The following is an 81323-nucleotide window of genomic DNA, read 5'->3' as shown; positions in this document are numbered from 1 at the left end:
AAGAAAAATTAAACCACCTATCCCCTAAAGAATTTAGGGAACAGATGGTTTAGGTGTTTTAATAGGTGTCCCGTTTTCAGGGTTCACTTCAGAAATGCAGAAGGTGTTATTACAATCGTTCGGAAAAAGAGTGTTTCAGTATTAGTGTCTGTCAAAATTGCCCGACTGGCCAAGAATTACGTCAGTTGGATAGATACCTTGATACGCAGCCGAAAGAACGCGGTGGAAAGCGAAAGGATATACCTATTGGGCTTACTCCGGAGCGTGTACGCGAATTGAATCAGAAGGGAATTTCAGATAAGGATATCAGCATTATGTATGACCGTAGTCCCTCTTATGTAGGGAAAATGAAACAACAATGGAAGCAAGCTGTTGTTTGGAAAGGACCAACTATTTGTAGTTTAAACAAGCATTAATTAATTATACAAACAAAAAAGAGTACTTTGTATAGGTGACATGATAGGGCGTGCGTAATGATCAAGATCATTACTTGCCGCATATTTATATGTTTTAAATAAAGGTTCTTTTCGTATAGATTGTTGTTTTTTGCGATGAAAATAAGACCTTAGATTAAATCCAGGTCTTAAGTATTTATGAAAGCTTTCTTCGTATGGCGATATTAATCTTCAACACGATTTCCAAGTCCAAACAATAACCTAAATAAATGCACAAGGTAGAATCCGGAAATCAGCTTTATAAATATAAATATTTACTAAAATTCTATTTTTTGTGCGCATTGCCATTTAGAATATTCTTGCATTTTCTAATATTTCGTTTGATTTGCTGATTTTCAAAAAAATAAACCTCTGTACCTGCCCAAATAAAAACCCAACACACAATGCTTAATACTCCTGCAACATAGGCATGAGTGCTTGAAAGTTTCAAGAATATTAACCCAACAATAATACCAAGCACAAACAAAACAATAGCCTTTTTGACATTTCTTGCATATGTATATTCCTCTTCGTTCAAGAGGTTAGAAAAAGTGTTAAATGTGGCAGTCTTCAATGACTTTTCGTCAAAATCATTCTGACCTGAAAAAAAAATTTCTACTTCTTTTCTTTTGCCACTGTGCAGCTTTGACAAAATAAAATCTTCAAGGTCAGAGCTTAGGTGAACATCATCTGAGCTATAATATCTTGAAAACGGAGTATCAGTTTCATCTAAATAGATATTTATACTTAATTCATCTTTCATGTTAACCCTCCTTTAAATCCAATTTACTAGTTGAAAGTCAACCTTTTATCAGTATGGTCAAGATAGCAACAATTCTTACGAAAACAGCGTAAATAAAAAAACAGAACAGAATCCTTACTTAAACATAAAAGAGCGCTTTCCAATGCGCTCTCTGACCAAAATTAATATTGAAAAAGAATACCACATGTTATCGTATGTATGCTTCTTAGGGTTGTGTGGATTTAATACAAAATCTTTATTTGAGAAGGAAGAGAACTAAATGGAAAAATTGATCTATGATTTTGAGTTAATGATACAAGATGGTGATTTGAAAGTAGGAGATGAAATTTTAGTTTTTTGTAAATTTATTGTAAATTATAAATGCAATACACTTATATATTATATAATCGGAATGTACAATTTTAATGATGTTAGAGGGTGTTGTAAATGATAATTACTTTAAAATTTTAAAAGAGTCGTTTTAATAATGTATTATTTGAATAAAATGCTATTTATTTTTCTTTTAAATACTTGATTTAAATTGATTAGATTAAATAACGGTCTCTTCTAGTTTTTTGATGATCAAGACGAATGAAGAAAGGAAGTAATCATTATATGGAAAAATTGCGATTATTAACATTTGAAAATATAGTAGCACCCCTTTTAAACGAAAGTGTATCATTTATATATTTTCCTATTGAATGGCTGGACATTGTAGAAATACATTATAAGACGTTTTTATTAACGAGTAAGTTGAAACGTTTGAATGAAAGATTGTATGATATGTTTTCTGATATATTGTTTATTCAGCATAATCCGTATGTGTTAAATGAAAATACACCATGGATTATATCAAAAGAACCTATAATACAAGAACAACTCGATTATATTTTTCAAAGTTGGTATGAGGTCATTCATGATTGGAAACCGAACAAATTAATAGAACCACCCAAATATGAATGGCATAACGATTTAATTTCTAATTTGCCAGTCTTACATGATAATGAAACGTATGCTAAGTGGGTACCCGCTTTAATTTCACATATTTTTTGTGAATGCCCTGTACAAATGGAAGATAAAATTGAAGAAGAAATCTTTTTTTCTCCACTACGATCACAAAATATTTGTGAGGCCATGTCAGAACCAATTAAAGATGAAAAAACACAAGATTATTTCGCTTATGTATATCGGTTTGAATGCATAACTCGTGCAGGAGAGAATACCCCTTTATTAAATGTTTCAGTAGGCATTCGAAGATTCTATCAAGAATATAATCATCCAGACATACCGTTGCTTTTGAGACGAAAACGGGGCATGATATTGATTTCTACCCCAGATTCTGCATTAAATAATAAAAAGTTGAGGTTTGTAAAACTAAAAGTACAGCAAGCGACAAACGGTATGAAATGGATTAAGTTATTTAGAAATTTAAAAGATGATTTTCATATAGGTGGAGAAGTTGAACTAGATCATATACTCCAATATCCGAAAGACTATATCATCGGGACAAATATAACGGTGTTACTTCCATATAATGAGAGAATATATAAAGTGCAAGGTACTAAAATAAAATCTGGTATAAAAGTAAAGGATAGAGAGTATTTATTTAAAGAATTTCAGCAGAAATTCTCTTATTTCACATTACTCCCAGAATGTAAAAAGGTAGTAACAAATAATGAAAATGAATTATTTCCTTTAATTGCACCAAAAGGATTAGAGACTTTAACGTTAGAAGTTTGGTCCGACAATATATTAATGGAAGTAGAACAAGCATTAATTGATAGTGAAATTGTTTTAGCTAAGATTGGTGAGTCATCTTATGTATTAAATGCAGATTCTCCAGTATTGCTAAAGGTAGTGAGATTTAATATTGAAAAAGTATTGCAAAACCCATATAAAATGCAGTATTGCCAGAAATATAAAACAAACCTTGTAGATGATGTTATGAAAGCTGTTTATGCAACTGCAGGAGAGCGGAGTGATGCGACATTAGCGTTAATCGCAATGGAAAATTGTGATGGGCGAGAGAAAATTGACCCAAAACAAATCGTTCGAGAAGGATTTGCACGAACAAAACGTATTTCAGCATTTATTAATTTATTTATAGGTCAAAGTGTATCTCGTAAAGCAATTGTAAATTGTATTCTTAGTTTATTAGAACAGAAAGGATTTTTGAAACGTAGTTGGAATAAGATAAATTTACCTTGTACATATGTCAATTTATCAATTGAACGAATCTCGAAATTTGATTTCTTGCCTATTTTTTAAAAATACAAGGCAGAGAAATTTTATATAAATTATATGGGAATACAGAGTGGCAAACGATTGACCGGTTATTATTAAACGTAAATAAACATAATGCATTTTTGCCGCAACCATCAAAAAGAAATGATATGGGTGCTCTTTTTAAACAATATGTTTCCGAAACATTAATGGGAATTTTACAACATGCGAAAGAGCGGAATGAACAAGTTTATTTCATTGTAGATGCGAATATGAGAAAATATTGGATAAAAGAGTTACAAAATGAAAAAATTGATATAGATATTCTACCTGAGATTGTTCCGAATATGAAAAAAGTTCCAAACTTAAACGTGATAAGAATAAATACAGATTTTGATGTACCATGCTACGGTATGATGGAATGTGATGATGTGACGGATGGTACAGGTTTATATGCGGATCAAAAAGGTATGTATTATAGCACTGGCGAATACGCATTACATTGTAGTGAAATTTTGCAGCGATATATACTTGAAATTCTACCGTTAGGTGTAAAACCTGTAGAAAGGGATTATGTCGTAAAAATGATTCATTACATGTGCTGTAATTCAAGTATGCTCTTGGAAAAGAATATACACATGACATATTCCATGCATATGGCTAAAGTAATAAAAAGTTACATGACTGATATAGATGCAAGAGAGTTCAAAGAGTTTGATGATGAATTGGATGTAGATATAATGAAAATAGAAAAGAAAGATTCAATTATTTTACTTTAAATAATAGTAAACAAATCCTGCTCGTTATACCGATCAGGATTTGTCATTTTTTCATGTAAATAATGCTATCCTTTGTCATGTATCACTTCTTTTAAGTATTTACTTTATTAACATACAGGATTAAGATGTTTTTTAGAAATACAAAAACTATATCATATGGAAAAACGAGTTTTATTAATTGAAAAAATTGAAAGGAATGGGGAATTGTGAAGAAATTAGATGTGCTATTAATGCTACTGAGCGGCCTCTTTCCAATTGCAGGAATTATAAAGAAAATCCCTCTAGAACAATCTTTATATATTGGGGGACTATTATTTTTTACTAGTTTCGGTAGTTATTTTGCAAAAAAGATATATTCACGTATATGTAGCTGGATAGCGTATGCGCCATTTATAACACTACTGTTAGTTATTTGGAATCAGGATATTTCAACAAGTTCAATAATTATGAACGCAAAAATTGCCGCTTGTGTGGCGTTAATTCCGTGTTTATTCCGTTTTCGTACATATGGGCTTACTTTGGGCTTATTCTCATTATGGGCCGCTTTACTATGGGATATAAAAGAAGTACAGTCGTTAGTCATACTTGAACGCATGACAAGCTTAATGACAAGTCAGTATGTATATCTTCTATTTTTAGTTGGAGGTCTTATATTAGGGGGATTACTTGCGATATTAATACACCGCAAAGAGAAAGATAATAAAGAGAATACAAATCTATTTCAACAAAAAAAGAAACGCAAAAGGCTATCATTTAAGGTCCGCCTTCCAAGATTACCAAAATTAAAAATGAAATTATTTAATTTTGGGAGAAAGACGTCTAAACGTAAAAATCCAGAAAGAGTCCATGAGCGTAATTACGAAGAACCAGCTGCAACGTATGAAATGACAGAGGACATAGATCAATACAAAGAAGGGACTGTTCAAGGGCAAACAAGGATGGAACGTAGAAGAAATAGGTATAATGCGTAATGAGTTTTAATAACCCTTTAATGATTTATCGTTGAATAGATAAATTATTAAAGGGTTTTTTTACGTAATTAAATATATGTTGCGAATGGAGGACCCATAATATATTTTAAAGATGGGGACTGAAATAAAATAAATGGAGGGCCAAATGCTTATTATTACATATATTTCTGTTTGTATATTATTCTTAGTTAGCTTTTTGCATGTTTATTGGGCTTTCGGAGGTACGTGGGGAACAAATAGTGTTATTCCAACTATATCGGGAGAAAAAGCGTTTACACCTCGTACAGGAATGACATTGGTCATTGCGTTATTATTAAGTATGGCAGCAATAATTTTATTACAACAAGCAAAAATTGTTCACTTTGCAGTTCCTAATGCTATTGTTCAAGCCGGCTCCTGGATCTGTATGATTGTTTTTTTCATAAGGGTAATTGGTGAGTTTAATTACTTTGGTATCTTTAAACGAAAAAAAGATACGAAGTTTGCTAGAATGGATACAAATTTATATGTGCCTCTTTGTTTATTTTTATCTTTTACATTTTTATTAGTAATAATAAAGTGAAAATAAATACGACAATTATATAATACTCAGAAAAAATTGTAATCACATGAGGGCATCCGATATTGAAGATGCTCTTTTCGTTTGTAAAACATGTCGCATCAACATAATAAATAGCAATATACCAATTACACTGAAAGCGACAAAAGGTATTTGTACAGAAGAAAAGGATACGAGCAATCATTTTGGGGCAGTGTGAGTTTCTAATAAGAATCTAATTAGAAAAAGTATTGAACCTAAAAGGATCATGTTAAATCATAAAGTACTATCATCTTTAATTTTAAATTTATCTTTAATATTGATAAATAGAATGAATAAGATTACAGCAGATATTAAGTTAGATAAGTAGAAATCTTGGTGGTACAGTAGTTCAAATGTAACGTCGAAAATGTAAAATAAACTAATTGTAGGGAGTATGCATATGAAAATATATCGCCAGTTTTTTAAAATGTATTTGTAATTAATTAGTGTTTTCATTATAGAAATTGCTCCTATGTTTTGTTTTTTATATAATTATACATATAAATAAAGTGATTCACAAAGTGTTTTCTTCATAAAAATAAAATATTTTACAAATAATTTGCAATGGAAAAAATGCAGCAAATTTCACACACTAATACTAAAGATAAAACTTTTAAATATTTGTACTGAAATGATACACTATAGTCTATGTTACTTTTGAAATGAATAGAGGGATTTACATGATAGATAAAATTAAAAATGTTGTTGAGGATATGTATGAAGATGAAGCAAAACATTTACTTCAAAGTATTCTTATACAGTTAAATTTATTAGAAGAAAACTATAGTGAAGATACAATTAAACACTTAATGGGTATTCCTAAGCAACTAACGAATAATAATTCTTATAAAATGAATATAGAAGAAAGTACACACATTCATATCGCATTTGATGATTCAACAGCCGGATGTTTAAAATATATGTTGAAACAAGAAGGATTACACGAGGAGAGTGTTGTTTCATTCTCTGAATTTTTTTCAATTGGGTCAATACATCAATTACATACGAATGAGGGTCAAGTAGCAAGAAAGCAATGGTTAGTAAACAACTTAACTGCTTATGATAGTTATTTTGAGGAAGAATATTTACCAAGATTTATGGAGACTTTAGATGAATTACATTCTATTCCTAATGAAACACCGATTACCATTTGGAAAGCAGATAACGCCCATGAACATGTAGGTCTTTGCTTTGTAATAGCTCAATTACAAGATAAGAAAAATATTCGTGTTATGAACACATCTGAAGCGAGTCGAGAACTTTTAAAAAGAGATTATGACATACGTGGCACAGGAGAATTAGCACCTGAAGATTTAGCATTTATCGGAAAAGGTTTTATAGAGTTATCACATTTAACCGAAGAGAACAGAGAAAATCTTGAACATGAGTGGAATAATTTATCAAATAGCACAGAATTTTTAAGAATTTGGAAAGACAATGTAGTGCATCCGGTGAAAGAAGACTATTTTGATCAATTTATTGTTGAATGCGCGAAAAGAATAGGTGCTGATAAAGACTTCCTTAAAGCTCCGAGAGTAATTGGTGAAGCACTTGGCCTTGTGGAGCAATTAGTTGGGGATACGTTTTTAGAATATCGCTTGAAAGTATTAATCAAACAAGGGTTATTTGAATTTGAAGGTTTATTAGAAGAAATGCGTTTTTATAGTGTAAAGTTGAAAAAATAAAGATATGTTCTATTTTAAAAAAACTTGTATTTTTGAAAACAAAAATACAAGTTTTTTTCGGTTTGAAATTGGGCTATACATAAGCTTCCCATAGGTGTCAAATCACATATGAATGTTAAAGGTAATTAATGAAAAGAAGGTGATTTGTTAAAATGTATAACCAACAAAACTATCCATATAATCAAGCGATGTATTATTATCCACAACAATACGGATATGAAACTGTAGATGAGCTTAGAGATATTGAACAGGAGGATTATAGACCAGATGACGCGGAAGATGCTCCAACGTCACCACCACCGTCACAAGCTCCGTCTTTACCATCTACATTTGCTTCTCCAGCACAAGCAGGAAATATGAAATCATGGATGTGTAACTGTCTAGGAAGATGGGGATATTTACGTTTACATCGTCCTGGACCTTTTGGAAGAGACTTATGGTTCTTTCCGACTGAAGTGAGAAGCAACGGAGTATCAGGTTACACTTGGCAAGGTGGTCGTCGTCGTAAAGTAAGTTACCGCTATCAACAAATTAGTAATTTTATGTGCTTTGCATAAAGAGAAGTGGGAGAGTTAAACGATTTTACTCTCTCACTTTTTTATTTTTCAATATAAGAAGTAAGCTTCTGATTAAAAATTTACAATTTTTACGTTTTTATTGGAGTATAATGCAAATGTTGGGTTGGTTTTCAAAAACTAATGAGAGTGAGGGAATACAATGTCAATGAAAAATAAAGTTGGACTAAGAATAGAAGATGGTATTAATTTAGCTTCAGCTCATTTTAAAGAAGATGCTTATGAAATTTATAAAGAATCAAGAAAAGTGCAACCTATCTTATTTGTAAATAAAACTGAATTAGGTGCTGAATGGCTTATTACAAGATATGAAGATGCTCTGCCACTTTTAAAAGATAATCGCTTAAAAAAAGATCTGGTAAATGTGTTTCCTCAAGATACAAAGAACATGTATCTTTCCATTGACAATAGTGATCATTTAACAACGCACATGTTAAATTCAGATCCACCTAACCACAGTCGTTTACGATCTTTAGTTCAAAAAGCTTTTACACCGAAGATGATTACACAATTAGATGGAAGAATTCAGAGAATAGCGGATAATTTAATAAGTGAGATAGAGCGAAAAGGTACATTAAATCTTGTGGATGATTATTCATTCCCATTACCGATTATTGTAATAAGCGAGATGCTTGGAATTCCAAAAGAGGATCAAGCAAAATTTAGAATTTGGTCGCATGCTGTCATTGCATCGCCAGAAACACCTGAAGAAATAAAAGAAACCGAAAAACAACTATCTGAGTTTATTACATATCTTCAATATATAGTTGATGTAAAACGAAAAGATCCAAAAGAGGATTTGGTTAGTGCGCTAATACTTGCAGAAAATGAAGGGCATAAACTTAGTGCTCCAGAGCTATATTCAATGATAATGCTATTAATCGTAGCAGGACACGAGACGACCGTGAATTTAATTACAAATACGGTATTAGCACTTCTTGAAAACCCTAATCAATTACAATTATTAAAAGAAAATCCAACGTTAATTGATTCTGCTATTGAGGAAGGTTTGCGTTATTATTCTCCAGTTGAGATTACAACTGCAAGATGGGCGGCTGAACCTTTTCAAATCCACGATCAAACAATACAAAAAGGAGACATGGTTATCATTGCATTAGCTTCCGCCAACCGTGATGAAACAGTATTTGAAAACCCGGAAGTATTTGATATTACGCGGGAAAATAACCGTCATATTGCCTTTGGGCATGGTAGCCATTTCTGTCTAGGGGCTCCACTTGCTAGGCTAGAAGCAAAGATTGCTATTTCTACTTTGTTAAAGCGTATGCCTGCACTACAAATAAAAGGGAATCGTGCAGAAATTAAATGGCAAGGCAATTATTTAATGCGTTCTTTAGAGGAATTGCCTTTAACTTTCTAGAATATTTATTTTTAGACATGCATACATCGAAAATGATTTACATAGAGTATGTATGTGTTATTTAAATTCGAAACGGAAGGGTGAAAACATCCCAATGATCAACTAATTCTATTTGTAAGAGATCTTCGTTAAAAAACGAAATATTCTTCTGAATAGGGTTAGTATGTACATTTATAGAAAAGGGATGTGTTTCGCGCTGCGAAAATATAATCTTTTCATATGATTTGTGCTGCCTCCTGTTCAGAACATGAAATAGGAGGCTTTTTTATGTCAACGACTGTGGAAACGAAACAAAATCATGGGGTATCACAAGTATTGAAAAATCGGTTTGTGCAAGGAATTCTCGCATCAGCATTATTTTTACAAATAGGAATATGGGTTCGAAACTTTGCGGTATTGCTGTATGTTATGGAAATGACGAAAGGTGATGCTTTCGCTATTTCAATGATTTCAGTTGCTGAATTCGCTCCAATTTTTATTTTCTCATTCATTGGTGGAACTTTTGCTGATAGGTGGAAACCGAAGAGGACAATGATATGGTGTGAGACTTTAAGTTCTTTATCAGTATTTGCAGTATTAATTACACTTATGTTTGGAACGTGGAAAATCGTGTTTTTTGTCACGCTTATTTCTGCAATCCTTTCGCAGTTTTCTCAACCATCTGGAATGAAATTATTTAAACAGCATTTATCGGCAGAACAAATTCAATTAGCGATGTCTATTTATCAAACAATATTTGCAATATTTATGGTGTTAGGACCAATTCTAGGCACATTTATTTTTCATAGTTTTGGAATTTATATTTCAATCATTATAACGGGTATCGCATTTTTACTTGCAGCAGTTGTTTTGTTATTTCTTCCGAAAGATCTCGAGAATAAAAATGAGAAGAAAGAAATCACACTATTACAGGAAATGCTGGATGGTATTAAATATGTAAAAAAGAAAAAAGCATTAACTTTGCTTGGACTATGTTTTATGGCAGCAGGACTAGGTATAGGCTTAATTCAGCCACTAGGTATATTTATTGTGACTGAGCAGTTAGGGTTATCAAAAGAGAGTTTACAATGGTTACTAACAGTAAATGGTGCGGGGATGATTGTTGGCGGAGCTTTAGCGATGATATTTGCAAAGAACGTAGCCCCGCAAAAGATGTTAATTATCGGTATGCTTGGTCAGGCAATTGGTATTGGTATTATAGGCTACTCCACAAATTTATGGGTGACACTTACAGCACAACTTTTTAGTGGGTTAGCTCTTCCATGTATCCAAATAGGGATTAATACGCTCATTATTCAAAATAGCGATACTGATTTTATTGGTCGTGTAAATGGCATTTTAAGTCCACTATTCACCGGTTCAATGGTAGTAACGATGAGTATAGCTGGTTCATTAAAAGAAATGTTCTCATTAAGTACGATGTATGAGGGCACAGCGCTACTATTTATAATTGGATTATTGTTTATTTTACCCATATACAATTTAAAGCCAATAATAGCGGTAGAAAGTGAAATGAATGGTAAAGGAAGTGCTATGCAACATGAATCCTAATCCAAATGTTAAATACCCAATTGAAGGAAATCAAAACGTTCATTTTATAAAAAATACAATAACGAAATCTAATATACTCGTTGGTGACTATTCTTATTATGATGCGAAACATGGGGAAACTTTAGAAGATCGAGTATTATATCATTATGAATTCATCGGAGATCGTCTCATTATTGGAAGGTTTTGTTGTATTGCATCTGGAGTTACCTTTATTATGAACGGAGCAAATCATCGAATGGATGGATTTTCGGCGTATCCTTTTAATATTTTTGGGAATGGATGGGAGAAATTCACACCGGATTTATCTGATTTACCATATAAAGGAGATACAGTTATAGGAAATGACGTTTGGATTGGCATGGATACAACTATTATGCCCGGAATAAAAATAGGTGATGGTGCAATAATTGCAGCTAAATCTGTTGTGACCAGAGACGTCGCACCATATACAATTGTTGGTGGAAACCCTGCAAATAAAATAAAAGAGAGATTTTCAAATGCAATAATAGAAGAATTATTGCAAATTCAATGGTGGCATTTTGACATTGAAAAAATAACCGAAAATATAGATGCTATTGTACGAGGAGATATTGAACCATTAAGAAAGCTAAAAAGGTAATAAAAAATGCATAACAAAGAGTATCATACCTCCGAATTTTGTTAATGATAATAGAACAAGGAGGTGTGATACTATGGCACAAGACGTTTTATGTGAAGTAAACAACTGTAAATTTTGGGCTAACGGTAATAAATGTAGTGCAGATGCAATTTATGTGGTAAGTCATAAAGGTAAACAAGCATCTACTACGGAAGAAACAGATTGCAAAACTTTCGATCCAGAAATATAAGTTTTTGAAGGGTAGCCAAATCGTGGTTGCCCTTTTATTAATTATAGTATTGATAATAAATCTCATTTTCATTCATGTTTTTTAAAATTATTTCTTGACCTGAAACGCTTTTCATAAATTATAAATAAATAGTACTTTACGAGCTCTGTATGAAAACGATACCTTTTAATCGATTAGAACTCGTGTATTTAAAGAAAGTGGTGAAGAAATAATGAAATTAATCGCAATTGATTTAGATGGAACTCTTCTTTCTGGTAATAAAATGATTAGTAAAGAGAATGCAGAAGCAATTCGAAAATGTCAAGGAGCCGGTCATGTTGTCGCAATTTGTACAGGACGTTCTATTGTTGATATTGAACGATTATTGTTAGAAGTTGATTTAGAGTGTCCAATTATTGCGGAAAATGGTGCACTTATTTATAAAGACAAGAAAATGATGAAGAGATATCCCATTCAAAATATGCAGGCACTTGAAATTGTAGAATATCTTGAAGCGAATGGCTTATATTATCAGCTTTATACAGATAAAGGTGTATATGTACCGGATTATGGAGTAGAGAGTGTACGTAATGAAATCGAGTATGTGAAGAATTCAAAAGAAAATTTCGACTTGGAAGAGTTAGAAACGATCGCAGCATTATACCTTGAGCATACAGCTTTTCATAGTGCAGAAAGTTGTAAACCAATTGTAGAAACAGATATCCACGTGCATAAACTGTTACCATTTTCTTATGATATTGAGAAATTAAAACAATTAAAAGAGAAATTTCTACACAATACAGATTTAGCAATTACATCTTCCTATTGGCATAATTTAGAAATTAATCATCGAGATGCTCAAAAAGGCAATGGATTATATACTTTAGCAGGACATCTTAATATTCCAGTTGAAAATACTGTAGCGATAGGTGATGGCCTAAACGATGTTTCCATGATGGAAAAAGCAAATATATCAATTGCAATGGGAAATGCGGTTGAAGAAATAAAAGCGATGTGTCAATACGAAACGTTGACAAATGAAGAACATGGTGTTGCACATGCCCTGTATACGCATGTGTTAGCATAAAAAGTAAAAAAGAATCCAATGAGGATTCTTTTTTACTTTTTATTAGGGGTAAGGTATTCTATGAGATTCATAGAAGCCTTATTACTTTTTATTATATAGAATATATTGGAATAAATGTTTAGAATTTTCATAATAATTATGAAAATTTTATGAACTTTATATTTTTTGTATTTTTATTCTGCTAAGAGTCGTTTACAATTTTGAAATTTAACGAACATAAAGGAAGTTAGGTTGAAGGGTGGCATACAAATAATACGTCGCTTTGTACGGAATGGATAATACCTGATGGATGAAAGTTTCACTTGAAGCGTATACTATTATCTATTTTTAATTGAAAAATAAAATTTGTTTGAATAATTATTCTACAGCTATATACCTATACGCACATTCTTCGTATAATGGAGAAGTATGAATTTTTGAGTTGTATTAATTTTACATATTGAGGTGAAAAAGGAATGAATGCGCGGCTAATGGAACTTATTGATGTGAGTACAATAGAAACCATGGCAGAACAATTTTATAAATTAACAAACATATCACATCAACTTCTTGATGCTGAAAAAGTATGTATATTTTCATTTGGAATAAATGAAATGAAAATATGTAAACTTCCCAAAATTGAAATCCCCATTTTCTTATACAATCAATATTTAGGATCTTTTGTGGTATGGTCCCAAAAAAGTGAAATTTTCAATTGTCAAAAATACTTTGAAATGCTAGCAAACCTAATTTTAGATGGTGCAATAAAAGTATTACAAACTAAAAATGCAACGTTCCTCTCTCAAAAAGAGGAGGAGCTACATACAATTTTACAAAACATGCCTGTCATGGTTGATGCGCTTGATTATAATGGAGATTTTATTCTATGGAATCGTGAATGTGAAATTGTAACAGGTTATACTGCTAAAGAGATAATCGGGAATCCAAATGCACTTCAATTATTGTACCCAGACCATAATTATCGTCACCAAATACAAAATAAATTTTTGACTCGAGGAAAAAATTTTAGAGATTGGGAAATGCGTTTAACATGTAAAAACGGAGAAGTTAAAACAATCATGTGGTCAAATATATCAGAGCAGTTTCCTGTAACAGGATTCAGCTACTGGGCTGTTGGCGTAGATATTACACATTTAAAAGCGATAGAAAAGCAGTTGAAACAACAAACATCTGAATTGGAATTAATTTTTAAAGCTTTACCAGATTTATGTTTCTTAACAGAAGATGATGGCACAATTATAGAGTATAAAGCAGGATCTCCTACAAAATTTTACGTACCCGCAGAAGCTTTTATGGGAAAAAAGTTTTACGAAGTATTACCATCTCCAGTAGCGCAGCAATTTCAAGAAGCAATTCGTCAAGTGAAAGAAAAAGGAACAAATGCAATTGTCGAATATCCACTTACAATTAATGAAAGTATCGATTTCTTTGAAGCTAGGTGCTTACCATTATTGCAGGATAAAATTATGATTATCGTACGCGATATTACAGAGAGAAAAAAGACAGAAGAATTGCTAAATAAATCAGATACATTAGCGGCAATCGGTCAATTAGCAGCTGGGGTAGCTCATGAAGTAAGGAATCCATTAACTGTAATTAAGGGGTTTATACAGTTATTCCAAATTAATAAAGAAGATCAAGAGCAATATTTTGACCTTATGCTTTCCGAAATAGAAAGAATAGAATCAATCCTCCAAGAGTTTTTATCAATTGCTAAAACAGATGAAATAAATACTGAAAAGAAAAATATTTATCAAATATTTAAAAATGTCGTATCTTTAATAAATACAAAAGCAATTATGACAAATATTCAAGTGGAATTATATACAGATTCCCAAGAAGTAATCATTGAATGCTCAGAAAATCAACTGAAACAGGTATTTATTAATATTTTACAAAATTCAATTGAAGCTATGCCAGATGGTGGGGAAATTTCAATCCATATAAAAAAAATCAATAATGATGGTGTTATTATTCATGTAATAGATGAAGGAATAGGAATACCTGAAGAAAGAATTAAGAGATTAGGTGAGCCTTTTTATAGTACGAAAGAAAAAGGTACCGGTATTGGATTAATGTTAAGTTATAAAATTATTGAAAGTCATCAAGGGACAATAAGCATTATGAGTGAGGTTGGTGTCGGGACAACTGTAACGATTTACTTGCCGAAAATTCAAAGTAAACAATCTCTATCAAATTGTGATGATAGTTGTATATCAATACGATCTACTATTAATTCTTAAATTATTAAATACCCAATAACAAAAAGCTAAACTTTTTGTTATTGGGTATTTTTATATTTACTTTAGTAAACTTTACCTTTTCTTTACCTTTGTTTTAATTTCAATTAAGTTTTTAACATTATATTAATATCCATACGAAGTAATGTATAGAAGTTGTACATTATTTTTAATATAGAGATACCATTATTATTCAAATCGCTAAAAGGAGGAGATTATGACAAAGTGAAGAAGCAAGAGAAAAAAAGTAGTAGAGCAATGCCAGTACGGTTAAACATTTTATTCTTTTGTGTATTTTTATTATTTTCTGCCATGATAATAAAGTTAGGTAAAGTGCAAATTATCGATGGAGAGACGTATAAAAATGAAGTAGAGAAGAGAGAAAATGCAACCGTGAGTCTTTCTGTCCCGCGTGGGAAAATATTTGATCGAGAAGGGAATCCAGTTGTTGATAATAAATCTTTACGCACGATTACATATACAAAGATGAAAGGAGTAAAATCAGAAGAAATGCTAAAAACTGCAAGACAACTTGCAGAAATAATTGAAATGCCGCAAGAAGATATAAATAAGTTAACTGAGACAGATAAGAAAGATTTTTGGATGCAATTAAATCCAAAACTTGCTCAAAATCTAGTATCAAAAAAAGAAATAGATTCATTTAGGGAGAAAGATATTAGTGGAAAGAAGCTAGATAAAAAAATAGAAGAGTTAAAAAGAAAACGAGTTACAGATAAAAATCTTAAAGAATTAACAGATAAAGATATAAAAGTGTTAGCTATTAAAAGTAAAATGACTTCTGGTTATCAAATGGCACCTCAAATTATTAAAAAAGATGTTAGCGAAAAGGAATATACTGTAATTAGTGAGAATTTAGCGAATCTCCCAGGTGTAGACGCATCAGTTGATTGGGAGAGATTCTATGTAAATGATGGATTATTCCGATCCGTTCTTGGAAATGTTTCTAATGCCGATGAAGGATTACCAAGTGAACGATTAGACTATTATTTGGTGCGTGATTATAGCCGAAATGATAGAGTCGGCAAAAGTTATATCGAGCAGCAATACGAAGATGTACTTCACGGTACAAAAAAAGAAGTAAGAAGCATTGCCGATAAACAGGGTAATACGATAAGAACAGAAACGGTTTCGGAAGGGAAAAGCGGAAAGAATTTAACTTTAACGATAGATATGGAATTACAGAAAAAAGTTGAAGAGAGCATAGAGAAAATATTAAAGGCATATAAAGGTTCAGAATCGATGTTAGACCGTGCTTTCGTTGTAATGATGAATCCGAAAAACGGCCAAGTATTATCAATGGCTGGGAAAAAGCTTGTAGAAAAAGATGGGAAAACGGAAGTGGAAGATTATGCTTTAGGTACGATGACAAGTTCATATGAGCTTGGATCAACTGTTAAAGGTGCGACAGTGTTAACAGGGTTTGAAACAAATGCTATAACTCCAGGAACACATTTTTATGATGCACCTATGAAGTTTAAAGGTACTAAGGAGAAGAAGTCTTGGAAAGAGTTTGGAAATATAGACGATCAAAGAGCGTTACAAGTTTCTTCAAACGTTTATATGTTTAATATAGCATTAAAAATTGCCGGCGTGGATTATGTGAAAAATAGTTCACTAGATATTAAACAAGAATACTTTGATAAAATGAGGTATTATTTCAGGCAATTTGGACTAGGCGTACAAACTGGTATTGATTTACCGAATGAAACTGCGGGACAAATTGGAAGAAAAGATAATCAGCCTGGTTTCTTATTAGATTATTCGATTGGACAGTATGATACGTATACACCACTTCAGCTTGCACAATATATTTCAACTATCGCAAATGGCGGTTATCGAATGAAACCGCAAATTGTTCAAGAGATTAGAGAACAAACCGTTCAAAAAGATGAAGTTGGTAAAGTGATGCATTCAATAGAACCAGTCGTTTTAAATAAAGTAGATATGAAAGAGGAGTATATAAATCAAGTAAAAGAAGGATTTAGAAAGGTATTCCAAGAAGGGGATGGAACGGGAGTAAGAGCGTTCCAAAAAGCATCGTATAAACCAGCTGGTAAAACAGGGACCGCACAAACGGTATACGGTGGAGAAAGTGATATTGGGCGAAATGAGAAAGGCGATCGTAGAGAATGCTATAACTTAACATTAGCAGGATATGCGCCATATGATGATCCAGAAATAGCATTTTCTGTCGTTGTACCGTGGGTTATAAATGATAAATCTGGTATTAACTCTGATATTGGAAAAGAAGTTTTAGATGCTTATTTTGAATTGAAAAGTAAGCGGTTAACTGGGGAAGCGACAAAAGTAGAGAATTAAAAAGTACGAATCGTTTCTAGTATGTATATAAACTAGGGACGTTTTAATATAGAAATAGATTAGAAAAGAGGCATAAAATAATTCTATTAACTATTCACGTTTTATAAATTAAATCATATATTGATAGCATAGGACAAGCTGAAAAGCTTATCCTAACCTCACAGAACACTCCTTATCACGGTTAAGCATCTATTTTTGTAGATGCTTTTTTTGATGACTGACAATTATTTATCAACCTAATGTTCCATTTGTGATAATACCGTATGATAAAGAACAGCTTATTAGCACAAAGGCTGACAGAGCTTGAAGCAGCAAATAGGTTATCAAAAGAAGCAATTACAGTTATGGAATCTCTTTTAAATTAATAGATTGGACAATTAAAAACATAGAGGGCACACTTTTATGCTTTTATTTTATTATCCAGCAAACTGCACAGCAGTATTTGCATGTAAAAAAGCAGTATCAAATACAGGAACTGTTAGATCGTTCTGGGAAATGAGCAAAGGTATTTCAGTACAACCGAGTAGTATACCTTCCGCACCATTTTGAACTAATGAGTTTGTAATTTGTAATAGCTTTTCTTTTGATGTTTCTGAAATAATTCCTTTACTTAATTCATTTAAAATAACATGATGGATAAAAGTCCTTTCCTCGTCATTTGGAATGATTGTCTCAATATTATAATTTGCTAGTCGTGATTTATAGAAATCTTGTTCCATCGTTTGTTTCGTCCCTAAAAGTCCGATACGTTTTATATTGTGTTCTACCATTTTTTTAGCACTTACATCGCCAATGTGAAGAAGCGGGATGGATATTGCATTTTCTACTTCTTCAGCAAATAAATGCACCGTATTTGAGCACATTAATAAACAGTCAGCACCGGATTTTTCAACTTTTTTTGCAACTGTGACTAATTCATTTTTCACTTCTTCATATTGATGGTTTTGTAATAAAGTAGTTACTTCACCAAAGTCCATGCTGTATAAGACAAGTTTAGCATTTTGATCATATTGAGAGAGTGTAAGTGTATTAATATGTTTATAGTATAGTGATGTAGATTCCCAACTTAGTCCACCAATTAAACCAATTACTTTCATCATACATTCCTCCCGTAACAATTTTGAATTCATTATTTCATAATTCCGATAAGAATACAATGATTTAGGTGTATTATTTAACGAAAAATAAAAATAATTAGAAAAGTATTGAAAATCACTCTTATTGGTGCCATAATACGAATTACAAATTAATACTTATCCAGAGAGGTGGAGGGAACGGCCCTAAGAAACCTCAGCAACCCCTATGTAATTTCATAGGAAGGTGCTAATTCCGCAGAGGACACGATGTGTTTTTTGCAAGATAAGAGGATTCTTGAACGTGAAAGAAAATGACCTCTTATGTAAGAGGTCATTTTTTATTGTATAGAAAGGGAGTGTCGATGCATAATTCATTTTTTAAATAAATATAGAGTAATAAAAGTTTACTAATATGAGAGGAGAATTGAAATGAACAAATTATCAACAAAGTTAGTAGTAGCAATCGGAATCGGATCAGCCTTATACGGGATATTAGGACTTTGGGGATTTACTATTGCACCAAATACATTTATTAAACCTGGATTAGCTATATTAACCATTTTTGGTGCATTATTTGGTCCAGTGGCTGGACTGTTAATAGGACTTATCGGTCATACCGTAACAGATACGATCACTGGCGGGGGTATTTGGTGGGGCTGGGTAGTTAGCTCAGGAATTATTGGTTTTGCGATGGGTCTCATTCAAAAAAGAACTGGTTTTAGTGTGAAAAACGGGACGTATAGTAAGGGGGATATTTCTTATTTAGCAATTGCTGGGTTAGTTGGTATTGTCATTGCTATTATATTTGCTGGAGCATTCGATATTATTGTGATGGGAGAACCGTTTGACAAAATTGTTATACAAGTACTAGGAGCAACAATTTCGGATGTTATTGTATTTTTAGTTCTTGGATTACCGATTACAATTGGTCTGGCTAAATCAAATAAAAAACATACACATTTAAAAATTGAAAAGTAGGGATGTTAACATGCAACCAATTATTTCGTTTGAACACTTTACCTTTCAATACGGGCATGCTGCGCAGCCTACTTTAAAAGACATTACATTTCATATAAATTCTGGCGAAAAAGTACTAATTGCTGGACGAAGCGGTTCAGGGAAATCGACGTTAGCTCATTGTATCAATGGGCTAATCCCATTTTCATATGAAGGGATTAGTACGGGTAACATTTTAATTGCTGGTAAAGACCCGAGGGAAGGCAGTATTTTTGAACAGAGTAAATATGTAGGAACAATTTTGCAAGATCAAGATGCTCAATTTATTGGCCTTACAGTAGAAGAAGATGTAGCTTTTTATTTAGAGAATGAATGTGTAAATCAACATGATATGAAAAGGATTGTTGCAGACTCATTAACAAAGGTGAAGATGCATACTTTTCATAAACAAAGTCCACATGAATTATCAGGAGGCCAAAAGCAAACTGTTTCTCTAGCAGGTCTGTTAACAACAAATGCCGATATATTATTGTTCGATGAACCGTTAGCAAACTTAGATCCGCTAAGTAGCTTACATACAATCGAACTTATTAAAGATATACATAAACAATATAATAAAACAATTGTAATTATTGAACATCGAATAGAAGAAATTTTAAAACTGGATGTGGATAAAATTATTTTAATTGATGAAGGTGTAGTTGTTGCGATAGGGACACCAGAAGAGATTTTGGCATCAAATATATTACCTCGTATTGGCTTACGAGAGCCTATTTACATCGAAGCACTAAAGAGATTACATTTTGATAGTAATAATGACGTAATATATCCACTTGAAAATCTTCACAAGGAAAGAATCTATAGCGTTATAAAAGAGTGGATGAATAAGCAAATTGTATTAAAAAGTAATACTAAAAACAAGGAATTACTTAAAGTAGAGAATTTGTCATTTTCATATCCTAATAAACAAAAAGTATTAAAAAATGTAAGTCTATCAATATGCGAAGGAGAAATTGTAGCGCTGTTGGGACATAATGGAGCAGGGAAATCAACATTAGCTCATAGTCTGATTGGTATAAATAAAATAAAAGATGGAGAAATTTTGTTAGATGGAGTAACTATCAGTTCTTGGTCTATTCGTAAACGTGGGGAAATTATATCTTATGTGATGCAAAATCCAAATCATATGATTACACAACCTACTGTGTTAGAAGAAGTTTCATTTTCTTTGAAATTTAAAAAGTTTTCTAAGGAAGAAGTTAAATATAGAGCTGAAGAATCGTTAAAAATCTGTGGTTTATATCCATTTCGTAATTGGCCAATTCAGGCATTAAGCTACGGGCAAAAAAAGAGATTAACTATCGCATCTGTATTAATCACAAATCCCAAACTTATCATATTAGATGAACCGACAGCTGGACAAGATTACTATCATTATAAACAGTTTATGTCGTTTATTAAAAAACTGACTAAAAAGGGAATATCATTTATTTTTATCACACACGATATGAATCTAGCATTAGAATATGCAGATCGAGCGGTAGTTCTACATGAAGGGGGAATTATTGCGAATAATACGGTGTCTACTGTATTAGGGCATGAAGAAACGTTACAAAGAGCCAATCTAAGTGAGAGTTCTTTGTTCAAACTAATTAGATTTAGTGGAATTTCATATCCTGAAAAGTTTATAGAACTTTATTTCGATGTTAACAGGAGGGAGGAAGATGCATAATACATATTTTCATCGTATGGATGGAGCAGTGAAATTGCTTCTATTTATATTTTGTATGACGCTTACTTTTTTATTTTTTGATTTTCGTATATTGCTAATTTTATTTATGATTGGATGTATAGGTCTTTTAATTGCTAAAATTCCACCTCGTAAAATTATAATTATTTTTAGTGTTATATTTACATTTAGTTTATTAAACTCTGCCATGATTTTATTTATTACACCAGCCCATGGATCTGAACTAACCGGATCATATACTTCATTTTTACATATTGGTTATGCAACAATTACATATGAAACATTATTTTATGCAGCTACACTTTCTTTAAAATATTTTACGTTATTACCATTCACACTTCTTTTTATTTATACGACAAATCCAAGCGAATTTGTTAGCAGTTTAAGTAAACTGGGCATTCATTATAAAATTACATATGCAGTAAATATTGCATTACGTTATATACCCAATATTCAGTCTGAATATAAAGTTATTAAACATGCGCAAGAAGCGAGAGGAGTAGCTTTTGAAAAAGGAGAAGCAGGTGTATGGATTCGTGTGAAAAACCGTATCTTAATTTTCTGGCCTCTAATTATTCATTCTCTAGAAAGGATCGATACAGTTTCAAATGCAATGGATTTAAGAGGGTTTGGAAAGAAAGATAAACGTACATGGTTCTATACAAATAAAGCGAAAAATGGGGATTTTGCCGCTTTATTTGCAGGTGTTTTCATTTTAATTATTGCAGTATATTTAAAAATAAATGTATTTCAAAATTTTTGGTATCCATTTTAAAGCACTCCCAAGCGAGTGCTTTTACTTATTTTTCGGTAGACATGCTCAAAAAAGGGATATACACATAATGTATAATACGAACCGGTTAAAATGATTAATTACCTATTAGTTTTCAAACCAAAAGGAGGAGAAAATATGAGTCACGGTGGTTCTTGTGGTTTTGGTGGAGGTTTCGCTTTATTAGTTGTGTTATTTATTTTATTAATTATTGTAGGATGCAGCTGCTGGGGCGGGGGGTACTAATTATTAATTAGTCTCCACAAATGTAAATTTAAAAAACATAGTAGATACTCATGTATCGAAACAAATAAAAAAGGAGCTATTATGCTCCTTTTTTGTTTGTTTTAAGATGGATCCTCATTATTTTTTGGGAATGTAATCATCAAAGTTGTGCCTTTAGTAACAATACTTCGAATTTTTAAAGTGCCTTGCATCGTTTCGATGATCTTTACAGCGACCATTGTACCTAAACCAGTACCTTTCGTTTTTGTACTAAAATATGGTTCACCGAATCGATTTATTTGTTCTTGTGACATCCCAACTCCGCTATCCTCAATTCGTATTATAACTTTATTATTACTAATAGATGAAGAAATATTTAAGGTGCCACCATTAGGCATTGCTTCAATACCATTTTTTATTAAATTTAAAAAACATTGTTGAAAGTGTTGTTTATTACCAACAATTGTTGCCTTAGAGAAATCTTTTGTAATATGTATCGTATTCATATTACATAATGGCAAAATCATATTAATAACTCGATTTAATTCTTGTTCTACTGCAATATGATCTAGTTTTTCTGATGCAGGTTTGGCAAACGTTAAATAATCATCAATAATCTCCTGGGCACGATTTAATTCTTCAAGTATATGTTCAATATATTTGTCTCTTGATTCAGGAGTTAAATTTGGTGTTTTTAAAAGTTGTGTAAACCCTTTTACAACAGTTAAGGGATTCCTTACTTCGTGCGATATACTAGCAGCGAGTTGGCTAACAATCTCCATTTTTTCCATCTTAATCAACTTTGAACGCATAAATACTGCATCTTTTAGTACTTCATTAAAATAAACAATAAATAGCATCAAAGTAGTTGGTAATATTATAAAATAAATAATATACAAATTATTTACTTCAAAGTCTGATAAAGTTAATACAATCACAGTTGTAAATATCGCTAGGAAAAAAGTTAAAAACATAGCAAAAGCTACTTTAACTTTTCTATTATATGTATTAAATTTTGAAGATGCGAATGCTGTAATGATAAGCATAGTGCCGTAAACAATGACTGTTAACATGTTAAATCCATAAAATGCAAATCTTGTAATTAACAAAATAGTAAACAATATGATACCGACAGGGAATCCACCATAAAGTGTACCTATTAAAACAGGAATTTGCCTTAAATCATGAATACAATTTTCATCCATATAGATAGGATAACGCATACATAAAATGAGTGGGATACTCGTACAAACGGTAATAAGTACTGTTCTATATTTCTTTAAATAGCGCCCGCTATCACATATGAAATAAAAAACAAATATACTACTTAAAATGTATAGAAGATTATTTAATACGTTTTGATTAATATAAACAAAGTTCATGATATCTGCCTCGTTATTCTGAATTTCCATTCCATATGTATTATACATGATATAAGTATAAACTCTATAATTCTTTTAATAATATAGGGTTATTCCTCTACCACATTAGACACCTTTAACCAAGCTTCATAAAATTCTTTAACTGATGCATACCGTTCTGCACGGTTTTCATTTACAGCACGATATGCTATCTCATATAATTCTTTACTTGCTCCCCATTTTATAAAGGAACGATCTTTTTTACACCATACCGGAATCTTGCTGGTTAAAAACTGTAAATACGGTCCCTAATTTTATAAGCCAATCAAAATTATGATGTTCTTTTAATTGGAAACCTACATGATTGATCTGAATTTTAACTGGAATATCTTTCATATTTTACCTCGTATTTAATATAATTAAGTTGTATATTTCAGTATTCGACATATTTTGTGAAAATCCTATATCAATAACATGAAATTTTACAAATATAATGATAATTTTTTATAAAAAGGTGCAGAAAATGGATCAACAAATTGTTATTAAACCATATCAAAAAGAATGGCAGGAAGAATATTTAAAAGAAAAAGATAAATTTTGTTCTTTATTAGGAGAAGAAATGATTGCTATTGAACATATAGGGAGTACATCCATAGAAGGATTAGGAACGAAACCCCTTATCGATATGATGATTGGCGTAACGGATTTACAAATTACCGAAAAGTGGATTGAACCCCTTTCTAAAATTGGTTATGAGTATGTTCCAAAAGAAACATCTAATTGGCGTTTTTTTAGAAAGGGAGAATGGAGAGCCGGTACTCACCATTTACATGTTTATATTTATAATAGTGATGAATGGAGAAACAATTTATTATTTCGAGACTTTCTAAAAAAACATGAATGGGCACGTAAAGAATATGGAGAATTAAAAGAGATGCTGGCAACTACATATCCTTTTGATCGTGTATCCTATACAAATGCAAAGGCGCCGTTTATTCAAAAAATGATAATGTTAGCTAAAAAGAACAATCAATACAAAGTCTAAGTAGTTTGGAATTCTCATTTTATTTTAATCTTTTTCTCATGCTCTTTTCTTTTTTATTTGATACATTGCTTGTTACAGGATTTTTATAAGTAAGGGGATTAAATAAAATGGAGAAGATACTAAGAAATAAATATTTACATATGTATGTTAAAATTACAGGTATTACAATTATTATTTGCAGTGTGGAATTGCTATTTATTAATGTTACGTATGGGAACGTATTAAATGTAAAATGGCTAAATAAAAAAATAGGTTCTATTGGTGAATATGGAGCAATTATAGCTGCATTGTTATGGTTTTTACGGCATTTATGGTTATTTTTAAAAAAGAAAAATATACATGTATTTAAAAAGGTTAAAGAATTATATCTTTTCATTAAAAAATTTCACGTATTAATTGGATACGCTGTAATATCTGTTGCGACCACCCACGGTGTTTACTTTTTATTAAACGGGAGTCAGCATATTTTATTATTCTATAGCGGGATATTTTCTCTTTTAACCTTAATCGTACTAGGATGTGTCGGATTTTTTTTACACCAAACTAATAAGAAGACGAAATTGATAATGTATCGAAAATTACATCAAATCTTCGCAATTATATTTGGAATAGGATTACTCATTCATTTAACCATATAGGAGGAATTACCATTGCAACATATACTAATTATTGAGGATGAGGAAAGTTTATCGGATTTTTTAGAGTTAGAATTAAAATATGAAGGGTATAGAGTAGATATACAACCTGATGGAAGAAAGGGATTAGAAGTTGCGCTTGAAAAGAATTACGATCTCATATTACTCGATTTAATGCTTCCAGGATTAAATGGGCTTGAGGTATGTCGTCGATTAAGAGCAACTAAAAAGACACCTATTATTATGCTGACTGCTCGTGATAGTATTATGGACCGTGTGACAGGATTAGATAGTGGCGCTGATGATTATCTTCCAAAACCATTTGCGATTGAAGAATTGTTAGCGCGTATGAGAGTTATTTTTAGACGAGAAGAAAATACAGAAAATAAGCACGTCTCATTTCTTACGTTCAAAGATTTACAGCTCCAGATTGAATCTCGAACTATTACAAAAGGAAATGAAGAAATTGAACTTACAAATAAAGAATTTGAGCTATTACTTATGTTTATGAAAAATATTAATCGAGTACTTACCCGTGATGTTTTATTGGATCAAGTATGGGGATATGACGCAATCGTTGAGACGAATATCGTGGATGTATATGTTCGTTATTTACGAAATAAGTTACATAGTGTTGATAAGGAGGAATATATCCAAACCGTCCGAGGTGCAGGATATATAATGAAATGATAAAAAATATTATGTTTCGAATTCGAAATCTACCTATAATGTGGAAGTTAACAATTTGGTCAACTACATTAGTATTTATTTTATTCATGTTATATAGTACTTTGCAATTTATAGTAATTAATAAGTGGACTATAGATTATGAACAGAAACAGATAAATAGACAAGTGACAGAAATATCGGCATATTTCAAAGATAAAAATGATAGTCTCTCAAGTGAAACATTTGAAAACAGTAAAGATTTCCTAAATAATATGATTGATAAACATCAAATGATTCGTATTATCGACATTAACGGAAAACCGATTGTTTCTGTCTCACGAGATTTTAATGAAAATTGGATAAAACCGAAGTATGTTACAGAAGATGAATCTTTAATAACAAGACATCTAGAAGATCGAATATTAGCTGAACGTATACCAATTCAAACAAAAGGGTTTACTGGAACGATTGAACTTACGAAAAACTTAGAGACTTTTGATCACTTATTAAAAATCATCTTAGTTGTAATGGTTATTTCTGGGGTATTCGGATTGGTATTTAGTTTTTTAGGCGGGATACTTATATCGAAAAAACTATTATCAAGTGTTCAAAATATAACAGATACGATGAAGCGTATTAAGAAAAACGGACTAAATGAACGGGTTCCAGTACGAGAAAATAATGATGAACTTGCGAAATTATCATTTCTATTTAACGAAATGATGGATGAAGTAGAAACTTCTTTTACACAACAAAAACAATTTGTAGAAGACGCATCTCATGAGCTAAGAACACCATTAACAATTATTCAGGGACACTTATCGATGTTAAATCGTTGGGGGAAAAATGATCCAGCAGTATTAGATAAATCTCTTCAATCCAGTTTAAAAGAAGTAGAGCGTTTAAATAAATTAGTTTCAGAATTGCTAGAACTATCAAGAGCTGAATCTGAACAAATGCATCCAATAGCAGCTGAGCCAGTCCATGTAAATAGCGTGTTAAAACAAGTTACACAAAATTTTTCAATACTTCAAACTGATTTTCAATTTGACATGAAATTGGATGGAGATGCAGCATATGTGTCAATGCCATCATCGTACTTAGAACAAATTGTTATTATCATAATGGACAACGCAGTTAAATATGCAAAAGAATTTAATAAGTATATTTGTATTGAATCCACTGTACAATCGCAGAAAGTTAAAATTCGTATAATAGATCGTGGAGCAGGAATACCTGAAGTAGATTTACCTTTTGTTCTGAACCGTTTTTATCGAGTTGATAAAGCGAGAAGTAGAAAGCAAGGGGGAAATGGGCTTGGTTTGTCTATTGCAAAACGGCTTGTAGAGAAATATAACGGATCTATTCAAATAGAGAGTAAGGAAAACGAGGGAACAATCGTTACGATTACAATACCTTGTATAAAAAAATAAGTGATCAAAAGTATTGAAAAGAAGGTGTGTTTTATACATGCCTTCTTTTTTGTAATTAAATCATTTTGTTTATTACGAATATTATATTGTATTAGGATTATTAGGGTAGCATAAAAATGAAATTCAAAGGTTTTTAGGCTTTATACATAATTCTCCAATAAAATTATTTTCATCATTGTAAAATGAGAATTAGATGAGAAAAGCTTAAGCCCATTTTCATAATGATGTTGTATACTGTGTAAATCAAGAACACTTGTATGTAAGGAGAGAGTAATATGAATTACACAGTATTTCAATGGATTAATAACTTTGCTGGATCATCCAAGCTATTAGATACGCTAATGATCGCTATTACAAATAGTGTTCCATATGTAGCTATTCTATTCATGCTTATCCTATGGTTCAATAATGGAAAGAAAGAGAATGCAATTAGAAAACAATATACAGTGTTATATACGACACTTTCAGTTAGTATTGCATTATTAGTAAATGTTCTTATACATGCGGTATATTACCATCCGCGTCCTTTTATAACACATCATGTAAATCAATTAGTACCGCATGCAGCAGATTCATCATTTGTTAGTGATCATTCTGTGCTTGTATTTTCGATTGCTTTCGTATTTATTCTTAGAGGAGAAAAACTTAAATATATCGCGTTAATATGGGCAATATTAGTCGGTGTATCACGCATGTACGTAGGCGTTCATTATCCACTAGATATACTTGGTGCTGCTTTCTTAACATTTATTACGAGCGGCTTAGTAATGCAAAGTGCACGTATGTTTGAACCGATAGCGAAATTTGTTTTTAAAATGTATGGATTGGTAGCGAAACAAATTCCTTTTTTAGCGAAATATAACCATATAGCTTAAACTTAAGAACCTACAAAATAAGTAGGTTCTTTTTGTTCGAAGATTTTTAAATTTCACGCACCGTATTTTATTAAAAATTAAATAAAAAAACAAAAAATAAATATTTACACATCTAGCTTTTTACTAATATAAAGGGATTACCAAAAAAACTTCGAAAAATATAGTATTAAATAAAAACATACTTAGAAGCGCATTTTTTCATTAATCAAATGTAAAAGAAAGGAGAAAAGTATGCATAAACTTCAAACAAATAAAGGCGCAAGGTATATGATGATTGCTTTTATTATTTTGTTTCTTACTATGCTTTTACGTTTTTTTTACATTCAAGCAGTAGGGATCATACAAAGCGTTGATGTAAAGAATCTTGCGAATGAACAACATAATAAAAATGGTGTTTTAGAAGCGAATCGTGGCACAATTTATGATCAAACTGGAAAGGTGCTAGTCCAAGATTCCACAACGTATCGTGTTGTTGTGAATTTAAAAGGAAAAGAGGAAGTGAAAAATAAAGATGAAACTGCTCAACGATTAGCTGATGCGCTTGAAATTGATAAAGAAGAAGTAATAAAAAATTTTCATGAGGGACGTACGCAAGTTGAAATTGGAAAAATTGGCCGGAATTTATCGAGAGAAAGGAAGGATCAAATAGCAAAATTAAAAATACCAGGAGTGTCTTTTACGCCAGAGAAAGCAAGAGTATATCCAAATGAAGATTTTGCATCTTATATACTTGGATTTGCTAGGCCAGATGATAAGGGAAATACAGAAGGAAAGTTTGGACTTGAAAAAAGTTTGGATAAATATTTGCGCTCTACAAATGGGAATGTAGAATATGTAGGTTCACAAAAAGGTATTCCACTTACAAATGATATAGGAAAAGTAGAACCTGCAAAACATGGAAATAATGTATATCTTACACTTGATAAACAAATTAATAGTTTTTTAGAAGAAGCGATGAACAAAGCAGAGCAACACTATGACCCTTCTATGTTAATAGGAATCATTGCAGATCCCAAGACAGGTAAGGTTTTAGCAATGTCTAGTAAACCTAGTTATAATCCTAATAAAGGTGATATCGAATACTTTTTAAATGATCCAATAGCAAACGCATATGAACCAGGTTCAACAATGAAAGTGTTTACGTTAGCTGCTGCAATTAATGAAGGTGTATATAACGGGAAAGAATATTTTCAATCAGGAAAATATGCAGTTGGTTCAGCAGAAATAAAAGATCATAATGGCGGATTTGGATGGGGATCGATTACTTTTGATGAAGGGTTTGAGAGATCGTCGAATGTAGCTTTTTCTATTTTAGAAGATCAGCTACTGAAACCGAATAAATTTAAGCAATATATGAATAAATTTGGATTCAATCAAAAAACAGGAATAGATTTACCTGGCGAAAGTAAAAATACTTTATTGTTAAATACACAAATTCAACAAGTTACAACTTCTTTCGGTCAAGGTTCTACAGTAACACCTATTCAGTTAGTACAAGCAGCTACAGCTATAGCAAATGACGGGAAAATGATGCAACCTTATATCGTTGATAAAGTTGTAAATCCATCAAATAAACAAGTTATTATGGAAAATCAACCGAAAGAAATTGCAAATCCGATAAAAAAAGAAACGGCGGAGAAGGTAAGAAGCTTAATGGAGCGTGTTATTACGTCTTCAAAAGGAACTGGTACAATGTATAAAGTGGATGGTTATCCAATTGGAGGGAAGACAGGAACAGCGCAAATTCCAAATCCTGAAAATGGACGATATATGGAAGGAAAAGAAAATTATATTTTTTCATTTTTAGGGATGGCTCCGATTGATGACCCGGAGCTAATCGTATACTTAGCGATTAAACAACCGAAATTAAAGGGAGACGAGTATGGAGCACAGCCTCTTGCTGAAATATTTAAACCGGTTATGAAAAATAGTCTTGAATATTTAAAGATAAAACCATATACAGAAAAACAAATGGCAGATGCAACGAAGCGATCTCAATTAAAAGTACAAAATTTTGTTAGCCAATCGATGGATACAGTAGAGAATAGCGTAGAAAAAGAGAAACTTCAGCCAGTTATTTTAGGAGAAGGAAAGATAATGAAACAATATCCACAGTCTGGCGAAATAATGAGTGAAGGAGATCGTATATTTTTATTAGGGAATCACGCAAAAATGCCAAATGTAAAAGGATGGTCCATGCGTGATGTTATGTATTTCTCAAAGTTATTGAAATTAGATTTAAAAACTTCAGGTACGGGCTATGTAACGAGTCAAAGTATTGAAAAAGGACAAAATATACAAGAAGGGGATACATTAAAATTAGAATTAGAACCACCGTTACAACCGTTAGAAGAAGCAAATACAAATTAATTAGGATTTTGAAAGAGCTTATAGTATAATAGGCTCTTTTATTTGAGTTATAAGCAATTTCACGCACCGTACTTTTAGAAATAAAAAGAATATACGAATTCATAAGGGACATTCTTTCTATCGAAAACTGATTATTCCGTCTTATCGTTGACAATTTAATATCCCCTTGTTAATATGGATAAAATTACATGCAATGAAGAGAAGAGTAAATAAAATGAATTTTTCACAGAGAGCTCCATTTAGCTGAAAAGGAGTAAAAATTTTTTATTGAACCAAGCCTCTGAGCAGCACATCGGAACCTTTTATGAGGGGGTGGTGTGACGGGAGCTCCCGTTATAGAGCTAAGGTATAAGCATAAATACAATGCAGTACCTGATAAGGTTAATATGGCGACATATTAATAAACTAGGGTGGCATCGCGATAATAAATCTCGTCCCTAAGACAATAAGTCTTGGGGGTGAGATTTTTTTATTGATTTAAATCCATTTAGAAAGCGGGAGCCCACAGTGAAAAAATTACTTAAAGATTGGAAATATCCTTTATTACTATTGTCCGGTGTTGGTATTGCGAATTTAGGTGCATGGATTTACTTAATAGCACTAAATATACTTGTCTATAATATGGGAGGCTCAGCCCTAGCTGTTGCTACTTTATATGTAATTAAACCATTGGCTACTTTATTTACAAACGCTTGGTCAGGAAGTATGATTGACCGTTTAAACAAACGGAAGTTAATGGTTCATCTCGATATATATCGTGCAGTGTTGATCACTATTTTACCTTTGGTTCCATCTCTTTGGATTATCTATCTCTTAGTATTTTTTATAAGCATGGCCAGTGCGATTTATGAACCAACTGCTATGACGTATATGACGAAATTAATTCCATTCGAGCAAAGACAACGTTTCAACTCACTACGTAGTTTAATAGGATCTGGTGCATTCTTAATTGGTCCGGCAGTAGCGGGAGTATTATTAATAGCGAGTACACCAGAGTTTGCCATATATATGAATGCTATTGCATTTCTATTATCAGGGTTAATTACATTACTTTTACCTAATCTTGATAGAAAATACAATTCTAATACAACAAGTGATAAATTATCTCTTGCTGTATTAAAAAAAGATTGGAACATAGTTTTAAGTTTTAGTAAAAAATCTGTGTATATCGTATGTGTTTATTTCCTATTTCAAGGGATGATGGTATTAGCTACTTCTATTGATTCACTTGAACTATCATTTGCAAAAGAAGTTTTATTGTTATCAGATAGTGAATACGGTTTTCTAGTGAGTATAGCTGGTGCAGGCTTTATATTAGGTGCAATAACAAATACAATTTTGGCAAAAAAATTAGCACCTTCATTTCTAATGGGAATAGGATCATTATTCATCGCAATTGGTTATTTGATTTATGCTTTTTCAAATGAGTTTTTAATAGCTGCTATCGGATTCTTTATTTTATCTTTCTCTATGGCATACGCAAATACAGGATTTTATACCTTTTATCAAAATAACGTTCCTGTTCATATGATGGGACGAATCGGGAGTATATACGGACTCGTTGTTGCAGTGGTAACAATTTTTATTACAATACTGTCCGGTGTTGCAACTCAGTTCATTTCCATTCAGATTGTAGTCATTATAGGAGTAATTGTGATGCTGCTTTTTACTATCATATTGTGTGTGTTTACTTTATTGCCATCGCAGTCTAAGGTATATTCTGCTGAATCAATACATTTAAAATAATTTCCTTTGTTTTTACTTGTAATTTATGGTGTTGAATAGGAGGGTTCTTTCCCCTTTATATGGAAAAACATGAGGGGGAAAGAACAATACCAAAAGACAAGGGTGGTTGTCGTGATAAAAACAAAAGATGAAATAGACAAAATGGTAAAAGAAATACATAGGGAAATAGATTTCTCTGGAGTTGTTTTAGTAAAAAAAGAAAAAGACTTAGTATATGAAGAAGTGTTTGGTTACGCAAACCGAAGTGAATGTATAAACAATACACTACAAACCAAATTCGGAATTGCTTCAGGATGTAAAATTTTCACTGCAATTGGCATCTGTCAACTTGTTGAAAAAGGTGTTATTTCTTTTCATACAAAGTTAAAAGATTGTTTAGATATTAAATTTCCAAACTTCAATGAAGATATTACAATACATCAACTTTTAACGCATAGTTCGGGTATTCCAGATTATTTTGATGAAAGTATAATGGATAACTTTGAGGATCTTTGGAAACAAACACCCATGTATCTTTTAAAGAGTTTAAGAGACTTTTTACCATTATTTCAAAACGGTAATATGATGTTTGCTTCAGGAAGTAAGTTTCACTACAATAATGCAGGTTTTATCATACTTGGATTAATAATAGAAGAACAGACGGGACTTAAATTTACGGAGTATATAGAAAAAAACATTTTTAATCCGATTGGCATGAATGATTCTGGATATTTTGCTTTAGATAGATTACCAAGACATACAGCACTAGGATATATAAAGGACAAAACTAACCAAAATTGGAGAACAAACGCCTACTCTATACCAATAAAAGGAGGAGCTGATGGAGGGGCATATATTACTGCATCAGACATGTTGAAATTTTGGGCGGCACTATTTAATAATAAAATTTTAGGAAAAGAATATACAAAGTTACTCTTAACTCCTCACATTCAAGTAAATAATAAACAGTCTTACGGCTATGGAATATGGATTGAAACAAGACAAAACAATATTTTTAAATACCATGTTATGGGTTATGACCCGGGCGTGAGTTTTCGCTCAGCTGTATATCCAGACTTAGGAATTACATTGGTTATTGTTTCAAATAAAGGTTCAGGACCTGAAAAATTATTGGCAGAAATAGAAAGAGGTATTTAATTACATGGATATGAAAATTCGAGCATATTCTATGGGTTCATGGATGGTATGAGAAGAATGGTTTTGTAAACGTAGATTCATATTTACACGTATATTCGGATCATACAGACGAGATAAAAGGTGTAATGAAAAGTAATATAAATCAATTATATCCGGTTCAAACATTTGCTCATTATACAGGTGAAAATAAAGAAGAGATAAGAAAACAATTTAAACGGGTTCATGATTGTTTCTGTTTTGAAAAATATTTTAGCTAATAAGGAAACCTTTATTTACTAAATAAAAGTTTTTTCTAATTCTGTACAAGTACATATAATTATATGGATTTTAAAATTAAAAAACATTACTATATAGTTGTAAATTTAAATTATTAATTCATATGAAGGGAAGTGCTAGCAACTTGTATATGATCAATGGTAGTTTGTTTATTATTTTAGTGGTTATTTGTTATTTAATTGTACGTGGCATATTAATTGGGGTGAAAAATAAAAAACATGTGATTTGGTGGAAAGAAATAATAAGTTTTTTATTCATGGTCTACATTTGTATGGTTGTTGCAGTAACTTTATTCCCTTTACCAATCGGTTTTCCTTCTAATATTGAAAATCTGAATCGATCGGTCAATATAATACCATTTACATCAATTATTAAAGATATCAATCAAATTGGTAGTGCTTATGATGGAGATGTCCTATTTATGATCGGTCTAATCGTTAGAAACGTAGGCGGGAATATTTTATTATTAATGCCTTTAGGATTTTTAGCACCAATTTTATGGGATAAATATAAAAAGGTCAAAAATACTATTTTATTAGGATTTGCTATATCAGTTAGTATTGAATTGCTACAATTAACTGAGTCTTTATTTAGTGGAGTGGGACGTATTACTGATATTGATGATGTAATCTGTAACGTTCAAGGTTCTATTTTTGGATATTGTATTTATAAAATCTTTTTAAAACTAGCTACTAAATTCAACATTCGGGAGTCAGAAAAAACAGTTGCTAATACTGTGAAATTTATTGATAAATGAAATTGAAAATAAATTCATCCCGTGTTTAACAACACTGTGAACGGTAATACTAATTAACATTGAACTTTTACAACAAGGGATGATAATATGATATTCATTTACACGGACTTTGGTGGAACACATACAACTTCACTAGCTGCAGCATATCATTTAAATAAATTACCGACCGATCGAAAGTTAACGAAAGAAGAAATATTAAATGTCGAGTACTTCAATAAATTAAAAACAGAAGATATGGGAAAAATTATTTTTCGTGGAATAGATGAGAACGGTAATCCTGTATATACAATTGGATGCGGTGCGTCAAAAGTAGTTGTACCTGCGATGAAGCATTTAGGTGAGATTTTGCAAAAACATTATCAAAACCATGATAAAATCATTTTTTCTAATACATCACCAACTGTGCCTTTACCTATGACTTTTGGGGGTCTATTTTCTAGAAGGTTTCACATCGATTTTATCGGCGTACCATTACTCGTATGGGGAGCAAAAATATGTTGTGATAACATACAAAGGCTTGTTAGTTATACGAAAGAAGCAGGACGATTAACGAATGATTATGTTGTAATATTAGATAATGAAACTTTTAAATAATGTATGTAAGAAGAAAATCGGGCAAATACTTCGATTTTCTTCTTTTATTGTTGAAATAGACAAAAAATAGTCACATTTAATATTCATCTACTATAGCCAAAACAATAAAGTCCTGTTACTATTACAGGGATATTCTCTTTTCATAACATAAATATATAGAAAAATTAGAAAAGAGGAATTGAATTAAGGGAGGAACAACATGAAGCGTGTTGCTTGGGTTACTGATAGTACAACTGCGAGTTTTACAACAGAAGGAGATAACTTTGTTATTCCAATTGAAGTTATTATTGATGGAGTGTCGTACAAAGATTGTGAAGAAGGTGTACGTGAACGTGTCTATGCTGCGTTAAACGAAGGTAAAACTGTCACTACATCACAACCTAACATCGGGGAAATGGTAGAGTTATTTACAAAATGCAAAGAAGAATATGAAGAAGGCTTTGCAGTTGCTATTAGCGGAAAAGTAAGTGGAACTTATCAAAATATGAAACTTGCTGCAGAAATGGCAGGGTTCCCTTTAACTGTGTTAGATAGTGAATCGACAAGTTACCCAATGGATGAACTAATTAGAAAAGCGAAATCGTTATACAATGATGGTATGACTTTACAAGATATACATAAAACATTAGTAGATGCAAAAAGAAGACCTTTTTATGTATTTCCAAAGAGTTTAAAAGGTCTATACGCAAGTGGACGTGTAAAGGGAGTTCAATTTTTACTTGGAAGTTTATTAAGTGTCAACTTAATATTAGAAGTAAAAGGTGGAGAACTTTTACTTGAAAAGAAAGTTCGCAAAATCCAAAAGTGTAGAGAATATATTAAAAATGAGCTTGAAAAAGAATTACCTAAAGTACTTCATATGTTCCATGCCAACGATAAAGATGGGGCAGAAGAATGGATTGCAGATATTAAACAAGCATTCCCTGAAATGGATTTCAAACTATATCCATTACCAATTTCATTTGCTGTACATGCAGGTGAAGGAACAATAGCGGTTAGTTATTAAAGTAAAACCCGTGAATCATTCGCGGGTTTTTATTTTTATTCGATTATGAATTATTGCATTTTTACTTTTAAAACAAAATATTCTAGGCCCTGGTTATTTTTTTGTTCCTCAAAATCCGGTCCGATTTTAAAGTCAAATTCATTAATACTATCAGCTTGTTCAATTTTATGAACAGTAACAATAACAGCACGTCGTTCTAAAGTTACGTTAGTAGCCTATTGTTCTTGATTTTGATTAGATTTTCGTTGAATATTGTTTGAATTATTATTACTATTAGAATTGTTCGCGTTATCATTGCTTTTTAGTGTAATTTAGATTAAAAACTAGGATAAAGATAATATTGGGGGTAGTTAATGTGGGAAAGAGTGAGATGTTTAAAGATTTTAATTTTAAATTAGTGGTAATTGAAGCATTGTTAGATCAAGAGCCACTATTTCTAAAAGAATTAACAGACTTAATCGATAAGTATACAAATAATTTTGAATGGTATTCTGGAGCGGGACCAATTGTTGAAATCAGGGATTATTTAGAAGAGTTGACTTTAGAAATGAGTGATTTAGAAAAAATTGAATCCCTTTGCTTTGATGGTGGGAATGAAATTTATCATATTCTAAAGCCAGATTGGGATGGTGAAGACAGTCTATTTGATGTAATATCTGTTGAAGGATTTCAGAATCTAAAAAATTTAAAAACAGTAGAATATATTTCCATGTGTTATCCGAAAGTATTAGACCCATTTAAACAAGCTGGAATTGAAATTGAGGATTAATGAGGAGAGAGTAATGTACTAATGGTAGACATTATCCATGGGACATTAACTGTTGTCCGTCGTGAACCGCCAAGTGAGACTGCTTTGGAAAATACTTATGTTGGCTATGATTTGAAAGCGTGACCATCACTGGAGACGCCAAGTTACGCCTACATTGATAATGAGCAAATAGAGAGTGATCAAGTTAACTTGGATGATTACGAATAACGGGAGTATTATAGACGAGTTATTAGGGGATAATCTAAAATTCTAGGAAAAAGGAATTTTAGATTGATAGGAAAACCTTTAAATTGATTTAAAAAGTGAATTGAAACGATGGTAGTATAATGTAGGATATTATGATAAAAATCGATAGAGATGGTGAAGCCTACTGTAATGAAACTGTTGATTTAGGTGTTTTAGGTAAATTCAATAGCATTTTTATAAATTTAGATGGATGCGATATAACAGGGGCGACGGATAATAAATGTAAGTAAGACAATAAAAGTGGGATGGTTTAAAGATGATTAAAGCTATTAATTTCCAATTTCTGAAATTAGCAATTCTAATTCATGCTATAAATAATTTTGTATAAAGAGATAAAAGGATTTTTAAAAATAAAAAAGAAGTATATATAAACAAATATATAAATGGTAGTGATAGTATGAAAATCAGTAAGTTTGCAGATGTAAATAATATAAGTGTAGATACGATAAGACATTATATAGACCTAGGGCTCATTATTCCTGAAAAAAAGGGCAGTCATTATTTTTTTGACGAGTATTGTCAAAAGGATATAAAACTAATATTAGAGTACAAATGGCTAGGGTTTAGCCTGAATGAAATTAAAGAACTGTTCCTTTATAAAAATTTAGGGAAATCTATAGATTACGAAAAAGACATTTTTTATCAATCTTTATTTAAAGTAAAATATGAAAAGATTGAACAAGAAATAAAAACTTTAGAGGAACGAAAAGATAAATTAAAGGAAGCGTTAAATAATTTATCATTAGCAACTGAAATGTCGAATTCAATTTTAGGGATAGATTTAAAAGTACTTAATTTATTTAAATGTTTTAAGTGTAACGGAAATTTAATTCTTGAAGATGGCATTATTAATAAGAATCAAATTGTTGAGGGTAAGTTAATTTGTAATTGTGATGAAGAATATGCGATTAATTCAGGGATTTTAACAGTTGGCAAATTATTTAAAGCGTATGAAATGACATCGCTTGAAGATTCTATTCCAGATTATATCCATGAAACAGATACTATTTTTTTGGAAAATATACAAAGAGGCGGAGAATGGGCGAAAAGGAAACTAATACAGCTAGATTTAAATAACAAAATATTACTTGATTTAGGATCAGGTTTTGGGTTCTTTTTAAGAAATATTTATGAAGAACTACCAGAAGATTGCTTATACATTGCTGTTGATCGAGATTTGAATAAACTTTTACTTTTAAAGGATGTAATTGAAAGAACAAATCCTAAAAGAAACATTTTATTTATCTGTGCCGACTTTTTAAACATACCTATTCAGAATTATTCTGCTGATATTGTAATTGATCAGTCAGGTACAAGTAATTATAGTTTTGAACATGAGGAGTTTTTATTACATAAATTAAATCCTCTTTTTAAACCTGATTGTTATATATTAAGTTCATTTATTTTATTTAATAAATTTAGCATAAATAGCCAAATTGCACCTCGACTTCGAGAGAATTTTACATCTTCAAAAGTTAAGGAAGAAATCCAAAAGCTAAAGTTTCATTCCATTGATGAAAGGACTTCTAAATATTTGGAACGGGGCGGGAAATACGAAAATTTCTTTGTCGAAGGAGAAGAAATTTATACATATTCATTTTTCGGAAAAAGATGGGGTTAACCCCATCTTTTTTAATTTTTTATTTGAAATTTTTTAATAAAAGCATATTGATATTGGGTTTACACGAGAACTTACACTGTATGTAATACAAAGTTAAACAGGGGGAAAAGTTATGGGACGCTTACAAATTTATTCACAAAAAGTAAAAAGTAATCAAGAACTAAGAAATATGTGTCTCTATTCATTTGGGAAAACAGTATCAATATTTGGTAGCTCTATTTATAGTTTTGCATTAGGATTATACGTTTTACAAATAACCGGATCAGCATTAAATTTCGCAATTACGCTTATTTTAGGAACTATTCCAATGATTGTTATGAATCCATTTGCTGGTGTAATTGCAGATAAAGTTGATAAAAAGAAATTGGTCGTTTGTATGGATTTACTAAGTGGAGGCTTATTAATTACTGTTTATATATTTAGCAGTAATTATGGATTAAACTTATTCACCATTTACGCTACTACCTTTCTTATAACGGTATTTACAACATTTTTTGGGATAGGATTAGAATCCGCGAAACCGAATATTGTTTCTGAAGAGAGGTTAATGAATATTAATTCTATAAGTAAAATTATTGACTCTGTATCTTTAATTCTCGGTCCTATGTTAGGTGGTATCGTTTTTGCTGTCTTAGATATAAAAACGTTCATAATAATAAACGGTATTTCATTTATTCTTTCAGGCATATTCATAATGTTTATTCACTTTAAATTGTTCGAGCGCAACATAAATGAGGAATGTTCAATAAGAGAAATTGATTTTATTAAAGATATAAAAGAGGGGTTCTATTACTTCATGGAGAGAGAAAGCTTAAAGAATACGTTTAGTATTTTGATTTCCCTTAATTTTTTCTTAGGGTTTGCTGTAACAGTCCCATTACCATACATTATAAACACAGTTCTCAATCTTAGCTCGAAGCAATTTGGTATCATTCAAGGGACTTTTCCAATAGGAATGATAGTTGGTGCAATGTTAGTAAAGAAGATAACTGATCGTTTTTCTTATTCTTATTTTTTGAAAAAAATAAGTTTTATGTTGGCAATTTTTATGATAGTTTCAGGTATCCCTGTTTTATTCAAAAGTATTGAAGTAAATAATTTTGTATTCGTTACTATGTATTGCGTTATTATGTTCTTTTTAGGGCTAATGATAGCATTAATCGATATCCCTTTAATTTATTTCATGCAAAAAGAGATTCCAGATGAATATAGGGGAAGAGTGCTCAGTATTGGATTAAGTATAGGTAAAATGATGCAGCCGATAGCACTCGCAATTTCAGGTCTATTATTAAATTATATTCCAGCCTACATGCTTCCAATTGCAGGAGGTATTGTATTTCTTATTTTGAATAAGGCTCACTCAAATAAGCTGAATTTAGAAATTCATTCAAAAGGGTATAGTATTGAACGTAATTAAATAATATTAAAAAAGCGCAGGAATATCATCCTGCGCTTTTTTATCGTAATTCAGCTGTTTTTCTAATAACAATCTTATCAACATCATCTTCTTCATCACCAATAAATAATCCTCGTTCTTTTAAATACGCTTCAAAATATAAATCTGCTTCAGCACGTTCATCATATGGCTTTACAGATAGAACGAAACCTAATTTATTTTGTTCCTCTAAATGAGAAGTGGAGATGTAGGCCGGTACATTGTGGCGTAAAAAGAGTTCTTTAACCGGAATAATCATATCTTTCATTAATTTCGTTAACATACCCATTTCAAACTCGAAATTAAAGCGATCTATACTAGATAAATCAGCAAATACTACACCGATAAAACCTGTATTAAATACTTCGTGATATTCTACATCTTCGTCATGGCTGCCGTAAAAATTCTTTTCGATTAAATAATTCACAAAATAAGCAACACCATCACTTTGTTCAAATGGTTTCGTTGAAAGAACGAAGCCAATTTTCTTTTGTTTATGTAAATACACACATGACATGTATGCTGAAATGTTATGTTCTTTAAATAGAGAACTCGTTGCCCCAGAGAGACCGTCTAAAACGTGATGAACGATTTGGAGTTTTTTACGAGCGAAATAATAGGATTTCTTTTGTAATTCCAATGTATCAATAAAGACAGAGCCGATAAAGCCTGTATTTGAAATAATAGGTGTTTGCTTTTTTCTTCCTCTGCGCTTTGCTTGAACCATTGTTAAAATCATCCCTTCATGTACAATTAAAGTAAAAAGAACGTTTGTTCGTATATTTATATTTTACTATTAAAACACTCTAAAGTAAAGGGTTTTTGATGAAAAAACAACAAAAAAGACACCTGTAAAAGGTGCCTTAAATGCAGTAGGGAAGAGGATTCATCCCTACTATTTATATTATGATACAGAAACAATCTCTTCTGTATCTTCTACATCTAAATGACAGTCCATAGTACGAACATCTTGATCTTCATGACTTCCGAAATAAATAGTAATTTTCATATGTATCGCTCCTTTATTCTAGGAATACCTAAAATAATTACTAGTAATGTTAATATTTATTATATACCACTTTTTTCATTCCGACAACGTTATATCATTTTTAATTGTTTTAAACTACAGAGCACAATTTAAAAAGGTATTTTTATAGAAAAAGGTAAATTTCTAATATGTTATATTTAATATAGAAGGATTCGAGTATTAATTTTTATGAAAGGAGCACACTTGATGAATTACAAACAGTTACTAATAGATAATTTTACATATAAGATTTCATATATTGCTAGACTTATACACGGAATGAATGTAAAAGAAACGAAGGATTACATTGCTGTTGACTGTGGTTTACCTGCAGATACGTTTAATATTATTACTTTACTAAACAATAGTTTAACGAGTGGAGTCGAGCAATTACATTCTGAGGTAACATACTTTAATCAGAAGAAATTTCCAATGAGTGTATGGTTTTGGAATAACGGGCAAGAGCAGATTATTCAAAGCGAATTACTAAACCTGGGCTTAAAAGAAGCAGAACATAATATTGCAATGGTTGTAGACTTAAAAACACTTCATCCAACAATAAACATGCCCGTAGGTTTTACGATACAAAAAGCATCTTCGTCAGGGCAAATCCAAAGATTTGGAGAAACATTAGCTGATCTATTCGGTGAATCAGAGGAAGGTATAAATGTACAAGCATTCTATAAACAAATTTCCACTTTCGATATATGGAATAGCGAAAATATGAAACTATACCTAGGCTTCTATAATGATGAAGTTGTATCTGTTGGCTCATTGGTATCCACAAAAGATAGTATTGGTATTTATGACATAGCAACTAAAGAAGAAATGAGAGGACGAGGATTCGGCACTACTATGTTTAATTTCTTGCTGCAAGAAGCAAAACAATTAAAAGATACTCACTGCGTATTACAAGCTTCACCTGATGGGATCAATATTTATAAAAAATCTGGCTTTCAAGCCGTAGGTAAAATGTCTGTTTTTGAAAATCGTCATTTATTTGAATAAATTAAAAAGAATCCAATATGATTATTGGATTCTTTTTTGTTAGTTCTATGCGCTCAAATTGAAACAATAGGATATTGAATTTCTTTCTAAATAATATATTGATTATTATTTTTAATAAGTTTTGTCAGAAAGTAATCAAAATGCAATTAATTTTCTCTCTGTTTTTTATATTTTTTTGATACACTGACTACGAGAGGAATACCAATTAAGGTAGGTAAAAACCAAAACCATATTGGCGGCAGTGAATTAATAATGGGAATATGAATTCCGACATTTACTAAAAGTGCAGTTACGGCACCTATATAAGAACCTAACATACCTCGAATATGGTGGTGGAGCCAATTTTTCCAACGCTTTTTTCTTGCAAGGTAACCATAAATCGCAAATGCATAAGAGAAAATTGCTACATAAAATAAATATGCGATTTTATCCCAGTTTATTATGGACAATATTATTGCAGTAATGGTAATTACAACATAAGATGCATGATATATTTCTCCCCATTCCGTATGCTTGCCTTTCTTTTTTTGAGCAACCATCGCTAAAATACCAGTGACTAAACATATTGTTCCAAATAATATGTGTATGGTCAAAAGAATGTTGAAAATGCTCATAATAATTTCTCCTTTTTATTTTTATAGTATTGCAGTATAAGAGAAAAGTTGAAAAATATAGTTAGTTCGGCTTAATATATTGAAATAAAGTTACTCCTAGAACAAAATGAATTGATTTAAATTTTTCTCAAATTTAGTGTGACGATTATTACGTTAAATGAAGGAGAGGCTTCTATGTTTACATCTATCACATATTTACAATCTGGGAATGATAAACAGCAAAAAGTTTACGAAGTTATGAATAAACTAAACATAATGGAGGATTTAGCTTTATATAGTCCAGTTCTTTGCGGAACAATCCCTATTAGAATTGATACTCTTCATTCTGACTTAGATATTGTAATGGAAGTACATAATTATAATGCTTTTGAACAAGAAATGAGATTCTTATATGGTTCATATGAAGGATTCGAGCTAAAAAAGAAAAATATAAAAAATACTGAAACGATAAAGGTGAGTTTTAAATTTGAAGGTTTTGAATTTGAATTATTTGGTCAACCTAAGCCAGTTCGTAGCCAAAATGCATATAAACATATGATTGTAGAGCACATGCTATTAATGCAGTATCCACATATAAGGAAAGAAGTTATTCGCTTAAAAGAGCAAGGTTTAAAAACTGAACCGGCATTTGCTCAAGTATTAAAAATTGACGGAGATCCTTATGAAGAGCTTATTTTATTGGGGCAGGAAATGGGATTGTGGTAAATAAGATACGTAAAAAGATCCTCTTATAAGTAAAAGAGGATCTTTATCATGCCATTAACTCACCGATTAGTGCACTGAGCAATTTAACCTCGTGAGTAATTTGTTCCGGGAAAGCATATCCATATGATAATCGTATGTACTGATTTGATTCTTCTTCATAAATACATCCCGGATTTAAAAGAACACCTTTTGATAGTGCCTTTGAAAATAGTTTTTCCATCGGAATGTTAGGTACAATCTTTAGCTATATAAAAAAATCCGCCACTAGGAATATCCCACGTTGCAATGTCTGCACAATACTTATTTAAAGTTTGTACCATCATTCGTCTTCGTTCTTTCAAGTGAATTCTTACGTTCGCTACATGTTCCTCATAATATCCTTTACATAACCATTCCGCAGCAACTCCTTGAGATAAAGAACTTGATCCTAGCATCATAATCATAAGCATATTGGTAAAGTATAGAAATGAAGCTAAACGATCCTATATGATTAACTTTTAATCCCAAGCCTTTTCACGACCAAACTTATCCTTTTATTGTAAAAGGGATCGAATTGGATGTTCTTGCAGACCAGCATCCGGAGGAACTCGTTGTCATGTTGTTATCATCCGTTGCATATCAACAGGCCACCCCTCATGTTTTCGGGAACTTTACAACTGTAATAAAAGACAGAGAGAGATGAAAACAAGTTATCAAACACAGCTTAAAAGTAAACTTTTTAAAGTAATGCAGATAGGTGAAATTTTTCAAGCAAGAATAATTACTAAAATAACATGCTCTTTTGAAAGGATGTTTTTAATGAAAAAGCTTAATGATATTCCCCAACCTAAAACGTTTGGTCCATTAGGTAATGTACCTCTACTTGATAAAGATAAACCGCTCCTATCGTTTATCAAGCTGGCGGAAGAGTACGGTCCCATTTTTCAGCTTCAAACTCCAGGAGGTACTGCCATTATCGTTTCTGGGCATGAATTGGTAGAAGAAGTCTGTGACCAATCACGGTTCGATAAAAGTGTAGAAGGTCCTTTAGCAAAGGTTCGTCCCTTTGCTGGAGACGGGTTATTTACAAGTGGAACGCACGAGCCTAACTGGAGAAAAGCCCATAATATTCTGACGCCTACATTCAGTCAGCGGGCAATGAAGGATTACCATGCCATGATGATCGATATTGCCGTACAGCTCGTTCAAAAATGGGCACGGCTTAATCCGAATGAAGAGGTGGATGTCCCGGAGGATATGACCCGTCTTACATTGGACACGATTGGTTTATGCGGTTTTAATTACCGATTCAACAGTTATTATCGTGAGACTCCTCATCCTTTTATCACCAGCATGGTCCGTGCTCTAGATGAAGCGATGCATCAAACACAACGATTAGATATACAGGACAAACTCATGGTGAGAACTAAACGTCAATTTCAGCATGATATCCAAGCCATGTTTTCTTTAGTGGATAATATTATTGCCGAACGTAAGGCCAATGGAAACCAGGAAGGAAATGATTTGCTTTCCCGTATGTTAAATGTGAAGGATCCGGAAACGGGTGAAACACTGGATGATGAAAATATTCGTTTCCAAATCATCACCTTTTTAATAGCCGGGCACGAGACAACAAGTGGATTGTTATCCTTTGCGATCTATTACTTATTAAAAAATCCGGATAAATTGAGAAAAGCTTATGAAGAAGTAGATCGGGTATTAACAGGGCCCACTCCGACATATCAACAAGTTCTGCAGCTTAAGTATATCCGGATGATTTTAAATGAATCGCTGCGTCTATGGCCTACCGCACCAGCATTCAGCCTTTATGCAAAAGAAGACACGATGATTGGCGGAAAATATCCGGTAAAGAAAAGAGAAGATCGGATTATGGTTCTTATTCCACAGCTGCATCGAGATAAAGATGCATGGGGGGACAATGCAGAAGAATTCCATCCCGAACGGTTTGAAGATCCAGATAAAGTTCCTCATCATGCTTATAAGCCATTTGGAAATGGCCAGCGGGCATGTATCGGTATGCAGTTTGCCCTTCATGAGGCCACTCTCGTACTGGGAATGCTTCTTCAGCATTTTGAATTCATCGATTATGCGAATTATGAGCTGGACATTAAACAAACATTAACGTTAAAGCCAGGTGATTTTAAGATAAAGGTTCAATCCGGAAATCAAGCTGCCATCCGTCCGTCTGTCCTAACACCTGTAGCAGAGACGCCGGAGGACCACAAAACGGAAAAGCAAGTTCAGAATGCAGCTTCTCTCCAAGGACTCAATAATCGTCCGCTTCTTGTTCTTTACGGCTCTGATACTGGAACTGCTGAGGGTGTAGCACGGGAACTTGCAGATACAGCGAGTTTGCATGGCGTACGGACTGAAGTATCGCCTTTAAATGACCGAATTGGTAACTTACCGAAAGAAGGAGCCATTCTCATTGTTACTTCTTCTTATAACGGAAAGCCACCGAGCAATGCTGGACAATTCGTACAATGGCTTGAAGAACTACAACATGGTGAGCTACAAGGTGTTCATTATGCGGTGTTTGGCTGTGGAGATCATAACTGGGCCAGTACCTATCAGAATGTTCCGAGATATATTGACGAGCAGATGGCTCAACAGGGAGCCACAAGGTTCTCAACACGCGGAGAGGGAGATGTCAGTGGAGACTTTGAGGAACAGCTTAATCAATGGAAACAAAGCATGTGGTCGGATGCGATGAAAGCTTTTGGATTGGAGTTCAATGAAAATGTAGAAAAAGAACGCAGTACCCTAAGCCTTCAGTTTGTCAGTGGCCTTGGAGGATCTCCTCTTGCTCGTTCATACGAAGCAATGAATGCAACTATTGTGGAAAATCGCGAACTCCAATCAGCTGACAATGATCGGAGCACTCGGCATATCGAGGTGGCCTTACCGCAAGGAGTTACTTATCACGAAGGAGACCATCTCGGAGTGCTTCCACACAACAGTGAGGAAAATGTCAGCCGCGTTCTCCGTGGGTATAATTTGAATGGAAATGATAAAATAGTACTGACAGCAAGTGGACGAAACGCAGCTCATCTGCCACTTGATATGCCTGTTAGTTTACGTGATCTTCTTAGCTATAGTGTGGAAGTGCAGGAAGCAGCAACCAGAGCACAAATACGGGAACTGGCATCTTTTACGGTTTGCCCTCCGCACAAAAGAGAATTGGAAACTTTAGTGGAGGAGGGAACTTACCAAGAGCAAATATTAAAGAAACGTATTTCCATGTTAGATCTTCTCGAAAAGTACGAAGCATGTGAAATGCCGTTTGAGCGGTTTTTAGAACTTCTTCCTGCACTCAAACCACGTTACTATTCTATTTCAAGCTCACCACTCGTTGCCCAGAATCGCCTGAGTATTACAGTTGGTGTTGTAAGCGGACCCGCACGGAGTGGACAAGGCGAATATAAAGGGGTCGCTTCTAACTATTTAGCTCAACGTCACAACGAAGACAATATTGCTTGTTTTATTCGTACTCCACAATCCGGTTTTCAGTTGCCAAAAAATCCTGAAACGCCAATTATCATGGTTGGACCAGGAACTGGGATTGCACCATTCCGAGGGTTTTTACAATCACGTCGCATCCAGAAACAGCAAGGCATAAAGTTAGGAGAAGCTCACCTATATTTCGGTTGTCGTCATCCTGAACAGGATTATCTCTATCGTACAGAATTAAAAAAAGATGAAAAGGATGGCATATTATCCTTACACACAGCTTTTTCGCGTCTGGAAGGACATCCAAAAACATATGTACAGCATTTAATGCAACAAGATGGAGACAAGTTAATTTCTTTATTAGATAACAGCGCTCATCTTTATATATGCGGTGATGGAAGTCGAATGGCTCCAGATGTAGAGGATACTCTTTGTCAAGCTTATCAGCGAAATCATGGGGTAAGTGAACAAGAGGCAAGAAATTGGTTAGACCAATTGCAACGTGAAGGGCGATACGGAAAAGATGTGTGGGCTGGAATCTAAGTTCCGTATTAGACAGTAATACACAATATTTAAAAACAAAAATCCCGTATCCTGTATTGGATTTGGGATTTTTACTTAAACATAGATATCCAATTTTCTTTAAAGGTGTTATTCCACGAATTGGCCCTTTAGCTGAGTAACTTTATTGCTACTCAACAGTTCCTTAATTCTCCTTTCAGTTCAGATCTTCTTTTCACTATCCCCATTCTAGATAAACAGATCCAAAGGGACAAAACATCGCGACTTTTAAATAAACTCCGTGACTTTATTTAAAAGCGAAACATGCTTAATAATAAATGGGATTTTCGAATCATATGTGTTCACGCTTTTACGATTCTAATATGGGGAATTGCTGTTCCAGCAATTCGTATAGGGCTTAAATCTTACACACCTGAACATCTTACTTTACTACGCTTGTTAATCGTTTCATTCATACTTCTAGCGTTTTCCTTTATATACAAACTACGATTTCAACACATCTCTAAATATCAAGTACTCACTTATTAAAATTCAATCAGGATTTTATAAAAAGTACGTTATGAGGTGTTGTCGAAAAAGGGAATTATTTCATTCTGTTGAATATAAAAATACATCCTCTTTATAAAGGAGCTTAAAATATTGAATGTCCAGTTAAAGGTTGTTACGAGAGAAAATTGGGAAGACGCATTAAAGTTACAAGTTAGAGAAAATCAAATAAAATTTGTCCCGGCTGTAGCAGTTTCGCTTGCTAAAGTATATATAAAGCCAGATGGTGAGAATGTAGAGTATATACCATTTGCTATATATGATGGCGATCTTATAGTTGGTTTTATTATGCATGCTTTTGTAAGAGAAACATCAAATATGTATTGGATAAACGGATTTATCATTGATCAAAAGCAGCAAGGAAATGGCTATGGTAAAGCAGCATTACAGGAAATTATTAATTTAATAAAAAATAGATTTAAAGAGTGCAAAGAAATTAGATTAACTGTACATAAAGATAATATTTCTGCAAAGAAACTATATGAATGTTACGGTTTTCAACCATTAGGACAAGAGTATGATGGCGAGCAAGTATATCGTTTATTGGTTTAACATTTATTAAGTAAAGGCGCGAAATTTAAATTGGGATAAAATGACTGCAAGAACTTGAAAAAGGCATTCTTGCAGTCATAAATGTAATTCATGCGTATGAAACACCTATGATTTATATTATCCAACTTTTAAATGAAAATTTTTGAGAGATTATAGATTGAATGACTCTAGGAGGAATACCCAATGAAAAGTAAATTCCATCATATTGTACGAGCTGTCATAATAAAAGATGAAAAATTACTAGTTGCTGAATATATTGGCCATCATTATTTCTTACCTGGTGGCCATGTTGAAACCGGTGAATCAGCAGAAAATGCATTAATAAGAGAGCTACGAGAAGAAATCGGAGTAAACTGTAGTATAAAACAATTTTTAGGCGTTATAGAAAATCAATGGCAAGATAAAGAAGTGCTTCATCATGAAATTAACCACATTTTTGAAGTAGATTCACAAGAGTTACATATTGATTTAACACCAAAGTCTAGAGAATCTCATTTAGCATTTCACTGGATAGATTATAGTAAAGAATCTTTAAATACTTATAAAATCATGCCAATGCCTTCAGTTAAAGAATTACTAGAAAGAAAATTAAGTGATGAACTACTAAATTGTTGGATTAGCAATTTTTAACTCACTCTATTGATAGTAAATTCGTCCATTGAAAGGATATAAAGAAAATAGGCTGCAAAACAAGGTACATCACCTAGTGTAAGTTCATATTTTGTTGATGTACGCATTTAGTCTATAGCCTTGTTTCTATATTAATTTTAATATTTGGACGGAATTTATATTGATAAATGGAGGGGTTCGAAATGAATGAGTTTCACCATGAACTACAATCGTTAAACCTTAATGATTATCAATCTGGTAATGTTGTCTATTGGGATCAACAACAACAAAATCAATATCCATATTACTACATTCAAGACGATGCACGTCGTTGTGGCGGCTGCGGTGGACGCTGTGGAGGATGTGGCGGCAGATGTGGTGGTTGCGCAGGGCGTTGCGGCGGCTGTGTAGGTTGTGCTGGATGTTTCGGTTGTTTTAATTGCTGGAACTGGTGGATTATTTAAGTATAGAAAATCAATAATATTTCACATGAAAGAAAGGTGTAAAAAGTAGTTTATGCTTTTCTTTCATACTGTTATGTTTAGAAAGTTTAAGGGGGATTATGTATTTGTACGAATATGAAAAATTAATTTCATGGGTAGAAAATATTAAAAAAGAAAATTATAGTTCAGCAGCGGCACTTTGTATTATAAAAGATAACAAAATGATACTAGAGCACTATAGTGGCTATCATTCAAATACACCTAATAGTAAAAAAGTAACAGCATATTCACAGTTCAACGTCGCTTCTGCGAGAAAAAGTTATTTAGGATTAATGGTAGCATATGCGCTTTATGAGGGGAAAATAGATTCAATTGATGATGAGGCGATAAAATATTTTAAAGACTTCGACCCTTTATTACTTGGTAAAACAACGATAAGACATTTAGTAACTCATTCACACGGTTTGGAAGAAACTGATGATGGGACGATTTTTCGTGAATTTGAACCTGGACAAGCTTGGGCGTATAGAGATATTAATGTAAGAATGATGACGCGCCTTATGTATCAGCTTTATAACATAAGTTTTCCTGAATTGTTAAAAGAGCGTGTATTTACCCCTGCTAATTTCCAAGAAACAGGATGGAGAATACAGCAAAATGAAAATTTAGTTAAAGTAATTGATAATCCAAATGAAGACGCGATCAGTGAGGTTGGTACAGTAGATGACGGTACTGAAAAAAATCTGTTTGTTTCAGCTAGAGAATTTGCTTATTGGGGCAATCTTCATTTAAATCAAGGTATGATAAATGGTAAACAAATTGTTCCAAAAGAAGTTATAGAAATTGCTACGAGTTTGCAGAGTCCGACGTATAAAAATAATGAGCTACCCCAAAACGGATTGTTTTGGTTCGTTCAAAATGAACCTGCACAATTAAGTGAACTTGGTGAACGTGTTCCAAAAGGAGCATATCAAATATTAGGAATTACTGGACCGACCATTTTAGTAATTCCTGAATATAATGTAGTTGTTGCGAAAATGTACAATAAAAGATATAACTACGGCGGTGATAATTATTTATATTATTTACGTGAATTTAGCAATTTAGTCGCCGATACATTTAGTAGCGGTAATAGGGCATAATTACTCCTATAATAAAAAGGAGTGAACTTAAATGAACAAAAAAATAAACAAAAATAAAAAAGAAATTATAAAAGATACAAATACAGAACAAAATGCGATTTATAGTGATCCAAAAGATGCAGCTAATATGCAAACTGTACCGCAGCCGAAGGATTTTGATGAAATTGAATATTAATTTCTTATCCGACTATATGATGAATGAAAAATACGTCTTAAGTCCCATCACATTTAAGTGATCATTTGGTAATATATATACATAAGCATTTGAAAATGTCTTATCTTAACAAAGCTTTCTTTCAATATATCTGATATAACCTGCGAAAAGGCACTTCTTTATGAAGTGTCTTTTTGTGTAAACTAACTTAATTTCCATTTTTCGTACAGTATCTTGCAATTTATCATGGATATACTAACTGTGAAAATTCATGTCATGATAAAAGAAGGGGACAGTACGTATGAAACAAACATCTGTAAATCCGTTGCTAATTGTTCTAGGTACAATCATTGTTCAAATTGGCCTAGGAACAATTTATACATGGAGTTTATTTAATCAACCCCTTGTAAGTAAGTTTGGATGGAATCTCAATGCAGTCGCGATTACTTTCTCTATTACGAGTTTTTCTTTATCATTTTCAACTCTATTTGCAGGAAAGCTACAACAAAAATTTGGCCTTCGTAAACTTATCGCTACTGCAGGAATTGTTTTAGGACTCGGTTTAATACTTAGTTCACAAGTTTCCTCATTACCATTACTTTATTTATTGGCCGGTGTTGTCGTTGGATATGCTGATGGAACAGCATATATTACATCACTATCTAATTTAATTAAATGGTTTCCAAACCGTAAAGGGCTCATTTCTGGTATATCTGTTTCAGCATACGGAATGGGGAGCTTAATCTTTAGATATGTAAACGGTAATCTTATCGATAGTCTTGGTGTATCACAAGCATTTTTATATTGGGGTATTATCGTCTTACTTTTAGTATTGATTGGATCGTTCTTCTTACGTGAAGCAATTGTAAGTAATACGGTAACGGAAACATTACACAATGATTATACGCCGCGTGAAATGATGAGAACGAAACAAGTATATCTCTTGTTTTTCATGCTATTTACGTCGTGTATGGGTGGATTATATTTAATCGGGATGGTAAAAGATATCGGAGTTCAGCTCGTTGGACTTAGTGCAGCAACCGCTGCTAACGCCGTTGCAATGATTGCAGTCTTTAATACGGTGGGTAGAATCATTCTCGGAACATTATCAGATAAAATAGGTCGATTAAAAATTGTCTCTGCAACGTTTGTTATTATTGGATTGTCCGTCTTTACTTTAAGTTTCGTTCCACTAAATTACGGGATATATTTTGCTTGTGTAGCAAGTGTTGCCTTTTGTTTTGGTGGTAATATCACTATATTCCCAGCCATTGTCGGGGATTTCTTCGGATTAAAAAACCATAGTACAAACTACGGGATTGTTTACCAAGGTTTCGGTTTTGGTGCACTTGCAGGATCGTTCATTGGAGCACTACTTGGAGGATTTCAACCAACGTTCATTACAATCGGTGTTCTATCTGTTATATCTTTCGTTATCTCTATATTAATCCGTCCTCCAAATGCAGAAAAGAAGAAAGAAATAAAATCGTTACATCGAAAAACAGCTTAATTTTAAAAAGAGTCCTTATGCTAGGGCTCTTTTTCATTACAACGCCGTTAATGTAAAGACAGGACAATACAATTTGAAACGAGTTAATGGTAGAATGAGATGAAGACAGAAAATTCCTTTTATTAAAAAAGAGGAGGTAAGTATGAAAAAAGTCAATGTTACATACGCGCTTTTGTATGATAAAACTAACGAAAAAATCTTAATGGTAAAAAATAAAGGGAAGCATGGCTCTTATTACACATTACCAGGTGGCGCAGTTAAATATGGAGAAACGTTAGAAGAGGCAGTAATTCGGGAAGTGAGAGAAGAAACAGGGCTACATATATCTGTACATGGGATTTGTTCCATCAGCGAAGCTTTTTTCGAAGAGAGAGACCATCATGCAATTTTCTTTAATTTTTTAGGAGAAATAATCGGCGGGGAGACATATATATCAAGGCCGAAAGAAATCGAAGAGATTACTTGGATGGAATTACATATAGCAGCGCCGCATTTACGTATATCAGAACATTTACTAAATATGTTACAACAGAAAGAAACAGTACCTTACTTTTTTAACGGGACAATCATTCATCAATCTTCATAAAGATATCATTTCATTATATATCTAGCCTTATTCCAAATGAATTTCAAACGGTTATTAACTTGGATAGAAAAAAGATTTTACAAGGTGTAGATCAATCAAGTTTATTAGCAAGTGAATGGGCAAATAACAACGTCAACTTAGAAATCATCAACGAATCCACTATTAAAATTTCTTCTAACGCTACTCAAATCGGTAAAATATCTGAGACACAACAAATATATACTATTCGTGGCGAAAAACAATTATATATATCTTTCGATGGACGATTTATGATCGATGCTTTAAAAGCAATAAAAGAAGATATAGTTACTTTAAGCTTTGGTGGTTCTATGAGGCCGATATTAATTGAAGCAGGAGAGCAATCTGCAGCAGTATATCTTATATCGCCAGTAAGAGCTTATCAGGAACAAAGGAATGTATCACATTATGTACAAGCACACTTTATATTTTATTAAAAAAATGAAGAAATACTTATGCTAAATAGAGAATATGACATTGTAAAAGGATTATGGAACGAGGGAGGAGGAAAATAAAAAAGAGACGAATATTAGAGTATTAGAAGTATAACTAAAGAGGAAATATAATAAGAGGATGAGTATTATGAAAAGAATAATCGCTTTACTCTTAGGTATAGTTTTAATTATTTTTTCTTTATATCAATACAATAAAAAAGAAAATTCAGCTCAAAATGATAAGTTGTATGTAGAAGACTTTAAGGGGAAAAATGATTCAAATAAAATTCAAGCAGCTATTAATAAAGCAGAAGCAAGTAAAATTAAAACGGTTTTGCTCGATGATAAAAAATATAAAATCACGTCACCGATCATTGTTAAAAAAGGTGTTAAATTATTATTCGGTTATGGAACACAATTTGTTATAGAGGGAAACTTTAAGGTTTTGGAACTAGAAACAAATGCTTCTATTGAAGGAGCTTATATAGCTATTGATGATCCTAAGTTCAATTCTGAAGTTATCTATTTAGACGGTAAAAATAAGTATTATAACACTTGGAACAAAACACAAATAAAAGATATAAATATTATTAATTGGACTGAAACGAATAAGGGTATAGGAATTTCTTTGTACTCCGGTGGAAACGAAAATGAAATCTCATTTATTAACTTCGACAACATTAAAGTAGCCGGAATGGAAACAGGGCTAAAATTAGTAGCAAAAAAACCAAGTGCTGGACATGCTTGGATAAATGCAAACCGTTTTATGAACTTTTCTTTAGAGGACTGTGTAAATATGATTTATATGGATAGTCAAGTAACTACCCCTAATGAGATTAGTGGGAATCAATTTACAAACCTTCAAATACAGCCTTCCAATAAAACAAAAAGTATTGTAAGGGTAAGCGGCCAGCATAATGAGTTTCATGGAATGGTGTGGGATTTAAATAAAATAAAGCACGAAAACGAACTCATTGAACTGACTGATAAGAGTGCGAATACAATCATTGATATCACCTCTGTGCCGACAAGTAGAGTTTTAGATAGCGGGAAAGCAAATACAGTGAAATAAGCTTAAATACAAAAAAGGGCGAATTCCTTAAAAGAAGGTTCGCTCTTTTTATATTTATAATTAAATTTCTCTCCACCAAGCTGATGAAGGATAGTCTGTAGATTTTAACGTAATAGATTCACCAATTTTCGGCGTTGCGATTTTAATTCCTAAACGTCTAGCTTCTTTCGTAACACGTTCTACCGGATCACTCCATTCATGTAATGCTAATGTAAAAGCACCCCAATGAATAGGAACAAGTAAATCTCCTTTAACATCTATATGTGCCTTAACAGTTTCTTCCGGTAACATGTGAATAGCAGACCATCTCGTATCGTATTGCCCACATTCCATTAAAGTAAGATCGAATGGACCGTATTTATCGCCAATTTCCTTAAAGTGAGGAGCATATCCGCTATCGCCACTAAAGAAGACTTTAGTTTCTTGTCCAAGGATAACCCATGAACACCATAAGGAACAATCTCTATCTGTCATACTACGTCCTGAGAAATGCCTTGCAGGTGTACAAACTAATTTAATATTATCAAACGCAATTTCATCCCACCAATTATGTTCACTAATTTTATTAGGTGAGACACCCCATTTAATTAGATAACGTGCAACTCCAGTTGGAACATAAAAGTGCTTCGCACGATCTTTTAACTCCATGATACTTTTATAATTTAAATGGTCATAGTGATTATGAGAAATGATAATCGCATCAATTTCTTGAAGGTCTTCACGTTCTAAAGAAAACGCACCACTATACCGGTTACTATTAAAAACAGGAAATGGGGAAGAGGCATCGCCAAACATAGGATCTAATAATAGTTTTTTACCTTCTATTTTTAAAAGCGAAGCAGAGTGCCCAAACCACGTAACACTTTCTAAAGATTCATTATCTTTATTCGACAAAACAATAGGTAAATTCTTTAAAGGACGCAGCTTTGATTTCATTTTATAGTAATCAGTCATTAAACCTATAATATCTTTCGGTTTAAAACTTACATCAGTAGGAATTTGATTTGTATATTTCTTTTTCATTAGTTCTCCTTTTTACGTTTAACAATATACGTATGTTGTTATTGTAGCTATTTGTAGTGTAAACTAAATCATTTTACCTTGCATCTTATATGCTATACATTTCGTAAATTCTTCAAATTCATTATTTGTATATAAAGACTAATCACCATATAGAAGCAGGTTATTGTTAAGCAATTGTAAATTGTTTTTATTAAGTAAATTCCTTTTTAGAACCCACAAAGAACATACGTTTCGTTATATGTTATAGAAGTAGATACGCCTTTAATAAATCAAAGGAAGGAGAGTTCATAAATGAAAATAGAAGGAAAAAAGAAGTCAAAATGTAAATTATCAAAATCTGAAATCATTCATCTGTATGCAGAAGGGAAGAGTACCTCAGAAATCGCTATACTTGCTAATGTATCTGCAAGGTATATACGTATGGTTTTAACAGGCAATAACGTTCCAAGGCGGGCTATAGGTAGTTGGAAGAGAAAGTACGAGTTAAAAGAAGATTATTTTAAAACATGGTCAAATAACATGGCTTATATTTTAGGTTTTATAGCAGCAGACGGCGTTATACCAAAAGAAAATCAATGTGTCAGTATTTCACAAAAAGAAAGTGACATTTTAGAAGAAATAAAAAAAGAACTAAACACAAACCAGCCGCTTTATCAAAACAAAAAAACAGGCGTATATATGCTAAACATTAATAGTAAAACAATAAAAGATGACCTTATGAACATACACGGAATCATGCCATGTAAATCATTTAATATTGAATTTCCTTTTGTACCAGAAGAATATTTACATCACTTTGTTCGTGGGTATTTTGATGGGGATGGTTACGTCAATTATGAAACTTATACAGTAAGTTTTGTGGGAGGATCATATAACTTTATGAATACTTTAAACAAACTCTTACAAAATCATAATTTTCCTTCCAACTTACTAAATCAAAATAAACATTATCGTGTCATTTTATCCGGAAGAAAATCAATACAACTATTTTCAAAGTGGATTTATAAAGAAAACGATCTTTATTTGCATAGAAAACATGAAATATTTCAGAAAGAAAGTCTAAGTTTAGATCAATTACAAGATCGAAAACTAAAACAAACTCAAACTCAAACTGTCGTTAAACAAAGAAAACAAAATTTCCTTAAAGAATATATGAAAAATAAATGTAATGCTACAGCTTGTTCTAATTTAGAAATAAGCGAACAAACTTTTAAACGTTGGTTAAAAAATGATAATCAATTTAAAACAGAGTATGAACAAATTAATTTGACAAATCCAACTAGTAATAACTAAATATAAAACTCTAGATAACCTTAGTATAGGTATTAACATAGCCATACTAAGGTTTTTAATTTGAAATCATTAAAGGATTCTTATTTTTATTTATAGAACATAGTAAATACATAGATTTTACAATTAAATTACTAAAAAAGGAGGGATTTTAAAATGCTCGATAATTATACTCCAGAGAAAATACTACAAACAGCTTATGAGGCTAAAATGATTTCAACTGGAGACAATTCTCCATCTATAAAAATAAGTGGAACAAATCTTCAATATTTACTTGTAATGCTCCATCTTGGAATTGAGTCAAATACTATAAAAACGAAGCTAAATTGGACGAACGAAGAATTTGAAAAACAAATACATGCATTAGAACTAGAAGGTTTATTGAAAAAGATAGGAGAGAGTTACTATCCAACGTGTATGGTTATAACAGTTACTGAAGGAGAAAAACTTTATAACCTATGTGAGCCTCTAATTAAACCAACACTTAAAATCGTTGAAAATTATTCAAATCAAATTGAGGCACTTTCCAAAAGAATCAAGACATTTAATCATTTATCAAAAGAATCGTATAGTCTTTTACTTTATAGTGGTGTGTTATTAGACTTCGGACAAATAAATAACATTGAAGAAAACTATTTAAAAACAGAACGGCCTTTGAGAAACAATAAAAGATATTATTATGCGATTCAAGAACAAGAACAAACAGATAAAGAGGCCTTTGGGGTGTATGGTAATGCGTATTTGGATTTAGGAGAATATCAAATTGGACTTTATGGAAACACTCGATATACGACTTTGAATTTAATAACTGCGAATAAAGAAACGTTTGAAGAATGTTTTCACGATGCAATTACGGATATAAATTATACGAAAAAGCAATTAGTTAAAAATTTTGTAGCAGTAGATAGACAAGTAGACATAAAATTAAATGGATTTTACGAAAAATTAGGCTTATATCAAGATTCACAATCTGTTATCCCAGTGTTTAAATCAGCTGACTTATCTATACTTAACGAAATAGCGAACACGATTAGTGAAGAATTGGTCTTATTATTTAAAGAAAACGAGAAACCTTTAAAAGAATACTTTGCAAGCAGCAGATACTCAAAAGAAATAACTTATGAAGAGTTTTTTATCTGATGGTATCATTTTTTCTATACAAAAGTGACTGAAGAATTAATAAAACAAGGAGTAATTATAAGAAGCGTTCAAGAAAATCAAACGTACATAATCTATTAAATACGTTAAACACTTAATTAAACGAACTATCAACATAAGCGACTTATATAATTTTAGATATGTAGCAGGTGAATATATGAGCTATCATTAGTAAATAGATAATCACCCAAATTAAAGTTTAATATGAAGAAAAAACGATATTAAAAGGAGAGAAGGAACTTGCAAAAGAAATTTATCAATCCTGAAACAATGCCAGCAACTTTTGGATACTCACATGTAGTCGAAGTTAGTAATGTAAAACGAACAATTTACATATCAGGACAAGTAGCACTTAATACTGACGGTCAAATAGTTGGAATTGGTGATTTAGCTACACAAACACGACAAGTATTTGAAAATATTAAAATCGCATTAGAAACTTCAGACTTAAATTTTAATGATGTAGTAAAATTAACATTTTTCTTAACGGATATTTCTCAAATGGCTATTGTTAGAGATATTCGAGATCAATACATCGATACTAAAAATCCACCAGCAAGTTCAGCTGTAGAAGTTAGAAAATTAATTAACGATAATTTATTAATCGAAATCGAAGCAATCGCTGTAGCAAACTGATTTTAAAAACGTATTCTTAATCATATCCATGCAATTCGTTTAAATGAACACATTAAGCGAATTGCATTTTTATTGTCTTAAATATAATTTGTATCCAGAAACATTATTATAACTAAACTTATAAAACAACTGAAAAAAACTAATAACCAGACAATCCATTACACAGTATTAATCCAAAGAAAAAGGGGAGCCAAACAACCTAAACTAATCTTTAATGAGTTTATTATTTTTAATTAGTTAACATAATATATATTATAGGCAGTTACAGAAACAAAGTGATTTCAGGTATCAAAAACCAAGTAAACTATACTTAATGAGACGAAGCAGAGATTTTCAATGAGATTCACATAAAATCTTATCTAAATGAATTTATACCGTTTTTATCGTTTATTTGCTATAAATTAATCATAGCAAATTTTAATTGGTTATAAATTATCATTTACCGAATCAAAAATAATTTAGAGCGGCAAGAAAATTTTCATGAGAAATAATTTTTTCTATAGAAAATATACATTATAAATTTTATTTTATGTTTTACTTTATAGATTTATTGCTAATTACGCACTTTTTACAGTTTTATATTTTTGTTGTTATTTCTTTTATTTACGCTTGACTTTTATTGTACTCGTCTTTCTATATACTAGTTAACATAACGCTTATTTTTAATATAAAAAAAATCCTCCTAACCTTCAGGAAGATTTTTTAGCTTGCTAGTAATTCATTTTAGTTTTTTTAGTAACAGTCCCAATTGTAAATAACATTGGAAAAATCTAGGTTTAACAAATCTTCCTTACGTATAAAGAAATTAGCAACACCAGAATCTCCCCACATAATATTTAATGAATCGTCTGTATCGATTTGCAGCAATAATATATCATGTTGTTGGTATTTTTCTTCCCATTCCCTTGGATCTGTCTGTGTGAAAAATGGATAACCTCCAATTTTATGCCCTTGATCTTCACATAAATCATCATACAGTTCGCCTAATTCTGTATTGTTTTCTTTATCAACAATTTCTTCCCAATCAATGTTATCGTTAAAAATCTTTTCAAATCGATAATCTCTTGATGTTACTGGTTGATAATCCAATCCAAACTTTAGTTTTGCTGCTTCGGGTATGATAAAATCTTCTGCATCTAAAGTGTTTAAATAACTAAAATCTGTAATAACCGTAGTTAAATCTTCTGTAATTGTAGAATGATAAATAATTCGAAAGTCTTTTTGGCTTGTTGGATGATCAAAATCTGCTCCAAAAAGCTCATCATCAGCACTTACGAAAAATTGTAACATTCCATATTGAGGCAAATGCTCAATATGAGGAATTTCTTCAAAGTTTAACTGCACAAGTAGCATCATAGGTTGGTTATTTGAGTCTTTAGGATGCTCTTGATTTATAGGTAAATACGGATATCCACCAAACTTACTTTCAAAAAGAGTTGTCTCTGCTTGAGTACCAGACACTTTAATATACGGTTTTACGCTTTCTTCTAAAATACTACGATACTGTTCTAGTTCTTTCGGAATTTGAAGTTGATACGTATTCTTCACCATATTTGCCTCCCTTTAGTAATGAAATGAAAATGCCTTACTTAATTATATAGCAAGAGCTAGCTCAATTAAAAATTGTTAAAAATCCGTTTTCACCCTTGTTTTTTGCGCACTTGGCGGACAAATTAAATTATGCTCTAAAACCTTTTTATTTATAGTTTGAATTAAATTCGCTGCTTCTGTTGTATTTGTTGTTTCTTTTAGACTTTCTTTTAAAACATCAATTTCCTTTGAAAGTTCTATCCATTTAGGCAAAACATGATTATTTTTCAAAGTTCTATACAGCTGCTTGTCAGGATTGTATGAAAGATCTTTATCAAGATTAAGAGGTTTCCCTTTGCCAGGTAAATTATCAAAAGCTCCTTTTTTCTCTGCTTGTTTAACGATAGAACTAATATGATCCTCATACGTATAGGACCAAACTTTCTCATCTTTCACTAAAATTTCTTGTTTTTTTAATTTTTTATCTAGTTCTTCTTGATTCATAGATTCAATCCTCCTTACATTTTACAGCGTTGTTTTTGTATGTTTTAATGCTCTTAATCCATCAAACAACTTTTCGCGCCACCAAACACTGTCATGACCACCTTGAAACTCTTCATAAGTAATTTGTGGTATCCCTTTCCTTTTAAAGCTTCATACAGGCGTCTATTAGCCGTTAAAAGAGGTTCGTTTTCAAGTTCTCCTGCTGCTATATAAAATTTAAGATGATATGCGTTTAAATTATTAAATAGAATCTGATACTCAGTCCAAGGTATTTCTTTTTCAAAACCATCCTTTTTCCAATGTACGGATCCAGACATCGACAACACATTCCCGAAAATATGTGAATTTTGAAGCGCTGCATAAAAAGCTGCAATTATTGTATACTTTGCTTCTTGATACACACGATACTTAGCTTGAATCTATAGAAGTAATTTATCTGTTGAAAATGTGTGCATTTTATCGTTATAAATTAACTCTTATAGCGGATTTATATGATTTATAGCAACATCAATACAAGGCATAATTTCTTTTTTATAAACTAAATAATTGAGTGTTTTTGTGGTTGAAAGGTTTTTAATAAATGAATTTTCATCGAATATAATGAGAATTTCCTGAAGTGGTGAAGTTTAAAAGTAATTATGAGGCGTATATATACTCAACTGAAGTGACAATAAAGTTTTTTAATTTCAATACTATAACATAAGAACCTTGCTACATTTTTGTAATAAGGTTCTTAAAAATATGTAGTTATATACGTTATTTATTGGTGAAGTTATCCATTGCTTGAATAGCAAGTTCCAACGCTTTTATTCTTCTTTCTAAAAGTGTTCTTTGAGGACTACTAGCCTTTGACTTTTCATACGCCCTCTCAATTGATGGGAGCAAACCAGTAAGAACATGATGAGCTTCTGCTAAATCTTTTTGGCTATACTGATGACTTTTTTGATTCCACACGCTTTCTAGTATTGCTAACCCTATGCAAACAGCTTTAAGTCTTTTCTTCACTAATGTAGTATTTGCACCTTTTTGAGTCATCTGTGACAAAGCGTTTTCTAATTTGCGGATTGTCGATTGCAAAGATTTTATTGATTCCAATTTATCTATATTTGATACGTTTTCCATGTACTGTCCCTTCTGTATTTCTGACTTATTTTGTTTAATGTTTAATAAAATCGTTAAGAACTTGATTTCACTCGAAACATTTTAACATAAATAACTAACTATATTCGAGTTGGACAATAACTTAAAGGAAAACGACCACTAAGCCTAAGCGTCTCTACCTCCCTTACATCACTATATATGTACTTCTTTCTTCTCATTAGAATTCCTATATAAACAGGCTGATAATATTGTATATTTTATGAACGAAAAAACGCACAAGTAATGTAACCTGTACGTTTTCACTTTTATTCGGTAAGGTAATAAAGTAATAGTTTCCGGGCCTTCTCATAATTCATAAAATCTCTATACAAAATGGGATACTTCACAATTTCTGTTTCTAGAAAACGATATTGCGGAAACCATTCAAAAAACGATTTTCGCAGCCACTTTATTTGTTGAAACGTAATATTCTCTTCGTTTTCATTTAGTACAGAACTTAAAGTTCCTGCTGTATGCATCCAATAATAATTAAAATCAGCGTTTATACAGTCATCTTCGGTAAATTTACTGTTTAAGTCTCGCTGCAATTTTCCTGTAGCACGATAAGGAAAAGGTTTATGTAGTGGACTATGCATTTTCTGCAATTCATTAAAAATAACCTTTTTTCCTAATATCAACGTTCCACCCCTTTATTTCTCTATCCAATTCAATAAATTTTCATAATGATTATGGGCATCTTTATAGCCAAGATTATATAAATTAACGAGCTTTTCCTTATTTCTTTCTATTCCGCTTGTTGGAAGCTGTACACTTGGTTGAATGACATAAAAATTATCTTTTTGTTCTTTTTGATTCATATAAGATACGGTTTCGTTATAAAAGCGATAATGCTCTACTAAATGTTCTGCGATTTTCGGATATTTTCTATATAAAATTTTAGCAAGTCCAGAAAATTTATTCCGCTGCTTCTCGTATCCTTCTGGTTTTGTCATAATAACAACGTTTTTTTGATAACCATCATGTTGTGCCTTTAAAACTGGTATAGGATCTATTATTCCTCCATCTAACAATTTCCGATTATCATATTCCACAGCAGGTGCTATAAACGGAACAGAGCTTGATGCACGAATGATTTTTAAAATATCATTTCCATGTTCCTTTTTATTATAATAAACAGCCTGTCCTGAATTACAATCAGTCGTTCCGATTACAAACTGTTCATTAGAGTTTAGGAAAGTTTGAAAATCAAACGGGACAATTTTATTAGGAACTTCATCAAATAAAAAATCCATTCCAAATAATTCACGTTTTCGAATTAAGTTTCGATAAGATATATATCTGTGATCTGATACTAGCTCTGTATTTACTTTCTTATTTCTCCCTTGTTGGCGTGACAAATAGGTTGCTCCCATACAGGCTCCAGCGGATACACCGACTACATATGGAAAGAATAAGTCCTTTTCCATGAAATATTCGAGTACTCCTGCCGTATATAATCCTTTCATCCCGCCGCCTTCTAATACTAAACCGATATTCTTCATGCTTAATCCCTCTACTTCAGTTTTCTTAATTTTATATTAGCATAAGATGTTAGGATGAGGTTATATAATATAATTGCAATAATAACCAGAAACTACTAAAGTAATGTCATAATTTCTTAGTAAGTAACATGATACAATATAAGCAACTCATTCCAAACATATTAAAGGAGGAATTTCATATGGGTTTATTTAGTGGTATTTTAGGAAACGCATCAAATACGAGTACAGAAAGCGTTGAACGTGATTTAGAAAAGATTATGCTAGATGATGAGAAAGTTGAGCATGCCTATAAATTAATTCGTGATTTAATCGTATTTACAAATCGCCGTCTTATTTTAGTAGATAAACAAGGAGTAACTGGTAAGAAAACAGAATACCATTCTATCCCTTATAAAAGTATTACACAATTTAGTATTGAAACGGCTGGGCATTTTGATTTAGATGCAGAGCTAAAAATATGGGTTTCTAGTTTGAGTGCGCCAATTACGAAAGATTTTAAAGGTGACGATAGTATTATAAGCATTCAAAAAGCGTTAGTAACATATACGACGAAATAGTCTTTTGTGCATTTTTATTCATTTATAAAATTACTAACCCGAGTATTTTGGAAGTATATGCATTGATTTTGTATATTTAATCAAAAATAACATAAAAAGGTAAAGCGTATTTCAAGTGCTTTACCTTTCTTTTTTGTAATAAATAAGTGTAGTTTTATCATTTAATTTTTTTATAACTTCTGTTCTTTTATAATCCATCTTTTCATATAAAAAACAATTTCTCTCTTCTTCTAAAATAGTAGCAAGTTCCCAACTTATCGCTTCAGGAAACATTCCTTCGATTAAAGTAAGTATCTTTTGAGCAATTCCTCTTCCTTGATAGTTTGGAAGAATAAACATGGGACTAATCCAAAATCTAGATTTCTCTTCTTTATGTGATATACATATTGCTCCAACAAGATCCGAATCCACTTTTATTTTATAGTAGCCACCATCGGTATTATTAATTCTTGAAATAGTTTTTTCGACAGATTCATTTGCTGGATTTGTTTCATAGTCTTTATATTTATTTAATAAAGGGCTAAATGAGTCTATTTGCATTTGAAATATAACTTTTGCATCAATTTCTGTCGCTTTCTCTAATTTAATCTCCATATTACCAATTAAGGCGCTTTCTTAATGAAGTTATATGAGCTGTATGATGACGTCCATGCCATGCATATAGTCCAATTGCAGCAGCAAGTTTTGTTTCACCAGTTTCAGGATGATTAAATGTCTTTTCTAAATCTTCAAGTTCTAAAGAATATAGAAGGTTAACCCATCTTTTATGTAATGAATCTAGCATTACTAGCGAAACATCTACTGGTAACTTTGAATCTGGTAACTCTGCCCACTTTTCCTCTTTATACGGTTTAATAGTTGGATTCTTTTCTGTAAGTGCTAATTTAAAGCGTATGTAGCTATTCATATGACTATCCACAACGTGATGAACAACTTGACGAACCGTCCATCCACCGACGCGATATGGTGTATCTAACTGCTTCTGATCTAAATCTTTAATTGCCTTTGTTAATTCATTAGGTAAATCCTCAATTTCTTGAATCCATGTATCAATCATTTCTTCAGTTATAGGATGTTTGTATGTAAATTGGCCAATTGGATAACGTAAATCATTCATGAATAAGTCCCCCCTATTATTTTGAACATGAAGTATTTCTCCAAATATAATGTACGAAATTTACATGTTCTCCGTTTAATTCTACAGAAGTTGTATCTGCTTCATTTTTATAAGAAAACCCGCTTTTTTCTAGTACAATTTGTGATGCGAGATTATTAGTCGTTGTTTTAGCATGAACCTCATTAATTTCATTATTTTTCGCTACGTCTAAAATTAATTTTACAGCTGCTGTTGCAACGCCTTTTTTAGTAAACTTTTCTCCAACTCGATAACCTAATGAACTGATTCGAGTTTCCGTATCTATATCTACTAAATTTATTCGTCCTACAATTTCTTTTTCTTCATTACGAATTAGATAAAAATAAGAATTTCCATCGGCTTGTTCTATTAACAAATCGTTTAGTAGTATTTGAAAATATTCAAAATCAAAATATTTTGAACCACGATTTGGTACCATTGTTTCAAAAAAAGATTTATTCGTAAGTTCAAACTTAAATAAATCCTCAGCATCACGTTTCTTTAGTTGTTCTATGTATATTTCCATTCCGCTTACTCCTTCTTAATTTACTAAATGTTATACATTCTTTTTTAATCAATTATTTTCCTGCTATTTCTTTCGATTAAGTAATACAGCAAGTAATACTCTCGGATGAAATAGATGAAATGGACTCCGAATTAAATTCATCACTCGCACTAATCGAATATACACGTCAGAATCACTTGCCGATAGTCGATATATTTGTTTCGTATACCATAACTGAAATGTTTGTTTCCTAGATAATTCTCTCTTCAGCTTAGGGTGACGTGATATTTCCGTTGTTGTCATATCCCAAGGGGTTTCTATTATGTTAGCGGCCTTTTTATAAAATTGTTGCGTAAATGTTTTATCAAGTTTTGTCCTACCTTGCAGAAGTAATTGCAACTGATAAGCTTCCATAGCTGCAACTGAAACACCTTGACCGAAAACAGGATCAAAACGACATTGTGCATCCCCAATAACTAAAAATCCTTCTGGTAAATTATTTACTAGATCAAATCGCCGACGTACTTGATAAGGAATTTTGTACGTTTTAATATCCGTAATTGCTTCAGCTCTATTTAAGAAATCTGTTACATTAGGTATTAACAGGTTTTCAGCAAAATTATAAAATTCTTCATCTGTTTGTGGCGCTTTCTCATTTGCATATCCACTAAAAGTAACAAAATAACGATTATCTTCAATTGTTTGAATTAGAACACCGTAAGGATTTTCAGGGAAACTTGGCGACATTAGAATATTACAGCAGTCTAGCTCCTCATTTTCTTTAAGTTTAAACAATCTAGTTGCGTAAAATAAATCAATTCGCACTTTCTCTTCTCTTACTTCGATATTGTATGCTTGTAACCACTCTATACTTTTCGAACCAAATCCACTTGCATCAACAACAATATCTGCGTGAAATTCTTCATTCATTCCTGTCTTCAAACATTTAGCATTTATTCCATATACTTTATTAAGTTTTTCATCTACTAGTAATTCCTCAACCAACATGTCATACTTCGTAATAACATTTGAAACTTGTTCAATTCGTTTTTGTATATGTGATTCTAACAGAGAACGGCTTTGTTGAATCATATGTATTTCACCTTTGAAAGGTTGTTTCCATAGACCAAATTGATGCCATTTTAAATCAAGAGTAAAGTTATTTACGATGCTACCTGATTTGATTAATTCGTTAGTAATATTAGGGAACAATTCCTCAAGTGCTTCTTCGCCGCCTTTTAATAACACATGCGGATGATTACTTTGTGGAACTCTTTTCCGATGACTTATTCCGTCCCATTTTTCTCCAGCCTCTAAAATGATTACTTCTTCAAAAGTATTAGATAATACCTTTGCTGCGAGTTTTCCTGCCATACTTCCACCAATAACAATCGCCTTATTAAACATATTTTCCCCCTTAATAAAAAGAGATCCTGTTGTATACAAATGAAAACAGGATCTTAAGTAATTAGCTTCTTTATCATTTTAAAACACACGAGTAAATTGCAACGTTAATATTAAAATACCTAATCCCCATACGTAATACGCGAATACTTTTAATGAATGATGTTTTAAATATTGAATCATCCATGAAACTGCTATGTATCCAAAGAACGCTGCTGATAACGTTCCGACAATTAAAGATGTACTAGAAATAGATTCTGCTTTTCCTTGAAAAACATCTGCCAATTGCAAGATGATAGCTCCGACAATGGCTGGCGTTGATAATAAAAAAGAAAAATAAGCAGCTGTTTCACGGTCTAGCTTTCTCCATAATGCAGCGACGATTGTCATACCAGAACGAGAAATTGCTGGGAAAATAGCTGCCGCTTGAAATGAACCAATAATTAATGCGTCTTTATATGTAATGTCATCCATTTTTTTACGACCATTTCTTTGTTTATCTGCCATGTAAAGAAAGAATCCGGTCACTAAGAACTCCCAACCAATCGTTATACCTGTTTTTGAAATGTCTTCAAAGAAGTCTTTAAATAATAATCCGATTACAACAGCAGGTATCGTCCCTACGATAAGTAATAACATCAGCTTTGAAAATGGATTTTTAATTAAGTATATAAATTCTTTTTTGTAATAAATAAACACCGCAAGCAAAGTCCCAATATGTAGCATCGTATCTAAAAACAACCCTGCTTCATCTAATTGAAACAAATGTCTTCCTAAATAAAGATGTCCTGTACTACTTATTGGTAAAAACTCTGTTAAACCTTGAATTATACCTAAAATAAAGGCCTCTAACCAATTCATGATTGTCTCCTTTCGCATTTGCTTGTACCAATATATGAAGATTGAATTTTCGTTATGAAAAAAAATGCATTTCTCTTTGGAATTTAAGTACATCTTGTGGATATATATGTAAAAAGAACGAGGAGGGTTTATATGTGGAAACATACAAAATTCGGAAATGTATTACTTTGGGCGGGACCTATCCTTGTGTTTTTCGGGTTATGTATGACAAATGTTATTTCAGATATTCCTTTCTTTGAAGGAAAACATAAAACACTTGGAATTGTACTTTTATTTATAGGTGTCTTTTGTTTCATTGCTGCTAATCATTTTAGAAAAGGAGAAAAATATGAAGAATAAAGCTAAGATGAACCAACAAATAGGTTTGATTCACTAGTTTGTTTAAGTTTGACTAACCAATACCAAAAAGTAGTATTTCTTGTACGACTAAACAGCCGGTTAGTTCAATAAAAAAGATGGTCGAAGTAAAACCCCAGAAATCCAAAGGTCTCTGGGGCTTTATTATATATTTATCTCTTTTTGTTTTTTGGTTTGTTTATGTCTATAAAGGAATTTACGACCTACTAGAGAAATTAGCAATAAAATCAGTATTAGTACTAAAATTTGCATATATGATAAATCAAAATATTTAGCACCTGTAACAATTAAAAGTGTAGAAATCGTACCTTTTACTATGAAAAAAATAATAATCCATAATCCGCCTTTTTTCCAGTTCATTTTTATTTTATCCCTTCCTACGTTTAAATTCATAAAAGAATCAGTCATAGTTTTTGAAACTGACACCCTAATAGAAATCTATTACTATTATAAAATAGTAGACTTTCTTTACAAAAACCATTTTCAATTAAATGTGTCGACTTCATATTAAATGAAAATGATATTCATTGTCAATTTTATTCAACTTTTTAAATTCCGAACATCTCCATAATGGTACGATTTGAATAACCATTCTTTTCATTTCAATCACTTTCCACTTTGCTTCTTCTGAGTAATGAACTCTTGTCTTCAAACGAAAAACACCTCCATTGAATTTGTTATGTCTGGATCTATTCCGATTTCATAGGATATTGCTCGTTATTTAATGTGGTGGACAGAGCCAAAAACTATCTTTATATATGCAGGGGTGTTAGAAATGTCTGCAGCTGTTATGGTCATTGCCTTTTGTTAGAAATTATAAATACTACACATTAAATTATAGCATCTCATTCTTAATAGGATGAGATGCTATTTTATATATCCCTAAAAGGAATGAATTTAGACTTCCTATGTCGAAATTTACTTAGCTTATATTTTAGCTAAAATGTGGAATGTGGGCGATACGTAAATAAAAAACAATCCTAGAGTGTTTGCTAGGATTGTTTTTTATTTAATGTTGATTATTTGTAGAATACTTTATCAACGTTATATTTTGCTTTATATTCATTGATAATATATGTTTCGTAAATTTCTCTTTCTGTTGGATCTTCTACGATACATGCATCAATGCGGTATACTTCATCACGATAGTTTTTGATTGGTGAAACATTGTCTTCAAAATGCTTTTTAATACGTTGTCTAATTTTACGAGCTTTTCCTACAAAAAGAAGTTCGTCATTAATATTGTAAAACATAAAAATGCCGCCTTTATCTCTTGGGAACAAGTGGAAATCAATAAAACCATTAATTGGAGTAATGATCGGCTCGTCTCCTTTAATAACTTGTTTACGTTCAGTAATTGAAACATCTGCTTCAGGGATATTAATTTTAATCAAGTTCATTCACGTCCTCTTTTATTATAAAGATAAATAATAGCATAAGTATGTAAGAAAAGCTATGTTCTACATTATATTTCATTTTATAATCCAAATATTATAGGTATATCATGCAAACTCTTTTTCCAAATCATATGATTGTTTGATTCTCCCCAGTAATTCTTTAGTACATAACTAGGCTTTCCAAACTTTTTCGTCCATATACTTTGCGCTTTTTTATATCCACTATCTAAACAATATTCTGTTATTCCTCTGCTAAGTAATGTAAGATACATTGCATTTAGTAATAAACTCCCTATACCCTTTTTTTGATACTCAGGAAGGATAAATACAGTTCCTATTTCATACAAATTCTTAAGTACACCGCTTGTACAACTATTAATCAATGTACTTGCTGGACCAATTTCAATTGTTCCAATGATTTTATCGTTATTTGTATCTATCGCTAATAAAAAGTAACGATTTTCTCCATTACTATCAAAATCATTTTTCAAATATTGCTTTTTCGAGTTAATTTCATTTTCTATGTCATCTACTAATTGTGATAACCCTTCGTCTTTATATGTATTCGTAATAACTATACGGAAAAACAAGTATAGTTCATCTATATCATTCGAATTCGGCCTTCTAATCGCAACATTAGTCATGAATTAATTCTCCAATCTATGAAAATATCCGAGAAAAGTTTAGATTGTAAATGTATTTTGTACTACACAGTAGCCTTATCATATTTACGGATTCTTTTTAAACTTGTATGGCATCACACGTATATTTGTTCGAAAATATTTTATGACATTATTAATACAATACTTTATATAATCTATTCATCATTATTTTACAAAGACCTGCATAGATCCAGCAGTATAGAAAGCTCAGTATAAATATTAATGAAATAATTTTCAAATCCATAGTTGTATGAACAGTAGGACCGAGTACTGGAAAACGGAAAATATCGAGAACGATCATAATACCTATAAGTAGGCATATCGCCGAAAAAGAAACCACCCATATTCTCCTCTTTAATTGTAAAAAGGATATTCCTAACGCTATACCTAATAAGCCAGTAGTAAAAGGGAAAACAAATAGTTCGCTTGGTTGAATAATAAATAGTAGGAAAATAGTAAGGACATAAGAGAGTATTCCCTCACGAATAGAATAACAAATAGCAAAAAAAATCGGTAACGTCGCAAATGGACTAATGAATAACCCTATACCGGGAATTAAGTTCCCTGCTGCTTGAAACATGGTAGCCAGTGCACTCATTAAAGCTGTAATTACTAACTTATTTACAATGGACAACTTTCTTTTATGAACAAAGTACGCATCCTGCTCTATCATCAGTTGATACCAATAACGGACAAATCGATTCATCAAAATACCCCCTAAAGATACCTAATTCATCACTTACTATATTATTCATACACTCGTTGTTTATGTGTTACTTTCTGCTGGTTACCGCTCACTATACAATAGTCGTTTATACATAGAAGTAATTTTAGGGGGACAAAAGATCGTGTATTTTGAAAAATGTAGACTGAGAGTTTATATCGTATCAAGGAACAATTTCAAAAATAGTACCTTTGTTAAAATCAGTAACTTTCATAGAACCGTAAACTCCTAAATATAATCTACTTTGATCTAAGTTTGTTCCCAAACTAACGTAATAAGCTGATTGAGACCCAAAATCATAATTGGTTTCAATAACTTGAAAATCATTACGTTTACCGTTTATATCTGCTCTAGTATAAGCTAAAACACCTTTAACTGGAGATTGAGATTCTTCTTTCTTGGCGAGATCAGTAAACACAACGCTACCCGTTAAATTCGGGATTGCAGTTCCCATATATGGCTGGACTCCTGTAAGTGCAGTTCCTCCAAATTTATCTGGTCTAGAATCTTTATGAAAATAACTAATTAGAGGCTGTATACGATTCGCTGATGTTTGTATTGTTTCATCATAATAAGTCATTGTTCTCTCATCCAAAGTCGGATTTTCAGAACAGTGTTTTATAAAAGAGGTGGGCAAATCTCCTTCCCATCCTCGCCACCCAAAGTTAATAACCCCTTCTTGATTAGAAGTAGATCTCATTAAATACGTTTGAACAAGTTCGGTAACCGGTATCGGTTTATATTGAACAAATGAAAAAATAGACTCTAAAATATCCTGTCCGACATTTCCAGCATATTTTACATATTGATTATAAAACCTTTGAAATGAAATACCTGTTATATTCCGAACTCCTTTCGCAATTAATGTAAGTGTTTCTTGTATGGATAAAGGAAGTTCATTAAAACGTGTAATAACTGGAGGATTACTTATGAATGTATTTTTACTTATATCGATTTCAATTATTTTACCCGCTATTTCTAAATCATCTTGGCTTAAATTAAACGGATCATATCCCGATCCACCATCTCCATTTGTAAAAACAAGTTTTTCAGTCTCCGGTGAAAAGTTTAAACTATTGACTCCGTTATGATTAAAAAATGGCCTTCTTATATTGAGTAATGTTCTTCGTTTTTGAGGTTGACCATGTGATTGTAAAATCCATTCCTCAACTGTATCGATATGATCATATTGAGTATCTCTATTTACCCACTTTAAGTTTAAAGTTTTAGGGTCACAAGGGTTCGGTTTAAATTGTTCGGAAAGCGCACCCGGACCTTGAGTTCCAGCTACTGAATAATGAAGATAAAATAAACCGTTTTGATAAAATTGTGGATGAAACGCTAGTCCTAGCAATCCTCGCTCATCATAGCCACTACTAGAAACACCTTCTTCAGATGTGCCTAATTTAATTATCCGCTGACGAATATTTAAAAATGTCTTTACAATTTCGTCTCCGATGTAAAAAATCTCTCCTAATTGGGTTGCAATAAATAGTCTTTCAGTTGAATCGCCTGGAAGTATAGTTGTTTTTATCACGGTCGGTAAATTTATATTATGAACAATGGGTCGTAAACTAACTTTAACTTTTGTCAATTAACTTTACACCCCTTTTTATGCTTTTTTATAGAAAAATATGATTAGAGTAGTTCTATTAGTATCAAACAACCAATATTCCTTTTTATTATAAATTTGTATATAATATAATTATAAATAATCTAGGGGACGAACTATGACAATCGTACTACAAATCATTTTACCACTAATTTTCGCAGTGTTTTTATTTACCCTCTATCGTAATAAGAGGTTTGGATCAGCTTCATTCCTTTTAGCAGTCATGATTGGGATTTTCGGTTTAGAGAACATTTTTCAATATACTAGTTTAACAGATCATGCTGTTTATCCATATTGGGGCAGTTTAAAGGCTGTAATCATTATTTTATCAGTGGTGTTTTTATTCAAAAAACCCCCCACTCCATATAGTAATTAGCTATAAATAAAAAAGATTAGGAGCGAATCCTAATCTTTTTTTGTTATTCAATTGCTCCAGCAACATCATAATCATTTAAATCTAATTCAATTGGTTGTCCTAACGCCAGTTTAGCAAGTTCTGAACCTAAGTATGGACCAGCAGTTAAACCTGAAGCTCCTAATCCGTTCGCAACGAGAATACCTTCAAAGTTAGGTAAAGGTCCGATAACAGGTAAGAATCCTGGCGTAAACGGTCTGAATCCAACTCTCGTTTCAAGCATTGTACTATCTTCCAAACCAGGCGCAACTGTTAATGCTTTATGGAATACTTCATGTAAACCACCTGCTGTTACACGATGATCGAAACCAGTATCATTCTCATGCGTTGCACCAATTACGACATGACCATCGTCAAATGTTAAAATATATTGATCGTTTGGCGGCATAACAACTGGCATATTTTCTGTTGCTGTATTATCCATTTGTAAATGAACAATTTGTCCTTTTTGGAACGTAACTAAGAAATTAATTCCTAATGGGTTCAAGACTTCGTTTGCCCATGCGCCTGCAGTTACAATAACTTTTTCTGCTAAAATTGTTTCATCGTTTACGTTAACTCCAGTAATATGATTCTCTTCACGGACTAATATGGCATCTCCTTTTATAAAAGTTGCACCATGTTTTTTCGCAGCGCTTATTAATGCGTTGCGTAATAATCTTCCATTTACTCGTGCAGCACCACTAATGTGAACAGAACTATATTCTTCCGATAATGCCGGGAATAATTTTTTCGTTTCTTCAGCTGATAAGCGAGTGATCTCACCGATTTCTGGGGCATCTTCACGTCGTTTATAAGCTCGCTCTTCCATTTGATCTAACTTTTTCTCGTCAGTATGTAAACTAATTGCACCTACACGGCTATATCCTGTATCCGTTTCACCGTCTTCTTCTAATTGCTGAATTAACGAAGAATAGTAACGTGCACCGCCTTTAACGATTTTATACCATGCTTTATTACGACGTTGTGAAAGCCATGGACAGACAATACCTGCTGCTGCATCAGTTGCTTGACCTAATTGTTGGCGATCAACGATAGTAACGTTTTCACCAGCCTTAGCAAGATGATAAGCAGTAGACGCTCCTAAAATTCCCGCTCCAACTACAATATACGATTTCATTTCAAACACCTTTTCTCTTTTGCTAATTATGTAAATATAAGAACATTCCTTAGTATAAAGGAAGGACTACTTTTTTCAATGTACTCATCGCAATTAATTGTTGCATCAATGTGACTTTCCTAGTCGTTATTTTTTCTTCTTACGGAATAATTCAATTGTTTTATAGCCTTGTGAAAGGATTTCAATCATTTTCTCAAGACGTTTTTCACGTGTTTTTTCTTGTTTCACAGAAAATAAATTACGTGCCCAATCTTTTTGATATCCAGGAGTTAAACTTTGATAAAACTTAAGCTCATTTGGATGATTAGTTAACAATGCTTCAACATCTTGAATACGATCTGCATAATCAGCAACACATTGACTTGCAGCAGGGGTTTTCTTTGCCTTTTTTTTTTCACGTTTTAAACCTACAACAGTAAAGACGTCATCCATACTTACCATTCGCGCAAATTTAATATCACTCTTTCCTACATACCCATCATCGCCAACCTGTAATGCTGGAAACATCTCATCACGATGAATAAACGAACTGTAACGAGAATTACCTTTTTTCGGATATGCGAAGAATACATAACCTTTTTCAATTAGTAATTCTTCATTACTAATAATAAAATTCGTTTGTTTCACCATTTCATCAAGCGTTTCAACAAAAATAAAAATAGCATCATGTTCTTTTGAAAATGTAGTTTCTTTACCTGTAAAAATGTCATAATCACTTGGTTCGTTAATAACGACCATATTTGTATACTTATTAAGTTTCAATTTATCAATTACTGACATAATAATCTTCCTTTACATCTAATATTCATTGTATATACTTTTTTATACTGTTCTAGTGTATTATATCTATTAAGAAAATCAAACTTTAAATCGTATCATTCTGTTGCAAAAAAACATAATTCTTTACTAGAAGGAGTAGTTTTATGCCGTATGTAATCCGAGATGAAGGACTAGTTTTGCAAGGAGACAATGGAAAAGAGCCAGTTTTCCATACATATGAAGAGGCTGCAGAAACGTTAAAAACATTAACTATACCGCAGTTTCCGAAGCATATTAGACGAAAACCATTTAAACCAAAAATAATAAAAATAGCCGATTCTGAATAAGAACCGGCTATTTGTTTATTCATAATTTAATAGTAAATAAAGTATATAAAAGCTCTCTATATTGAGTTTCTGTAATTTCACGCTTAGTTTTTTCCCCATAAACAATTTCAGTTAAACTAGTATTCGTTAAAGAGACATGGCCAAAGTTTGTCAACTTTACTGCAATCGGTCCTTTATTGAAAATAGACTTCTCATCTTCAATCACCCTTTTTTGAACATTGTTTACTATTGACTCATCAATAATACGATTATAAAAGGCATGACAAACTTTCCATTCTCCATCAACAGCTATTCTTTCTAGAACATAATTTCCTTTACTAGTCTCTTTTCGTCGCACTCGATACGAACCGTTTTTAGAAGAAACAACCTCACCAGTAAACGGAACTGGCACAAGTGGTACTGATGAAGCAATACCTACATCAATTAAGTACGATACATTATTATAATTTAAAATAATTGTTATATGCCCATCCTCAAGTGCCCAAGCATTTATATCATTTTTATATACGGTACCTAGCGCGAGTTGTACATCATAACCGCAATCTTTTAAAAAATAGTAAAAAAGAGTATTTAATTCATAACAAAGTCCGCCGCGGGAATTCGTTAAAATTTTCTCCTGTAAGTTTTCCAGAGAAATTGTATTTGTATTACCTGCTATTACATCTAAATTTTCAAACGGTATTGTATGTGCAAATGCTAAAAGTATTGCATTCAATTCCTCAAACTCTATTTCCGTACGTTTTTCAAGGTTCAACCTTGTAAAAAGCTGTTCTTGTAAACTTGTCATATTCAGCACCCCTTAAAAATTATAAGTTAAAATAGTATATGCTGATTGTATATTTGACGAAGTACTGTAACAATGAACATTTCGTATAACTGTACCGGTACAAAAAAATCTAATTCGCAAGCTAGCTTAATATAAGAATTAAAAGAAAAGGCACCATTACAAATGCCTCTCCTTTAATCTGGGATACGCAACGATGACTTCTTTTAGGAGTAAAAAGCTATGAATATAAATTTAATAATTTATCTATAGGTAAATTATTAATATCACTTAAATCAACAAAATATTGAAGCTGCCACATTTGGCTCTTTTTAGCTTGATTGCTAACAGGGGTATCCCAAATAGGATAAATTCTCATAGCCATCTTTCCTTTTTGACTTTGAGTTTTCAATATTTTTTCTTTAAAAAGAATCTCTTTCGGGAAAATAAATTGTCCTAGTTTATTATCGTCCATACAAGTGATAACTAATAAGTCAGGAGCAGAATCATAAGAAAATGCTTGATTCTGCATGTTTTCATTTTTCACCCAAAAAGAAACAAATTGACCAATTTTATTAGAAGTAATTTTTGATACTCTAAAACGTATCGTTTTGTCATTCAAGTGAAATAACGCCCCTGCATACTCTGAGTTTTGTTTTTCTTCTTTAAGATTAGTAATCATTAAATTATTAGGTTTATACACTATATTATTTAAATTTTGGATTGTATCATTAAAATTATTCAAGAAAACTCCCCCTTTTAGCCTTCTCTTAGTTTATCATAAACATCAGCTCTAATATATTGTATAGGTTGAATGTAGTAGTCATAAGCGACGTGAAAAGGGGTATTTTAGCAGGATATACTTATTACTTCAATGTACTTAATTTTTCAATTGCTTGTTGTTCAGTTCCTAAGTAAAAAATATCATTTCCTTTATTACATTCATAAATAAAGTCTTTTAGGCTTTTACTAGTGTATATAGAAAAATCTCCAACGATAGCAATCTTTACCTTGTAGTTTATAAACTTTTGAAGAATTTCACCCACAAGACGTGTTTTTAAGTCAAAGAAACTTTCACTTATTAATGATTTATGGATAATAATCCGCCTTGAATCTACTTCATATTGAACTGTTGCTATAAAATCCAATGCAGATTGAACGTCGGATATTACTACCGTATCGTTTCTGACTACGGCAATATTTATTCCGCCAATTACTATTTTCTTTATTTCCATAGTCCCACTCCTTTATAATTTACACATTGTGAAGCTCTTAATATTAATCATGGATCAAATTAGCTAAAGCTATTGAAACGGCCTCTTTTTTTTATAAATATATTTTTTATATTTCACATACGGTCAATGAAATTAATAGCAACCTCTTTTTTGATATTTCTGCAAATTTATCTCTCCAAATTGTTTTTACTTGTTATAAAAATATTGTGGAGTAACATAACTTAACAAACTATCAAAAGTATTAATCTCAGCATATGGTTGTATTTCGGTCGTATTCTTGATCATATGAGGGTTAAACCATATGCCCTTTATATTTACATTTTGACAACCGGCAATATCTTTTTCTAAGTCATCTCCAACAAATAGTACATCTTCTGGTTGCACATTAAGCATATTTAATGCTAATTCAAAAATGCGCTTGTCAGGTTTACTACATCCTGCTTCTTCAGAAATAATGATTGTATCAAAATACCTATTTAAATTCGTGTTAATTATTTTAGCTTTTTGCCTCTGAGTTGAGCCATTTGTAATTATGCCAACTTTAATATGCATCTTTATATTATTTAAGAAATTAATAGTATTTTGGTTTATAGAAAAACATTTAGGGAAATTATTATTCCAAAAATCTTGAATGCAATTGCGTGGCAATCTAGATTTGGGTGGGAATTCATCAAATAAAGATTCCAAAACTGTCGTTTTATCACTAATGCCGTATTCCCTTTTATCGTATTCTTTGAATTTTTGTAGCATGTTGGTTTTAACAATATCACTAACATCCCCATAACATTTTTCTAAAACAATTAAAAATAATTTATCTACTGCCTTATCCCTATCAAGTAAAGTATCATCTAAGTCAAATAGCATTGCTTTATAACCTTTCAAATGATTTCACAACCTTTCATAAATATTTCGTGTATTATGAATGATTCAGGTTATTTATTAGGTACTTCAAACAAATAAACATGATCATTGTAAAGTTGACTTTATGTTATTAATTGATATTTTTATTCTTTCTATACGGTCAATGAAATTAAACGCAATCTAAGCTCCATCACCTATTTTTATTCAATTATTTTTGTGTGTTTTTTATTGGTACATATAAGTCAATCTTTAACTTTCCTTCTAGGTCTACTGATACATTATTCATGCAAAACTCCAGATTATCTCTATCATAATCTGCATCATACTCACTATTTGTTATCCACTCTCCATATACGTATTGATATGCTATATTCAAATGATATGGCTTGTCATAAAAATGGTATAAAGCGTATAAACCTCCCTCTAATCTTTTAAATTGCACCTCTTGATGATTTTCTTTGTCGAAGTTTACCGGAATTGTAACGCAAGCATCATGCCTACAGTTATGAATTTTAACTAATTCAGGATTATCTAGTGAAATTCCGATAAATGATTGCTCTGGTGGATAAAGTTTATTTTCATTTGACCAATTTAATAACTTATCCCAATGATCTTGCGGTTCAAAGTAACTTCCAATCCGTCTAATAAATGCCACTTCGAATGGTGGTAATTTTTTTATAACAACTTTCATTTACATCAGCTCCCTCTATAAATATCTACTCCGTTTATTTAGCCTTCTTTAATATTTATTCCTTCATAAATAAAACAAGTTCTCTAATTACATAAATCTTAATTGAAATATGATCGCTTACTACTACTAAAGTTGTATGTACTTTCATACTTTTATTTGATTTTATATTTTTTCTAAATCGATATATTAATAATAAGAAAACGAAAGAATAAAGGAGAATTTAAATTGATAAAAGGATTATATGAAGCACATTTACCAGTTAGTAATTTACAAAACTCTATTGAATTTTATGAAAAACTAGGATTGAAATTAGCTTGGAACGATGAATCGACAGCATTCTTTTGGATTGAAGAAGGGAAAAGTTGGCTAGGATTATGGGAGGGATCTGAACATGAAACGAAATATCACCCTTCTTTGCGACATATTGCATTTCGAGTATCTTATGAGGATTTAAAGGAATCGTTAAATTGGTTACAATCACTTCACATTAAAGCTGTTCCGTTTGGAAGTAATAAATCTATTGAACCATTTGTCCGTCCACATCAAGGTAATGCATCTGTTTATTTTGTTGATCCAGATGGTAATAGTTTAGAATTAATGTGTCATATCATTGTGCCGAATGAATTAAAACATATAACCGATAAATTATCCTTTCAAGTTTGGGAGCAACTGATTAACGACACATTTTAATTTTATACTTATAAAAGAGTGACTTCTAATGTAAAGAGAATTAGAAGTCAATTCAATTCATTTCACTGCTAATTAACTACGTAGGATAATAAGTTGTTTCTTAACGTTCTTCTAACATGAATTAAATGTAAAAAATCACCCTATTCATTCATTTTTTATGCGTATGTATGTACATTTGTTAATTTATTCGATATATTATGGGTATTGAATGATTACGAAAAGTTTATAGGTCGCTTATTTAACACCTTATATTTTTATATCCGTGAAAACTACAAAATGTATGAAAATCCATTTGTCAAATGAATTTAATGCGGAAGGAGGTTTGTGGTTACTTCATTAGGGTATAATAATCAGTTTTGAACTGATAAAAATATAGGAGGCGACATAATGTTTCGTACGATTTCAAATTTCATGAGAGTAGCTGAGATAAGAAACAAAATTCTTTTTACACTAGCGATGCTAATTGTTTTTCGAATTGGCACGTTTATTCCAGTTCCTCATACTAACGCAGAGGTATTAAAGGTACAAGATCAAGCCAATGTTTTAGGTATGCTGAACGTATTTGGCGGAGGAGCACTGCAACACTTCTCAATCTTTGCTGTAGGTATTACACCATATATTACAGCTTCCATCATAGTACAATTACTACAAATGGACGTTATACCTAAATTTTCAGAATGGGCAAAGCAAGGAGAAATGGGCCGTAAGAAATCAGCTCAATTTACTCGATACTTTACAATCATTCTCGCATTCATACAATCCCTTGGGATGTCTTATGGTTTTAATAATATAGCAGGTGGACAATTAATAACAGATCAAAGCTGGACTACATACTTATTTATTGCGACAGTTTTAACTGCTGGTACTGCATTTTTACTTTGGTTAGGTGAACAAATCACTGCTAAAGGCGTCGGTAATGGTATCTCAATGATTATCTTCGCAGGACTTGTTGCAGCGATTCCAAATGTTGCAAATCAAATTTATTTACAGCAATTCCAAAACGCAGGCGATCAGTTATTTATGCATATCGTAAAAATGGTTTTAATTGGACTCGTAATTTTAGCGATAGTTGTAGGTGTTATTTACATCCAACAAGCGGTTCGTAAAATACCGATTCAATATGCAAAAGCTGTATCAGGAAACAATCAATATCAAGGAGCAAAAAACACTCATTTACCTCTTAAAGTAAATAGTGCTGGTGTTATTCCAGTTATCTTTGCTTCCGCATTTTTAATGACGCCGCGTACAATTGCGCAGCTCTTCCCTGATTCAGGCGTATCAAAATGGATAATTACGAATTTTGATTTCGCACATCCAATTGGAATGGCGCTTTATGTTGGCCTTATTGTTGCTTTTACATATTTCTACGCATTTATTCAAGTAAACCCTGAACAAATGGCTGAGAATTTGAAAAAACAAAACGGTTATGTTCCGGGGATTCGTCCTGGTAAATCAACAGAGCAATATGTAACTAAAATTTTATACAGACTAACATTTATCGGTGCAATTTTCTTAGGGGCAATTTCAATATTGCCGCTCGTATTTACAAAAGTTGCTGCATTACCACCTTCTGCTCAAATTGGTGGTACAAGCTTACTTATCATCGTCGGTGTAGCATTAGAGACAATGAAGACTTTAGAAAGTCAGCTTGTGAAACGTCATTATAAAGGTTTTATAAAAAAAGCGAATTAAGTATAAAAACACAGTTGGTTATTTTTCCAACTGTGTTTTTGATTCTACTACCTCTAATTTTCCCACTAATGTACCAATGACTTTTTCCAAGTTCATTATTTTTTCTTCTAAGGCTTGAATGCGTTTATTGCTATCATCTACATCATTATATTTTAAATGATCATTAGAAACTTTGAACTGCTCCCCTAATTCGG

General features: G+C 31.9%; 80 protein-coding genes, 10 pseudogenes, 1 riboswitch and 1 other annotated feature (1 of these 92 only partly in view). Of the genes and pseudogenes, 54 read left to right on the top strand and 36 right to left on the bottom strand.

Going from position 1 to position 81323, the window contains the following annotated elements:
* The first annotated feature begins 65 nt into the window (after positions 1–65).
* A complete protein-coding gene (locus MR065_RS09185; RefSeq protein WP_242213410.1) occupies positions 66–416 on the top strand; it encodes a hypothetical protein in 351 nt (116 codons plus the stop codon).
* 304 nt (positions 417–720) lie between these two features.
* Here MR065_RS09185 and MR065_RS09180 read toward each other — a convergent pair whose 3' ends face one another.
* On the bottom strand, positions 721–1197 hold the full coding sequence (locus tag MR065_RS09180; protein ID WP_242213409.1) for a hypothetical protein: 477 nt from the start codon (positions 1195–1197) through the stop codon (positions 721–723).
* 594 nt (positions 1198–1791) lie between these two features.
* On the opposite strand from MR065_RS09180, the pseudogene MR065_RS09175 reads away from it, so the two are divergent.
* From MR065_RS09175 to MR065_RS09165, 3 genes and pseudogenes are all read left to right on the top strand, one after another.
* Positions 1792–4178: pseudogene (locus MR065_RS09175) on the top strand (RNaseH domain-containing protein).
* A 206-nt stretch (positions 4179–4384) separates the two neighbouring features.
* Positions 4385–5149: a DUF3959 family protein gene (locus tag MR065_RS09170; RefSeq protein ID WP_242213408.1), complete on the top strand. Its 765-nt coding sequence runs from the start codon at positions 4385–4387 to the stop codon at positions 5147–5149.
* A 145-nt stretch (positions 5150–5294) separates the two neighbouring features.
* The gene (locus MR065_RS09165; RefSeq protein ID WP_242213407.1) at positions 5295–5711 is read left to right on the top strand and encodes a DUF3995 domain-containing protein; all 417 of its coding nucleotides are present in this window, start codon (positions 5295–5297) and stop codon (positions 5709–5711) included.
* A 252-nt stretch (positions 5712–5963) separates the two neighbouring features.
* Here the strand turns inward: MR065_RS09165 and MR065_RS09160 are convergent, their stop codons facing one another.
* On the bottom strand, positions 5964–6188 hold the full coding sequence (locus MR065_RS09160; protein ID WP_242213415.1) for a hypothetical protein: 225 nt from the start codon (positions 6186–6188) through the stop codon (positions 5964–5966).
* Positions 6189–6409: 221 nt separating this feature from the next.
* Here MR065_RS09160 and MR065_RS09155 point away from each other — a divergent pair, with 221 nt between their 5' ends.
* The 9 genes from MR065_RS09155 (at position 6410) to MR065_RS09115 (ending at position 17412) form a co-directional block, all read left to right on the top strand.
* Complete coding sequence (locus MR065_RS09155) at positions 6410–7414, top strand: DUF1835 domain-containing protein (RefSeq protein WP_242213406.1); 1005 nt, start codon at positions 6410–6412, stop codon at positions 7412–7414.
* A gap of 152 nt (positions 7415–7566) precedes the next feature.
* Positions 7567–7971 carry a hypothetical protein gene (locus MR065_RS09150; RefSeq protein WP_242213405.1) on the top strand — a complete coding sequence of 135 codons (405 nt, stop codon included), beginning with the start codon at positions 7567–7569 and terminating at the stop codon, positions 7969–7971.
* 160 nt (positions 7972–8131) lie between these two features.
* On the top strand, positions 8132–9367 hold the full coding sequence (locus MR065_RS09145) for a cytochrome P450 family protein (RefSeq protein WP_242213404.1): 1236 nt from the start codon (positions 8132–8134) through the stop codon (positions 9365–9367).
* A 267-nt stretch (positions 9368–9634) separates the two neighbouring features.
* Complete coding sequence (locus MR065_RS09140; RefSeq protein ID WP_242213403.1) at positions 9635–10918, top strand: MFS transporter; 1284 nt, start codon at positions 9635–9637, stop codon at positions 10916–10918.
* Positions 10908–11537: a Vat family streptogramin A O-acetyltransferase gene (locus tag MR065_RS09135; protein WP_242213402.1), complete on the top strand. Its 630-nt coding sequence runs from the start codon at positions 10908–10910 to the stop codon at positions 11535–11537. Before MR065_RS09140 ends, MR065_RS09135 begins: the two co-directional genes overlap by 11 nt.
* A gap of 73 nt (positions 11538–11610) precedes the next feature.
* Complete coding sequence (locus tag MR065_RS09130) at positions 11611–11766, top strand: DUF1540 domain-containing protein (protein WP_073515157.1); 156 nt, start codon at positions 11611–11613, stop codon at positions 11764–11766.
* Between the two features lie 211 nt (positions 11767–11977).
* Complete coding sequence (locus tag MR065_RS09125) at positions 11978–12832, top strand: Cof-type HAD-IIB family hydrolase (RefSeq protein WP_242213401.1); 855 nt, start codon at positions 11978–11980, stop codon at positions 12830–12832.
* A gap of 455 nt (positions 12833–13287) precedes the next feature.
* Positions 13288–15075 carry a PAS domain-containing sensor histidine kinase gene (locus MR065_RS09120; RefSeq protein WP_242213400.1) on the top strand — a complete coding sequence of 596 codons (1788 nt, stop codon included), beginning with the start codon at positions 13288–13290 and terminating at the stop codon, positions 15073–15075.
* Between the two features lie 222 nt (positions 15076–15297).
* Positions 15298–17412 (top strand): peptidoglycan D,D-transpeptidase FtsI family protein, encoded by a 2115-nt coding sequence (locus MR065_RS09115; RefSeq protein WP_242213399.1) that lies wholly within the window; start codon positions 15298–15300, stop codon positions 17410–17412.
* 416 nt (positions 17413–17828) lie between these two features.
* Here MR065_RS09115 and MR065_RS09110 read toward each other — a convergent pair whose 3' ends face one another.
* Positions 17829–18512, bottom strand: coding sequence for an aspartate/glutamate racemase family protein (locus MR065_RS09110; protein WP_242213398.1), 684 nt, complete (start codon positions 18510–18512; stop codon positions 17829–17831).
* Between the two features lie 150 nt (positions 18513–18662).
* A riboswitch (SAM riboswitch) is annotated at positions 18663–18778 on the top strand.
* 139 nt (positions 18779–18917) lie between these two features.
* Between MR065_RS09110 and MR065_RS09105 the strand changes: the two genes are divergently transcribed.
* The 4 genes from MR065_RS09105 (at position 18918) to MR065_RS09090 (ending at position 22213) form a co-directional block, all read left to right on the top strand.
* The gene (locus tag MR065_RS09105; RefSeq protein ID WP_242213397.1) at positions 18918–19466 is read left to right on the top strand and encodes an ECF-type riboflavin transporter substrate-binding protein; all 549 of its coding nucleotides are present in this window, start codon (positions 18918–18920) and stop codon (positions 19464–19466) included.
* Between the two features lie 10 nt (positions 19467–19476).
* Positions 19477–21177, top strand: coding sequence for an ABC transporter ATP-binding protein (locus MR065_RS09100; protein ID WP_242213396.1), 1701 nt, complete (start codon positions 19477–19479; stop codon positions 21175–21177).
* Entirely contained in the window at positions 21170–21970 is an 801-nt protein-coding gene (locus tag MR065_RS09095) for an energy-coupling factor transporter transmembrane component T family protein (protein WP_242213395.1), read from the top strand. Before MR065_RS09100 ends, MR065_RS09095 begins: the two co-directional genes overlap by 8 nt.
* 135 nt (positions 21971–22105) lie before the next feature.
* Positions 22106–22213 carry a YjcZ family sporulation protein gene (locus MR065_RS09090; protein WP_088229366.1) on the top strand — a complete coding sequence of 36 codons (108 nt, stop codon included), beginning with the start codon at positions 22106–22108 and terminating at the stop codon, positions 22211–22213.
* 101 nt (positions 22214–22314) lie between these two features.
* On the opposite strand, the gene MR065_RS09085 is transcribed toward MR065_RS09090, so the two are convergent.
* The 3 genes and pseudogenes from MR065_RS09085 to MR065_RS27430 form a co-directional block, all read right to left on the bottom strand.
* Positions 22315–23622 carry a sensor histidine kinase gene (locus tag MR065_RS09085; RefSeq protein WP_242213394.1) on the bottom strand — a complete coding sequence of 436 codons (1308 nt, stop codon included), beginning with the start codon at positions 23620–23622 and terminating at the stop codon, positions 22315–22317.
* A gap of 41 nt (positions 23623–23663) precedes the next feature.
* Positions 23664–23816: pseudogene (locus MR065_RS27720) on the bottom strand (serine/threonine protein kinase); the annotation flags it as partial.
* A gap of 7 nt (positions 23817–23823) precedes the next feature.
* A pseudogene (locus MR065_RS27430) lies at positions 23824–23949 on the bottom strand (serine/threonine protein kinase); the annotation flags it as partial.
* A gap of 127 nt (positions 23950–24076) precedes the next feature.
* On the opposite strand from MR065_RS27430, the gene MR065_RS09075 reads away from it, so the two are divergent.
* The 12 genes and pseudogenes from MR065_RS09075 to MR065_RS09020 all read left to right on the top strand — a co-directional run bounded on the left by MR065_RS09075 (position 24077) and on the right by MR065_RS09020 (position 36096).
* The gene (locus tag MR065_RS09075) at positions 24077–24598 is read left to right on the top strand and encodes a GrpB family protein (protein ID WP_242213393.1); all 522 of its coding nucleotides are present in this window, start codon (positions 24077–24079) and stop codon (positions 24596–24598) included.
* A gap of 107 nt (positions 24599–24705) precedes the next feature.
* The gene (locus tag MR065_RS09070; protein WP_242213392.1) at positions 24706–25236 is read left to right on the top strand and encodes a hypothetical protein; all 531 of its coding nucleotides are present in this window, start codon (positions 24706–24708) and stop codon (positions 25234–25236) included.
* A 12-nt stretch (positions 25237–25248) separates the two neighbouring features.
* Positions 25249–25923, top strand: coding sequence for a response regulator transcription factor (locus MR065_RS09065; protein ID WP_242213391.1), 675 nt, complete (start codon positions 25249–25251; stop codon positions 25921–25923).
* Positions 25920–27335, top strand: coding sequence for a HAMP domain-containing sensor histidine kinase (locus MR065_RS09060; RefSeq protein ID WP_242213390.1), 1416 nt, complete (start codon positions 25920–25922; stop codon positions 27333–27335). The genes MR065_RS09065 and MR065_RS09060 overlap by 4 nt, the downstream gene beginning before the upstream one ends.
* A gap of 275 nt (positions 27336–27610) precedes the next feature.
* The gene (locus MR065_RS09055) at positions 27611–28210 is read left to right on the top strand and encodes an undecaprenyl-diphosphatase (RefSeq protein ID WP_242213389.1); all 600 of its coding nucleotides are present in this window, start codon (positions 27611–27613) and stop codon (positions 28208–28210) included.
* 231 nt (positions 28211–28441) lie between these two features.
* The gene (locus MR065_RS09050) at positions 28442–30580 is read left to right on the top strand and encodes a penicillin-binding protein (RefSeq protein ID WP_242213388.1); all 2139 of its coding nucleotides are present in this window, start codon (positions 28442–28444) and stop codon (positions 30578–30580) included.
* A 184-nt stretch (positions 30581–30764) separates the two neighbouring features.
* Positions 30765–31022: a binding site (T-box leader), on the top strand.
* A 65-nt stretch (positions 31023–31087) separates the two neighbouring features.
* Entirely contained in the window at positions 31088–32326 is a 1239-nt protein-coding gene (locus tag MR065_RS09045) for an MFS transporter (protein ID WP_242213387.1), read from the top strand.
* Between the two features lie 111 nt (positions 32327–32437).
* Entirely contained in the window at positions 32438–33463 is a 1026-nt protein-coding gene (locus MR065_RS09040) for a serine hydrolase domain-containing protein (protein ID WP_242213386.1), read from the top strand.
* Between the two features lie 29 nt (positions 33464–33492).
* Positions 33493–33720, top strand: a pseudogene (locus tag MR065_RS09035) (GNAT family N-acetyltransferase); the annotation flags it as partial.
* A gap of 143 nt (positions 33721–33863) precedes the next feature.
* Positions 33864–34496 carry a VanZ family protein gene (locus tag MR065_RS09030; RefSeq protein WP_242213385.1) on the top strand — a complete coding sequence of 211 codons (633 nt, stop codon included), beginning with the start codon at positions 33864–33866 and terminating at the stop codon, positions 34494–34496.
* Between the two features lie 87 nt (positions 34497–34583).
* On the top strand, positions 34584–35090 hold the full coding sequence (locus tag MR065_RS09025; RefSeq protein ID WP_242213384.1) for a DUF3189 family protein: 507 nt from the start codon (positions 34584–34586) through the stop codon (positions 35088–35090).
* Between the two features lie 199 nt (positions 35091–35289).
* The gene (locus MR065_RS09020) at positions 35290–36096 is read left to right on the top strand and encodes a DegV family protein (protein WP_242213383.1); all 807 of its coding nucleotides are present in this window, start codon (positions 35290–35292) and stop codon (positions 36094–36096) included.
* A gap of 50 nt (positions 36097–36146) precedes the next feature.
* Here MR065_RS09020 and MR065_RS09015 read toward each other — a convergent pair.
* A pseudogene (locus MR065_RS09015) lies at positions 36147–36380 on the bottom strand (hypothetical protein); the annotation flags it as partial.
* 71 nt (positions 36381–36451) lie between these two features.
* Between MR065_RS09015 and MR065_RS09010 the strand changes: the two are divergent.
* The 3 genes from MR065_RS09010 (at position 36452) to MR065_RS09000 (ending at position 40149) form a co-directional block, all read left to right on the top strand.
* The gene (locus MR065_RS09010) at positions 36452–36865 is read left to right on the top strand and encodes a DUF6892 domain-containing protein (RefSeq protein WP_242213382.1); all 414 of its coding nucleotides are present in this window, start codon (positions 36452–36454) and stop codon (positions 36863–36865) included.
* 643 nt (positions 36866–37508) lie between these two features.
* Positions 37509–38732: a MerR family transcriptional regulator gene (locus MR065_RS09005; protein WP_242213381.1), complete on the top strand. Its 1224-nt coding sequence runs from the start codon at positions 37509–37511 to the stop codon at positions 38730–38732.
* A gap of 112 nt (positions 38733–38844) precedes the next feature.
* Complete coding sequence (locus MR065_RS09000; RefSeq protein WP_242213380.1) at positions 38845–40149, top strand: MFS transporter; 1305 nt, start codon at positions 38845–38847, stop codon at positions 40147–40149.
* A 40-nt stretch (positions 40150–40189) separates the two neighbouring features.
* On the opposite strand, the gene MR065_RS08995 is transcribed toward MR065_RS09000, so the two are convergent.
* On the bottom strand, positions 40190–40906 hold the full coding sequence (locus MR065_RS08995) for a hypothetical protein (RefSeq protein ID WP_242213379.1): 717 nt from the start codon (positions 40904–40906) through the stop codon (positions 40190–40192).
* Positions 40907–41401: 495 nt separating this feature from the next.
* Between MR065_RS08995 and MR065_RS08990 the strand changes: the two genes are divergently transcribed.
* Positions 41402–42202: a GNAT family N-acetyltransferase gene (locus tag MR065_RS08990; RefSeq protein ID WP_242213378.1), complete on the top strand. Its 801-nt coding sequence runs from the start codon at positions 41402–41404 to the stop codon at positions 42200–42202.
* Positions 42203–42348: 146 nt separating this feature from the next.
* Here MR065_RS08990 and MR065_RS08985 read toward each other — a convergent pair whose 3' ends face one another.
* Entirely contained in the window at positions 42349–42816 is a 468-nt protein-coding gene (locus MR065_RS08985) for a DUF2306 domain-containing protein (protein WP_242213377.1), read from the bottom strand.
* A gap of 174 nt (positions 42817–42990) precedes the next feature.
* Here MR065_RS08985 and MR065_RS08980 point away from each other — a divergent pair, with 174 nt between their 5' ends.
* Positions 42991–43521, top strand: coding sequence for a DUF4269 domain-containing protein (locus tag MR065_RS08980; protein WP_242213376.1), 531 nt, complete (start codon positions 42991–42993; stop codon positions 43519–43521).
* 46 nt (positions 43522–43567) lie between these two features.
* Here the strand turns inward: MR065_RS08980 and MR065_RS08975 are convergent.
* Positions 43568–43949 (bottom strand): annotated as a pseudogene (locus MR065_RS08975) (aminotransferase class I/II-fold pyridoxal phosphate-dependent enzyme); the annotation flags it as partial.
* 370 nt (positions 43950–44319) lie between these two features.
* Between MR065_RS08975 and MR065_RS08970 the strand changes: the two are divergent.
* The 11 genes and pseudogenes from MR065_RS08970 (at position 44320) to MR065_RS08920 (ending at position 54559) form a co-directional block, all read left to right on the top strand.
* Entirely contained in the window at positions 44320–47514 is a 3195-nt protein-coding gene (locus tag MR065_RS08970) for a bifunctional cytochrome P450/NADPH--P450 reductase (protein WP_242213414.1), read from the top strand.
* 282 nt (positions 47515–47796) lie between these two features.
* A pseudogene (locus MR065_RS08965) lies at positions 47797–48012 on the top strand (EamA family transporter); the annotation flags it as partial.
* 120 nt (positions 48013–48132) lie between these two features.
* The gene (locus tag MR065_RS08960) at positions 48133–48591 is read left to right on the top strand and encodes a GNAT family N-acetyltransferase (protein ID WP_242213375.1); all 459 of its coding nucleotides are present in this window, start codon (positions 48133–48135) and stop codon (positions 48589–48591) included.
* 183 nt (positions 48592–48774) lie between these two features.
* On the top strand, positions 48775–49221 hold the full coding sequence (locus tag MR065_RS08955; protein ID WP_242213374.1) for an NUDIX domain-containing protein: 447 nt from the start codon (positions 48775–48777) through the stop codon (positions 49219–49221).
* Positions 49222–49403: 182 nt separating this feature from the next.
* Positions 49404–49664 (top strand): heterocycloanthracin/sonorensin family bacteriocin, encoded by a 261-nt coding sequence (locus MR065_RS08950; protein WP_242213373.1) that lies wholly within the window; start codon positions 49404–49406, stop codon positions 49662–49664.
* A 104-nt stretch (positions 49665–49768) separates the two neighbouring features.
* Positions 49769–50785, top strand: a complete 1017-nt coding sequence (locus MR065_RS08945; RefSeq protein ID WP_242213372.1) for a serine hydrolase domain-containing protein — start codon at positions 49769–49771, stop codon at positions 50783–50785.
* Positions 50786–50816: 31 nt separating this feature from the next.
* A complete protein-coding gene (locus MR065_RS08940) occupies positions 50817–50960 on the top strand; it encodes a hypothetical protein (protein WP_097903603.1) in 144 nt (47 codons plus the stop codon).
* Positions 50961–51240: 280 nt separating this feature from the next.
* Positions 51241–52449, top strand: coding sequence for an L-lactate MFS transporter (locus tag MR065_RS08935; RefSeq protein WP_242213371.1), 1209 nt, complete (start codon positions 51241–51243; stop codon positions 52447–52449).
* Positions 52450–52591: 142 nt separating this feature from the next.
* Complete coding sequence (locus MR065_RS08930; RefSeq protein ID WP_242213370.1) at positions 52592–53035, top strand: NUDIX hydrolase; 444 nt, start codon at positions 52592–52594, stop codon at positions 53033–53035.
* A 17-nt stretch (positions 53036–53052) separates the two neighbouring features.
* Positions 53053–53490 (top strand): annotated as a pseudogene (locus MR065_RS08925) (hypothetical protein); the annotation flags it as partial.
* A gap of 145 nt (positions 53491–53635) precedes the next feature.
* Complete coding sequence (locus MR065_RS08920) at positions 53636–54559, top strand: hypothetical protein (RefSeq protein ID WP_242213369.1); 924 nt, start codon at positions 53636–53638, stop codon at positions 54557–54559.
* Positions 54560–54619: 60 nt separating this feature from the next.
* Here the strand turns inward: MR065_RS08920 and MR065_RS08915 are convergent, their stop codons facing one another.
* The gene (locus MR065_RS08915) at positions 54620–55582 is read right to left on the bottom strand and encodes an MBL fold metallo-hydrolase (protein ID WP_242213368.1); all 963 of its coding nucleotides are present in this window, start codon (positions 55580–55582) and stop codon (positions 54620–54622) included.
* A 291-nt stretch (positions 55583–55873) separates the two neighbouring features.
* On the opposite strand from MR065_RS08915, the gene MR065_RS08910 reads away from it, so the two are divergent.
* The 3 genes and pseudogenes from MR065_RS08910 (at position 55874) to MR065_RS08900 (ending at position 58666) form a co-directional block, all read left to right on the top strand.
* On the top strand, positions 55874–56875 hold the full coding sequence (locus tag MR065_RS08910; protein WP_242213367.1) for an LAGLIDADG family homing endonuclease: 1002 nt from the start codon (positions 55874–55876) through the stop codon (positions 56873–56875).
* 153 nt (positions 56876–57028) lie between these two features.
* Positions 57029–58111: pseudogene (locus MR065_RS08905) on the top strand (hypothetical protein).
* A 159-nt stretch (positions 58112–58270) separates the two neighbouring features.
* Entirely contained in the window at positions 58271–58666 is a 396-nt protein-coding gene (locus MR065_RS08900; protein ID WP_242213366.1) for a RidA family protein, read from the top strand.
* 732 nt (positions 58667–59398) lie between these two features.
* On the opposite strand, the gene MR065_RS08895 is transcribed toward MR065_RS08900, so the two are convergent.
* From MR065_RS08895 to MR065_RS08870, 6 genes and pseudogenes are all read right to left on the bottom strand, one after another.
* Positions 59399–60214, bottom strand: coding sequence for a YwqG family protein (locus tag MR065_RS08895; protein WP_242213365.1), 816 nt, complete (start codon positions 60212–60214; stop codon positions 59399–59401).
* Positions 60215–60292: 78 nt separating this feature from the next.
* A complete protein-coding gene (locus MR065_RS08890) occupies positions 60293–60700 on the bottom strand; it encodes a DnaJ family domain-containing protein (RefSeq protein ID WP_242213364.1) in 408 nt (135 codons plus the stop codon).
* Between the two features lie 21 nt (positions 60701–60721).
* Positions 60722–61362: pseudogene (locus MR065_RS08885) on the bottom strand (alpha/beta hydrolase); the annotation flags it as partial.
* Positions 61363–61456: 94 nt separating this feature from the next.
* Positions 61457–61822 (bottom strand): hypothetical protein, encoded by a 366-nt coding sequence (locus MR065_RS08880; RefSeq protein ID WP_242213363.1) that lies wholly within the window; start codon positions 61820–61822, stop codon positions 61457–61459.
* Between the two features lie 284 nt (positions 61823–62106).
* Positions 62107–62478, bottom strand: a complete 372-nt coding sequence (locus MR065_RS08875; protein ID WP_242213362.1) for a YxiJ-like family protein — start codon at positions 62476–62478, stop codon at positions 62107–62109.
* Between the two features lie 12 nt (positions 62479–62490).
* Complete coding sequence (locus MR065_RS08870) at positions 62491–63342, bottom strand: patatin-like phospholipase family protein (RefSeq protein ID WP_242213361.1); 852 nt, start codon at positions 63340–63342, stop codon at positions 62491–62493.
* Positions 63343–63521: 179 nt separating this feature from the next.
* Here MR065_RS08870 and MR065_RS08865 point away from each other — a divergent pair, with 179 nt between their 5' ends.
* On the top strand, positions 63522–63899 hold the full coding sequence (locus tag MR065_RS08865; protein WP_242213360.1) for a PH domain-containing protein: 378 nt from the start codon (positions 63522–63524) through the stop codon (positions 63897–63899).
* A 120-nt stretch (positions 63900–64019) separates the two neighbouring features.
* Here MR065_RS08865 and MR065_RS08860 read toward each other — a convergent pair whose 3' ends face one another.
* From MR065_RS08860 to MR065_RS08840, 5 genes are all read right to left on the bottom strand, one after another.
* Positions 64020–64493, bottom strand: a complete 474-nt coding sequence (locus MR065_RS08860) for a GNAT family N-acetyltransferase (RefSeq protein WP_242213359.1) — start codon at positions 64491–64493, stop codon at positions 64020–64022.
* A gap of 1 nt (position 64494) precedes the next feature.
* Complete coding sequence (locus MR065_RS08855) at positions 64495–65016, bottom strand: YfiT family bacillithiol transferase (protein ID WP_097903614.1); 522 nt, start codon at positions 65014–65016, stop codon at positions 64495–64497.
* A gap of 16 nt (positions 65017–65032) precedes the next feature.
* Positions 65033–65560, bottom strand: a complete 528-nt coding sequence (locus MR065_RS08850) for a GNAT family N-acetyltransferase (protein WP_242213358.1) — start codon at positions 65558–65560, stop codon at positions 65033–65035.
* Positions 65561–65623: 63 nt separating this feature from the next.
* Positions 65624–66946: an NAD(P)/FAD-dependent oxidoreductase gene (locus MR065_RS08845; protein ID WP_242213357.1), complete on the bottom strand. Its 1323-nt coding sequence runs from the start codon at positions 66944–66946 to the stop codon at positions 65624–65626.
* 78 nt (positions 66947–67024) lie between these two features.
* Positions 67025–67804 (bottom strand): undecaprenyl-diphosphate phosphatase, encoded by a 780-nt coding sequence (locus MR065_RS08840; RefSeq protein ID WP_242213356.1) that lies wholly within the window; start codon positions 67802–67804, stop codon positions 67025–67027.
* 132 nt (positions 67805–67936) lie between these two features.
* Between MR065_RS08840 and MR065_RS08835 the strand changes: the two genes are divergently transcribed.
* Positions 67937–68143 (top strand): hypothetical protein, encoded by a 207-nt coding sequence (locus MR065_RS08835; protein WP_242213355.1) that lies wholly within the window; start codon positions 67937–67939, stop codon positions 68141–68143.
* 162 nt (positions 68144–68305) lie between these two features.
* On the opposite strand, the gene MR065_RS08830 is transcribed toward MR065_RS08835, so the two are convergent.
* The 6 genes from MR065_RS08830 to MR065_RS08805 form a co-directional block, all read right to left on the bottom strand.
* On the bottom strand, positions 68306–68521 hold the full coding sequence (locus tag MR065_RS08830; RefSeq protein WP_097903850.1) for a hypothetical protein: 216 nt from the start codon (positions 68519–68521) through the stop codon (positions 68306–68308).
* A gap of 142 nt (positions 68522–68663) precedes the next feature.
* Positions 68664–68813 (bottom strand): hypothetical protein, encoded by a 150-nt coding sequence (locus tag MR065_RS08825; protein WP_242213416.1) that lies wholly within the window; start codon positions 68811–68813, stop codon positions 68664–68666.
* A gap of 367 nt (positions 68814–69180) precedes the next feature.
* Complete coding sequence (locus tag MR065_RS08820; protein ID WP_097903618.1) at positions 69181–69561, bottom strand: nucleotide excision repair endonuclease; 381 nt, start codon at positions 69559–69561, stop codon at positions 69181–69183.
* A gap of 77 nt (positions 69562–69638) precedes the next feature.
* On the bottom strand, positions 69639–70202 hold the full coding sequence (locus MR065_RS08815) for a GNAT family N-acetyltransferase (protein ID WP_242213353.1): 564 nt from the start codon (positions 70200–70202) through the stop codon (positions 69639–69641).
* A gap of 151 nt (positions 70203–70353) precedes the next feature.
* The gene (locus MR065_RS08810; protein ID WP_242213352.1) at positions 70354–70926 is read right to left on the bottom strand and encodes a YybS family protein; all 573 of its coding nucleotides are present in this window, start codon (positions 70924–70926) and stop codon (positions 70354–70356) included.
* A 181-nt stretch (positions 70927–71107) separates the two neighbouring features.
* A complete protein-coding gene (locus MR065_RS08805) occupies positions 71108–72538 on the bottom strand; it encodes a PQQ-dependent sugar dehydrogenase (RefSeq protein ID WP_242213351.1) in 1431 nt (476 codons plus the stop codon).
* Positions 72539–72674: 136 nt separating this feature from the next.
* Here MR065_RS08805 and MR065_RS08800 point away from each other — a divergent pair, with 136 nt between their 5' ends.
* A complete protein-coding gene (locus MR065_RS08800) occupies positions 72675–72932 on the top strand; it encodes a hypothetical protein (RefSeq protein ID WP_242213350.1) in 258 nt (85 codons plus the stop codon).
* A gap of 43 nt (positions 72933–72975) precedes the next feature.
* Here MR065_RS08800 and MR065_RS08795 read toward each other — a convergent pair whose 3' ends face one another.
* Both MR065_RS08795 and MR065_RS08790 read right to left on the bottom strand, forming a co-directional pair.
* Positions 72976–74091 carry an NAD(P)/FAD-dependent oxidoreductase gene (locus MR065_RS08795; protein WP_242213349.1) on the bottom strand — a complete coding sequence of 372 codons (1116 nt, stop codon included), beginning with the start codon at positions 74089–74091 and terminating at the stop codon, positions 72976–72978.
* A gap of 126 nt (positions 74092–74217) precedes the next feature.
* Entirely contained in the window at positions 74218–74871 is a 654-nt protein-coding gene (locus MR065_RS08790) for a YdeI/OmpD-associated family protein (RefSeq protein ID WP_242213348.1), read from the bottom strand.
* Between the two features lie 143 nt (positions 74872–75014).
* Between MR065_RS08790 and MR065_RS08785 the strand changes: the two genes are divergently transcribed.
* Positions 75015–75197 (top strand): hypothetical protein, encoded by a 183-nt coding sequence (locus tag MR065_RS08785; RefSeq protein WP_002032339.1) that lies wholly within the window; start codon positions 75015–75017, stop codon positions 75195–75197.
* A 19-nt stretch (positions 75198–75216) separates the two neighbouring features.
* Here the strand turns inward: MR065_RS08785 and MR065_RS08780 are convergent, their stop codons facing one another.
* The 5 genes from MR065_RS08780 to MR065_RS08760 form a co-directional block, all read right to left on the bottom strand.
* Positions 75217–75984: an arylamine N-acetyltransferase family protein gene (locus MR065_RS08780; protein WP_242213347.1), complete on the bottom strand. Its 768-nt coding sequence runs from the start codon at positions 75982–75984 to the stop codon at positions 75217–75219.
* Positions 75985–76201: 217 nt separating this feature from the next.
* Positions 76202–76705 carry a MepB family protein gene (locus MR065_RS08775; RefSeq protein ID WP_242213345.1) on the bottom strand — a complete coding sequence of 168 codons (504 nt, stop codon included), beginning with the start codon at positions 76703–76705 and terminating at the stop codon, positions 76202–76204.
* Positions 76706–76826: 121 nt separating this feature from the next.
* The gene (locus MR065_RS08770; protein ID WP_242213343.1) at positions 76827–77195 is read right to left on the bottom strand and encodes a DUF4180 domain-containing protein; all 369 of its coding nucleotides are present in this window, start codon (positions 77193–77195) and stop codon (positions 76827–76829) included.
* Between the two features lie 186 nt (positions 77196–77381).
* Complete coding sequence (locus MR065_RS08765) at positions 77382–78059, bottom strand: HAD family hydrolase (protein WP_242213413.1); 678 nt, start codon at positions 78057–78059, stop codon at positions 77382–77384.
* Positions 78060–78264: 205 nt separating this feature from the next.
* Positions 78265–78747 carry an AraC family transcriptional regulator gene (locus MR065_RS08760; RefSeq protein WP_242213342.1) on the bottom strand — a complete coding sequence of 161 codons (483 nt, stop codon included), beginning with the start codon at positions 78745–78747 and terminating at the stop codon, positions 78265–78267.
* Positions 78748–78972: 225 nt separating this feature from the next.
* On the opposite strand from MR065_RS08760, the gene MR065_RS08755 reads away from it, so the two are divergent.
* Both MR065_RS08755 and secY read left to right on the top strand, forming a co-directional pair.
* The gene (locus MR065_RS08755; RefSeq protein ID WP_242213341.1) at positions 78973–79437 is read left to right on the top strand and encodes a VOC family protein; all 465 of its coding nucleotides are present in this window, start codon (positions 78973–78975) and stop codon (positions 79435–79437) included.
* Between the two features lie 387 nt (positions 79438–79824).
* On the top strand, positions 79825–81129 hold the full coding sequence (secY, locus tag MR065_RS08750) for a preprotein translocase subunit SecY (RefSeq protein ID WP_242213339.1): 1305 nt from the start codon (positions 79825–79827) through the stop codon (positions 81127–81129).
* 18 nt (positions 81130–81147) lie between these two features.
* Here secY and MR065_RS08745 read toward each other — a convergent pair whose 3' ends face one another.
* Positions 81148–81323, bottom strand: the end of a protein-coding gene (locus MR065_RS08745; RefSeq protein WP_242213338.1) for a DnaA N-terminal domain-containing protein. It continues 862 nt past the right edge of the window; only the last 176 of its 1038 coding nucleotides appear in the window; the start codon falls outside the window, past its right edge; its stop codon occupies positions 81148–81150.

The organism is Bacillus cereus group sp. BfR-BA-01383, assembly GCF_022663495.1.
Classification (GTDB): domain Bacteria; phylum Bacillota; class Bacilli; order Bacillales; family Bacillaceae_G; genus Bacillus_A; species Bacillus_A cereus_AU.
The sequence above is the reverse complement of the archived record's forward strand: the minus strand, read 5'-3'. Positions and strand labels throughout refer to the sequence as shown.

Coding starts and splice junctions, on each gene's coding strand:
- MR065_RS09180 (WP_242213409.1), bottom strand. CDS start 1,197: ATGAAAGATGAATTAAGTATAAATATCTATTTAGATGAAACTGATACT.
- MR065_RS09165 (WP_242213407.1), top strand. CDS start 5,295: ATGCTTATTATTACATATATTTCTGTTTGTATATTATTCTTAGTTAGC.
- MR065_RS09155 (WP_242213406.1), top strand. CDS start 6,410: ATGATAGATAAAATTAAAAATGTTGTTGAGGATATGTATGAAGATGAA.
- MR065_RS09150 (WP_242213405.1), top strand. CDS start 7,567: ATGTATAACCAACAAAACTATCCATATAATCAAGCGATGTATTATTAT.
- MR065_RS09145 (WP_242213404.1), top strand. CDS start 8,132: ATGTCAATGAAAAATAAAGTTGGACTAAGAATAGAAGATGGTATTAAT.
- MR065_RS09140 (WP_242213403.1), top strand. CDS start 9,635: ATGTCAACGACTGTGGAAACGAAACAAAATCATGGGGTATCACAAGTA.
- MR065_RS09135 (WP_242213402.1), top strand. CDS start 10,908: ATGAATCCTAATCCAAATGTTAAATACCCAATTGAAGGAAATCAAAAC.
- MR065_RS09130 (WP_073515157.1), top strand. CDS start 11,611: ATGGCACAAGACGTTTTATGTGAAGTAAACAACTGTAAATTTTGGGCT.
- MR065_RS09125 (WP_242213401.1), top strand. CDS start 11,978: ATGAAATTAATCGCAATTGATTTAGATGGAACTCTTCTTTCTGGTAAT.
- MR065_RS09120 (WP_242213400.1), top strand. CDS start 13,288: ATGAATGCGCGGCTAATGGAACTTATTGATGTGAGTACAATAGAAACC.
- MR065_RS09110 (WP_242213398.1), bottom strand. CDS start 18,512: ATGATGAAAGTAATTGGTTTAATTGGTGGACTAAGTTGGGAATCTACA.
- MR065_RS09105 (WP_242213397.1), top strand. CDS start 18,918: ATGAACAAATTATCAACAAAGTTAGTAGTAGCAATCGGAATCGGATCA.
- MR065_RS09100 (WP_242213396.1), top strand. CDS start 19,477: ATGCAACCAATTATTTCGTTTGAACACTTTACCTTTCAATACGGGCAT.
- MR065_RS09095 (WP_242213395.1), top strand. CDS start 21,170: ATGCATAATACATATTTTCATCGTATGGATGGAGCAGTGAAATTGCTT.
- MR065_RS09090 (WP_088229366.1), top strand. CDS start 22,106: ATGAGTCACGGTGGTTCTTGTGGTTTTGGTGGAGGTTTCGCTTTATTA.
- MR065_RS09085 (WP_242213394.1), bottom strand. CDS start 23,622: ATGTATAATACATATGGAATGGAAATTCAGAATAACGAGGCAGATATC.
- MR065_RS09075 (WP_242213393.1), top strand. CDS start 24,077: ATGGATCAACAAATTGTTATTAAACCATATCAAAAAGAATGGCAGGAA.
- MR065_RS09070 (WP_242213392.1), top strand. CDS start 24,706: ATGGAGAAGATACTAAGAAATAAATATTTACATATGTATGTTAAAATT.
- MR065_RS09060 (WP_242213390.1), top strand. CDS start 25,920: ATGATAAAAAATATTATGTTTCGAATTCGAAATCTACCTATAATGTGG.
- MR065_RS09055 (WP_242213389.1), top strand. CDS start 27,611: ATGAATTACACAGTATTTCAATGGATTAATAACTTTGCTGGATCATCC.
- MR065_RS09050 (WP_242213388.1), top strand. CDS start 28,442: ATGCATAAACTTCAAACAAATAAAGGCGCAAGGTATATGATGATTGCT.
- MR065_RS09025 (WP_242213384.1), top strand. CDS start 34,584: ATGATATTCATTTACACGGACTTTGGTGGAACACATACAACTTCACTA.
- MR065_RS09020 (WP_242213383.1), top strand. CDS start 35,290: ATGAAGCGTGTTGCTTGGGTTACTGATAGTACAACTGCGAGTTTTACA.
- MR065_RS09005 (WP_242213381.1), top strand. CDS start 37,509: ATGAAAATCAGTAAGTTTGCAGATGTAAATAATATAAGTGTAGATACG.
- MR065_RS09000 (WP_242213380.1), top strand. CDS start 38,845: ATGGGACGCTTACAAATTTATTCACAAAAAGTAAAAAGTAATCAAGAA.
- MR065_RS08995 (WP_242213379.1), bottom strand. CDS start 40,906: ATGATTTTAACAATGGTTCAAGCAAAGCGCAGAGGAAGAAAAAAGCAA.
- MR065_RS08990 (WP_242213378.1), top strand. CDS start 41,402: ATGAATTACAAACAGTTACTAATAGATAATTTTACATATAAGATTTCA.
- MR065_RS08985 (WP_242213377.1), bottom strand. CDS start 42,816: ATGAGCATTTTCAACATTCTTTTGACCATACACATATTATTTGGAACA.
- MR065_RS08980 (WP_242213376.1), top strand. CDS start 42,991: ATGTTTACATCTATCACATATTTACAATCTGGGAATGATAAACAGCAA.
- MR065_RS08970 (WP_242213414.1), top strand. CDS start 44,320: ATGAAAAAGCTTAATGATATTCCCCAACCTAAAACGTTTGGTCCATTA.
- MR065_RS08955 (WP_242213374.1), top strand. CDS start 48,775: ATGAAAAGTAAATTCCATCATATTGTACGAGCTGTCATAATAAAAGAT.
- MR065_RS08950 (WP_242213373.1), top strand. CDS start 49,404: ATGAATGAGTTTCACCATGAACTACAATCGTTAAACCTTAATGATTAT.
- MR065_RS08940 (WP_097903603.1), top strand. CDS start 50,817: ATGAACAAAAAAATAAACAAAAATAAAAAAGAAATTATAAAAGATACA.
- MR065_RS08935 (WP_242213371.1), top strand. CDS start 51,241: ATGAAACAAACATCTGTAAATCCGTTGCTAATTGTTCTAGGTACAATC.
- MR065_RS08930 (WP_242213370.1), top strand. CDS start 52,592: ATGAAAAAAGTCAATGTTACATACGCGCTTTTGTATGATAAAACTAAC.
- MR065_RS08920 (WP_242213369.1), top strand. CDS start 53,636: ATGAAAAGAATAATCGCTTTACTCTTAGGTATAGTTTTAATTATTTTT.
- MR065_RS08915 (WP_242213368.1), bottom strand. CDS start 55,582: ATGAAAAAGAAATATACAAATCAAATTCCTACTGATGTAAGTTTTAAA.
- MR065_RS08910 (WP_242213367.1), top strand. CDS start 55,874: ATGAAAATAGAAGGAAAAAAGAAGTCAAAATGTAAATTATCAAAATCT.
- MR065_RS08890 (WP_242213364.1), bottom strand. CDS start 60,700: ATGAATCAAGAAGAACTAGATAAAAAATTAAAAAAACAAGAAATTTTA.
- MR065_RS08880 (WP_242213363.1), bottom strand. CDS start 61,822: ATGGAAAACGTATCAAATATAGATAAATTGGAATCAATAAAATCTTTG.
- MR065_RS08870 (WP_242213361.1), bottom strand. CDS start 63,342: ATGAAGAATATCGGTTTAGTATTAGAAGGCGGCGGGATGAAAGGATTA.
- MR065_RS08865 (WP_242213360.1), top strand. CDS start 63,522: ATGGGTTTATTTAGTGGTATTTTAGGAAACGCATCAAATACGAGTACA.
- MR065_RS08860 (WP_242213359.1), bottom strand. CDS start 64,493: ATGGAGATTAAATTAGAGAAAGCGACAGAAATTGATGCAAAAGTTATA.
- MR065_RS08855 (WP_097903614.1), bottom strand. CDS start 65,016: ATGAATGATTTACGTTATCCAATTGGCCAATTTACATACAAACATCCT.
- MR065_RS08850 (WP_242213358.1), bottom strand. CDS start 65,560: ATGGAAATATACATAGAACAACTAAAGAAACGTGATGCTGAGGATTTA.
- MR065_RS08845 (WP_242213357.1), bottom strand. CDS start 66,946: ATGTTTAATAAGGCGATTGTTATTGGTGGAAGTATGGCAGGAAAACTC.
- MR065_RS08840 (WP_242213356.1), bottom strand. CDS start 67,804: ATGAATTGGTTAGAGGCCTTTATTTTAGGTATAATTCAAGGTTTAACA.
- MR065_RS08835 (WP_242213355.1), top strand. CDS start 67,937: ATGTGGAAACATACAAAATTCGGAAATGTATTACTTTGGGCGGGACCT.
- MR065_RS08830 (WP_097903850.1), bottom strand. CDS start 68,521: ATGAACTGGAAAAAAGGCGGATTATGGATTATTATTTTTTTCATAGTA.
- MR065_RS08820 (WP_097903618.1), bottom strand. CDS start 69,561: ATGAACTTGATTAAAATTAATATCCCTGAAGCAGATGTTTCAATTACT.
- MR065_RS08815 (WP_242213353.1), bottom strand. CDS start 70,202: ATGACTAATGTTGCGATTAGAAGGCCGAATTCGAATGATATAGATGAA.
- MR065_RS08810 (WP_242213352.1), bottom strand. CDS start 70,926: ATGAATCGATTTGTCCGTTATTGGTATCAACTGATGATAGAGCAGGAT.
- MR065_RS08800 (WP_242213350.1), top strand. CDS start 72,675: ATGACAATCGTACTACAAATCATTTTACCACTAATTTTCGCAGTGTTT.
- MR065_RS08795 (WP_242213349.1), bottom strand. CDS start 74,091: ATGAAATCGTATATTGTAGTTGGAGCGGGAATTTTAGGAGCGTCTACT.
- MR065_RS08790 (WP_242213348.1), bottom strand. CDS start 74,871: ATGTCAGTAATTGATAAATTGAAACTTAATAAGTATACAAATATGGTC.
- MR065_RS08785 (WP_002032339.1), top strand. CDS start 75,015: ATGCCGTATGTAATCCGAGATGAAGGACTAGTTTTGCAAGGAGACAAT.
- MR065_RS08780 (WP_242213347.1), bottom strand. CDS start 75,984: ATGACAAGTTTACAAGAACAGCTTTTTACAAGGTTGAACCTTGAAAAA.
- MR065_RS08770 (WP_242213343.1), bottom strand. CDS start 77,195: ATGGAAATAAAGAAAATAGTAATTGGCGGAATAAATATTGCCGTAGTC.
- MR065_RS08765 (WP_242213413.1), bottom strand. CDS start 78,059: ATGCTATTTGACTTAGATGATACTTTACTTGATAGGGATAAGGCAGTA.
- MR065_RS08760 (WP_242213342.1), bottom strand. CDS start 78,747: ATGAAAGTTGTTATAAAAAAATTACCACCATTCGAAGTGGCATTTATT.
- secY (WP_242213339.1), top strand. CDS start 79,825: ATGTTTCGTACGATTTCAAATTTCATGAGAGTAGCTGAGATAAGAAAC.